Source organism: Gordonia jacobaea, from assembly GCF_001186365.1.
Taxonomy (GTDB): Bacteria; Actinomycetota; Actinomycetes; order Mycobacteriales; family Mycobacteriaceae; genus Gordonia; species Gordonia jacobaea.
The window spans coordinates 288,030-400,580 of sequence record NZ_LDTZ01000017.1; the positions used below are offsets into that span (position 1 = coordinate 288,030).

Consider the following 112,551-nt stretch of genomic DNA (forward strand, 5'->3'; position numbering starts at 1 on the left):
CGATCCACACCGGCTGAGAACTTTCGCAAAGAGAGTGTCGTGCTCGGCGGTCGGTTCTTCGGGAAGTTCATTGGCGCAGACGAAATGGGAGAAATCGCCGGCGAGTTCGACTCGTTCGTCGAGATAGTCCAGCAGCCATGCGGTGAAGCGGAGGTCGTTGGTCACCGTGTTTCGGTGTGTCTCGATCTCGATGTGGATGCCTGCGTCGGAGCCGATCTCGTACCAACGCAAGAGGGTGGCGGCCAATGGTTTCGGATCAAACCCGTAGATCTGGGCGCACAACACCATCCGATCTGCCCCGACTCGTTGTGCATAGGCTACGGCCGAACGTACTGCGTCGTCGTCGGAGACGAAAGCGAATACTGCTGTGCGCAAGCCGCTTCCGGCGAGAAGCGGCACGAGTTGCTCGGCGGAAGGTGCCTGACGTGCACCCAGATCTACGGCAAGGCCCGCAAATCCCGATCCTGCGATGCGTTCGATCTGTTCTGCGAGCGTCCAACTATTTCGGACCGTGGGGAGGTCTTCCATCGCCCAGAGGGACTGGTACACAAACAGGTTGGAGGTATTCAGCATGTCGAGACCGCCGGATCATTGATCGGATTGAGTGGCCGCCCGTCGCGTAGCCACGCCACTGCATTACCTGCCTGCGCGTCGATGTAGCCGGTCGATGTCGTCTGCGAGAGATAGGCGATGTGAGGGGTGGTGAGCACTTCGGGATGGTTGAACAGTGGGTCGTCGGCGGCAGGTGGTTCGGGGTCAATGACGTCAAGCGCCGCGCCGGCGATATGCCCGGACTGCAACGCGGCCAGCAGCGCCGCGTTATCGATGAGGCCGCCGCGCGCGACATTGACCAGATAGGCGCCGTCTCGCATGCGAGCGATCAGGTCTGCACCGACGATTCGCCGGGTTTCGTCGGTGAGTGGGAGGTGCAGTGAAAGCACATCGGAGTTCTCGATGACGGTGTCCAAATCGGTGATCGTCACGCCGGCGGGACCCGAACTCTGGCTGCTACCGGAGTCACATGCGATGACCTGCGCACCCATCGCGGCGGCATACCGGGCGTAGGTCCGACCGGTGCGGCCGAGACCCACCACACCGATGGTCAATTCGGACAGTCTGCGCGGCAGCGTATCTGGTCGATCCAACCACGATGTGCGGAGGCCGGAGCCGCTGAAGTAGACCAGTCGCCGAACCAGTGCGAGGGTCAAAGTCCACGCGTGGGTGGCCACCTCTTCGGTGGCCAGGTCGGCGACAGTGCTGACCCAGATACCGCGCGCGCTCGCGGCGCCGACGTCCACGTTGTCGAATCCGCGTGACAACAAGGCGATGACCCGTAGATTCGGTAGCCGGTCCATCAGTTCGGCATCGATCGGTGCGTATCCCACCAACAGGGCGGTTGCCTCGGCTGCCGCTCCGGCGATGACGTCGGCATCCTCGGTCTCGAGTTGATCAACGCGAAAACCGTTGTGCTCCAGCATCGCGACGCCCGACGCTGCATCGAGATCGCCGACGTCGGTGTACACCGCGAGCGGTGTGGTCTTCATCTTTGGTGCTCCATCTCCGAGTAAATGAGAAACGTTCGGTTCTCAGCGACACGGTGTTCAGTGCAGGTGGGAAAGAAACTGTCGAGTACGGGGATGCTGGGGATCATCGAAAAAGGCGCTGGGTTCGCCGGATTCGATGATGCGTCCGTGGTCGAACAAGGCGACCTCATCGGCGACCCGACGCGCGAAACGCGTCTCGTGGGTCACCACCACCATGGTCATTCCCTCATCGGCGAGCTTCTCCATCACGGCGAGAACCTCCCCGACGAGTTCTGGGTCGAGGGCAGAGGTAGGTTCGTCGAACAGCATGACTGTGGGGTTCAGTACCAGAGCGCGTGCGATTGCCACCCGCTGCTGCTGTCCGCCGGACAACTCGCTCGGATAGTGCTTGAGCCGATGACCCATGCCCACGCGCTCCAGCATCACGGCGGCGGTCTCCGCGGCCTCCTTCTTGGACATGCCTGCGACCTCGGTAAGTGCAAGTGTCACGTTGTGCAGCACATCGAGATGCGCAAATAGGTTGAAGCGCTGGAATACCATTCCGATGTCGCGTCGCTGCTTTGCCAACTGCGCTTCGCGCAGCGGGCGCGTGGTCCCATTGGTGTTGGTCGTGACGCCCACCTGCTTTCCGTTGAGCAGGATCTCTCCTTCGTCGGCAGGCTCGAGCAGGGCGATGAGTCGCAGGATCGTCGACTTGCCCGATCCCGACGGCCCGAGCAGGGCCTTGACCTCACCTCGATCAAGCGACAGGTCAACACCTTTGAGCACTTCGGTATCGCCGTACGTGCGGTGAAGGTTGAGCGCTTCCAGGACCGGTCGATTCATGCTGGGACCTCCTGACCGGCAGCGGGCACCGGGGTGGATTCGGTGTGCTGGCCTTTCGAGATCCAGCGATAGCGTGCCTCGACGAAGTATTGACAGGCCATGGCGACGCTGACGATCACCAGGTAGTAGACCAGCGCGGCCGAGTAGTACTCCGCGTACCGGAACGTGTTTGACACCTCGGATTGCGCGGTGGTCAGAAGCTCGCGCAGTGAGATGACAGACGCGAGCGACGTGTACTTCAGCATTGCGATGAATTCGTTCCCGCTTGGTGGAATGGCCACCTTGATTGCCTGTGGCAGAACCACTTTGAACAGCACCTTGTGGGGTGGCAGGCCGACTGCCCTGGCCGCGATGTGCTGCCCCTCGTCGACGCTGAGCAGTGCTGAGCGCAAGATTTCGGCCATGTACGCGGCCTCGACGACTGTAAAGCCAATAAAGGCAGCCAGGAATGGGGTAAACCAGTTCTCACGCAAGGCGGGAAACAGCTGCGGTCCGGCGTTCCAGATCAGTAGTAGCACCAGCAGCGTCGGAATGGCCCGGAAGAACCACACATAGGTCCAGCCGACCAATCGGGCAGCAGGGTTCCTCGCGATACGCAGCAGAGCCACCACGAATCCGACGATGCTGGCCGCGATCATCGCCGTTACGGCCAGCGCGAGCGAGAGCAGCGCACCACGAAAGAAGGCTTCCGACGTCAGTGCGCTGACGAAGACTCCCCAATCGAAGGTCATGACTACTTCGTCACGATCTGCTTGGGATCGAGTCCGTATTTCGTGGCGATCTTCTCAAGAGTGCCGTTTTCCTGCAACTGTGGAAGTGCCTCGGCCACAGCGCTACTCAACGGGGAGCCCTTGCGGGTGAAGACCCCGAACTTGGTATCAGTGGGAAACACGCCGGGAACACTCTTGAGTTTCCCGTCGGACTTGTTCACCATCTCGACGACTGCGACGTCGGTCTCGATCAGAGCCTGGGCCTTCCCATTCGTGACGGCCGCGACGGTCTCCGCGGTTTTGGGGTATGGCTGGATGGTGATCGGCTCCTTGCCTTCGCTCGTGAACTTCTTTGAGAGTTCCTTGAGAGTCAGCTCGTTGCTTCCGCCTCCCTGCACGGCAACCGTCTTGCCTGCGAGGTCATCGGAGGTTGTGATGTCGGTGGTGCCTGATGGCACGATCAGCCCCGGGCCGGTGTTCATGAATGGTGTACCGTCCGCCACCTGAAGGCGTTCCGGGCTCAAATACAGTGCCGCCCAGAGTATGTCGCACCGCTTCGCCTGAAGCGCTGGCATCAGACCGTCGAATGCGGTGTTCTGCCAACTGATCTCAAGGCCCCACTTGTCGGCTAGGGCACGAGCGGCGTCCGGATCGAAACCCACGGGGTTAGACGTGTCGCCGCCCTGAAAGTACTCCATCGGCGGGTACTCGGGATCGGTGCACACAGAAAGCTTTCCGTTGCTCAGTAGGCCAGCGGGTGCGTCGCCGGACGCCTGGGTGCCTTCGCCGCCCCCGCCACATGCGGCCAGTGCAGCTGTGGCTGCGAATGCGACGACAGTTGCCAGGACTTTTCGTGACATGAGGGTTCCTCAATTGTTCAGTGGGGCTGATGGGTGGACGCGCCAGTGGATCGGGGACCACACTAAGGACGTGGCACTTCGGCCGCAATGCAAGTTGTCAGCCAGATGGTGGTCTCACTGCAATAGTGACTAGAATCGGCGCATATTGTCCGCGCTGAAGCTGCTTCGAGCCGGAGACGCTGAAGATCTGATCGTCGTGACAAGGGGCATTGGCATTGTTAACTTCTCGTGAGGTCGGTCGCGCTGCGACCTCGGTAGGAATGTCGGGCGCGGACCTGCAGATTCTGGAGGCACTGCGTTTCAACGGCCGCATCACCACTCAAGAGCTTGCCGACCGTGTGGGATTATCGCGGTCGGTCGTCGCCCGTCGGCTGTCCCAACTCCTCGACGACGAGGTGATCCGGGTGGTGGGCATTGTGCACCCGCTGACGCTAGGCATCCGTTCCCTTGCCCATGTCTCGCTGAGCGTCGACCGGCCGGTGCGCCGCGTAGCCGACGAGTTGTCCCGATTGCCTGACGTGCCATTTGTCTCGCTTACTTCGGGGTCCTGTCCGCTGATTGCTGAGGTACGCAGCAGAAGTGACGACGACCTCGCACGCGCGCTAGATCGCGTGCGATCGATTGACGGCGTTCGTGCAACCGAAACGCTCTTCTACACGAAGCTCGTGGCGGATGTGCTACGCCCGAGTCATGCCGAAAACGTCGAAATCGATGCGGTCGACGGTCGGCTGTTGACGCTTCTGCAGGAGAACGGGCGCATGGCTTTCACCACACTGGGGGATAAGGTGGGTGTGTCCACCGGGACCGCACGGACACGAGTGTTACGGATGATCGACACCGGCGTCGTCCGGATCGGAGCCATCTCTCGCGCGGGTCGGCGAGACACCAGAGTCGATGTAGGAGTAGGACTTTCGGTACTGGGGCCGGCATCGAGTTGTACTGACCTGTTGTCTGAAATGCCCCAGGTGCGGTTTCTGGCCGAGACGATCGGTCGCTACGACTTGCTAGCCACCGTCGATGCCGATTCGCTGGCTGAGGTCGTTAGTGTTCTGGATCGGCTGCGCGGGCTCAAACCGGTTCTGCATCTGGATAGTTGGGTCCATCTGAGCACAGTGAAAGAGAGCTATACCTATCCGCTGGAGGTTCTATCGTGAGTGCGCAACGATGGCAGGTACCGAGTACGACATCACCTGTGCGTGCACGAGTGACGGTTCCGGCATCGGTAACGCAGTCGCCGAGCACGGACGGTGCCGTCGCGGTAGCCTTCGCTGCTGCAGGTCTGATAACGGGCGGCACTGTGCTGGTGCGTAATTGGCCGACAGACCTCCCTGCCGCGGAGTCGATGCTGATGGCTTTCTCGGATATGGGGGGCTACGTAGTGTCATCAGCCGATGGCCTCACGGTCACCGGGCGCTCCACGAGTGGTGCTCTGGCACCGATCACGGTGGCCTCGGGCGCGACGGAGCCATTCACCCCGCTTCTGCTCGTAACTGCGTGTTTGGCCACCGGACCCAGCGTCTTCTTGGGAACCCCATCGCCCGCCGACCTCGCGGCCATCAACAATCTGCGACGGGCGGGAGCTGACATTGGGGCCCACAGTGACCGCATCGAGGTATCGCCGCAGCCACTGAGGTCGATCGAATGGACCACAACCACACCGATTCTCGGTTTGACAGGACTTCTGACAGGGCTCGTCGTCAATGGCGTCGCCGTGTCGGAGTGGGACCGAGTTGAGAACTTGTGGCCCGGGGTGGCGTCGGAGTGGTCGCGGATGATCAGCGCCGACGAGTATCTCGTGCCCGGAAGCGCCCGTCTGCCGCGTGACTACCTGGGGCGTGCGTCCTATTTGTGAAGGCGGGCACGCGCACTCGTTTCGTGAGCGTCCCGGGTGGCGCGAGATCGTGTGGACGATGTAGTTGGCATATCGCGTGAACTGCGTACTCGTACGCCGCGACGCGCACGCGCAGCCGCGAAAGTGGGGTAGACGGCTACCCGATACCGCGGGGGCTCGCGCTCTTAGCGTCATGTGCAGCGAGTTCCCCGGGTCCAGCTCGGTAATGGTGCCCGACGTGGTGTGCCGGTGTAAGGGATTCGCGTTCACAGCTATGCAGTCCCATCTCGGAAGTCACCGCCATGCACACTCTCTTCGGTCACCAGATCCAGCACAATCCCGTCGCAACAATTCCCTTGCGCAGGTCATCCCAGAACCAGACCCAAACGTCTGTACCGCCCGTCGTCGTCGGAGTGTGCGGAACGGACGAATCATATTGGGCGGTCGAGTATTGCGCGCGTGCGGTCCGCGCCGAGGCGCCGCTCTACCTCGTCAGTGCCGTCGCGCGGCAGCGCGCGAATCCCCACCGCAGTCACGAGGAACGACGCTGGCGGGATGAGCTGGGTGTCGACGCCTATCAACTCGAGGAACTCTCGGTGATCCATGAAGTTCAGCGACGCGCACGAGAAGTCGCTTCTGCCGCAGGAGCTTCCGATGTTCGAGCGCTGGTGCGCAGCGGTAGTCCCCACGTCGTGTTGGCTCGTGAATCCCGCGACCTCGACGCGGCCGCAATGGTTCTCGGGTATGCGTCCGGGCCGGGTCGATTGGCCCGAAGGCTCTGCGCCACAACAGATATTCCGATCCTGATGGTCAACAAGGGTGTCGATGCGGGGTACCTACTCACCGCTACGCCACGTGGCGTGCGCAACCTGCGTGAGCGGCGTCGAGCAGGCACCCCCGCGACTGCGGAGTGACGGTAGGGGGCCTATCAGCTCGGCGGCGCCGGCACGAGCGGTAGCTGACTCGACGCCTGCAGTGACGCCGGCAGGTAGCGCGGAGCGGGATTGCCGTTGTGCGCGGTGTCTCCCGCGGGGTAGTAGAACTTGTGGAATCCGGGCGAGAAGATCAGCGCCCGATTGCCGGTGCGGCAGGCAACCTGCGTGGCTGAGGGCACCGTGCAGGTGACACCCGCGATCGTCACCTGTGTGCCGACACTCAGACGCGGCGGACGGAAGCCCGACGTCGAGCCGAAGCGGTATGAGGTGCCGGTCAGCAGATCGGGTTCAGGTACCCACCACGGCCCCTGGGCGTCGGCGGTGATGGCTGCGCCCTGGATGACGGGAGGTGCGGTCGCGGGGCGGCCCTGGCAGCCCACCGAGCGGAACGTCGGGCCGATCTGGCAGTTCCACCGTCCGGTGGTGAAGAACGACCGTCCGTTGTCGTCGTAGGCCAGTGAGCGGAACGGCGTCGGATCGACTGGTGTGTACCGCGACAGGTCGAACGCGGCGGGCAGCGGTAGGGGTGCCGCGGATGCCGGGGATGCGTTCAGTAGCGGCACGAGAAGTGCTGCGGCCGCCAGAAAACACGACGCCAGACGGGAGCGAGACATCCGGTGGCGTCTGCGGGTCGTCGGCACGGGGCCAGTGCACCACATCGCAGCGTCGGGCGAGGGCAAAACTCAGACAGTGGCGGGTTACGCGGCGCGGCGAAGGCGAATCGCCGCGCATCAATCTTGTTGTTGCGCAGGTCACACCCACTGTTCACTGCGTTGTAGCGCAATGGTGGTTGTCACCCGCCCACAACACGCCCGGCTGTGAGTTTCCCAAGACACGCCGAGCCAAGAAAAGTTCTTCGTTGTGGAAATCGCACACAGCATCTGACCTGCGAAGATTGAGTTACACACACATCTACTCCCCAGCGTTCTCCACAGCGGCTGCACAACTGACACGCGGTTGCGCGCGCGCCGTCCACAGGCCATCCACAAGTTCGTCCACAAGCGCGTTTGAGTGCGACGAGACGAACTCCTACTGTCTTCCATCAGTGCCCGATGGTGTTGCGCGTCGCGATGTGCGGTCCGACCTGTCAGACCCCTCGGGTATGAACAAAGACGACTCAGCCAGTCAGGCTTCCGGGGGACGGCAGAGTCGTCAGCACACCGCCGTGTCGACGAGTTGACGGTTGGGGGGCCGTCCATCGTCAGGGTTCGATTTCGAAAGGTTGGCACACGTGGCAGTTGTCGATGATCGCGGCCACGGTGCGGCTCGGGATTCCGGACGACCAGACGAGCCAGACATGCCGGTCGAGGAATATGGCCGTCAACCGCCGCAAGACATGGCGGCGGAGCAGTCCGTTCTCGGCGGCATGATGCTCTCGAAAGACGCGATCGCCGACGTCATCGAAAAGATCCGCACCAACGACTTCTACCGCCCGGCGCACCAGGCCGTCTACGAGGCGATCCTTGAGCTGTACGGCAAGGGCGAACCCGCCGACGCCGTCACGGTCGCCGCAGAACTCGAGCGCGCGGGCGAGCTGCGCCGCATCGGAGGCGCACCCTACCTGCACACCCTCATCTCCACCGTGCCCACCGCGGCCAACGCCGGCTACTACGCCGAGATCGTCGCCGAGAAGGCCATTCTTCGACGCCTCGTCGAGGCTGGCACGCGCATCGTGCAGTTCGGCTACTCCGGTGCCGACGGTCAGGATGTCGCCGAGGTGGTCGACCGCGCACAGGCCGAGGTCTACGAGGTCACCGAGCGGCGTACCGCCGAAGACTATGTGCCGCTCGAAGAGCTGCTGCAGCCGACGATGGACGAGATCGACTCCATCGCCTCCCGTGGTGGCATTTCGCTCGGTGTGCCAACGGGTTTCGCCGACCTGGACAAGCTCACCAACGGACTGCACCCCGGGCAGATGATCATCGTGGCGGCCCGCCCGGGTGTCGGCAAAGCGCTCTCGCTCGACACTCCGCTACCGACCCCGACCGGCTGGACCACGATGGGCACGGTGAGCGTCGGCGACGAGCTCATCGATCCGCACGGTAGGCCGACGCGCGTTGTTGCCGCGACCGAGGTCATGACCGAGCGGCCGTGCTTCGAGGTGGAGTTCAGCGACGGCAGCGTGCTCGTCGCCGACGAACAGCACCAGTGGGTCGCAGAGATCGACGACGAGCGCCGCACCCTCACCACCGCCGATCTGCGGGTGCACGTCGGGTGCGCCATGGTGCGCAACACCGAGCCACTCGAGTTGCCGCGCAAGAACTTTGCCTACGGTCCGTATACCGTTGCCGCACTTGCCGGAATGGCATTCGACGACCCCGAGATCGGCATCCGCATCGACGCCGAGGGCGACGTCGACGTCATGGCGCTGATGTCAGACCTCGGTGGTCGTATTCCGTATGAGTATCTGCGCGGGTCGATCGCCCAGCGTCGAGCACTGCTCGCCGGACTCCTCGATGCCCGCGCGAGCGTCGACGAGGACGGATGGATCATCGTTCCCGCCGCTACCCGACACATGACCGCCGTCATCGCCGACCTCGTCGCCGGACTCGGCTACACATACAAGAGGTCGGCCACCGGCTGGCTCCGCGTCGACACCGGCGACGACGATGTCTTCACCGTTTACCATAAAGCGTTGCGCCACAAGGAGCTTCGCATGCAGTCGGGAGTTCGACGCGTCGTCGCCGTTCGTCCGGTCCGTAGCGTCCCGGTGCGGTGCGTGCAGGTCGACAACGACGAGCACATGTACCTCGCTGGTGAGGCGATGGTGCCGACGCACAATTCGACGCTCGCCATGGACTTCATCCGGTCGTGCTCGATCGGCCATCAGATGACGGCCGCGATGTTCTCCCTGGAAATGAGCAAGGTCGAGATCGTGATGCGACTCCTCTCGGCAGAAGCCAAGATCAAGCTCGGCGACATGCGTGGCGGTTCGATGTCTGACGACGACTGGACGCGCCTCGCACGCCGAATGGGTGAGATCTCCGAGGCGCCGCTGTTCATCGACGACTCGCCGAACCTCACCATGATGGAGATTCGCGCCAAAGCTCGACGCCTCAAGCAGCGCCACGACCTGAAACTCGTTGTGGTGGACTACATGCAGCTGATGACGTCGGGCAAGAAGGTCGAGTCGCGTCAGCAGGAAGTCTCGGAGTTCAGCCGCCAATTGAAGCTGCTCGCAAAGGAACTCGAGGTTCCCGTGGTCGCGATCAGCCAGCTGAACCGTGGTCCAGAACAGCGCACCGACAAGAAGCCGCAGGTGTCGGACCTTCGTGAATCGGGATCGCTCGAGCAGGACGCCGACATGGTCATCCTGCTCCACCGTCCCGACGCGTTTGAACGCGACGACCCGCGCGCGGGTGAGGCCGACATCATCGTCGGCAAACACCGCAACGGTCCGACGGCGACGATAACCGTTGCGCACCAACTACATTTGAGCCGCTTCGTGGATATGGCGCGGGGGTAGTTGGTGTTTGTAGGTTCTCAAGTTTGACTGCACTTTCTCACGACTGACTGCACCTCGGCGGCATTTGTGCAGACGGACTGAGACACGCCGTCTGGAATCCGCATAGCGGCATTTCGGAGGTGCGATGGTGGCGGCATGCCAGAGGTGGGGGCAATGCCACTCCCGAATATTTCGCTGCGCTCAGAGGACTCCTTGAAGGAATCCTGCATTGAATGGGACCACGCCTCCCTTGAGCTGATCGGCAATGCGGTGCCGTGGCGGATGTTCCGTTGGCGCCACGGCCAGAAGCACTCGGGTACCTACTGGTCGGCGACCGACCAAGCGCACGTAGTCTACGAATCTCGATTAGAACTCACCCGACTTTTGTTCGCGGACTTCGATCCTGCGGTGAGTCGAATCATTGCGCAGCCGTTCCTGATTCGTACCTCCATCGCGAAGCGTCCGCGCAGGCACGTGCCGGACTATCTGTTGTTGACAGACGATGGACCGGTGGTCGTTGATGTGAAGCCGCGCACTCAGCTCGACCCGCTTGGGAGCGCTGTGGGGAGTGGGTCGGGTTTGGACTCCGTCAGGGCGCTGAGTGCAGTCATCGCGGAGGTCTCAATCGTTGCGATGTCATCGAGCAGCTGACTCGCTCTTGCGAGATGGTCCGGGCTACCCATAGCACCGGCCTTCTCGATGAGTTCCGCGACGCTCGTCCAGAGCAGCGCAGACTCGGCGAAGAGGTTCCTTCCTTGCTCTATGACGTCCGCGACCGGCTCACCTTCGAGTAGCCGCTGGCACTCGGTCAAGAAGTCGCGGTACAGGTTGCGGAACAGTGCGCCTCCGGTGCCCGCGCGTTCCATCAGGGTGGCGATGACGGCGAGGTCGCGGCTGGGATCTTCGACTCGATCGAACCACGACTTCACGCGCTTGGCAGCTGTGCGGATTCCTCGGTTGCCGATGTTGGCGATCGGCGGCGCCAGGAAGTCCTCAGCGCATGCAGTAATCGCGGGGATGATCGCGGGGATGAGGTGCCCGGCATCCGTGTTCGCCGCCGCCTTCACGGTGAAGGACCGGTGGCGGGCCGACATCGGCCCGCGTGCAGCTCGCGCCCTGGCCAGACTTTCCAGGCTGGTTGTCACGGCTCCGCCCTGCTGCGCGGTGTCGACCAGATGTGCCCGCTCGGTGTCGTAGCCGTACATGGCGACGACGTGACCGGCGAAGTGCACACGGGATCCGAAGTACTCCAGGTCATGGCTGTCGAGCTGAAGGCCTACGGGGCTCCCCTGGTCGATCGAGGAGCGGACCTGTTCCCAAGCCCTTCGCGCGGAGGTGGTCTCGTGTACGTGCAGTTCGAGCCCCAGTCGTTGCGTCAGGTTCTGGGTGAGCACGAAGGGCTTCACCCTGCCGCCCAGGAAGGGCAGCCCTTGCTGCTTCGAGTCCCAGTAGATGAAAGACAGCCCGCTGCCCAGCCCGAAGAGCATCGGTTCGGAGAGATCGATCCCGGCGCGGCTCAGAAGCACGCCGAGTGCTGTTGTCTCGCAATGCGCGCCGCCGACCGTGGTGACTCCGTCGATGATCGTCGTGTCGGGTGGCTTGGGCGTGGTCTGTTCACTCATCGGGTACCTGGACTCGTTTGGCGAGCCACGACCTTTCCGCCTCCAGGAGGCTGAGGGAGTAGGAGAAGACTTCACGCGCTGGGTGCGGTAGGGGAGCTTGGATCCGCTGGGCTTCCATAACTGATGCGATCCTGGCCTCAAGCTGAGTCAGTCTGCTACGCAGCGCCTCGTCATAGGCACGCTTCGAGACCAGCGGCAAGTTGGCCAGGCCGACGAGGACCGGATGCGCGACCGCTCGAAGATCTGCGATGAACGCAACGGCTTCATCGACTGCCATTTGCCGCCCCTCCGCGGTGGCATGGAACACCCGCCGAGACTTCGCGGCAGGACTGCCCTCAGCGGCCTCGACGAGGCCACGCTTCTCCAGCTTCGCGAGCACGTAATAGATGGATGAGAAGCCGATGTCCGTCCACTGTCGGATACCGCGCTGCTCGATCACCTGCTGCAGGTCGTAGCCGTGCCGGGGCTGCTCAACGATCAGGCCCAGCACCGTTAGTTCGGCAGGAGTCAGCACCCGCATATTCTAGTACTAGAATAGTGTCCGAGAAGGTCACTTCGCCACAAGTGGAGAGGTCCGCCTGGCGCTATGGCGTCAGACCTCGTCGACGGGCGATCCGACGGCGGTGCCAAAGGTGTTCACGGACGTCGACAATCGGTGTCCGACGAGACCGACAGGGTCAGGGCACGCTCGGATCAGCAGCATTGCCGAACCGCTCTACTGGCTCCTCAAAACGGGTTGAGACTGGTCAGACCAGCGGCTGCCGAGTTGCGCGCGACCGAGGCTGACTTCAGCTGGGAAGCGGTCCGCGCCTCGGGTGTCGACGAATCGGGCGGACCAGCTACGCGTTCTCTGTCGGACCTCGGCGTGGGTCACGGGCCACGACGACCCACGGACCGGCGCTCGACCCTGTGCCGAAACGCTATGCTCTACCCGTAGCGGACGCGCGATCCGCATCACTAACCGGATAGGCTAACCACGAATGAACGCAGCGAGGCCCCTGTCGGCCGCGCAGGCCTCTTCTCGCCGCGCCGACGCCGAGCGCAACCGCGACAAGATCCTCGCCGCTGCCCGCTCTGCGTTCGAGGAATCCGGCAGCGACGTGTCCATGGCCGAGATCTCCCGGCGCGCAGGCGTGGGCATGGCGACCGTCTACCGCAACTTCGCCGACCGCCGCGCTCTGCTCGAAGCGCTCTACCAGGGCGAGGTCCAGGTCATCTGCGACGCAGGCGAGGACGCCCAGGGCGACACGCCTGCCGCAAGGCTCGAGTACTGGCTGCGGAGTTTCATGACGTTCGCGCTGAATAAGCGCCCATTCGCCGCGGACCTGCTGGCCCATGTCGACGGCGACGAGACGATGTTCGACACCAGCCGGGCGCGAGTGATCGCGTCCGGCCGACCACTGCTCATCGCGGCGCAGCACGCGCAGGAAGTCCGCGGCGACCTGTCACTGGAACAGATTCTCGACTCCGTCGTCGCCATCGCGGCCATTCCCGGAGACGCGCGCTACCGTCGGCCGATTCTCGCGACCTTCCTGGACGGCCTTCGTATCCCGACGTAGCTCCTGTGCGTCTCCGCCTCTTGCTAACCGGATAGCCTATCCGATACTTTAAGTGGAGTACCGCTCCGGTTAGCAAGTGCCTGGAAGCGGCGCCGTGAACGTCGAACTCAGGGAGAACCGATGAGTGACAAGCAGATCGCAGTAGTAACCGGCGCAAACAAGGGGATCGGCCGGGAGATCGCCAAGCAGCTCGCAGACCTGGGCAACGTGGTGGTGGTCGGCGCGCGCAACAAGGAAGCCGGGGAGCAGGTCGTCGCGGAGATCCGCGCAACTGGCGGCGACGCGGTCGCCGTCGCTCTCGACGTCACCGATCCCGGGTCGGCTGCGGCTGCTGCCGAGACGGTGGAGAGTCTGTTCGGGCGGGTCGACGCACTGGTCAACAATGCCGGGATCAGCCACCGGCCGGGTTCGGACTTCTCCGGTCAGCTACCTCGCTCGGCCAACGTCGACGACATCCGATTCGTGTTCGAGACCAACGTATTCGGCGTCATCAATGTGACGAGTGCCTTCCTGCCACTGCTGCGGAAGTCGAAGGCCGGGCGCATCGTCAATGTGTCCAGCAGCGCGGGGTCGTTCACGATGATGACGGATCCGCAGACCTTTGAGTCGGCCCCGGTCGCGCTGGGTTACGTCCCGTCTAAGACGGCGCTGACCGCGATCACCCTGCAGTACGCGAGGGATCTCGCCGCCGACAACATCCTCGTCAACGCGGTGTGCCCCGGCTTCGTCGCCACCGACCTCAACGGACACCGGGGAGTCCTGACTCCCGCTGAAGGCGCCGTCTCCGCCGTGCGTATGGCGTCGATAACTGCGGACGGACCCACCGGTACGTTCACCGACGTCAACGGTCCGGTGGCATGGTAGGCGCCCGCACCGAGGGAGAAGCGTGATGCCTTCGTTCGGGATTCTCACTGCGCCGCAACAGGTTAACTACTCCGACCTACTCCAAGTGTGGCAAGACGCCGACGGCATACCGGCGATCGAACACATGTGGTTGTTCGACCACCTCCTGCCGATCGGTGGACCGCTGGAGGGACCCATCTTCGAAGGGTGGACGTTGCTCTCTGCGCTGGCCGCGGTCACCGAGAGGGTGCGGGTCGGAATGCTGGTGACGAGCAACCGCTTTCGTCCGCCGGCGATGCTGGCGAAGATCGCGACCACCGTCGACGTCGTGTCCGACGGTCGGCTGGACTTCGGCATCGGCGCGGGCTCCAACCCGCGCATTCCGATAGCTCGCCGTGAGTACGAGGCAAATGGGTTGCCGTACAACAGTTTCGGGCAATCAGTGGAAGCGCTTGCCGAGGCGTGTGAAGTGATCAAACGGCTCTGGACAGAGGACGATCCGTTCGACTTCACCGGCGAGCACGTCGTGTTGACCGGGGCGGTGGGTAATCCCAAGCCGCTGCAGCGTCCGCACCCACCCCTGCTGATCGGTGGCCGATCGCGGGCAACACTGCGGGTGGTCGCACAGCATGCGGACATCTGGAACATGCCGGGCGGCGACATCGCCGAGATGGTCGAGCGCAATGCGCTGCTCGATCGACTGTGCGACGAGATCGGTCGCGACCCGGCGTCGATCGTACGATCGGTCGCGTTGCCGACGTCCTACGAGCATCCCGCTCAGACGCGGGCGGCTATCGCTGAGGTCGTCGACGCGGGCTTCACGCACCTAGTTCTCATCCTGCCCGCCCCCTTTCCGGCGCACGCGGCACTCTGGTTGGCGAACAACATCATTGGCTGAAGGGCAGACGCAAGTGCCAATTCAATGGCGCTCGCGTTCGTTGAGGACGTCTCGGATCTGGTTCCGGCTACTGATCCCGAGTTTGGGAAACACCTTGTAGAGGTGTGCCGCAACGGTTCGGTGCGACACGTAGATCTGATCAGCGATCTGACGGTTGCTGAGCCCCGACGCTGCCAGGCGTGCGATTTGCATTTCCTGTGGGGTCAATTCCGCTTCTACGTCGTTCGTGGGGGTCAAGTCTCCGGGCGATTGCACCCCGGCTGCCCGAAGTTCGGTGCGGGTCCGTTGCACCCACGGCTCGGCGTCGCGCGATTGGAACGCCCTGAGGGCCGCCGAAAGTTGAACCCGTGAATCGACGATCCGACGCTGCCGACGCAGCCACTCTCCGTAGTTCAGTTGGGTTCGCGCGTATTCCAGCGACGCTTCGGCACGGGCACCGTCGTGCAGTGCTATCCGGAAGTGTTCTTCGGCGTCGGTACCGTTGCCGGCCAACAATGCTCGGCTCCGATGCACCAGGGCGAGCAGATATGGGGAGCCCAATGTTGCTGCCTCAGTGTTGATTTCGTCCACCAGCGTGCCAATATTGTCGACGTTGTGGCTCGCCACCGCTGCCTCCGTCAGATCTGCAATGGCCCACCGACGAGAGCTACGGTCCCGCACCATCTTCGACAATTCCGTGAACGCCTCGTCGTAATCGTGCCGGATGAGAGCGAGAAGACCACTGGCCCAAGCCAGGTCGTCGATCCAGAGCAGTGATGTGTCCACAGGGAGGTGCTGACGAGCGATTGCCAGTGCGCTCTGAGCATCGGCGAAGCTCCCGCGCCACGCATGAGCCCGCGCAAGTAGTGCTGCGGCGCTCCCCATGCTGAGGGACATGTCGGAGTCAGTTGCGATACGCAAAGCGGTTTGCGCACTCATTGCCGCCTCGGGGAGCTGGCCTGCGATGATCTGTGCGCGAGCTGATCCGCGCAGTGCCTCGCATTCGATGCTGGGCGCACCGCTGGTACGTGCAACTCGAATAGCTCTGTCCCAACATTGCTGAGCCGTCGACAGATCAGAGACTGATTCGGCGGCCAAGCCCATCGACATCAGCAGCATGGTGTCGTCGTTGGCAGCGGTGTGAAGAGTCGTTGCGTGCGAACGGAACTGGTGCGCGTATTTGGTGTCTTCGACGGTCGCCAACGCGACCTCAATCGCGGGTTCGTCAAGGACTTCCAGACGGTGCAGGCTGTCTGCCACGAGGTGGCGATCGCCCTCGTCGAGGCCGTGCATCCGACACTGTGCCGCGGCAGCGGCCACCAAGTTGACGCGTGCAAGATGGTGCTCCGGTGTGTCGGCGTCGGCGAGTCGATCTGCCAACGACAGCAAGTCGGCGATCGCGGGCACCGCCACACCGGCGGTGACGCCGAGAGTGAAACGGGCGGTGGCGAGTTCGACGAGATCATCCAGGCCGGTGGCCAACGGTTCGGCCTCGTCGACAATGTTGATCGCCTCCGTGGTCAACCCCGCTCGACAAGCCGGTTCGATCGCGCGCACCAGGCGGCGCACGCGCTCACCCGGTGTGGTCGACAGTATCGCCGCGCGCCGCCACGCCGCGGCGGCTTCGGCGTTGGCGCCCCGCTGTCCTGCGGCGCGCGCGACGTACTCGAGTTCTGTAGCGATGACCTCGTCTCGCCCGTAAGAGGCGGCGGCTCGTTGCCAGGTGGCCTGCGCTGGGTCGCTGGTGGCTTCAGCGAGCGCGCGATGAAACGTCGAACGCTGCGATAACGTCGCTGCGCTGTACGCCACCGATCGGATCAGAGGATGTCGCACCTTGATGACGCCGTCATCGACAGTGATCAAGCCCGTGCGTTCCAACGGGTCCAAGCAGGTCTCGGGTAGGTCGACGCGCCGTGCGGCGTCCAACACTTCCGTCAACGACGTCGCGTCGCTCGCCGAGACGAGTGCGAGCATCTGCCTGCTGGGTTCGGGTAGTACGCCGAGTTGTTCGAGGAAGATCCTTTCGATGCGTCGGGTGGTTGGCAGTGGCGGCGTTCCACCCCAGAGATGGTGGTCGTCCGTCGCGGCGACGGCTTTCGCGAGCTCGGCAATGGCCAACGGGTTACCAGCCGCCTCGTAAAGCACCCGGCGCTGGGCCAGTTCACTCAACTCCGGTCCGGCCGCGAGTGCCTCGGCGAGCAGAGTTCGTGAGGCCGATTCGTCGACAGGACCCAACGTCAGACGAGGTAGAGACACGAGCCGGGCCGATTCACCGTCGAGTCCCGGGCGAGCCGCGCACAGCAAGACCGCTGCCGCAGAGGAGATCCGGCGCCCGACGAACGTCAACACATGCAGAGACGAGCCGTCGAGCCAGTGCGCGTCGTCGACGATGAGCATCAGCGGACGCCGCGCCGACGCCTCCTCGATCAGCCCGAGCACCGCGACACCGATCAGAAGTGGGTCTGACTCGAAAGGCTCGCCCAATCCGAGCGCACCGAGGAGGGCGCGCTTCTGGTGTGGCGGAAGGGAATCGGCATTCCCGAGAATCGGGCGTACCAACTCGTGTACTGCGGCGTAGCCCACCTTGGTCTGGCACTGGACTCCGGCGCAGGACAGAACCGTGAACCCGTTGTCCTTGCCCCATTGCGCGGCCGAGGTGAGCAGCGTCGTCTTACCGATTCCGGGATGTCCCTCGACGACGAGCGCACATCCCTGCTCTCGGGCGCAGGAAGCGGCAGTGACAATGGCCTCGAATTCTTCGACGCGACCGATCATTGATCCGGCTCGGTTAACTCCCGCCGGACTGCTCGAGCTATCAGTTCGCCGGCGTGCGTCGGTGCTGTTTCCTGTCCGCATATCCGACTGCAGGAGAGTCACAATTGGACCCTAGCACCCTGAATAGGCTATTCCAACCCAGAGGGATTTGCCCTACACCTAGCGAGGGCGCCGCTGATGGCTGGTGTCGTCACTCGCCGAGGAACTCCACGATGTCGCGCCCCAGCGCCGCCTGATAGGCCCCGTGGATACCGTGCGACGCACCGGGGTAGATGCGAAGAGTGCCGTGTTTGACCAGGTCGATTGCCTTGGCCGCGGAATCGTGGATGGGCACGATCTGATCGTCGTCCCCGTGAGCGATGAGGATTGGTACCTGAAGGTTCTGGAGATCTTCGGTGAAGTCGGTTTCGGAGAACTGGGCAACGCAGTCGTAGACGGCGGAGAGTCCTGCCTGCATGCCCAGACGCCAGAATTCGTCGATGAGGCCCTTGGAGACGGCCGCCCCTTCGCGATTGAAACCATAGAACGGCAGAGCAAGGTCTTGCCAGAAGGCTGAGCGGTCGGCGAGAACGTTGGCGCGGATGTCGTCGAAGGCCTCGATCGGAGTGCCCTCGGGGTTCCGTTCGGAACGCACCATGATCGGCGGTACCGCTCCGACCGTGACAATCTTGCTGACCCGACCTTGACCGTGGCGGGCTGCATAACGCACGACCTCGCCCCCTCCGGTGGAATGCCCAACGAGTGAAATATCGGTCAGGTCAAGGGCATCGACGAGACCGGCGAGGTCTGCGGCGTAGGTATCCATGTCGTTGCCGGTCCACGTCTGCTCGGATCTGCCGTGTCCGCGACGGTCATGAGCGATTGCGCAATAGCCATGGTCGGCAAGGAGTTTCATCTCGACGTCCCACGCGTCAGCGCTCAATGGCCATCCGTGGCTGAAGATCACCGGGCGGCCCGACCCCCATTTCTTGTAGAAGATCTGGGCGCCGTCGGCAGCGGTTATGAATGGCATCTGAGTCTCCCTCACGGATGGCGGCATTGGGAGCGAACACGATTGGTGACGCCCCAAGACCGATTCTGTTCGGGCCTTCCTGCCTGCGGTATACGTGTGTTGACTGCACAGGGTGTAATCGCGCTGATTTACCTAACCGAAAATGTGCTATCGACCGGTGAGCAGACCGAGCGCGCAGTACCAGACGGGTCCTGCGTTGACGCGCTTCGGGTATCGCCGAAGCATCCGCTTGTAATACTCGTCAGGACGGTCGACAGTTGCGAGCAGTTCGCGGGCAAAGACCAGGTAGTCGCGGGTCTCGGCGATGCATCGCGGATCGTCGTCGCTCCCTGGGGCCTTGTGGCCGGCGACGACGAAGGCCGGGTCGAGAGCGGCGATGGTGTCAAGTGCGGCGAGCCAGGAATCGAAGCCGCCGTCAGGTGTCTCCAGGACATACTGGTGGACGCCGTTGTAGACAGAGTCTCCGGCGAGTAACAGTCGCAGATCGGGCACCCAGAGCGCGGTCGTGTCTGCAGTGTCGGTGTGGCCGAGGTCGATCGGAACCAGGTCGTGACCTTCGAGTTGCAGTCCGTCAGGAGGGAACAACTGCGCGATGACGGGAGACGGCGGAATCAGACCACCGAACACGCGGTCCCACAACCGATCTCGCCCCTCTGTCGCTTCGCCGGGCATCCGCGACAAAGGGCCGGCAGTGGTGTACACCGGCACGTCGCCGAACTCCCGGAGAAGTTCGTGAACTCCGAGCCAGTGGTCGCCGTGCGCGTGGGTGATATAGACGGCGATGAGGTTTCGTCCCGAATCACGGATCCAGTTGCGGACTCGCTCAACTTGACCATAGGTGTACGGCGCGTCGACGAGAACTGCATCCGAACTGCCTTGCACGAGTGTGACTGAGAGTGGCGAGGAGACGATGGACTCCCCGCTCGGGAGGCGCATGTCCCCGGAACGCGGCGTGCCGTCGAGAACCAAAACGTCGTATGTCAGCTCTGGCATCGCTAATACTCCTTCTGTACTGCATTCGCCGGTATTAGGAACTGTGCAGTCGGTCAGTCCGACTGCGTGCCAGGCTCTTTCGGAGTATCGCGCGCCGGGATCACGAGATTACCCACTGATACCTGCACCGGCTGATCATTCTGATTCAGCGTGACGGTACGAACCTTGGCGATGCCGATGAGTGGATTCGATCTCGATCGGCGGACCTCGAGGACTTCACTCGTGACTCGCAGTTCGTCGCCCGGGCGCACCGGTAGCGGCCACTGCAGATCATCGAATCCCGCTCCGACGACTCCTCCGGAGGGCCGGAACTCGCTGTCGACCAGCAACCGCATGGTGACTGCGGCAGTGTGCCAGCCGCTGGCGGCCAGCGTCCCGAAGACGGAATCGGCCGCACCCGCGCTACTGAGATGGAACGGTTGAGGATCGAACTCGGCAGCGAACCGCTGGATGTCCTCCGCGGTTATCTGGATCGTCGTTGTGCCGGAAAAGCTCTGCCCAGGTGTGAGGTCTTCAAGAAACAACGTTGGCATTGGGAATCCGTCCGTGTGTCGTTTTACCGGTATGTATTGCACCTCGTCGCGCAGACGTCAGCGAAAGACGGAACTGCGGGCGGCGCGGGTGACGTCGTCGGCAATCACTTCGGGTGCGCCGGATTCGATGGCGTCGACGATCTGACGGGCGACATCTGCAGGATCGTTCTTCGGGACGTCGAGGCCCGACACCATGTCTGTGTCGGTGTAGCCGAGATACACCCCCACGACGTTGATGTTCTGCGGTTCGAGCTCCATACGCAGTGAATTCGTCGCCGACCACAGCGCGGCTTTGGAGCAGCCGTACGCCCCGGAACCGGGTATCCACGCCAGCACCGAAGCGACGTTGACGATGGTGGCGGCATCGGTCGCTACGAATTTCGGCAGAAACCCACGGGTCACACGCAGCGGGCCGAAGAAGTTGGTCTCCATTGCTGCTTCGATGTCGTCGATCGGTGACGTCGACAGCGACTGCCCGGCGAGTAGACCTGCATTGTTGACGATGATCGTGGCATCGGCGGCCGCGTCCGCCAGGGCCAGTACCGACGATTCAACTGTGACGTCGAGTGCGACGTTGGCGATCCGTGCGTCGTTGCTGGCTTCAGGTGTCCGGCTGGTCGCATACACCTTGGTCGCTCCGCGGGCGAGCAGTTCGTCGACGATGGCCTTACCCAAGCCGCGTCGTCCACCGGTCACTACGGCAGTTGCTCCGCTTACCGTTGTTGTTGTCGCCACATCAGTCTCGCTATCGCTCGGGGTCTCCACGGACGAGCTTGATCCAAAGTACGTCTGGACAGGTATCCGTCAGATGACTGTGTATCGATACGCCACAGTCATCTGACGGATACCCGCCGCCGTCAGCCTGAGCAAGGATGGGCACAGAGACACCTCGATGAAAGGACTTCGATTCTCATGCGCGCTATCAGCCAGGACAGGCTCGGCGGACCAGAAGTGCTTACCGAGGTCGATATCGACACCCCTACTCCAGGGCTCGGCCAGATCCTCGTTCGGGTGCACGCTGCGGGCGTGAACCCTGTCGATGCGATGAACCGCGAAACGGGCATGTTCGTCGGAAACCCGCCATTCGTCCTCGGCTGGGATGTGTCGGGGACGGTCGAAAAGGTCGGACTCGGGTCGACGCTGTTTGCGCCGGGAGACGAAGTGGTCGGGCTATTGCCATTTCCGCAGGGGCACGGCGCGTACGCCGAGTACGTCGTCGCGCCCACCCGTGTCTTCGTGCCGAAGCCCGCTGCTCTCGACCACGTGCACGCAGCGGCATTGCCACTGGCGGGACTCACCGCGTGGCAGGCTCTGGTCGAGACGGCACACGTGGGGCAGGGGAGCAGAGTCCTGATCACCGGCGCCGCAGGTGGAGTCGGGCACTTGGCAGTCCAGATCGCCAAGGCCCGCGGCGCCTACGTCTACGCCGTGGCAGGCGCGGCAAGCGCCGACTTTCTTACCGGGTTGGGCGTCGACGAGGTGATCGATTACACGACAACAGATTTCGTTGATGCCGTCACCGATCTGGATGTGGTTTTCGACGTCATCGGACACGACTATCCGAGCAAGGCTGTGCAGGCACTCAAGCCTGGTGGCATCCTCGTATCGACTCTTCCCCAGTCATTGCCCGACGTCGCGGAATCGGCTACCGGCAAGGGAATTCGATTGGCCGGCCTGTTCGTGGAGGCCGACCGGCTCGGTATGACCGAGTTGGCGAAACTGGTATCGGATGGGCGGTTGCAGCCTGTGGTGGCAGCCACTTTCCCGTTGGCGGACGCAGGGCAGGCGCAGAGCAGTAAGGCCGGACCCGGCAAGACAGTCCTCACCGTGGTCGAGGACGATTCCTGATCAACCCCGGGCCGCCATGTGCAGCGGCACAAGAGAACTCCTGGGTTGTATAAGCCAAGTTAGGGTGTGTGACAATCGACGTGTGCCAAGAACAGCGTGGACGGACGATGCGTGCCCGATAGCTCGCGCCATGGGGGTGTTGGGCGAACGGTGGTCGGTGCTCATCATCCGAGAGGCCTTGCGGGGTAGAACGCGGTTCTCGGAGTTCCGATCAGAACTCGGGATCGCGCCCGACGTCCTCAGTGCGCGGTTGGCGTCGTTGGTTGCTGCAGGCGTATTCGAGCAGGTCGAGTATCAGGAAGTCGGTGACCGTCGTCGGCAGGCCTACGAGCTGACCGAGGCCGGCCACGCGCTGAGTACCGTCTTGGCCTCGCTCGCGCAGTGGGGATACAGCTATCTACCTCAGGCCGCAGACAACGGATACCGCTTTGTCGACTCGGCAACGCAGGAACCGGTGCTGGCCAGCTTGCGTCGTCGGGGCGGAGAAATTGCCGACCCCGCAGGTGTGGCTCTGGTGCGCAAGGGGCAGTAAGTCGGACTCCCTGGTTCCGCGTCAACGAGGCGTGCGGCACACCGCTCCGAACAAACGGGAATAGATCGACGCCTACTGGGTTTTACCTGACATGTCAGCTAATCACCTATCGGCCCGCCAGCTCGACGTCTGGCAGCGCTTACAGACCGTGACCGAGACCCTGCGACGCGAGGTTGGTCGGGGACTGAAAGACGCCGGCCTCTCCGAGCAGGAATTCACCGTGTTGGCTCATCTCGTCGAGGCCGGCGGATCTGCGCGGCCGTCGGATTGCGCACGGGAGATGGGTTGGGACTCCAGCCGACTTGCACACCAACTCGGTCGGATGGAGAAACGGGGCCTGCTCGAGCGCGGACCGGAGATCGACGGTGATGGTCGCGCGTCGACGATCTCGCTGACCGATGACGGTCGCCGCGCCCACCGAAGGGCCGTCGGACCACATCTGCGGGCGGCGAAACAGTGGTTCGGTGATGCACTCACCGACGCGCAGTTGACCGCGCTCGGAGACGCCCTGACCGCACTGGAAACCAACGCGGCGCGAGTCGCCGCCAACACGCAAGGAGCGCAAGCATGACCACTGCAGTACACCCGGCCTGGGAATTGACCACACCGGACCTTCAGGGAAAGACAGTCGTTGTCGTCGGCGGCTCCGGGGGCGTGGGCGAAGGCGTCGTTCGGACACTGCTCGACGACGGCGCGACGGTCATCGCGACCGGCCGTGATCGCGCCCGACTCGATGAGCTGCGGGCGAACGTCGTCGACGCGGAGACCGATCAGCGGCTGCACACCGAGGTTCTGGACGCATCGGCGCCCGATCTCGACGCGCAGATCGAGGCACTCGCCACAACCTATGGAACGTTCGACGGAGTCGTCGTCGCGGTCGCGTCGTGGGGGAATCAGGGGCGCAGACCCGCGCTGTCACTCAACGACGACGAGTGGCAACACTTGCTCGATGCCAATCTGACGACCGTCTTCCGGCTCTTTCGCGGCTTCCTGCCGCACACAGCGCGCACCGGAATGATCCTGCAGCTCAACGGAATGAGTGCCGACATCCCGTTCCCGGGCGCAGCCGGTGTCGCATTGAGTGCGGCGGCGTCGAAGTCGCTGACGCGGACGATCGCCGCTGAACAGGATGGTCGTGGCCCGCGGTTCTATCAGGTCATCTTGGGCGTCGTACGGACGCGTGCGCGGCAGCGTGCAGGCGTCGACGATCCGACGTGGCTCGAGGGCGAGGAGGTCGGCGCACATGTCGCGGCGTTGGTCGTCGGGACCAGCCCCCTCTCCGACACCACGGTGCACTACCTCACGGACAAGCGTGTCGGACCGGAGGCGCACTGATGGGCACGACCGATGAGCTTCACATCATTACTCCCGGCGACCCCGGCTACGAAGATGTTCGGCACGTCTACTCGGCCACGGGCAGTCCGGGCCGTGTGCTTCTGCCGGTCGACGCAGACCAAACGGCTCGCGCATTGGAAATCGCTGTAGGGCAGGGTGATCCGTTCGCGATCCGCAGCGGTGGGCACGGGATCAGCAGCATCGCCACCAATGACGGAGGGACCGTCATCGATCTGCGACACCTCAATCACGTGGAGCATGTGGGCGACGCGACGGTGGCCGTCGGAGCCGGCGGGCGGTGGGGCGCGGTCGCTCGCAACCTCTACGGCTGGGGACTGGCCCTGACTTCTGGAGACTCAGGCGATGTCGGTGTTGGTGGCCTGGCGACCACCGGCGGAATCGGACTGCTCGGACGAGCACAAGGGTTGACGATCGACCGCATACGCGCGGCCGAGATCGTCACCGCCGACGGGCGCATCATGCGGGTGTCGCACGATGAGCATCCCGACCTGTTCTGGGCGATCCGCGGCGCGGGCGCCAACGTCGGAATCGTTACCCGATTCGAGTTCGAGGCCGCCACCACGCCCACGGTGGCGCGGGCGGCGCTGGCGTTCGACATCTCCGACGTGGCAACGTTTCTCACCGAATGGGGACCCCGGGTCGAGGCCGCTCCTCGCGAGATCTCGGCGTTCCTGTACATCGGCGCCGGTGCGCGACCATTCGCGCAAGCGACGGTAGTCTACGCCGGCGACGACGCGGCGGCGGCGACCCGCGCGCTCACACCGTTTACGGAGTTGCCCGACATCGTCGGCGCACGAGCCGAATTGGTTCCCTACCCGGCCGTCCCGCTCACGTCCGATGCGCTCCACGTCGGCCAGCAACCCGCTGTCATGCACACGGCACTCGTCGAGCATCTGGACGACGATCTCGCCGCCGACATCGGCGAATTACTCGCATCCTACGGTGCGCAGATGATCCAGATCCGTTCTGCGGGAGGGGCGATCAACGACGTGCCGGCAGATGCCACCGCGTATGCCCACCGCCACCAGAACTTCTCGGTCACCGCTGTCGCCGACCACTCCTCCCAGGCGTTCGACGACGCGTGGGAACCGATCCGCGCTCGCCGAGACGGCATCTACCTCAGTTTCGAGTCAAACCACCGGCCAGAAGACATCGCCGCGGCGTTTCCCGCGCCGACCCTCGCGCGACTGCGCACGATCAAGCACGAGTGGGATCCCGATGGCGTGTTCACCCAGAACTTCGACGCCACCGTTCGCTGAGAATCCTTCTCGCGCAATAGGGACGCGCGGCGGTAACCGATCGGCGAGTCCGTTGTGGGGTTCGCCTGAGCGGGGGTCGAGGTGGACAGCCGTGCAGAAGTTCGGATTCGAGATGCGCAGCCCAACAGTAGGTTTCACCGCGACCGTCGAGTTTTGCGCGCCTTTGCTTTTCCGCGTGTCGGTATCGTTCCGGCCGCTTCGCGAGATGCCCGCTTGGCGGCCGCCTTCTCTTTCGCCGACCGCTTCGGTGGCGGTTCGGACGTGCCACGCGACGATGTGGCCTTGCGTCCACGCACAATCCCGATGAACTCCGCCGCCAGATCCGAAGTGGGTTGCGGCCACAGCAGTCCGACGGTGCTTGTCGGGACGTCGGTGACCGGGCGATAGTCGAGGTCGCGGCGGTGGTGCAAACGCGCCAGCGATTGCGGCACCAGCACCACCCCCATCCCGCTGGCCACGAGTTCGATCGCGTCGGCGGTCGTCTCCGGCCGATGGTCCACGGCGTTACCGGGACGTTCGGTGACGACGAGCGGTTCATCGAGGGGCCAGAGCAGGTTCTCGTCGGCAAGGTCGGCCCGTGACAACTCGTCACCTGCGGTGAGCACACTGTCCTTACCCATCACCGCCACCGTCGTTTCTTCGTACAGGGCGATGATGTGGTGCGGACCCAGATCGGCATGGGAGAGTGCGTCGGGCAGCCTGGTGATCGCAATGTCGACGCTGCGGTTGATAAGCGCTGCGGCGGTGTCGGCGACCGCAGTCGGCACAAGGTCGAGTCGGACGTTCGGGTGACGCTCCCCGAAAATGCGGACCCACTTCCCCGGTGTGGTACCCGGCACAAATGCGAGCCGGAAGACCACAGCGCTGGACTCATCGGGATCGACGGGCGAATTCACGCCCCGAGGCTACCGGGGATACGCTGCGAGTATGAGCTCGCAGTCCATGAAGCCGGCCACCGCCGCCAAGAAGCTCGACATCTACCTTCCCGCGACACCTGACGAGTTTCGCTCCGGAACGATTACCCGGGAACAGGTGGCGGCCTGGCAGGCCGATCCGCCGCAGTGGTTGCGCGATCTGCGTGCCAACGGACCGCACCCGAAGAATCTGGTAGCCGCCAAACTCGGGATCTCCAACTCCGGGCTGGTCCGGGGCGAGGTGACCGAGGCGTTGACGACCGATCAGATCAACGCGTTGCTCGAAGAGATGCCCGACTGGCTTGCCGCCGAGCGCACCAAGCACGTCGAGGCCCTACGCGAGGAGCGTCGGATCAAATCCTTGCAAGCCGACCGTCGGCGCGAGCGTGAGGCGCCCACCAGCGAGGAGTGAGCCTCCGCCGGTCCGGCCGACATATCCACCTGGTGGTTCTCCCGCAGATGCAACCGCGCGCAGGAATAGCCGCCGATACTCATGAGACGAAGCTAGGTACCTCTTGCCTTCAGCGCAGGGCCGACCGCACCGTTTCAGTATTCAGAAGTTCCCCGAATCGTGAGGGGTGGAACCCGCACGCTCACGTTAACTCGATCCGGGCGCCAATTTTTCCATCAGTAACCATCACGTAATAAATCGGGCGTGAACTGTTATCAGTCGGAACGTCAAGTATCCCAAGCCATCCGACCATCAATTCTTCGCCAGTGGGCAGTGTCGCCCGCACACCCCCATCACACGACGGCGGTCTCGCCCGTCTCATCGAGGAGTAACCCCATGGCCATGTTCGACGACACCATCACCGAGAACATTGCGAAGTCTCTTGCCGAGATTCCGCATCCCTCCCTGCCCAAGGGTTCGAATATCTACGGCGGCACCAAGATCTTCCCCGACTACCAGGCGGAGGAGGGCGAAACCTACTTCACGCTCGTCCACGGCATCGCGCACGAGTCCTCGGTATCGTTCGTCGCAGTGCTGCAGGCCACCCGCGCGCTACGCAAGGGCTTCGAGTCGGCTATCTACTTCTACGGTCCCGGAGCAATCAATTGCCTTGCCACACGCGGGTTTCCAAAGACCGGTGACTCCGGTTTCCCCGGCGAGCAGAACATCAACGACGCGTTGGAGACCTTCATCAAGGAGGGTGGAACCGTCTTTGCGTGTCGCTTCGGTCTCGCGCTGCATGGTGGTCGGGAAGAAGATCTGATCGAGGGCGTCATTCCGGCACATCCGCTCGACGTGCAGGACGCGCTGATTCACTACGCCCGCAAGGGTGCGATCATCAACTCCACCTACATGGTCTGATCGTCGAGATCCCCACTCCCCGAGAGACATTCACATGACCACTATTGGTACAGTCGCCGCGAACTTCACGCGCGACCTTGAACAGAACTATCAGACAATCGCCGACTATGTGGCGCAGGCCCGCGCACGAGGTGTCGAGTTCCTGGTGTTTCCCGAGGCTGCGATCGGGGGATACCTCTCATCGCTCGGTAACCACGGCGACACCGTCAAGAACACCAAGCGATCGTTGCCGCCGGCAATCCGCCTCGACGGTCCCGAAATCGCACGCGTGCAGGAGATTGTCGGCGACATGGTGATCGCCATAGGCTTTTGCGAACTCGCTGAGGACGGCGTGACGCGCTACAACGCGGCCGCAGTCCTCGACGGCGACCAGATCTACGGAAACTATCGCAAAGTGCACCAACCGCTTGGCGAAAACATGTCCTACTCGTCGGGTTCGGAGTACGGAGTCTTCGACACTCCTGTGGGGCGCGTCGGACTCCAAATCTGTTATGACAAAGCATTTCCCGAAGCCGCGCGTATCATGGCACTCAACGGTGCCGAGATCATCGCAAGTCTTTCGGCGTGGCCGGCGGCGCGTACCGCGACCGCGGAGAATCTGCAGGACGATCGCTGGACTTACCGGTTCAATCTCTTCGATACAGCCCGTGCCCTCGATAACCAGGTGTTCTGGGTTGCCGCAAACCAATCGGGAACGTTCGGTTCGTTGCGGTACGTCGGCAACGCCAAGATCGTCGATCCCGGCGGCAACATCCTCGACACCACGCTGCTCGAAAGCGGACTCGCCGTAGCCGACGTCGACATCGCCGGGACCTTCAGAGCGATGCGAGGCGGGATGTTCCACCTGCGAGATCGTCGTCCGGACGTCTACGGTGAACTCGTCGAGGTCGACCCCACCGGAACCGCGGGATGGCGGGACCTCGCTCATGCCTGAGATGACGTTCACCGTGAGGTGGCCCGATGGCGCTGTGCAGCAGTGCTATTCGCCGAGTCTCGTCATGCACGACCACCTCAATGTCGGCAGTAGTTACACGGTGGCTGAATTCCGAACCCGTACCGACGCCGCCCTCGGCGAAGCCGCTGAGCGCGTCCGCGCCAAGTATGGATTCGCTTGTACGTCTGCCGCTGCAACCGCTGAGGACATCAACAACACAGCCCGCCGATACGACGACGAGTCGACCGTCGAGGTTCTCGACATGCATCCGGCACTACCCACTTCCTGACCACATTCTGGAGACATCATGAGCGCACGAGCTCATTCCACACCCCACACCACCCACATCCCGGTGGCGATCATCGGCGGCGGACAAGCAGGCCTATCGGTCAGCTGGTATCTCGGCCGCGCGGGTATCGAGCACACCGTGATCGAATCTCGGACCGCCGTCCATGCATGGCAGTCCAAGCGGTGGGACAACTTCACCCTCGTCACTCCGAACTGGCATTGCCGGCTTCCCGGCTACGCCTACGACGGCCCGGACCCCGACGGCTTCATGACCCGCGACGAAGTTGTCGAATGGCTCGCCGGATGGCGTGAAACCTTCACTGCCCCACTGCGAGAACACACCACGGTAACTCGCCTGCGAACCATCGGGGATACAGGCTTCGAGCTCACCCTCACCACCGACGAATCTGTCGAACTGCTGACGTGTGACCAGGTCGTCGTCGCGACTGGCGGCTACCCGCTGCCGGTGGTGCCGTCGTTCGCGCCGTCGTTGGACGCTTCTGTAAAGCAGATCCACTCAGAGCAGTACTTCACACCTGATCAGCTGCCAGCCGGCGCCGTTCTCGTCGTCGGGTCCGGACAATCCGGCGCACAAATCGCCGAGGACCTCCACCTCGCAGGTCGGCAGGTGCATCTAGCCATCGGCAACGCGCCGAGGGTTGCGCGCACTTACCGCGGCCGTGACTGCATGACCTGGTTGGCGGACATGGGCATCTATGACACACCGACCGAACAGTTCCCCGGAGGTAAAGCGGCACAGGAGAAGACAAATCACTACGTCACCGGCCGCGACGGCGGACGAGACGTCGATCTGCGACAGTTCGCCGTCGAAGGGATGAAGCTCTACGGGCATTTGACCGACGGCAAGGACACGGTCCTGCGGTTCGCGCCGACGCTGCGCGAATCACTCGATCAGGCCGACGCGGTGTACAACTCGATCTGCGCCGACATCGACCGCTACATCGAGAAAGCCGGAATCGACGCGCCTCCCGCCTCGCGCTACGAGCCCGTCTGGGAACCCGAAACCGACCCCTCCGCGGTCGACCTGGTTGCCGAGGGCATCACCAGCATCGTGTGGGCGATCGGGTACCGACCGGACTACCGCTGGATCGAGGCAAGCGCATTCGACGGTGCGGGCCGGCCGATGCAGACCCGCGGCATCACCCAGGTACCGGGACTGAGCTTCATCGGCCTCCCGTGGATGCATACCTGGGGCTCGGGACGGTTCCTCGGGATCGACCGCGACGCACGCCACATCGCTGAATCCGTCACCGGCGCACTCGGTCTGCCCGGGCTCAGACTCGCCGTCGGCTAACCGGGACCACAGGTAACCGACATGACTGTGCAGTCGATCTCCTCGGTATTCGCTGATCGCGCCCGTACCTCGCCGGGCGAAGTCATGGTCATCGACGCCCACGGGCCTGTGACCGCCGGTGAGATTGACGTGCGGGCCAACCGGCTGGCTCACCTCTTGCAGCGCCATCACGTCGCCCACGACGATCTCGTTGAAGTGGCCTTACCCAACGGTGCCGCCTTCGTGGTTGCTTGCGTCGCGGTGTGGCGTGCGGGCGCCACGCCGATGCCGCTCGACCCGGCGATGCCCGCAGACGAGCGGGAGATGCTCGAACGGATCGCCCAGCCTCGAGTTACCATCGGCGACAACGTATCTCCGCATACAGTCACGGTCGACGAGAACGATGCCCGTGAGCTGCCTGCAGACGCGCCTCCCGATGTCTGGGCAAGTTCGTGGAAGGCGCCTGCATCCTCCGGGAGCACAGGACTCCCGAAGATCGTTCGTTCCTTGACTCCCGCACTGGTTGACCCCGGTGCTCGAGTGGCGACGTTCTTCCCCTGCGCGGCAACACAGTTGGTCACATCTCCGCTGTGGCATTCGACCGCCTTCACCTACGCGTTCCGGGGCTTGACCGCTGGCCATCGCCTGATCATCGAACCGGACTTCGACGAGCGCCGATTTCTCGAACTGGTCGACAGACATTCGGTGACCTGGACAGTCCTCTCGCCTCCGTCGATCCGGCGGCTGGTCCGCCTACCGGAGGAGATACGTGCCGAACACGACACCAGTTCGTTGGCATCGATTCTGCACATCGGCGGACGGTGTCCTGTGCCCGACAAGCGCGCACTGATCAAGTGGCTGGGCGCGCACCGCGTTGTCGAGGTGTACGCGGGGAGCGAATCCAACGGCGTCACAATGGCGACAGGTCGCGAGTGGCTTGCGCACCCCGGCACTGTCGGTCGGCCGATCGGGGGCACCGAGATCGCTATTCGACGCGACGACGGCACCCGTGCGAACACCAGCGAAACGGGATTGATCTGGATGCGCCGCGGAGACGGACCGTCCTACAGCTACCTGGGGGCGCAGTCGCGCCGCCGCGCAGATGGTTGGGATACCCTCGGCGACATCGGCTTTCTCGACGCCGACGGCTATCTCTACGTGCTGGACCGAGCAGCCGACGTCATTCGTAGTGGAGACGCCGCGGTATACCCGGCAGATATCGAGCAAGTCGTCGAACAACTGCCTTTCGTGCGCGGCGCTGTTGCGTTCGCCGATCTTGATTCGGCTGGAAGGCAACATCTCTCGGTCAGCGTCGACATCGCAGACAACGATGTGTCCGCAGCACTCATCGCAGATCATGTCCAACACCACTTCGGCTCCGACTGGCGTCCTGTGCGCGTCATCCTCACCACATCGCCACTCCGCAACGACGCGGGCAAGATTCGACGACGCGCGCTGGCCGGCTGCGTCCTGTGCGCGTCGGCCTGACCCCCTCGACACGAACGGAACCCACGATGACCGCATCCACCACTACATCCACCCGCGTCGACCTGGCGCTCCTCGGCATCCGGGGCACCCCACCGGTGAACCGCTCAGGCGGAGCCGGACCGACTGACGATGGTCACCTCGTCATCGACGGACTGCATGCGGCAATACCCCGAAATCCCAACAGCCCGTTCGTCTTCGACGGCGATCAGATCCTCTACGACGGAGTCGATTCCGGGCTCGACGTCGCAGTCATCGGCCGACCACGCTTCTACGACCTGCAGACCGAGGACGGCGTCGCCTACGACAAGATCGCCAAACTGCACGGACGTAACGTCTTGGCGACCACCGTGCTGCAGACCTGCATTCGTTACGGCGAAGACCAGCGGTGCCGCTTCTGCTCGATCGAGGAGTCGCTGCGATCCGGCGACACCGTCGCCGTCAAGAAGCCAGAGGACCTCGCCCGGGTGGCGCGAGCAGCAGTCGACCTCGATGGTGTGACGAACATGGTGATGACCACCGGAACATCGGCCGGCCGGGATCGCGGCGCACGCCACCTGGCGCGCTGCGTCCGAGCGGTCAAAGCAGCGGTCCCCGAGCTACCAATTCAAGTGCAATGCGAGCCGCCGGCCGATCTGTCGACCATCGGTGATCTGCGCGCGGCCGGGGCCGACGCCGTCGGCCTCCACGTCGAGTCACTCGACGACGACGTCCGACGGCGCTGGATGCCAGGCAAGTCAACCGTGCCGCTCAGCGAGTACTGGGATGCCTGGCGTGAGGCCGTACGCGTCTTTGGACGCAACCAGGTCTCGACGTACCTGCTCGTCGGGCTCGGCGAAGATGTGGACGAGATGATCTCGGGGGCAAAAGAACTCGCCGACGCCGGAATCTACCCTTTCATCGTCCCGTTCCGCCCCCATCAGGGGACACTTGCCGTCGACATCGACGGGGCAACCGCCCCCGAGCCCCGCATCGTCGAGCAGGTCAGCCGAGAAGTCGCTGCGCACCTGCAACTGATCGGGATGGCAGGGGCTGACCAACGAGCGGGCTGCGCGGCATGCGGTGCCTGCAGCATTCTGCAGAGCGTAGGGGCATGAGATGCTCGACGGCCGCACCACGCCCACCCAGTCCGTACGCCCCGCCGCAACAGAATTGTCGATTCTTGCCGGCTCTCCCCGAGTCTCAGCACCGCCCTTTCTCATCCGGGTCGCCGAGACGAACTCCGAGATCGGTGACTATCGACGATTGCGCCACTGCGAGTTCGTCGAGCGGCAGGGGCTGTTCACACACTCCGATCACGATGACTGCGACGACGATCCGCGCACCACGATCCTGATCGCGGTCGCCGCAGACAACGCTGTCCTGGGCGGTGTCCGGGTGTCGCCGTGTACCTCGATCGACATCGGCTGGTGGTCGGGGAGTCGGCTGGTTGTCGCGGACAGCGCACACGCGGCCGGCATCGGTGCCGCACTGATCACGGCCGCCTGTGCCTTGGTCGAGAGCCGCGACGTTCTGCGTTTCGATGCCACCGTCCAGGACCGCTACAGCCGGCTGTTTGCCTCGCTGGGTTGGGAGGACCACGGTGCCGGTCCCACCATCAACGGCCGGGCACACCGCCACAAGTCGTGGCCGATCGGCCGAATCCAAGGCCAGGTCGATTCCACCAAAGCGGTTCTCGCCCAATCACTTCGTCCCTTCGTTGAGCAAGAAGGCGGTCTCGGCCCCGCAGGATTCCGTGGCGACGACGCCGTCCCCGTACCGGACAGTGACCTACTTGCCGCCTGCGACGCGATCGTCCCGTCGATGGTCGAGCGTGACCCCGAATGGGCGGGGTGGTGCTCGGTCCTGGTCAACATCAACGACCTTTCGGCCATGGGAGCTCATGCTGTCGGCATGCTCGACGCGGTTGGCGCGCCAACCGTTGCGCATCTGAATCGGATCGTGCGAGGCATCTCGGCAGCGGCACACGCCTGGCGAACCCCGATTCTGGGCGGCCACACTCAGGTCGGTGTACCCGCGGCGCTCTCGCTGACTGCGATGGGTCGCACAGAATCCCCGGTCGCCGCTGGCGGTGGACGGGTCGGCGACCACGTGTCGCTGCTCGCCGATCTCGGAGGCTCTTGGCGCCCAGGCTATTTCGGGCAACAGTGGGATTCGACGAGCTCGCGAACAGCACATGAGCTCGGTGAGATGGCATCCGCTGTGGCGCAGCTGCGACCCGCCGCCGCCAAGGACGTCAGCATGGCCGGACTGGTCGGAACGTTGGGAATGCTGGCCGAGGCGTCGGGCACCGGGGCCGAACTCGACGTGGCCGCGATCCCGCGACCGGCCGACGCCGCAATGGGTGCCTGGCTCACCTGCTTCCCGGGTTACGCCATGCTGATGGCCGACCGCAGTCCGATCACTCGGGCGCACGGCCCTGCCGTCGCGGCCGGCTGCGGTCGCCTCACCGAAACGACAGGAATCCGGCTGAAATGGCCCGACGGTCGTCGTACCGAAGCGATCGCCTCTGCTGTGACGGGACTGGGCCGAGCATGAGAAAGCTGTCGAATGTGCACCGGCGCGCCTCGTGTGACGTGAGTAAAGTGCGCTGACATGGGAACCGTCACGATCGGCGCGCTCGCGGGCCACTTCGGCCGCGACGTTGATCGAGGTGTGTCCAAGGCAGTCGGCATCATCGAGGCGGCCGCGCGTGACGGAGTCGATCTGCTCGTCTTTCCCGACGCTGCACTCGGCGGCTATATCGGCGATCTGCGATCCCCGGATCTCGACGACCTACCGCCGGCACTGGACCCAGACGGACCGGAACTGGCTGCCATCGCAGAGGCCGCCCGCGACATGACCGTGTGTATCGGATACACCGAGCGCGATGGCGACGTCCACTACAACGCGGCGGCGTGCTTGACCGGTGACGGCGTGCTGGGCTGGCATCGCAAAGTGCATCAGCCCGCCGGTGAATCGAAGGCGTATGCGGCTGGTGACAGGTTCTCCACTTTCTCCACACCGGTCGGACGCATCGGCATGTTGATCGACTACGACAAGACATTCCCCGAGTCGGCCCGAAAGCTCGCGCTCGACGGCGCCGGGATCATCGCGTCTCTCTCGGCGTGGCCGGCCAGCGTCACCGACCGCGCAGCTCGGCTGCCCGCTGACCGGCAGTCTCGGCTGTTCGATCTCTACGACTGCGCTCGCGCCGCGGAGAACCAGGTATTCATGGTGTCCTCCAACCTCACCGGGGTGACCGGATCGCTGCAATTCCTCGGACAGGCCAAGGTCGTCGGACCCGGTGGCGACATATTGGCGACCACGCGATCCAAGGGTGGACTGGCCAAGGTCGAGGTCGACGTGGAGGCCGACATCGCTCGTGCCCGCAGAGTCCTCAACCATCTGTCCGAACTCCGGCCGGACATCTATTCCGCGTCGAGTGCGGAGTCTCACTGAATGCGCATCGCACTGTTGACCTACTCGACCAAACCGCGCGGGGGAGTCGTGCACACCCTCAACCTCGCGGAATCTCTGGTCAAGCAAGGTGTCGAAGTCGACGTGTGGAGTCTTGCGCGAGGGGGCGACTCGGGGTTCTTCCGCAGCGTCGACGCCGCAGTCACCCAACACCTGGTCCCGTTCGACGACATTCCCGACGAGACGGTCACCGATCGCATTCTGCGATCAATCGATGCGATCCGAAATGCGTTCGACCCCAGCGACTATGACATCGTGCATGCTCAGGACTGCATCAGCGCGAACGCGGTCGGAACATGCATCCGCACGATTCACCACCTCGACCAATTCACCACGCCGGTGCTCGTCGAATGCCACGAGAAGGCTGTGGTCAACCCCTACGCCCGCATCTGCGTGTCGCAGGCCGTCGCCAAGGAGGTCAACGACGGATGGGGTTTCACTCCAACCGTCATTCCCAACGGTGTCGATTACGAACGTTTCGCAGCGGCCGCCGAGCACAGCCGTTCGGCCGTTGTCGCACGAGAGCAGTGGCAAGCGAAATTGGGTCGCTACATCCTGGCGGTCGGGGGCATCGAACCGCGCAAGGGGAGTATCGATCTTCTCGAGGCCTACGCGCTGCTCCGTCACGACCACCCCGACCTATCGCTGGTATTCGCCGGTGGCGAAACGCTTTTCGACTATCGCGGCTATCGTGCCGAGTTCGACCGCCGCCAAGCCGAGATCGGCGTGACACCGATCGTCCTCGGGGCCGTCGACGAGCACGTGCTCCCCTCACTCGTCGCGGCATGTGACGCTTTCGCATTCCCGTCCGTGAAGGAGGGCTTTGGCCTCGCAGCGATGGAGGCCTTGGCGGCTGGCCGACCGGTCACCGTGCGCGAACTACCCATCCTGCGTGAGGTTTTCGGAGATGTCGTCACCTATGCGACCGATCCGACGTCATTGGCCATGCACCTTGGCGCCGCGCTCAACGGACATCACCCCGACGTCGACGCTGGTCGGCGTCTCGCACGCGGATTGACGTGGGACGCCGCGGCGCGCGCCCACCTTCGGTTCTACGAGCGACATCCCTACCCTCGGGCCGCTGCCTGACTGATGCGTGTGGAGGCCGAGCTCACCCCTGATGGCTGGAGCTATTCACTCCCGATCCGACCCCTCGCCCAGCTTCGACGCCGAGTTCGCGTAGCCCACAAGCGCTTCGGTGGTGCGCTCGATATGTGCGACGAGCGCGGCGGCGGCGCCATCCGCGTCGCGGGCGAGGGCCAGATCGGCGATCTGCTGGTGCTCGGCGGCGGCGTCGCGATGATCGTCGTGGGCGAGCGCCCTCGACCAATGGATGTAAAGATCCGAGCAGTCCCGCAATCCGTCGGCGATTGCGGTGAGCCGTGTACTGGTTCCTCCGGCGAGCAACGCGTGATGGAACTGTCGATGGGCAACTGACCACTGTGGGTTGATGATTCCGTCCGCATCGGTCAACGGCGTGCGCTGAAGTCTGTGATGCCCGCCCAGCACGTCGGTTTCCCAGTTCAGGTCGCCGTCGGCGATAGATTCCCGCAACGCCATCGCCTCGATGAGGGTGCGCGCACGAGTCAGATCGAGTAGTGCGTCGACAGAAAGGTCGGCGACGGTGAACCCGCGCTGCGGCATCGCGACGACGAGCCCCCGCTCGGCAAGTCGAGTCAACGCCTCGCGCAGCACGCTCGGACTCACGCCGTAGCGCGTGGCGGTCTCGCTGATGTGCACCTTCGATCCCGGCGGCAGGTCGCCGCGCAGCAACTCGTCGCGAAGTCTGTCGTGGACTGTCGCGGCGAGCGTCGCCTTCTCGGGGCTCAGGGTCATGAACCGAGGGTATCCGACAAACCGGCGCTCAGCCGATGTTCGGCCCGAATATCTTTTTTTATTTGCTTTGCCGACGGAGATGCCTGCATACTGGCATCAAGCTAGTGAGCCATCTCACGTTCGACACCAAGAATGGCGTGGGCTGCAGTACACGAGACCTGACAAGGACGAAGCGAATGAGAATCAGCAATCTCGGCGGGCGGTTGGCGCTGCTCACCGATACGGGTGCGGTCGACGTCGAGAAGGCCAGCGCAGGACAGTTCGGCGCCGACCCGACGGCCGTCTACGCGAAGTGGGACGAGTTCGTCGCGTGGGCACGGAGCGCCGACCTGCCGGCAGGCACGTCATACGACGACGCCGACCTGGGTGCGCCGGTGCCCGAGCCCGCGCAGATCTTCGCGATCGGCCTCAACTATCGAGACCACGCCGTCGAATCCGGACTGGACTTCCCCGCCGAACCGCCCGTCTTCACCAAGTTCCGCACCTCGCTGGCCGGCCCGGTCGGCGACCTGGAGTTGCCCACCGACACCGTCGACTGGGAAGCCGAACTGGTCGTCGTCATCGGTCGCGCCGCACGCGATGTATCGGCAGAGAACGCGTGGGACCACGTCGCCGGACTCACCGTCGGGCAGGACTTCTCCGAGCGGACCCGCCAATTGGTCCCTCCGGCACCCCAGTTCAGCCTCGGCAAGTCGTTCCCCGGTTTCTCGCCGATCGGCCCGGCGGTGGTCACACTCGACGAGTTCGCCGATCCCGCCGACCTCGAGATCAGTTGCACCGTCGACGGAGAGACGATGCAGCACGGACGGACGAGTGAACTGATCTTCTCGATTCCCGTTCTGATCGAACGACTCTCGGCTGTTCTGCCCCTCTTGCCCGGCGACCTGATCTTCACCGGAACGCCCAGCGGCGTCGGTGGTGGACGCAGCCCGAAGCGGTTCCTTCGCGTGGGCGAGGAAATCGTCACGCGCATAGAGGGAATCGGGGAGCTGCGCCAGAAATGCGTCCCCGGCAAGCGCCACACGACGGCGTTCGCGTAGCCGGCGGAGAAAGGAAAGCACATGCCTCTGCACAGACTGACCACCATTACGATCGGCGTCCCCGACGTCGACGCCGCCGCGGCGTACTACACCGAGTTCGGCCTCACCCCGTTGGGCGACAACGCCTTTGCCACCTCGGACGGCGGCGAACAGTTCCGTCTCACACACTCGACGCAGCGTCGACTCGTCGAAATCGGCGTCGGCGTCGACGATCCCGACGACCTCGACCGCGTTCAACGGCAACTCGACGCGCTGAGTCTGGACACCGAGCGGTCCGACGACTCGCTCACCGCGACCGAACCCATCGCAGGCTTCAAGGCCGTCGTGTCCATCGCGCCGCGCATCGAGCAGAAGATCGTCGACCCGACGCCCTACAACGGTCCCGGCCGCGTCGACCGACCCGACAGTCGCGCACCGGGAATCGAGCGTCAGGGTCAGGTGGTCCCGCACAAGCTCGGACACGTCGTGATCGGCTCCACAGATCAGGCCGCCACCCAGAAATTCTTCACCGACGGCCTCGGCTTCAAGATCAGCGACACCGTGCCGTCGATGGCCGCATTCATGCGGTGCTCGACAGACCACCACAACGTTCTCGTACAGCAGGCGCCGCTGAACTTCTTGCACCACACCTCGTGGCAGGTCGACGACATCGACGAAATCGGCCGTGGCGCAATGGCAATGCTCGAAGGCAATCCGGAACGCCACGTCTGGGGACTCGGCCGCCACCACATCGGGTCGAACTTCTTCTGGTATCTGAAAGACCCGGCCGGGAACTTCTCCGAGTACTACTCCGACATCGACTGCATCGTCGACGACGCGCTCTGGAAGCCAGGCGTGTGGGAGGGCGCAAGGAGCCTGTTCAACTGGGGTCCGCCGCCACCGCCGTCGTTCCTCATGCCAGAAGACCTCGCCGCCCTGATGACCGGCTCCCACAGCTCCGAATAGGCGCTCTACCAACGAGTTCACGGCGCCAAGCCGAAAGAAGAAGCGCCGGCCGAGAAGACCGATCCGAGAAGGAAATCCGCACATGTTCACCATCGACCGGTTCGCCAAGACCGTTGGTGTCGCTCCCGGCGACTACGACGCCCTGCACCAATTCTCCGTCGACGAGCCAGACCGTTTCTGGGGTGCGGTGTGGGACTTCTTCGACCTCGGTGAGCGCACCGGCCCCGTGCTGGCGTCACGCACAATGCCTGGTGCGCAATGGTTTCCGGAGGTGCACCTGAACTACGTCGATCGGGTGATGCGGTGGTCGTCGTTGCCCGGAGACGCCATCGTCGGAGTGTCCGACGACGGCAAGCGGGTATCGATCCCCTGGTCGGAGCTTCCGGCGCGGGTCTCCGCGACGGCAGAACTGCTGCGGGAGAGAGGTGTTGGCATCGGCGATACCGTTGCCGCCTACCTTCCCGACGAACCGTTCGCGGTGATCGCGTTTCTGGCAACTGCATCCCTGGGAGCGATCTGGTCGGGCTGCGGTCAGGACTACGCACCCGAGGGCGCCGCGAGTCGTCTGGCGCAGTTGAAACCCAAGGTTCTGTTCGCGAGCGACGGATACCACTTCGGTGACAAGCAGGTGGATAAGCGCGCCGACACTGCCGAACTGGCTGGGCTGCTTGATATTCCGTCTAGCCACGTGATCACGGAGCTACCCGAACCCACCAATGACACTCCCGCGCTGGCACCGGTACAGGTGCCGTTCGGTCACCCACTGTGGGTGCTGTTCAGTTCGGGCACAACGGGAAAGCCCAAGGGGATCGTGCACGGACACGGCGGCATCGTCGTCGAACACGTCAAGGTACTGGGACTGCACAACGAGATAGGTCCGGGCGACGTGTTCTTCTGGCACACCGCGCTCTCGTGGATGATGTGGAACTTCCAGGTCGCAGGCCTTCTGATGGGAGCCACGATCGTCACGTTCTCCGGACACCCGTTGGCGCCCGACGCCGATAGGCTCTGGCAGATCTGCGACGACAACGAGGTCACGTTCTTCGGCACCAGTCCCGGACAGCTTCAGGCGTCACGCAAGGCCGGACTCGAGCCTGGCCGCGATCACGACTTGTCGCTCCGCGCGATCGGCAGCACCGGATCGCCGCTGGCCCCCGACCTGTTCACCTGGGTCGACGAGCACGTGGCCGCTGGGCTCCCGGTGAGCTCGACCTCGGGTGGCACCGACGTGTGTAGCGCGTTCTGTGGTGGCACGCCGTCGGTCCCGTACGTACCCGGCGAGTTGACGGTGCGCTACCTCGGGTGCGCTCTCGAATCGTGGGCGCCCGACCGCACGCCCCTGATCGGCGAGGTCGGCGAGATGGTCATCACCGAGCCCATGCCGTCGATGCCGATCTCCTTCTGGAACGACCCCGACGACGCAAAGTATCGAGCCGCCTACTTCGACCACGAGTGGGCGGATGGCGTCGCCCCAAACGCGTGGCGGCACGGAGACTGGCTCGAGGTCACTGACCGAGGCTCGGTCATCATCCACGGACGCAGCGACGCGACGTTGAACCGCAACGGTATTCGTATGGGGTCGGCCGACATCTACGAGGTGGTCGAAGCCATCCCCGACGTCGCCGAGGCGGTGGTCGTCGGCGTCGACGGCCCGAACGCGACGTACTGGATGCCCATGTTCCTCACACTGATCCCGGGTGTAAGCCTGACCGACGAGTTGGTGAGAACCATCCGCGACTCGGTGCGAGTTCGGTTGTCGCCACGGCATGTTCCCGACGAGGTGATCGAAGCTCCCGGCATCCCACACACCCGCACAGGAAAGAAGCTCGAGGTTCCGGTGACCGCGATGCTCGCCGGACGGCAGGTCAGCATCGACGCCAAGTCCGTCGACAACCCCGACCTTCTGGCCTGGTATCAGCGAGTCGGCGATCAACACGCCTGGTGATCCAAGGCCACCTCAGCAAGCCCACATGACCACGGCAGTTTCAGTAGCAAGGAAATGACATGTCAGACAACAGTTCAGAGCGGAACCAGGTCGGACGAACAAGCGACGTTCTCATCGTCGGAGCAGGTCCGGTGGGACTCACCACGGCGCTATATCTTGCCCAATATGGTTGGCAGGTAACCGTTCTGGAGCGTTGGCCCGCCCCGTACGCACAGCCGCGTGCTGTCCACTACGACGACGAGATCGCGCGCCTGCTTGCACGCGCAGGACTCCGAGACCGCCTCGGGGAGTTCTCCGAGGCGGCCGATACGTACGAGTGGCAGAACGCCGACCGCAACACCCTGCTGTGCTTCGACTGGAGCGGCACGGGTGAGTCGGGATGGCCACGCGCCTCGATGTTCAACCAGCCGTCGCTCGAGGCCGAACTCGTCGCAGCGGCAGAGGCGTCGGAGAACATCACCATTCGACGCGGGCACGAGGCCGTCGAGCTGACGCAATCCGACGACTCGGTCGTCGTCACCGCTCACGGACCGACCCTCAAACTGGCCAAGTTCACTGCCTCGTACGTGATCGGCTGTGATGGCGCGAACAGCTTTGTGCGCGCGCACATGCCGACGCAGATGACCGATCTCGGCTTCTTCTTCGACTGGCTGATCGTCGACGTCCTACCCCACGACGAGCGCGAGTGGAATCCGATCAATCTCCAGATCTGCGATCCAGCGCGACCGACAACCGCGGTATCGGGCGGTCCCGGTCGTCGTCGTTGGGAGTTCATGCGCATGCCGGGTGAGACTATCGACGATCTCAGCACCGAGGAAACGGCGTGGGAGTTGCTCACGCCGTGGGGTCTGAACCCCGGCAACTCCACCCTCGAGCGACACGCCGTCTACACCTTCCAGGCGCGCTGGGCAGACGAATGGCGCTCCGGGCGAATGCTTCTCGCCGGCGATGCGGCCCATCAGATGCCTCCCTTCGCAGGGCAGGGCATGTGCTCTGGCATCCGCGACGCCGCAAACCTCAGCTTCAAACTCGACCTCGTCCTGCGCGGACTCGCCGACGACGCGCTGCTCGACACCTACGGCGCCGAGCGTTCGCGACACGTCCGCCACGCGATCGACCTCTCCATCGAGTTGGGCAAGGTCATCTGCGTCACCGACCCGGCCGCGGTTGCCGAACGCGACACCTTCATGCTGAGCCAGGGCGGCGACCCCGACAAGATCCTGCCGCCGCTACCACCGGCGACGCTGACCGACGGCCTGCTGTACCGCCTTCCGGACGGGACCCCTGGACCTGGAGCAGGCAACCTCTCACCGCAGGGCCGCCTGATCTACCGCGGCACCACCGGACTGCTCGACGACGTCGTCGGAACCGGTTTCGTCCTCGCGTCGACGATCAATGCGCGTGAACTCCTCACCGACGACCAGCGCGCGCTTCTCGACAGGCTCGGCGCGAAGTTCGTGCGGTTCGTCGCGACGGAAGCCGACGTCGAATCCGATGACGACGCAGTCGATCTGGACGGGATCTACCTACCGCACATGACGGAGACCGGTCACGTCGCAGCGCTCGTCCGACCCGACCACTACCTCTTCGGAGTCGCGCGCAGCGGGGACGAGATTGGACTCGTCGTCGACGCTCTTCGTGATCAGTTGGGTTCGACGGTCGGTTCGCTGTCGGAGCTATGACGGTCCGGGTCACCCGCGCGGTGCGGCGGCCCGAGCCTTGAGGGCTAGCCAGAGCTCCATGCGGTCGTCGCCGTTGTCCATGTGACGTCCGGTGAGCGTGGAGATCCGGGCGATGCGATTGCGAACGGTATTGCGGTGCAACGAAAGCCGCGCGGCGGCAGGGTCCCAGGCGCCGTTGACGCGCAGCCATTCTTCGAGCGTGCGCAGCAGGTCGATGCGCTCGTGTCCGTCGAGTTGGTCGAGCGGTGCGAGTACGGAGTCGGCGAAACCGCGCAGAACGCGCGGCGCGGCCAGACCGAGCAGGAGCTGCACCGTGTCGCCCTCCGCGGCGCTGACGACTCGGCCGACCTGTTCGCTGACGAGTACCAGTGAGCGGGCCTGCGTCGCGGATACTGCCAGAGCATCGACCCGCACTGCGGTGCCGACCCCGACTGCGAGCCCCGGTGCGAGCGCACTGATCGTGCCGATCAGCTGATCAGACTCCGGGTGGGCGATCTCGACCATTCCGCCGTGCACACGAACCAGGCCGGGCGACAACGATGTTCGTAGTCGATACACCAACGCGTCGGTGTTGGCCGGGTCGGGTTTGATCACGGCTACCTGTACGAATGTCGACTTCCAACCCACACTCTCGGCGAGTTGCTGCGCATGTGCGGGCTTGATGGCCGAGCGCATGAGTTGTCCGAAAACCGATGCACGACGCTGTCGTTCGGGTTGCGTCGCGACGTGCCGACGTTCCACTTCCAGTGCGAGCAGCGAGACGAGCACCGTCGACGAGTGCCGCGCAACGGGATTCAACTGTGCGCCGAGTATCACGTAGGCCAACGGAACGTGGTCTCCGACAGTGTGTATCTCGAACCGTCCGTGCAGCGACCACCCCGTCAACGAGCCGGACGATTTCTCGATTGCTGTGTGCAGGATGTCTGTCGCCTCGCGCGTGACCTCCTCCGAGGTACCGGGAGTGCGTGCCAGCACGCGACCGACGCCGTCGGTCACCACACAGTCGGCCTCGCTGATATCGGCCCACACGTCGAGCAGTGCAGCCAGTGGAGTCGACGCCGTGGCGACCTGTGTGAGTCGACGATTCGCGCTCATCGCGGCCTCGAGGTCTCGACGTTCCTGTTCGGCCATGGTCGCGAACACCCACTTGGTGACAGCGATGAATGGCACGTTCCCAGGTACCTCCAGGAGGGGAACCCCGACGAGATCCGCGGCGCTGCGTAACGGCGGGGGACAATCCTGGTACGGCAGCTGAGCCCCGAGGCCGAGTGCGACGGCGGCGACGCCTCCCGCCTGGCAGTTCTCCAAATATGCGATACAGCTGGGTTCGTCCATCTCCAGCAGCAGTCCGACGGTCATCAGCAGCTCACCACCACGCAACCACTCGTGCGGCGTCACCAGCTCGGAAACGTGCGCCGAGGTGATCGGTACGTCGAGTCGGTCGTGCCCGCTCACGACGCGTAAGCCCAGCTCAGGGGCTGCCACGGCGTCGGCAACGGTGATCATGGCGCTCCTGTCGGCAGCGGTCGTCCAGACCGCTGTTGTACATATCATCCAATGGTAATAGACGCTTTGGACACTTTGACGATGTTCATGCAGGTCATCGGTGGCGCAGTCTGGACAAACCGCAACGGTGCGTAACCCAGGTCACACCCACAGCAAGGACATCCGAGATGACGGCATCTTCAAACCCGACCGCGGCGAGCGACTCCGCCGGTCGCGCTACCGCCATAGAAACGCGCTCGATCGACTACGTCCCAGACAGCGAGCGCCATGGAAAGGTCTCCCAGCAGGGGCCCTTCTGGTTCGTCGGGAACTTCCAGCCCTTCACACTGGCGCTGGGATTCGTCGGTCCCGCAATGGGTTTGTCACTGTGGTGGACGATCGTCGCGGGACTTTCCGGCATCGCCTTCGGCACACTGTTCATGGCGTTCCACGCGACGCAGGGCCCGGTTCTCGGACTGCCACAGATGATTCAGTCACGCGCGCAGTTCGGGTACCGCGGCGTGCTGCTGCCTCTGATCGGCACGTTGTTCACGTTCGTCGGGTTCAATGTCGTCGACACCGTGATCATCAAGGCTGGACTCGAGTCGATCTTCGGATGGAACTCCGTGCTCGTCGCCGTGGTGATCTCGCTCGTCGCGGCGGCCGTGGCCATCTTCGGACATGACCTGCTGCACAAGTCATTTCGCATTCTGTTCTGGGTATCGCTGCCGCTGTGGACCATCCTGACCATCGGTATCTTCGCAGGCGGTGTGCATGGCTCGATCGGTCCGTCCGGGGCGGGCGGCTTCACCCTCGTGGCTTTCCTCGTGCAGTTCTCGGTCGCGGCGTCGTACAACATCACTTATGCGCCTTACGTTTCCGACTACAGTCGGTACCTCCCGCGCGACACCAAGCCATCGTCGATCATTGCGTCGGTGTTCATCGGTGCCTCGGCATCGCCGGCTTGGTTGATCCCGCTCGGCGCGTATCTTGCAACCTATTTGGGTGCTACCGATGCACTTTCGGGTATCTACGCGGGCGGCAACCAGGTTGTCAATGGACTTGGTGGAGTACTCGCGCTTGTCGCAGCTGCAGTGCTTGTCGCCACGATGGGACTCAACGCCTACAGCGGAATGCTGACCGTTGTCACGGCCATCGACTCCATCCGCCCGATCACCCCGACGCGACGGCTGCGCGTGGTGACGATCGTCGGACTGACGGTGATCTGGCTCGTGCTGGGTCTCGCGCTCACCGACGCCACTGAATCGTTGAACACCGCGCTTCTGATCATGCTGTACCTGCTGGTTCCGTGGACGGCGGTCAACCTCACCGACTACTTCTTCATCCGGCGCGGCCACTACGTGATCGCCGATCTCTTCACACCGCACGGCGTGTACGGGACGTGGCCGTGGCGCGGCATCCTCGCTTTCCTCATCGGCATCGCCGCGGAGATCCCGTTCATGGATCTGCCCTTCTTCGTCGGACCGGTCGCCACGGCTCTGGGCGGGGTCGACATCGCGTTCGTCGTCGGGCTCGCGGTCTCCGGCCTGGCGTACGTGCTGTTCTCTCGTGGCCAGGATCGAAGTAAGGAGCTCAGCCTGATGGCAGCGCACCCGGAGGTCACAGATCCCCGCGACACCGGCGAGATTCGCGCCGAACTCGCCGTCGAAGAGAAAGAACAACACTGATGGATCAGAGTTACTCCGCGACAGCGGGTTTCATCACCACTGACGGCGGAGTCGTCGGACAGGTCGACGCCGCGCGGGTGCCGCGGTACACCGAGCCGGGCACATTCGCCCGCCTTCCGCGGTTCGATCAGGTCGACGCCGCTGACGTCAACATCCTGGGCATCCCCTTCGACACCGGCGTGAGCTATCGGCCGGGGGCACGCTTCGGACCCGCTCACATCCGAGCGTCGTCAAAGTTGTTGCGACCCTACAATCCCGCGATGGACGTATCGCCGTTCGCGACGCAGCAGGTGGTCGACAGGGGAGACCTCGCAGTCAACCCGTTCGACATCGAAGAGGCGATCAGCACGATCGACACCTCCGTCACCGCGCTGGGCGAGGACGGAGCGTCTCCACTCATCCTCGGTGGGGATCACACCATCGCGCTGCCCATGCTCCGCGCAATGCGGAAGTTGCATGGACAGCCGATCGCCGTGCTGCACTTCGACGCCCACCTCGACACCTGGGACACCTACTTCGGTGCGCCCTACACTCACGGCACTCCGTTCCGTCGCGCATCCGAAGAAGGGCTGATCGACCTCGAGCGGTCTCTGCACATCGGAATCCGCGGACCGCTCTACAGTCGTCACGATCTCGAAGATGACTCACGGCTTGGCTTTTCGATCATCCGCACCGACGACTACGAGGTCGACGGAACCCGGAGCATCATCGAACGAATGCGTCGTCGGCTGGCGGGCGGGCCAGTGTATGTCTCCGTCGACATCGATGTCCTCGACCCTGCGCACGCGCCGGGGACGGGAACACCGGAAGCCGGCGGACTGACGTCGCGAGAACTGCTCCACACGTTGCGCGCACTAGCAGGCCTACAGGTGGTCGGTGCCGACATCGTCGAGGTGTCACCCTCGTACGACCACGCCGAGATCACCGGCATCGCTGCCGCACACGTTGCCTACGAACTGCTTTCGGTTCTGGCGGCCAATCGATGACCGCAGAACTGGTGAACAACACGACGATCGAAGGTACGGATATGCACACACATGCCGCAGTGTTGCGCGGAGCCGGTGAGCCGCTCACCGTCGAACCATTGGCGCTGCGTGGCGTTGCCCGAGGCGAGGTCGCGGTTGATATCAAGGCCGTCGGAGTGTGCCATTCCGATCTGCATCTCGTGGCGGGCGACTGGCCCGTGGACGAACCCCTCGTCGGCGGTCATGAGGCATCCGGAATCGTGACGGAAGTGGGAGATGGTGTCGACGACGTGCAGGTCGGCGACCATGTCGTACTTTCCTGGTTCGTGGCATGCCGTCGGTGCCGAAACTGTCTGTCCGGCAAGGCGTGGTTGTGCACAAACACCAATGCGGTGGCAAACCGGCTACCTGACGGGTCAACGGCGACAACGACACTCGACGACGAACCGGTGTGGCCGTTCCTCGGACTCGGCGCGTTCGCCGAGCGCGTCGTCGTCCCGGCTGCCGCGGCGGTGGTCGTTCCCGACGAGCTCCCCTTCGAGATAGGCGCCTTGATCGGCTGTTCTGTCACCACGGGTATCGGAGCGGTGACGTCGACGGCAAAGGTTCCGTACGGAGCGTCCGCGGTGGTGTTCGGCTGTGGTGGTATCGGTCAGTCGATCATCCTCGGACTGCAGCTTGCCGGGGCCGATCCGATCATTGCCATCGACCTCGATCCCCGACGCCGCGCGCAGGCTGAGAATCTGGGAGCCACCGCGACGCTCGACGGATCCGATCCGAATCTCGTTGCGACGGTGCAGGAAATGACCGAAGGTGGTGCCGACTACGTCTTCGAGGCGATCGGCCGGACGTCGACCATCGAGCAGTGTCCGCCCATGCTGCGGGCGGGAGGGGTGGCGGTCTTGGCGGGTATGACAGCAATCGGCGCTCGCGCGTCGATCGATCCCTTCGACCTCGCCGACCAAGGCAAGAGCATCTTGGGCTGCAACTACGGTTCGAGCGTGCCCGCGGTGGACTTCCCCCGAATTGCGCGGCTCTACCTGTCGGGTCGACTCCCGCTCGACGCCCTCATCGGCCGCACGCGACCACTCGGTGAGGTCAACACGGCACTCGAAGATCTGCGTGCCGCCACCGGCCTTCGCACAGTTCTCATTCCGTGAACGTGCGCCAGTTTCATCATCGACCGTTCACCAACAGGAGCTCGAATGTCGCCCACTGACAACACGTCCACCCGCGCCTTGGCGGCGCTCGATCGCCTCGTCGCCGCGTTTGCCTCCAACGAGGAGTCCACCTACTTCGGATGCTGTGCCCCGACAGCACGATTCGTGTTTCCAGACACTCCGGAGGTTGCGCTCGGCGTCGAACAGTACGGAACTCTCTGGCGTGGTTGGCGTTCGGAAGGATGGCGCGTCGACAAGTGTGTCAGCACCGAGCGCGATGTGTTGATCGTGGGTGACACCGCCATCGTGACCCACCGGGTGTCGACGACGCTTGGCGACGGAACCGAGCTGAGCGAGCGCGAGACGGTGGTCTTCGACCTCGCGACCTCACCGCATCCGCTCGTCGTGCATGAGCATCTCTCAGCGTGATGACTCCATCCGGTCCAGCCGGGTGTTTTGCCGGTTTTGCCGTGCGGTGCAAACCGCCTCGGTCGACACGTTAGGATTCCTCGTGGATGCGGGTCGGCTGACTCGCGTATCGACTGAACTACTGACGGGCGGCGATCACCATCCCTACACATACGGGTAAGCAGGCCGTCCAAGAAGCGACGGATTCAGGTTGGTTTGAGGCGCTTGCGCGCGGCGGGCATGTGGTGAGCGGTTTGCTGCACCTGCTGATCGCGTACATCGTGCTGAGGCTGGCGTTCGGCGATGCGGGCAATGCAGACCAATCGGGGGCGCTCGGAATCTTTGCGTCGTCAACCGGCGGTCGAATTGCCTTGTGGCTCGCGGTGATCGCCTTCGTGGCGATGGCTCTGTGGCGTATCGCCGAAGTCATCATCGGTCCGCACCCGGCCAATCCGAAGGCCGACGACGGTGACGGTTGGCTCGATCGGGCCAAGGCGGGTGCGCTCGCTGTCGTCTATTTCGCATTCGCCTGGACGGCAGCACAATTCGCGATGGGGCACGGGCAGTCGAGTGGCCAGCAGAACGCCGGCATGAGCGCGAAATTGATGGGCTCGGGCTTCGGGAAGTTCGTGCTCGTCGTAGCAGGCATCGTCATCATTGCTGTTGGGGCGTACCACATCTACAAGGGCGTCACGAGGTCGTTCTTCGACGATCTGACCATCGACAGCAATCCTGTCGTGAATGCCACTGGCATCGTGGGTTATACGGCGAAAGGCCTTGTCCTTGTCGGAGCGGGAGTTCTGGTGATCGTTGCGGCGATCACGGCCGACCCGTCGAAAGCCACCGGCGTCGATGGTGCGGTGAAAACCGTTGCGGGATGGCCTGCCGGGCAGTTCTTCCTCGTGCTGGCGGCGATAGGCCTTGCGGCGTATGGCATCTACTGCTTCGTCATGGCGCGGTACGCGCGCATGTAATGCCCAAGCCCCGACCTCCTCAGGGGAGGCCGGGGCTGGGCGTCGGCGGTGCTATCGCGGAGTGTTGGCGCGAATGCTGTTGATGATCTTGAGGAGTTCGCCGCGCTTGGACGGCGGACCGTCGAACTGGGCGAAGGCGACGCCGTGCTCGCCGTCTGCGGTGCGGAACACGTGGGCGACTGCGACGCGGACCTTGCGGACGCCATTGAGGGTGCCGGATTGCTCTGCGTACCAGGTGGTTTCGTCGACAGCTCGCCACGCTTCACGATCGACACGTAGCTGCGAGGTGGCGCGCTTGACGTCGGTTGTGGTGCACCGGGACTCCGCACACTTCTGGTAGGCCACCAAGCCTCCGGCCGCGGTCGTCTTCGTGGTGTCCTCCTCGAAACACGTTGCTTCGCCGTTGGCCGAGACAACTGACGATCCTGCGCCGCACGACCAGTCGCCGGGAATGCCGAACGTGTACTCGATGCCTGCGAAGTCGTTGGAGATGACGTACGGACGATCCGACGGGCTGAAGTTGCTGCCCTTGACCGGCCCCGCATCGCCGTCGACGCCGCGCATCGGCGCTGACGGGTAACGCCCACCGGTATCGGCGTGGGCGGTCGCCGCGACCCCGGCGGTGGCGAGGAGTGCCGCGATACCTGCGAGCAGGGCAAGAATGGTGCGTCGGATGGCTGTTGTGTGGAGCGGTGTGGTCTTCACGTCGGGGGTCCTCTCGGGTGGCTTCTCGTAAGCAAGTACCGATTGGATGCGGCCGGACACGGAGAATGTTCCGGCCGGGTTTGCGACACCTGACTGGGACACCGAACTGCCACAATGGACCACGATGTCCACCACGATTCCGCCCGTGCCCGCTGACCTGCGCCTCGTCGTCACCGACCTCGACGGCACTCTGCTCGACGACGCCAAGCACATCCCCGACGACCTCTGGCCGCTGCTCGACGAGCTGACCAGCCGCGACATCGTGTTCAGTCCCGCGAGCGGACGCCAGGCAGCGACCCTGCTGCACCAGTTCGGTGAGGCAGTGCCCGGGCTCGTCGTGATCGCCGAGAACGGTGCGGTGGTGGCGCGGCAGAACGAGATCCTGCGGACACAACCGCTTGCCGCGAGCAGCGCCGCCGCGGTCCTCGCCCGCGCACGGTCGCTGCAGTCCGACGGCGCCGACATCGGTGTCGTGCTGTGCAGCCCGGAGGTCGCCTACGTCGAGCGGTCCGATGAGCGGTTCCTCGAACAGATCCGCCCCTACTACTACGCGAACAGAATCGTCGACGACCTCGCCGCCATCGACGCGGAACTGGTCAAGGTGGCGGTCTACGACTTCGACGGAATCGAGGACACCACCGCCCCGGCGATCTCAGGACTGCCGATCGACGCCGAAGCCGTTGTGTCCGGGCAACATTGGCTCGATGTGATGACGCGCGGCGTCGACAAGTCGCAAGCCGTTCGAGCGGTGCAGCGTCGGCTCGGAATCAGTCCGGCGCAGACGATGGTCTTCGGTGACTACCTCAACGACCTCGGGATGCTCGGCACCGCCGACTGGTCGTACGCGGTCGCCAATGCGCACCGAAGTATCCTCGACGCCGCGCGGTACGTCGCGCCGTCGAACACCGACAACGGGGTGGTGCGGACGATCCGCGCCGCACTCGACGCGGCCGGCTCCTGACCGCCCGGAAAACTCAGTCGCCCAGAACACTCAGGGGAACCGCGTAGTCCTACGCATCCGCCGCGCCTGCCGTCGCTGACACCGTTGACGCATGTCGTCCCCCAACGAAGTTCCCCAGACCGCAACCACCGCAGCCTTCTTTCTCCAAGCAGCCATCGCCTTCGCTGTCAGCCTCGCCACCGCGTGTGTCGGCATCCTCTACCTCCCGATCGACCCCTGGCAGCGCGGATTCCTCGCCATCACGCTGTTGTTCCTCACCTCCAGCACCTTCACGCTCGCCAAGGTCGTCCGTGACCGCCAAGAACTCACAACGGTCCGTGCCCGCATCGACGAAGCCCGCGTCGACAAGCTCATCGCCGAACACGACCCCTTCAACCGGGTCGCCGGATAATCCGCACTCCACCCGTCAACAATCCCCCCGACCGCCCCGGCGTCACTCGACTCCGGGGCGGTCTCATGCGTGCCGCCTGCAATTCGACTGTCAGCAACTCGACTGTCAGCATCCCGTCAAGGCTGTTCGACGCCGCGTCAAAGTCTCGTCAAAGACCAGTCAAGACACTTCCCGACGTCGAGCGCGCGGCGTAGCACTATCGGAATGACGACGATGAGTTCACACGGCTCCGAGGGATTGGGTACGGAGCGATTGGGTTCGGGGCGATTGGGTACGGAAACAACGGGTTCCGCGATCATCGACCGGCTCGCCGAGGGGCCTGCGGTGTGGGGATCGTTCAGTGCAGGCGCGGGCCGTTACGGAGTGTGCCGCTACCGCCTGGTTGTCTTCCCACCCGGTATCAGCTCGATGCAGCGTCGACGTCTGCGACTGTGGCGCGGGTGGCCGGTCTGGGGCCTGGTCGCGTGGTTGGCCGTGGCCGTCGGTCTCAGTTCCATCGGCGCGTCGGGTACGACGGTTCTCGCGACGGCCACCGCCGTGCTCGTCGTTTCGGGTGTGGCCGCGCGGCGGACCGCGGGAACTCTGCCGGGTGCCGTACGCACCGTCGACCTCACCACCATTCCGGGATACGACCTCCCCGCAGGGATGCCGACTCCCAAGTCGATCGCCGACACCCTCGCCGAATTGCGGTCCGCTGACCGTCGATTGGAGCGAGGCGTGATCGATCCTGTTGAGCACGAGCTCATCTGGCAGCACGTCTACGACTCCATTCCGCAGCGGCGCCGTCGACTCCCGCGAATGGCACGCCGATGACCCGGGCGATCCGAAACTCATCCCACATCACGCTGTACCGCAGACCAGGAGGAGATCTCATGACCATCGCGATGGAACGTGCCGCGCGGGTCTCGCGTCACCATGTCGCCGTCCGCACGTTCGGGCCGATCAATCCCGATATCGCCGCGGCGTTGGGCGACATGGGAGTGCGCGTCGACGCCGAGCCGTCGCCCGAAGCACGGATCGGACTGATCCTCGTCGACGGAGGTTCGATCAAGAGATCGACATCGCGCTTCGGACTGGACACGCTGGCACGCCCGACGCGAGCGCTGCGCAACGTCGTTGTCTCCTCGCTGACCGACCTCGTGCTCGACACCGACGTCGACCGCGTCCTGGTCGTCTGCACCCCGGGAATCGAGCCGACGGAACCGGTCATCTTCAAGCACTGGTTCGGCCAGGTGTGTGCCGACAGCTGGTATCACCTGACGATGAACGGCGGACTCCCTGCGCCGTCGATCACGTCGAAGTTGTTCTCGAACAGGGCATCATGCGACTACATCGCCAATGCGGTGACGTCGTGGTGTGGCCACGCCGAGCATCGTGCGGAGCCACGGCCGTGGCAGTGACAACGTGGTTGCGCAGTCGGTGGTCGATGAGCTCGACTGCCCGCGATCGGGCTCGGCTGGCAGCGGGTCTGCTGGGAGTGCTCGCACCCGCCGCGGACCCCACGAGCCGGGTCGGCACCCCTCATAAGCACAGTTCTTGATGGGAGAGTAAACCTGAGATCAGGGAGGGGAGTACGCCGATCCGAAAGGCAGTTCACCGATGAAGGCCGTACAGATGGTCAAAGCCGGAGCCGAACCCGAGCTCCGCGACGTTCCGAAGCCCACGCCGGGTCCGGGGCAGGTGCTCGTCAAGGTCACCGCGGCGGGCGCGTGCCACTCCGACGACTTCGTGTTGAACGCGCCGGAAGGCGCATTCCCGTATCCGCTCCCGATGACGCTCGGCCACGAGGGCGTCGGCGTGATCGCCGAACTGGGACAGGGCGTTTCGACGGTCAGCGAGGGCACGGCGGTCGCCATCTACGGCCCGTGGGGATGCGGAGTCTGCCACTTCTGTTCGCAGGGCCTCGAGAACTACTGCTCGCGGGCCGCCGACCTGCAGATCACGCCGCCCGGACTCGGACACGACGGCGCGATGGCCGAGTACGTCGTCGTCGACGACCCGCGGCACCTCGTCCCCATCGGTGACCTCGATCCCGCCACCACGGTTCCGCTCACCGACGCCGGCCTCACGCCCTATCACGCGATCAAGGCGTCGTTGAGCAAGCTTCTCGGCGGCACAACCGCCGTCGTGATCGGCTCAGGCGGCCTGGGGCACGTCGCCATCCAGATGTTGCGGCATCTCACCCCGGCGCGGGTCATCGCGCTCGACGTCACGCAGGAGAAGCTCGATTTCGCCAAGCAGGTCGGTGCGCACGAGGCAGTACTCAGCGACGCCGACGCCGTCGAGAACGTCCGCAAGATCACCGGGAAGGACGGAGCGACAGCCGTTTTCGACTTCGTCGGATATCAGCCGACGATCAACACGGCGATGGGTGTCGTCGGCACGATGGGTGACGTCACGATCGTGGGACTCGGCGACGGAAAAGCAGCCGCGAGTGTTGGCTTCTGGTCACAGCCCTACGAGGTGTCGGTCCGCACGCCCTACTGGGGCGCCCGTGCGGAGCTGATCGAGGTCCTCGACCTCGCGCGCGACGGCGTCCTCGACGTCGCGGTGGAGCGGTTCAGCCTCGACGACGGCGTGGCGGCGTACCGCAAGCTCGCTGCCAACGACCTGCGCGGACGAGCGGTCGTCGTTCCGTAAAGCCTAAGCCTCACTCCAGAGCGATCGTCTGCCACATCTCGACGGTCGCGCCTGCAGCGACGGTGAGGAGATCCGGACCGGCGTTCGCCGTCTCGACGCACACGAACTCGCGCCAGTGCGGCCCGACGTCGGCCATCCCGGAGGCGACGTCGGGCCCCGGGTTCCACACGACGGCGGTGCGCGCGCTATCGCCGGTCACGCGGATGGTCCGGCCAAGACCCGGGTCGACCAGCCGGTAGGTTCCACCCGCATCGGGGTAGAGCCGGTCGCTGCGCGGCACGTCGTCAGGGAGGCGCCAGTCGCCCTCCTGGGTCTTGACCTTCAGGTCGTCGAACTTGTCCTCGTACGACTTACCCGAGAGTCCCTCCACGTGGACGTCGGTGGCATCCGAGACACGCAGGTAGTTGTGCAGCGCCTCGGTGAGCACCGCGGGCTCGTCGGCGAGGTTCGTGGTGCGCACACCGATCTCCAGCGTCGTGCCCACGCGCACGATCAGCTCCAGGCGCAGCGTGAGCTGCTCGAGTCCCTGCGGTGCCAACCGCACCTGCGTCACGTCGTCAGCAAGAACCTCGGTGTCGACGACCTGCCACGTCGCGGTGCGCGCGTAACCGTGCGAGGGCACGTCACCGGTCTGGTTCTCCTTCCCGAAATACGGCCAGCACACGGGAATGCCACCACGGATGGGAGTCGGCGGCCTCGCGGCCAGCGGCGATACCCACAGCACGTCGTCGGCTCCGGTCGGACGGTAGGAGAGCACCTGCCCACCGAAGATCGAGATCGCCGCGGTGGCGTGCGGCGTCGTCACGAGCCACGCGTCGAATCCGAATGCTGTCCCGAGCACGACTCCCTGACTTTCCGATGCAGTCACATCGACAACCTTGGCACAGCAGAAGCGCCTAGGGTGGTCGTCGACACTCGAGGAGGCGCAATGGCGCAGGAGTCATGGCAATTCGGCCCGGCCAACGGGACGCTGATCCTTCACACCGGTGTGACCGGTCCGGCATCGCGAACAGGTCACCGATTGACCATCGAGATGCAGCAGTGGTCGGCGTCAGTCGGTCTCAGCGACGGCGTGCCGTCCGACGTGTCCGCCTCGATCGACGTCGACTCGCTGACCGTCGTCTCCGGTGAGGGCGGGGTCACGCCGCTGACCGGGCCGGAGAAGTCTCTCGCCAGAAGTAATGCGCTCAAGTCGCTCAACGCGTCGAAGTCGCCGACGATCACCTACGACGCCGCGTCGATCACGACCATCGAGGCGGGCTATCGCATAGACGGGACGCTCTCGATCAACGGCAAGCAACGTCAGCATCCGCTCGACGTCGAGGTTGCCGACGCGGACGGGAAGCGCACCGCCACAATCGAAACCACAGTTTCCCACCGCGACTTCGGGCTGAAGCCGTACTCGATGATGATGGGGGCGCTCAAGGTCGACGACGAGGTGCGCGTGACCATCAACGTCGAGCTACCGGCAGATCACTGAGAGTTATTCAGCGCGACCACAGTTCGGCGACCTGCACGTCGCGCCCGAGAATGTTCGACGCCGCTCTGCGTCCCGACTCGAGCGCAGCGGTGACCGTTGCCGGGTCGTCGGTCCACGTGGCCTCGCCCGCCAGATGCACGACGCCCCCGCCCAGCGGTGTCGCCAGCACGTCGTGGTCGGCTGTCGTCGAGCCGACGGTCATGTATGCGTAGGAACCATGCGCGAAAGGGTCATCCTGCCAACGGGTTACGTCGATGCGAGTCGGCTCGGGGACAGCGTCGCCGTAGATTTCGCGCAGCGATTCGAGGACCGATGCCGCGATGTCCTCGTCGCTCCACTCGCGAACCGCGCGAGCGCAGGGGCCGGCGGCGAAGGTGAGCAGCGTCGGCTCGCCGTGAAGTGCGGAGAGGTCGTACCAGGAGTGCCACCACTTGGCGGCCGGTCCCTGTCGGCGAATCGCATACACCCCGTCATCCCAGAACTTCGATTCGAACCGCAGGAACACCTTCTCGAACGCATTCATCTCCAGCCGATCCAACGCTCCCGCAACAGGTTCCGATAGTGGCGGATCAAAGGTCAGCGTGCCGGACTTGAGAACACCGACGGGTACCGTCACGACGACGCGTGCGGCCGACGTCTCCTTGCACGCGGCATCGATCACGGTGACACCGTTCTCGTCCCAATGGATCTGAGCGACAGAACGATTGAGTGTCACCGAGAGCCCGTCTGCCAGGTGGGTGGCCAGCTGGTCGTAGCCGTCGGGAAACACGACTTCGTCGCCATCCGTCTCGTCGTCGTCGAGTCCGTGGGCATCGAGCTCGTCGATCCACACGCCGTACTGTTCTTCGGTGCGGTGACGCGCGAACTCTCGAACACGTTGTGCTCGTGCGTCATCCCAACCGAGAGCGGTGAGCGTCGTTTCCGTCGCCTCGCCGTACGACACCCCGGCGCCGATCGTTGCGACGAACTTCGACAGTGCGTCGTCGAAGGCATGCACGTCGGCAGCGAAGGCGGCAACGGCGTCGTCGTCGAGTCGTCTGCCGTCAGGGTCGTAGTAGGCGATCGGCCGACTGTCGGGTTGGTAACTGCCAACCGTGAATTCGACGGTGCGCATGCCGAAGGCCTCGGTGACGGCGTGCAGCGGGGCGTCGTTGATTCCGTGAATCCACGAGGCGCCACGATCGGTCACCGTGCCACCCGATCGGTCGCTGTGCACGCGTCCGCCGATCCGGTCACGCGCTTCGAGAACAGTGACCCGCCGACCGGCGCGGGTGAGTAGTCGGGCTGCGGTCAAGCCCGCGATCCCCGCCCCGACGACGACGGTGTCGTAGTCGAGTGGCGATCCGGCCCGTGAGGTCTCCATGAGATCGGTCTACACCGCGACGCGAGGTGGGGCCACCGCAGCGTCGACCGAGTTATTGACATCCCGCCAACGAGCCTCGATGATTGTTGGCGCGACGCCAAATAGAGTGAGGACGACGATGACCGGTACCCCGAAACCAGACACCCTGTGCACGCACTTTCAGCGCCGTGTGGTCGACCATGCGGATCGGGTGGCCATCCGCACCGCTGACGGCACGACGTCGTTGACCTGGGCGCAGTACGGGCGGCGCGTGCGCGAGGTGGCTGCAGGTCTCGCCGCACTCGGGGTCACACGCGGCGACACCGTCGGCATCATGCTCACCAACCGACCCGAGTTCCACATTGTCGACGCCGCGGCGATGCACCTCGGCGCTGTGACCTTCTCGGTCTACAACACCAACGCCGCCCCGCAGATCGCCTACCTCTTCCACAACGCCGAGCCGTCGGTCGTCATCACCGAGACGCAGTTCCTCGAGAGGGTCGTCGAGGCGGGGGACGGCTCCGCCGCCGTCGTGGTCGTCGACGCGCCGAATGGAACCGCGGGCGTCACGACCCTCGCCGAACTGATCGCCGCGCCCGCACCGGCCGACTTCGACTTCGACGCCGCGTACCAGCGGGTCGAACGCTCAGACGTGCTCACGCTGATTTACACGAGCGGCACCACCGGCAACCCCAAGGGCGTCGAACTCACGCACGCCAACCTGCTCTACCAACTCGAGGTGATCACCGATGTGATCGGCGACCTGTCTGACGGCCGCGTCATCTCGTACCTGCCCGACGCTCACCTCATCAACCGGTGGATCTGCCAGTACGCACCCATGTACTTCGGCATCACGGTCACCGACCTCCCCGACACGAAGCAACTCGTCGGGACGCTTGGTCAGGTCCACCCGACGTTCTTCGTCGCCGTTCCCATGCTCTGGTACAAGATCAAGGGCAGCATCGAGACGACGCTCGACGCCGAGCCGGGAATCAAAGGCGCACTGGCCACGTGGGCTCTCGCGGCAGGCAAGAAGAAGGCTGCGGCGACGGTCGGCGGACGGCGACTCGGCCTGCGCGACACCATCGCCGCGGCGATCGCCGACAAGCTGGTGCTGTCGAAGCTACGTGCAAAGCTCGGCATGGATTCGCTCGTCGCCGCCGTCTCCGGCGCCGCACCGGTCGACGTGGCGGCGCTCGAATTCATGCTCGCACTGGGCATCCCGGTGATGGAGGCGTGGGGCATGTCGGAGACGTCCGCGGTCACCACGGTCAACCCGGTCGCCCGACCGCGCTACGGAAGCGTCGGTACGGCAATTCCGGGCACCGAGGTGACACTCGCGTCCGACGGTGAGGTGATGGTGCGCGGCGGAGGCGTGATGCGCGGCTACCGCAACGATCCAGAGCGAACCGGCCAGACACTCGACGCCGACGGCTGGGTGCACACCGGTGACATAGGGACGCTCGACGCCGACGGCTTCCTGACGATCGTTGACCGCAAGAAGGAGTTGATCATCAACTCCGGCGGAAAGAACATGTCACCGTCGAATATCGAGGGCGCGCTCACCGCGGCCAGTCCACTGATCGGCAGCGTCGTCGCCATCGGCGACAATCGCCCGTACGTGTCGGCCTTGATCACCCTCGACCCCGATGCGGTGGCAGCTTTCGGTCAGAAGGCCGGCATCGTCGACGTCCGACCAGAAGTGCTCGCACTGCACCCGACGATCCTGGGCATGATTGAAACTGCAGTGGCGCAGGCCAACTCGCGCCTGAGCCGCGTCGAACACATCCGCGCGTGGCAGGTGTTGCCGACGTACTGGGCCCCGGGTGGCGACGAGCTCACGCCGACGATGAAGCTCAAGCGTTCACCGATCGCCAAAAAGTATGCCGACGAGATCGACGCGCTCTATCAGCGCTGAACGCGCTCCCGACCAGCACCACGAAGGCAGACCACGATGACAAACGATCTGACAACCGAACTCGCCGACCTCACTGCGCTCGCCCGCGAGTTCTTCACCAAAGAGGTTGCGCCACGCCACGAGGAGTTCGCGGCGGCCGGTCAACCCGACCGTGCGCTCTACCGTCGCGCGGGCGAACTCGGTCTGCTCGGCATGTCGATCCCCGAGGAATACGGCGGTGGCGGAGCGACATTCGCGCACGAGGCCGTACTCTTCCGCGAGCAGGCCCGCGGCGCCGACCTTTCCATGCAACTCGGTGTGCACTCCGGGATCGTTCCCCACTACCTGCTCTCGTACGCGAACGAGGAACAGAAGAAGCGGTGGATTCCCAAGCTCGTCTCGGGTGAGTGGATCGGTGCCATCGCCATGACCGAGCCGGGAACCGGGTCGGATCTGCAGGCCATCAGCACACGCGCGGTGCGCGACGGTGACGAGTATGCCATCACGGGCGCAAAGACTTTCATCTCCAACGGCGCAACCTGCGACCTGCTGATCATCGCGGCCAAGACCGACCCGGAGCTCGGCGCCAAGGGCTTGTCACTGCTCGTTGCCGAAGTAGGCGACAACCCAGCGGGTTTCGAGCGTGGACGCAAGCTCAAGAAGATCGGCCAGAAGGGACAGGACACCACGGAGCTCTTCTTCAACGGCCTGCGCGTGCCCGCGACGCATCTGCTCGGCGGCACGGAGGGGACCGGCTTCGTCCAACTGATGCAGCAACTCCCGCAGGAGCGACTGATCGTCGGCGTCGCTGCGCTCGGCGTCGTCGAAGCAGCGTACGAGCTGACGCTCGAGTACGTGCGTGAGCGCCACGCCTTCGGCAAACCGCTGTTCGCACTGCAGAATACGCGGTTCGAGCTCGCCGACATCGCCACCACCGTCGAGGTGATGCGCGCCTTCGTCAACGATGCCATCGACAAGCACGTGCGTGGCGAACTCGACGTCAAGGGCGCCGCCATGATCAAACTGTGGTGCTCGGAGCAGCAGACGCAGGTCGTCGACCGGTGCCTGCAGTTGCACGGCGGCTACGGCTACATGGAGGAGTACCCGATCGCGCGGCTCTTTGTCGACGGTCGCATCGCGAAGATCTACGCGGGAGCCAACGAGGTCATGAAAGACCTCATCGCGCGCAGTCTCTGACTCTGCAGTCTCTAGCTCGGCCGCGATCTGATTCACACACTCACAAAGGCGAAACCCTTGACCGACTTGACCACTCACATGTCCGGCATCATCGGCTGGGACGTCGACGCGGACGGCATCGTCACGGTCACCATCGACGACAAGACCCAGTCGACCAACACGATGACCGACGACATGGCCGCGGCTCTGCGCAGCTCCGTCGAACGCCTTGAGCATGAGAAGGATTCGATCACCGGCGTGATCATCGCGTCGGGCAAGGACACGTTCTTCGCGGGCGGCGACCTCAACCTGCTGATGACCGCGGGCCCCGATGACATCGAAGCCATCTCGGCAGGGCTCGACCATTACAAGGAGACGTTCCGCAGACTCGAAACCCTGGGTAGGCCTGTGGTCGCGGCGATCAACGGCACAGCACTCGGAGGCGGATTCGAGGTCGCGTTGGCGGCGCATCGTCGAATTGCATTGGACGCCAGAGGAAGCCTGCTCGGCCTCCCCGAGGTCACGTTCGGGGTGCTGCCCGGCGCCGGTGGTGTGACACGCGTCGTGCGCATGCTCGGGGTGGTCGACGCGATGCTCAACGTGGTGGGCCAGGGGCAGCGGATGAAGCCGCGCAAGGCATTACAGGTCGGGGTGATTGACGAGGTCGTCTCAACCCGAGAAGAGATGTTCGACGCCGCACGCACCTGGATCAAAGCCAACCCCGACGCCGCGCAACCGTGGGACCGCAAGGGATTTCGCATTCCGGGTGGCACGCCGTCGTCGCCCGCACTTGCGGCCAACCTGCCCGCATTCCCCGCGACACTGCGCAAGCAACTCAAGGGCTCGCCGATGAACGCCCCGATCTCGGTGCTGGCCGCCGCAGTCGAGGGCGCGTCGGTCGACATCGACACCGCCTTCACCACCGAGACGCGCTACTGCGCGCGACTGATCTGTGGTCAGATCTCGGCCAATATGATCAAGGCCCTCTTCTTCGACCTGGGCAAGGTCAACAAGGGAACCGCCCGCCCCGCCGACGTTCCGGTACGCAAGGCCACCAAGGTCGCCGTCCTCGGCGCGGGCATGATGGGCGCGGCTATCGCGTATGTCACCGCGCAGGCAGGAGTCGACGTCGTGCTGCGCGACGTCACGATCGAAGGCGCGAAACGCGGCAAGGACTACTCCCGGCGAATCCTCGACGCCAAGGTCGCCAAGGGCCGCCTCGACGAGGAGAGTCGCGATCGAGTCCTCAACCGAATCCTGGCCACCGACAACATCTCCGACGTCAAGGGTGCCGACCTCGTCGTCGAGGCCGTGTTCGAAGATGTCGAACTCAAGAAGAAGGTTCTCGCCGAGGTCGAAGGCTACGTCGCCGACGATGCCCTGCTCGCGTCGAACACCTCGGCACTGCCCATCGCCGAGATGGCAGGTGCGGTGACCCGACCTTCCGACGTGATCGGCCTGCACTTCTTCTCACCGGTCGACAAGATGCCGCTCGTCGAGATCGTCGTCGGACCGCAGACCTCAGACGAATCACTCGCTCGTGCACTGGATTTCACGAAGCAGATCCGCAAGACGCCCATCGTCGTGCAGGACACGTACGGCTTCTACGCCAATCGGGTCATCGCGAAGTTCGTCGACGAGGCGCTCTCGCTCGTGGCCGAGGGCATGCATCCCGCCAGCGCCGAACAAGCTGCGCTGCAGGCGGGTTTCCCGGCCGGCGCGTTGACTTTGTTCGACGAGATCAACATGAAGACCATCGCGAAGATCCGTGCGGGATTCATCGCCGACGCCGCTGCGCGGGGCGTCGAATTCGTACCCAGTGCGTCGTATCCGTTGGTGGACAGGATGCTCGAGGAGTTCGATCGCCCGGGTCGCCTGGAAGGCCGCGGGTTCTACGACTACGACGGTCCCGGTGGAAAGCGACTGGGACTGTGGCCACACCTCGCGGAGCTCTACACGAGGTCCGACGTCGAGATCCCGTTCGAGGATGCGAAAGAACGGATGCTCGTCGCCGCGGCACTGGAGGCGTTCGCCTGCTACGACGAGGGCACCATCGGGTCGGTGGCCGAGGCCAACGTCGGCTCGATCATGGGTATCGGGTATCCGGCGTGGACCGGCGGTGCGCTGCAGTACATCAATCAGTATCCGGGCGGGATGGGCGGATTCGTTGCGCGCGCAGACGAGCTCCGTGCGCGCTACGGCGACAGATTCGTCGTCAGTGAGGCTCTGCGCGCCCGTGCGGCAGACGGCAGCGAGCTTGTGTGACAACATCACACACTGTGACCACCGCAGATGAACCGCGTTGGCGCAGACTCGGCCCCGACGCCAGGCGCAATGAAATCCTGGCTGTCGCCATCCGGATGTTCGGTGAGCAGCCCTACGCGACGGTGCAGATGGCCGAGCTCGCCCGTGAGGCCGGAGTGGCGCGCGGGCTGCTGAACCACTATTTCGGCACCAAGCGCGACCTCTACGTCGAAGTCGTGCGTGCCATGATGATCGTGCCCGAGATCGACACGGTGAATCTGCCGGGCGGCACCCTGCGCGAGCGGGTCGAGGCCTCGGTCGACTGGCTGATGACCGTCCTCGACACCCACGGAAAGACGTGGCTGGCCGTCGGCGTGGAGGGGATCGGCGACGACCCGCAGATCGCGGCGATCCTCAACGAGGCCGACGATCGCGCGGCCCAACGCGTGCTCGACGCTATCGGTTTCGACGGGTCGGGCAGCGAGCACCAGGTGGCGCTCGCCGTGTTCCGGAGCTGGGGCGGCATGATGAAGGCCACCGCCCGTGAATGGGTCGATCGAAAGACGCTCTCCCGCAAGCAGGCTCGCACGATTCTCGTCGAGACGCTCGTCCCGCTCGCCGAGCGGGTCATGTCGGGTTCTGTCTGAACTCGCAATCGGCGGGGGAGCGGTCGGTTACGTGGCTGTGCCGGGTGATCCTCGTGGATTGTGAACCTAGCTAGACTAGATGCTGAAAAGACATCGACTATCGACGGTTAGGCTCTGGCTGGTGGGCATTGTACGAGGGTGGCGACGGTGAGCTCGTCTGTCGTCGGGAATCCACACTGGCGGAGTGTTGATCCGCCGAAGCTGTCACCGATCCTGGTGCACGCTTTGGATGCGTTCTATGAGAACGGCTTCCATGGAACCTCGGTGCGAGAAATTGCTCAGCGGGTAGGCGTGACGATCCCGGCTCTGTACTACCACCACGGTAGTAAGGAGGGTATTTTGCTCGCCCTCCTGGAGTACTCCACGAGCGATGTTCTGGCTCGCGCTCACTCCGCGAAAGCGGATGGGCGCGATGATCCGGCGCAACAATTATCCAATGTCATCGAGGCAATTGTCCTCCGCATGACCACGCGTTCCCGGCTGGCGGCACTCGAAGGTGAGGTTCGATACCTCAGTCCGGAGAACCTCCTCCGGTATCGAGTCGTCCGCAAAGGAATCGAAGAGCTCGTACTCGGCATTATCGAGGATGGGAACGAGCGAGGAATTTTCTACACGGCAGACCCCGCTGAATCCGCCCGCGCCGTCCTGGCTATGTGCCAGTCGATCCCACGGTGGTACCACGCTGAGGGGAACATGGCGCCGGAGGTCGTTGCCGCCAAGTACTCAGAAATTGCCCTGACAGCTGTTGGCTATGTTTCTGCGGCAGCCAAACCACGTAAGCGAGCACCCTCGACGCCTACGTAGCCGTCACTGAACCCAAGCGCGGCAGTTCGCATTCACCGTCACTCGTCGAAACGTGGAGACTAACTCGTCGAGACTTGTTGGGCGTACTGGTTGCGCAGTTCACGCTTCAGGATCTTGCCCGTTGCTCCCAGCGGAAGGGCATTCGCGATGTCGATCGACTTGGGACATTTGTAGCCGGCGAGACGATCGCGAGCGAACGCCATCAGGTCGAGAGGCTCGATCATCTGTCCGGGTGCGGCGATGACCACGGCTTTGACTGCTTCTCCCCACACCGGATCAGGAACACCGATGACGGCTACTTGGGAGACACCTGGGTAATCGGCGATGACCGACTCGACTTCGATCGGATAGACGTTCTCCCCGCCGGTGATGATCATGTCCTTGATCCGGTCGGTGATGAAGAGATAGCCGTCCTGATCGAATCGTCCTACATCACCGGTGTGAAACCAACCGTCGTTGTCGATCGCCTTCGCGGTTTCCTCGGGTCGGTGAAAGTAGCCGACAGTGTTCTGCGGGGACCGCACACAAATCTCTCCGGATTCGTCGATATCCGCAGGCTCCGTCGAATATGGACGCACTATTCGTAGCTCCACCCACGGGTACGGTTTTCCGACGGAGCGCAGAAGGTGCACTCGGTCACCCGCGGTGGTGTGGTCATCGGCGTCGAGCTGGGTAATGGCGCCGTGGGTCTCGGTGAGTCCGTACACCTGGAACAGTGGCCGTCCGAAAGTGGCCAGCGCGCGCTTGAGTAACGCCGGGGTGATCGGTGAGGAGCCGTAGGCGATCGAGCGCAACGCCGTGAAGTCTCGTGTCGCTGCGCCGGGAACCTCCACCATCATTCCGATTACCGATGGAACCAGGAAGGTGTTGGTAATGCGGTATTGCTCGAAGGTGTCGAGTAGCGACTCCGGGGTGAAATCGCGCACGATGATGTTGTGGGCGCCGTAAGCAATGCCGACGAGCGCAAATCCAAGGCCGCCGATGTGGAACAGTGGCATCGCACACAAACTCACCGAGGAGGAGTCGAATCCCCACGGGCCGCCGGAACGAGTACAGGCACCGAGATTCCTGTTGGAGCTGAGCACACCCTTCGGTTTGGCGGTGGTGCCTGAGGTATAGAGCTGGAGCACGATGTCGTCGTCGTCGCCCACCCACCCGGGATCGGTGTCGTCAGCGGCGGCGATGAGGGCCTCGTAGTCGCTGTCTTCCTCACCGTCGATGACCACGAACTGGGTGAGCGAGGGTACCTGGGTTCGCAGCTGAGCTACCGTATCGCCGAAAGTGCTGTCGTAGAACAAGATTTGAGCTTCGCAGTCGTCGAGGACTTCGGCGAGTTCGCCCGCCGTGAGCCGCAGTTGACGGGAACGGTGACCGCGCCAACCTTGGCGCTCGCGAACAGTACTTCGACCACCTGCACTGAACTGCGGTCCAGGACAGCCACTCGAGATTGAGGGCCGATCCCGCGCTGCGCAAGCACGTTGGCGAGACGGTTGGTGCGCTGATCGAGTTCGCCGTAGGTCAGTGAACTCCCGCGACCGGTCAGGGCAGGAGCGTCGGGGCGTTCGAGTGCATGGCGACGGGGTTCGTCAGCGAGGCGGTAGGTCATCGGATGGTGTGTCCTTGCTTCTCGTCACTCGTGGTCTTGTGTTGCACGGTCTTGTGCTGCACGGGACAGGTTTTGGGGAAGGTTCCGAGTTGGTCGACTTGGTATCCGTCGGGGTAACTGCGGATGTTGGGAAGGTCGCGGGCGAACTTGGGGGTGCTGCGAGGCGGGAAGAAGCGGAGGATGCGGGCGCGAACCTTGAGTGCGCCGATTGACAGGATCCGTTCGATGCGGGCGGGACGGCGGTAATGGAACGCGTCCAGGAGGGGGTCGTCCATCAGAGCCCAGGCGAAGTGCTTGACCGCGACGGCGGGGGCGAAATTGTTTGGGGGGAACGTGCATAGCAGGTTCAGTGTGGAGTCGGCGACAGCTCGAGCGCCGGCGTCGTACCTGAAGTGCGCGCGCTCGTAGGCATCCATGAACAGGGCGAAGTCGTCCCAGGTGACGGGGATCTGCTTGATTCCCATGTACCGGCCGAGTTCGCGGTAGTAGTTGGTCGAACCTGCGATTTCGTTGGCAGTGAGTTTGCGCCAGCCGTACTGGTCTATCCAGCGGACGGGGGTGACTATGAAGGTGGCCAGGACGTAGAGCATGTCGTCGTTGCTGATGTCGTAGGCGCCGTGCTTTTGGTTCATCCGGCGAATGCCGGAGCGTCCCTCGGTGCTTGTGATGCCGTGTTCGAGGACGGCGTCGAGGATCAGGCCGGTGTCGTCGTAGCGTTTTTGCGTTCTGCTGGTGAACTCGTCGGTTCCGAACAACAAGCTGCCGACGGACGGCACGGCGTAGGTGCGAAACAGCGCGAAGCTGAGCGCCTGGTTGATGTCCCAGGGAAATTCCTGTGTCGCGAGAATGCGATAGATCTCCTCGTATTGCGTGTCGGGATCGAGGTGATCGGTGCGGTGACGCAGTTCGTAGCGCTTCATCTGGTGTTCTCCATTGGACGACGGCACGACGCCGGATGTGTGACCGGCAACACACGCTAGCTTAGCGATCGATAACTACGCGTGTCTAGGCCACGGCTGGTCTCCGACATCCCCGATGCGTTGACAGCCGCGCGCCGCATGCCTAAGTTACTTAACGTTCGCTATATGAGCTAGATCACTTGGGGCGCCGCCGAGGCATCGGAGTTCGACGTGGCACCCACAGGCCCGAGGAGGCCCCATGGTTCACAATCACGCTGCTCTGTACATCGACGGAGACTGGCAGGCGCCCACCTCGGCTGATGTCATCGAGGTGCACTCGGCGGCTACGGAGGAACAGATCGGGCAGGTCCCTGCCAGCACCACCGCCGACGTCGACGCCGCCGTGGCTGCCGCTGGTCGTGCGTTCCGGACCTGGTCAGCGCTCACCCCGGCACAACGCGCCGATGTCCTCGACGGGTTCGCTATCGAGTTGGCAAGTCGCGCAGAGCTTTCCGCACGCCTCGTCAGTGAGCAGAACGGAATGCCGATCGCGATCTCCACGGTCGCTGAGGGGCAGGGGCCGGCGGGTCTGCTGCACTATTACGCTGCGCTGATCCGCGGCACTGCGCTGGAAGAGCATCGGCCGGCGTTGGCAGGCAACGGAACCACGGTGGTGCGAAAGGAACCGATCGGTGTCGTCGCCGCGATCGCGCCGTGGAACTTCCCCGCGCTGCTGGCAATGATGAAGATCGCCCCGGCGCTCGCGGCGGGGTGCACCGTCGTCCTCAAGCCCTCTCCGGAGACCGTCCTTGATTCCTTCGTGCTGGCCGAGGCCGCAGCCGCAGCGGGTCTGCCTGCCGGTGTCCTCAATATCGTTACCGGCGGACCGGAGATCGGAAAGCATCTCGTCGCTCACCCCGGAGTGCAGAAGGTCGCCTTCACCGGATCCACACCAGCCGGACGCCAGATTGCCGAGACATGCGGTCGGCTGCTGCGCCCCGTCTCACTCGAACTCGGCGGCAAGTCGGCGGCACTGATCCTCGACGACGCCGACCTGGCGGCTACCGTGCAGGGACTGGCGACCGCGTCACTGATCAACACCGGTCAGACGTGCTATGCGTCGACGAGAGTTCTTGCCCCGCAGAGCCGTTACGCGGAGGTGCTCGATGCGGTGACCGCCATGGTGGCCTCCCTTCCGGTGGGTGATCCACTCGACCCGAGCACGTTCATCGGGCCGCTCGTCAGTGCTGGTCAGCGGGCCAGAGTCGAGTCCTATATCGAAGCCGGTCGCAGCGAAGGTGCGAAGTTGACCACCGGCGGCGGGCGACCGGCCGACCGCGACCGTGGATGGTTCGTCGAACCGACGGTCTTCGGCGAGGTCGGGCTGGACCACACCATCGCCCGTGAGGAAATCTTCGGGCCGGTGCTGTCGGTGATTCCTTACGCTGACGAAGAGCAGGCGATCGCGATTGCCAACGATTCCGAATACGGGCTCGGTGGAACGGTGTGGACCTCCGACGCCGACCACGGGCTCGATGTTGCACGAAGGGTGGAGACAGGGTCGTTCGGCGTCAACGGCTACACCCTGGATTTCGGTGCGCCTTTCGGTGGGATCAAGGCCAGCGGCCTCGGACGAGAACTGGGTCCGGAAGGGCTCTTTGCCTACTTCAACACCAAGTCCATCTTCCTCACCGACTGACAACGCCGCTGCCAAGGTATCCGAAGCTTTTCCGAGAGGTAGACATTCAGCATGTATCCCGGCGCCCATCTCGACACCACGCCGGACAAGCCGGCGGTGATCATGGCCGCTACCGGTAGATCCGTCACGTTCGCCGAACTCGAGTCGAACTCGATCCAACTCGCCCGCCACTTCCGACGTTTAGGTCTCGGGCGGGGCGATCACCTGGCCGTCCTCGCCACCAACACCCCACGAGTCTTCGACTTGTACTGGGCGGCAATGCGATCGGGGCTGTATCTGACGATGGTGAATTGGCACCTCACCGCCGCCGAGGCTGCCTACATCGTCAACGACTGCGGCGCCAGGGCCGTGATCGTCGACGCCGCGCTCGATTCGTTCGCCGACGAATTCCGTTCCTTGGTGCCCGACGTCGAACATCTCCTCTCCTTCGGAGGCGCTCTCCCCGGCTTCGCCGACCTCGACCGAGCAGCGGCGGCGGAATCGACTGAGCCGCTACCGGATCAGCCCCGGGGCGCCGACATGCTCTATTCCTCGGGAACCACCGGTCGGCCCAAGGGAATCAAGCCTGCACTGCCCGACCGCCAGATCGGTGACCCCGGCGACACGATGACAGCGATGAACGCAACGGTGTGGGGCGTTGGACCGGAAACGGTGTATCTGTCGCCCGCGCCGCTGTATCACGCTGCCCCGCTACGCACGTGCGCAGCGGTTCAAGCGCTCGGCGGCACGGTCGTCGTCATGGACCGATTCGATGCGGAAAAGGCGCTCGAGTACATCCAGCGGTATCGGATCACCTACAGCCAGTGGGTTCCCACGATGTTCGTTCGGATGCTGAAACTCTCGCGGACCGTCCGCGACAGCTACGACGTGTCGAGTCTGCGGGTGGCGGTTCACGCAGCTGCCCCCTGCCCGGTCGAGGTCAAACGGCAGATGATCGAGTGGTGGGGACCGATACTGTCGGAGTACTACTCGTCCACCGAGCTCAACGGCCTTACCCTTGTCAACACCGACGAATGGCTCCGCAAGCCCGGCACCGTCGGCAAGGCCGTTCTCGGTGTCGCGCGCATCTGCGCCGAGGACGGCAACGAATTGGGCGCTGGAGATATCGGCACCGTCTATTTCGAACGCGAAAGCTTGCCTTTCGAATACCACAATGCGCCAGATAAGACACGCGAGGCGCAGCATCCCACTCACCCGACCTGGACCACCACCGGTGACGTCGGATATCTCGACGACGATGGCTACCTGTTCCTCACCGATCGTGACTCATTCATGATCATCTCCGGCGGAGTGAACATCTACCCTCAGGAAATCGAAAATCTTCTGGTCGAACACCCGAAGGTCATCGATGCCGGGGTAATCGGGGTTCCTGATCTGGAAATGGGCGAGACGGTGACCGCCGTCGTCGAACCGACCGCGGGCGTCGTCGGGGACGAAGCGCTTGCCGCCGAGCTGAACGCCTATCTGCGGGAGCGGATTGCGAAATACAAGGTGCCGCGTCGCATCGTGTTCAGCGGCGACCTGCCGCGCACGCCCACCGGCAAGCTGATCAAGCGCAAGCTCTCTGCGAGTATCGCCAGCCTTTCCGCTTGACCGCGCACCAGCTGCCCACAGCCTTGACAAAAATCTTGCACGTCCGGGTCCACAACTGAGGAGAAGTAATGCGTCGCACAATTTTCAACCAGGATCACGAGGCATATCGGGAGACTGTCCGTGAATTCCTCGCGCGGGAAGTCATTCCCTATTACGAGGAGTGGGAAGATGCTCGGCTGATCGACCGGGCGGCATGGTTGGCGGCCGGAAAGGTCGGCATCACGGGATTGGCTGTCCCTGAGGAGTTCGGTGGTCCGGGGGAGTCCGATTATCGGTACCGGTATGTGGTGGCGGAGGAGATCGCGCGAACCGGCACCACCTCGTTCGGTGCTGGACTCGGCACCCAGGACGACATCATCATCCCCTACATCTGCGACCTGGGGACGGAAGAGCAGAAGCAACGATGGCTCCCCGGTATGGCCGGTGGTGAACTGATCTGCGCCATCGCAATGACCGAGCCGGGTACGGGCAGCGACCTCCAGGGAATCAAGACCACGGCAGTCCGTGACGGAGACCATTGGGTTCTCAACGGACAAAAGACCTTCATCACCAACGGGATTCACGCGGATCTTGTGATTGTCGCGGCCAGGACCGATCCCGGCGCAGGTTCCCGCGGATACAGTCTCTTCGTCGTCGAACGCGATATGGACGGCTTCACTCGTGGTCGCAAACTGAAGAAGGTCGGGCTCGCTGGTCAGGACACCGCCGAACTGTCATTCGTTGACGTGCGTGTTCCTGCCGCGAACTTGCTCGGCACCGAAGGTCGTGGACTGATGCACCTGATGGAGCGACTGCCTCGGGAGCGGCTTTCCATCGCGGTTGGTGCCATCGCGAGTGCCCGCGCTGCATACGAGTGGACGAAAACGTATGTGTTCGAGCGCAAGGCATTCGGGCAGTCCGTCGGTGATTTCCAGAACACCCGGTTCGTGCTGGCTGAGATACTGACCGAGCTCGACGTCACTCAAACCTATATCGACCAGGCTGTGTTGGCGCTCAACGCCGGCGACCTCACCGCGGTCGAGGCTGCACAGGCAAAGTGGTGGGCGAGCGAGCTGCAGAAGCGGGTCGTCGACCGATGCGTGCAGCTGCACGGTGGCTATGGCTACATGATGGAATACCCCATCGCGAGGGCGTACGTCGACAGTCGCATCCAGACGATCTACGGCGGAACGACTGAGATCATGAAGGAGATCATTGGTCGCGAGATCGCCCGAAACTCGCAATAGCTCCACGGCGCAATGGCATTGCGCCTTTGCTCAGTGAAGCGCTGTTGCCAACGTCTCGGCGTACTTCGACATGACGACCCGATCACCCGCGACACCCGGTTGCCACGGCAGCGACAGGCGGTCGACGCTGCGGTCCGCATAGCGCGGGATCACGTGGAGGTGGAAATGGAACACCGTCTGCCACGCGGGAGCCTTGCAGCAGTTGAGTAGGTTCACGCCGTCGGCGCCTGCGTCGTCGACCATCGCTCGCGCGATCCGCTGAGCCTCGAGCGTGACTGCGCTCAGATCGTCGGCGCCGATGTCGAGCAGATCGGTGCTGTGCTGCTTGGGGATCACCAGCAGATGGCCGTCGTTGGCAGGGTTGATGTCCATGAATGCGTAGGTCGACGCCGTTTCGGCGACCTTCACGCTGGGTACGTCGCCTGAGACGATGCCGCAGAAGACGCAGTCGGTCATGACTTGCTTGCGCCCTTGCCACTCGCACCGACGCCGCCCCCGTAGAGCGCTGCTGCGATCAGTGCCGGCTGGAAGAACAGCCGGATGAGCCGCTTGCGGTCGGTGTCGAGTCCGAACGCGTCTTTGTGCTCGACGTACTGCGCGATGTTGCCGGGGAAGATCGCGACGTAGAACAGCGCGAGCAGGATGCCGATCACACGCTTGTGCTTGGGCAGCGCCAGAAACGACGCTCCGAGGCCGATTTCAGCGACGCCGGACGCGAGGACGGTGACGTCGGTGTTGATGGGAAACCAATCGGGAACCTGGGCCTGGAACTCGTCGCGCGCGAAGGTCAGGTGGGAGATTCCGGCAAAGGTCATAAATGCGCCGAGGACGATTCGGACAAGGGTGCGAGGTGACATGAAATCGAGCCTAACGCCGTTGTCATGCGCGTAGCAATGAGTAGACTCATTCCTGAGTCCACTCATTATTGGAGGTGACATGACACCCGACGCAGCGACCGCCGACGGTAGGCGCGCCCGCAATATGCGCGACAAGCAGGACCGCATCTTCCGCGCGGCAGCCGACCTGTTTGCCGAACGCGGCTTCGAGTCGGTGTCGACGGGCCAGGTCTCCGACCGCGCCGACGTCGCGGCGGGCACGGTCTTTCGCTACGCGTCGACCAAGGGTGAACTGCTCCTGATGGTGCTCAACGAAGAGCTGCGTCGAGCACTCGACGTCGGCGCGGCCTCGGCGGCGTCGACAACGGATACAGCCGAGGCGATCTACGAGATGGTTTGTCCACTGCTCGCATACGCACGCGCCAACCCCGAGAACGGCAACGCCTATCACCGGGAGCTGCTCTTCGGTGGCTCCGGTGATCGTTACCGCGCAGCGGGACTCGCGTTGGTCGCCGAACTGCAGGACCGGATCGCACAGAGACTCGTTGCCGATTCCGGTGACGACGCGGTGTCAGACAGGGCAACGCTCACGGCCAACATGATCTTCGCTGTCGCCGCACTGGCAATCGCCCGTGCGTCGACAGGTGCGCATTCGGATCGCGATCCGTTCGACGACGTGCGCACCCAGGTGAGCATCGCCGTCGACGGCTTCCGCGCGTAATCAGATCTTCCCCAGTACTTCTCGTTCATTTCCCGTTCTTCGCGAGAATCCAGTCCACGAAACCTTGAGGTAGTTGACCATGCTCCAAACTGAAGCCGAGCCGTTGTCATTCGGCGCAAAGTACCGGCGCTTGCTGCTCGCCGTCGTTGTCCTCGGTGCGCTCACCCAGCTCGGGCTGGGTGCCTTCTATCTCGGCGTCGGACATTCTCCGTCGCCGCGAAACGCACCCATCGGGATCGTCGGCCCGGAGCAGCAGGTGCAAAAGCTCACTGCCGCAGTCGAAGCCGACGGCAAGTTCGATGCTCGATCCTATGACTCCATGGACTCGTTGCGGGCGGCGATCGTCGATAGGGAGGTCGATGGCGGCCTAGAGGTGACGCAGCAGGGCATCGTTCCGGTGGTGGCGAGTGCCGGCGGCGCGTTACCCGCAACTGCATTGAAAACCGTTGCCTCAGAAGCCAATGTGAGCAACAATCTCCCGCAAACGCTGGCGGTCGACGTCGTCAAGCTCTCTGAAGACGACATCAACGGTGCGTCGATCGGCTATATCCTGCAGGTGATCTCGCTCGGCGGCAGTATCGCGTCGCTGGGCCTCGGGCGGCTGATGCCGCGAGTGCCGCAGTCGCTACGACGCGGGTTCGGCCACGTGGCGGCGCTGATCGCCTATGCCGCGGTGTCGGCGGGGATCGTGCTCCTGTTCTCCTGGTTCTACGGTGTCGGCAGCTCTGCGGACCAGTGGCGGCTCTTCGGCACGTACACCCTGATCTCGCTGGCCATCGCGGGATCGACCGCCGGCCTGGTGACGCTGTTCGGGCCGATCGGATCGTTGGCAGGTGGCTTCTACTTCCTTATCGGCGCGACGCTTTCGGGTGCGTCGATCCCGTGGAACTTCATGCCGGCCTTCTGGGCGTGGCTCGGCGAGTGGCTTCCCACCGGCGGCGGTGCGCAACTGATTCGCAACTCGCTCTACTTCCCTGAAGCGGGGTCGGGGACTGCGCTGATCTGCCTCGGGCTCTACGCCGGTCTGGGCACGGTGACGGTCCTGGTCTGGAACATCTTGGGTAACAGAAGCTCTCGCACATCCGCCGTCGACGTCGACGTCCTGTACCCGATCACGCACGAGCACCACCATCATGATGGTGATCACGAGCATCGCCGTGAGGCTGGTGAGTCCGCGTCCTCGTGACCCAGGGGCGCAGTTCATGTTCAGCGAGTAGCCCCCAGACAAGGCTGCGGTGAGTAGCCTCGACGGTGGCAGTGGTCGGATCAACCGCCACAACTCGTACGACGGGAGCTGCAGATGCCTCACAGCGCAGAGGTATTCGACCTGATGAGCCTGCGTGTGCCGATCGTCGTCGCACCTATGGCAGGCGGTCCGTCGACGCCTGCGCTGGTGATCGCGGCTGCACAAGCGGAGGCCATCGGTTTTCTGGCTGGTGGTTACAAGTCGGTCAACGCCCTTGCCGGCGAGATCGACGAGGTTGCCGCGTCGGGTGTGGGTTCGTACGGCGTGAACCTCTTCGTCCCGGGCGGACCGGCTCGCGATCTGGGTGCGGTGCTCCGCTACCGAGAGGAGTTGGAGCCCGTCGGGCGAAGGTACAACGTCGACGTCGGGCGGGTCGTCGAATCCGATGACGATGAGTATGCGGACAAGGTCGATCTGGTGATCGATCGACGAGTTCCCATGGTGTCGTTCACGTTTGGGCTGCCGGGCGAGAGCGTCGTCGACCGGCTTCACGGCGCCGGAATCGCTGCCGTTGCCACCGTGGCCGATCCGATCGACGCGAAAGCTGCTGCCGCGCAAGGGGTTGATGCGCTCTGCGTGCAGGGCGTCGAAGCCGGTGGGCACCGTGCGACACTGTCGGCGACGGCGGAACCTTCGCAGACGTCCACGGTCGAGTTGGTGCGTGAGGTCGCCCAACTCGTCGACATCCCGATCATCGCCGCAGGTGGGATCGCAACCGGCGCGCACGTCGACGCCGCGCTGGCCGCCGGCGCCGTCGCAGTGCAGTTGGGTACAGCGTTCCTCGACAGTGCGGAGGCCGGCACCAAGCCGACGCATCGTGCAGCACTGCGCAACTCGCGGTTCACCGAAACCGTGGTGACCCGAGCGTTCTCCGGGCGACCGGCGCGTGCGCTGCGCAACGAGTTCACCGATCGCTACTCGCCACTCGCCCCCGCCGAGTACCCGCAGCTGCACCATCTGACGAGTCCACTCCGCTCTGCCGCGGCTCTCGCCGGCGATCCGGAGTTCCTCAACCTGTGGGCCGGGACATCGTTCCGCGAGAGCGACTTCGGCCCCGCCGCCGAGATCATCGCGCACATCTGGTCGCAAACCGCCGCCGCGCGCGGGTCGGGGAGCTGACCGGCTCGGGTCTCTGCGCGGGTGCGCGGCCTGGCAGAAAGTAGGGAAGGTTCTTTCCGCGGGTTCTGTACGTTTCCTCGAGTTGCTTCGCGGGGAAGGGTGTGAAACCCGAGGAAAGTGTGTTTCCCCTAGTTTCTGCGGTGGCGGGCCACTTCGCCCCGACCCCGGCGGGCGTGGGCCACTACGCTGTAGGCGACATTCCGCTGACGAAAGAGCACACAATGGAGCCAGGCGTCACTGCTGAGGCACAGCAGGTCATCTCCGATATCTCCGCGCGCTACGGTCTCTCGCAGGACGCCGTCGTGGCCATGCTCTACGCGGTCAACTCGGGCGGGGGCACGATGGCCCAGTTCAACATCCCCGAGCTCGGCGGCTCAGGGCAGTGGATGCGCGGCGGCATGACGATGGTCGGCGACATGTTCAACAACGGCCTCAAAGCCCGCGTCGACGGACTCTGCAACGAGCTTTCCCAACTGCTCAACACCACCCAGGTGTTCCCGCCGGCCGCGACGACCAGCACGCCGTTCGGATACGCCGCCCCCAACACCTGGTGGCCCGCTGACCTGGGAGTACCCAGCTCGTCAGGAGGTCAGAACGACTCGCGGTATGCGGTGTTCCCTGCGACTCGACGCCTCGCGACGCAGGTGAACGGTGTGGTCCGCGTCTTCGACACCGGCGAGCACCAGATCGGCGGCGTGCAACAGCAGCAGAGTGGACCGCCCGGGACGGTCAGCTTCACAAGCCAGTTCGGCACCTTCGACACCACGAGCCTGCGAGAACTCGGCGTCAACGACGTCGCCGCGACACCAACTGCCGCCCCGGAACCACGCCACGCGGCACCCGAACAGTTCGACGCCGCACCGCAGCAGTTCGACGCACCGCAGCAGTTCGCCCCGGTGCCAGACAACGCCCCGCCAGCGCCCGCAGGATCGGACGCGATCATCGCGGCGATCGAGCAGCTCGCAGGTCTGCACCAGCGCGGAATCCTCTCCGACGACGAGTTCTCCGTGAAGAAGGCGGAACTGCTCGGCAGGCTCTGAGTCCGAACCGCTTTTAAGACGACGCTCCGTCAGCGCGCAGCGCGCCGGCGAGAAGATGGAACGCGATCGTCGTCGAGCGTTCGCGCACGGCTGCCCGGTTGCCCGGGAGGTGCAGTGTCCGGGTGAGTGTGGGCCTGCCCGCGATGCCGATGCCGAAACAGACTGTGCCGACGGGCTTTCCGGGAGTCTCGCCGCCGGGGCCAGCGATGCCGGTGGTGGAGATCGCGGTGTCGACGCCCAGGCGAGCCATGACGCCCTCGGCCATCGCTGCCGCAACCGGTTCGCTCACAGCACCGAACTCGTCGAGCATCGACGCCGGTACGCCGAGGCTGTTGATCTTCACGTCGTTCGAGTACGAGACGACGCCGCCCTGCACGTAGGCCGACGATCCCGCTCGATCGGTGAGTCGTGCGGCAACCATCCCGCCCGTACACGATTCCGCCGTGGCGATCAGTCGCCCGGCCAGCAGTGCGGCGACCTGGTCGTCGATGGTCGAGCCGTCGGTGGAGAAGGTCTGGGTTGGGTAGACCTCGGTCAGAAAGTCGGCCAGTTCGGTGTAATCCTCGGCGGCGGAAGTCGGGTAGCGCGTGACGATTTCGAGTTCGCCGCGTCGTAGGCATGTGGTGATCTCGAGCTGATCGAAACCCGGTACGCGGTCGGGTGCTGCGCGCAGCCCCTCGGCCAGGTCGGCCTCGGGCAGCCCGAACATGCGGATCGTGTCCTGACGCATGTCGGGGTGACCGGCGACGGCGTCGACGATCGGCGGTGCCGTGATGGCGTCGGGCCACATGGCCTGCAACTCGGGTGGCGGCCCTGGGAGCACCAGGACAGCGGGTAGCCGACCGCGGGCGCGCGGGTCCTCACCGGCGGGCACGGCAACTCCAGGTGCGGTACCTGTCGGTGGAATAGGTTGTGCGCCTTGCGGAATCATGGCCTGTTTGTCGATGCCGGCCAGGGTTGCCGCGCTGGCGGACTCGCTGCCGCCACGGCCCTGCCAGCGTCGGATGATGTCGGCAATATGGTCGCGGAGCGGTTCGTCGAGTTGCAGTGGTCGGCCGGTGAACTCGGCGACGGTGGCCACGGTGAGGTCGTCGGCGGTGGGTCCGAGTCCGCCCGTTGTCACGATCAAGGACACGCCTTCGTCGGCAAGGAACCGTAGCTGGGCGGTGAGGTCTTCCGGTCGATCGCCGCAGATGGTGATGTGAGCGACGTCGACGCCCATCGCGAACAGCCGCTCGGCGACCCACGGGCCGTTCTTGTCGGTGATTCGTCCGGTCAGGACTTCGGTCCCAGTCACCACGATGCCCGCGCGTACCGTCACGGGAAAAAGCCTATCGCTGACGCGACGGCCGAAGCATCCATGCAGGTCAGGAGAGTCTCGATGCGGCGACCTCGTCGAGCACCGCCTCGCTGGCGACGTGCGGTGGGGTGCTTCGTGGCCAATGCATGATGACGTCGGTGAAACCCAGCTCGGCCGCGCGGCCGGTCAGCTCGTCGAACATCCCGATACTCTCCATCGACTGCGCGGGTCCGGAATCGATGCTGAGGTACCGGGCGAAGTCGGAGCCATTCGGTCGATTCGCGAGCTCGGCGTCGACGATCTCGCAGTTGCGAGCGATGCCCGCGAACCACTCGTCGGTTGTGGCGGCTGTGGTGTTGCCGGTGGTGATCCAACCGTCGCCGAAGCTCGCGGCGAACCGAACTGACCGCGGTCCGTTGCCCGACATCAGCAGCGGGACCCGGTCTCGCACCGATCCGCCGACGAGCCGCATGTCGCGCGCGGTGTAGTACTCGCCGTCGGCGTCGACGTGATCGTCTCGCAGTGTGCGGTCGAGCAATCGGGAGAATTCCTGCAGGCGATCCACCTTCTGACGTGCGGTGAGCTCCGGCTGACCGAGTAGTCGGTCGTCGGGGGTTCCGCCGGCGCCGAGTCCGAGTAGGAATCGGCCGTCGGAGATGTCGACGAGGGTCTGTACCTCGCGGGAGAAGGCGACCGGATGTCGGAAGTTGGGGGAGACGACGAATGCCCCGAGGCCGATGGTGCTGGTGACGGTCGACGCCGCGGTCAGTATCGGCATGCAGGAGAACCAGCGGGAATCGCGCAGACCACCCCAGACGAGGTGGTCGTAGGTCCAGGCGTGGTCGAAGCCCATCTGCTCGGCCCGTTGCCACAGCGGGCGGGAGTGCCGCCAGTCCAGATCAGGGAGAATGCAGATTCCAAAGCGCACGCAGTCAGCCTAGTGCTCGACCCCGACAGCAATTCCCGTCCGGACGCGAGCTCCCATCCAGAAATGGCGCGGCGTCGAAACACTTCCGAGCTCGCCCGACGTGAGTTCAGACGCTGTTGAGCACGCCCGTAAGCCCCCGCGAAGCGCGAATCGCTTCCGCAACGGACAATTGAGAGGTGTGGGGATCGATGAACTGCGAGGATCGATGAACTGCGAGCATCGATGAACGACGACTTGGTGGTGCTCGTCGACGACAACGGCCACCCGCGTGGCACCGCGAATCGACTCACCGTGCACGGCACCGACACCCCGTTGCACTTCGCATTCTCGTGTCACCTCGTCGACGCGGACGGGCGCATTCTCATGACACGGCGTGCTCTGGAGAAGAAGACCTGGCCAGGCGTGTGGACCAACTCATTCTGTGGACATCCCCGCCCGGGTGAGAGCGTCGAGGACGCGATAGCGCGCTATTCGCAGCGCGAACTCGGAATGGACGTCGCTGATCTGCGGCCGGTCATCCCCGACTTCCGATATCGGGCGGTCGACGCCAGCGGCGTCGTCGAAAACGAGGTCTGCCCGGTCTACGCGGCGCGACCGGTCGGCGACGTGGCGCCCAACCCCGACGAGGTCATGCAGTACACCTGGGCGTCGATCGACGACATCTGGGAGATCGCGCGACGCACGCCGTGGATGCTCAGCCCGTGGTTCGTCGACCAGATCGCCGAACTGGGTCCAGCGGTCGGTGCCTACGGACGCACAGCGTCAGACCTTCGGGATGCCCGATGAGCAGACGCACGCGTGTCGATCTGGTGCGACCGCACGCCAGATACGACGAGGTCGCCGACGCCAGCGCGGCGTTGGTCATCAGCTCGTACTCATCGTCGTTCGGCCTCGCGTCGAGACTGCTCGCCGAACCGGCGCGATCGCACGTCCGCAACATCTACGCGCTGGTCCGCGTGGCAGACGAGATCGTCGACGCTCCGCGACCGGGACAGGGCGTCGACGAACGGCAGGTGGCGCTCGACGAGCTGGAAGCCGAGACGAACGCGGCGATGGAGCGGGGATCGAGCACGAATCTCGTCGTCCATGCGTTTGCGCGTTCGGCGCGACACGTCGGCATCGACACCTCTCTCACCGCACCGTTCTTCGCATCCATGCGGACCGACCTGACCCGCACCGTCCACGACGAAGCCAGCCTCACCGAGTACATCTACGGTTCGGCGGAGGTCGTCGGGTTGATGTGCCTGCGCGCATTCGTCGCCGACGAAGCCGCGCCGGACCAGCGTTATGACGAGTTGTACACCGGTGCAAAGCATCTGGGTGCAGCCTTCCAGAAGGTGAACTTCTTGCGCGACTTCGGCACTGACAGTGGCGACCTGGGGCGTCGATACCTGATCGGTCTCGACCCTGCCGACCCCACCGACGCCGCGTGGACGCGCTGGCTCGACGAGATCGACGCCGACCTCACCATCGCCGCGGACACCATTCCCCGACTCCCCCGCGGAAGTCGGGTAGCGGTGTGTGTCGCCCATGATCTCTTCGCGGAACTCAACGCCAGGCTGCGTGCAACACCGGCGAGTATGGCTGCGCGCCAGCGTGTTCGGGTTCCCACCGCCACGAAGACGCGTATCGCGGCGACCGCTTTGCTGCGGCGGGGCCACCCCCGCACGACGACGACCGTGGTGGTGGGCGCGTGAAAGCAGTGCGTGTTAAACCCCAGGGGAAGCGGGTGGCGATCATCGGCGGCGGCGTCGCGGGACTCGCGACGGCAGCGCTGCTCGCCGACGACGGATACGAGGTCGATCTCTACGAACAGCGCGCCGATCTCGGTGGGCGCGCGGGGTCGTGGGAATCCGACGGCTTCCGGTTCGACACCGGACCGTCGTGGTGGCTGATGCCGGAGGTTTTCGACCACTTCTACGAGTTGCTCGGCACGTCGACCGCAGAGCAACTCGATCTGATCAGACTCGACCCCGGCTACCGGGTGTTCTTCGAGGGCCACACCGATCCGGTGGACGTCCACAGCGATGAACGACGCTCCGTCGAACTGTTCGAGAAGCTCGAAGATGGTGCAGGACAACAGCTGTCGGAGTACCTTGCATCGGCGCGGCACGCCTACGACATCGCGGTCCGTCGCTTCCTCTACACCAACTTCGACACACCCCGGGCGTTCGTCGACCCGGAGGTGTTGCGCCACGCGAAGACGCTCGTGCAGCTGCTGGGCACGAGCCTGGACACGCTCATCGCGAAACGCTTCACCGACCGCAGACTGCGACAGATCCTCGGCTATCCCGCGGTCTTCCTCGCGTCGTCTCCCGAGCGCGCGCCCGCCATGTACCACCTGATGAGCTGGCTCGACCTCGACGAGGGGGTGCGTTACCCCGACGGTGGTTTCACCCGACTCGTCGAGTCGCTCGCCGCGCTGGCAAAACAGAAGGGCGTGCGGCTGCACACGGGCACCACGGTGTCGGAGATACTCACGCGCCCAACCGAACACGCGGGAAAGCTACGCTCAGTATCCCGACGCCGGGCCGACGTGTCGGGTCTGCGCATAAGCGACGCCGACGGCGACGAGCGGATCGTCGACGCCGACGTGGTCATCGGTGCCGCCGACCTCCACCACATCGAGACTCGGCTGCTGCCTCACGCGCTGCAGACCTTTCCGCAACGGTGGTGGAACCGCCGCACCTCCGGTCCCGGTGCGGTGCTCGTCTTCCTCGGTGTGCGTGGCGAACTGCCACAGCTACAACATCATTCGCTGTTCTTCACCGCCGACTGGACGGCCAACTTCGACGACATCTTCGAAACACCAACGGCTGTACCCGATCCCGCATCGCTGTACGTGTGCCGACCGTCGGCGACCGATGACTCCGTTGCTCCCGATGGTTACGAGAATCTGTTCATACTGATCCCGGTACCTGCCGACCCCGGCCTGGGACGTGGCGGTGTGGACGGCGCGGGCGACCCGGTCATCGAGCAGATCGCCGATCGTGCCATCGATCTCGTCGCCTCGTGGACCGGGGTGGACGATCTCGCCGAGCGAATCGTCGTCCGACGTACGACTGGGCCAGGCGACTTCGAGGCTGATCTCAACTCGTGGTCGGGCGGCGCGCTCGGACCGGCACACACGTTGTGGCAGAGCGCATTTCTGCGCGCCAACAACCGATCGGCGAAGGTGGGCGGGCTGTACTACGCGGGCGGCACGACGCGCCCAGGTATCGGGCTGCCGATGTGTCTGATCAGCGCAGAACTGATCCGCAAGCGCCTGCGTGGCGATCATTCACCCGGGCCGTCGCAGGGCTGACGCAGCCGTCCTCGCCCTGGGATTCACGCCGGTCCGATCAGTCCCGCGACGATGTTCGCCGAGAGCATCACCAGCGGAAGGCCCCCGCCCGGGTGGGCCGACCCTCCGACCAGGTAGAGGCCCGGTACACCAGATGCGTTGGCGGGCCGCAGGAATGCCGCGCGCGCACCGTTGGACGACGATCCGTAGATCGATCCGCCGGGCGTGAGCGTCCGACGTTCGAGGTCGGCGGGACTGACGACGATGCGGTGGCGCACTCGGTCTCGAACATCGACCCCGCGGTGCGCCATCAGATCGAGGATGTGGTCGGCGTGTGAGTCGGCCAATCCGCTGCTGTCCCAGTCGGTTCCGCGAGCGGGATCGTGGCGCGGAGCGTTGACCAGCACGAACCAGGAGGCCGTGCCGGGTCCGGGACTGACCGTCGGATCGTCGGCCGCAGCGATGTAGATCGTCGGATTCGCGACCGGACGAGCGCGACCGCCGCGTCCGAAGACCGAGTCGAACTCGTCGTCGTAATCGTCGGTGAACAGGACGTGATGATGGGGCTGATCGGTCGGCGGATCGTCGAGCGCGAGCAAGAGTACGAAACCGGAGAACGACGCCGTGGTCTTGCTCAGTCGTCGTGCGGCGCGCCGTGCCTGACGAGTTGCGACGAGTGTCGGATACACCTGTGCGGCATCGGCATTGGCGACGACGAGATCGGCACCACGCACACTGCCATCGGCGGTGCGCACACCGTCGACGCGTCCACGGGCATCGGTGGTCAGTGCCGACACCTCGACGCCGAGCTCGATGCTCCCGCCAAGCGCGGTCAACCTATCGGCCAGCGCCGTCGCGATCGAGCCGAGCCCACCACGCACGTACCACGATCCCCAACGCTGTTCGGCGTAGGGGACACTCGCGAGCGCCGCGGGTGCGCGCCGAGGATCGGACCCGGTGTAGGTGGCGTAGCGGTCGAGGAGCATCCGCAGTCGGGGATCGCGCAGATACTGATTGCCCAACCCGCGCAACGTACGCCACGGTGCCACGGTGGCGAGATCGCGCATGTCGAGAGCGCCGGAGGCCATGTCGCGCAGGGTGATCGGTGATTCCAGGAACGGGCGGTGCGTCGCGTCCCAGATGCGTTCTGCCCGCGCAAGGAACGATGCCCACTGGTGGCCGGTACCTGCGCCGAGGGCGGCGTCGAGTGCGGCCGGAATCTCCGACATCTCGCCCGGCATGTCGAAGGTTGTCCCGTCGGGAAAGCGGTAGCGTGCGGCTGTCTCGAGTCGTTGCAGGGTCAGCGAATCCGACAGTGGTGCACCGGTATCTGCGAACAGCTCTTCCAGAATGTGCGGCAACGTCACCAACGACGGACCGGTGTCGAAGACGAACCCGTCGTGCGAGATCACGCCGAGCTTGCCGCCGATCTCGCGCGCCTGTTCGAGAACGGTAACCTCATGTCCGAGCGTGGAAAGTCGGACGGCAGCGGCGAGTCCTCCGACACCTGCTCCGACGACGATGATCGCGCTCATGCGTGCACCGGACGGCCCTTCCACCGCAGCGCGCCCCGTCGATGTCCGACGATCGAATCTGCGGTGAGAGTCGCCAGCGCCAGAACCGACACCGGATGGAGCAGGGCGTCGGGCCACGAGTGGCCGCCGGTGCGTCGAGCCGTCACGACTCTCGATGCGACGCCCGCGAGGTAGCCGACGAGGCCTATTCGCGAGCCTCCGAGGGCCGCTGCAGCCGGCGCGACGTAGGAGACGATCAAGAACGTCATCACCGCGACGGCGCCCGAGGGTGAACCGAAGGCCGCCCACAACGACTTTCGATAGCCGGCACGTACCTGCTCCCAGCCGTCGTACATCCGGCAACTCGCCACAGCACTGCCCTCGCCGACCACGCCGCACCGGCCCGAGTTCTTGACGGCACGGAGGAGTCCGATGTCTTCGAGAACGTCGGCACGGACGGCCCGATGACCGCCCGCACGTTCATATACGTTCTTGTCGACGGCAAGGAACTGTCCGTTCGCCGCCGACAGGCTCGGTCGCGGCGACCGTTCCGCGAGCCCGAGCGGCAGGGTGCTCATCCACGACCACTGCAGCAGCGGCTGCACCAATCGCTCTGCGGCACCGCTTGTTTCCTGCAGGGGATAGGGGCAGAAGAGATCGAGATGGGCGGCGCGCATCGTGGCAGCTGTCGCGACGAGCGCGTCGGCGGCCAGGCGGACGTCTGCGTCGACGAAGACGAGGACTCCACCGGGAGCTCGGTCCGGATCCGTATCGGCGGCGGCGAACGCGGCCAATTGGGCACAGGCCCAAGGTTTTCCGAGCCATCCGTCGGGGCGCGGTTCGCCTCGCAGCACGACCAGGCCGTCGTCGTCTGCGCTCAATTGGGCGAGCAGTTCCGGTGTCGCATCGGTCGATTCGTCGTCGAGTACGACGATCCGCGACGGGCCGGGCCAGCGCGCGGTGGCACCCTGCAGGGAACGAACGCAGTCCGTCACGTCAGTGGCCTCGTCGCGGACAGGAAGTAACACCCACAGCGGCTCGGGCTCGCACGGCAGAGTGGCGTCGGGAACGCGAATGCGGCGCGCGTTGTCGACGGTCAGGGCCAGGCCGCCAAGTGCACCGACCGCACCGACGCGGATCAGATTGCGCCACAGCCGATGCGCGAACCGATCGTCAGGCCGTCGGGACACGGTGACCTCCCGACCGTCGGGCTGTGCGGATCTCCCGGACCACCGAGACCGCAAGCGGTATCGCGATCGCCCCCATCACCAGCGCCCCGGTCAACGCCACCGGCGCACGACCGAAGAACACCGCGTGGGCGAGCACCGACGAGAAATAGGTCCACAGGTATGCGGCGACGGGCACGGCGTCGGTGTGCAGCGTGGGCACGCTATCGGAGCGCCCGACGGTGGCTTCGAGCACGGTCATCATCAACACCGACACGAGGAGCCATCCACCGAAGTTGGTCAGCGGAATGCCCTCGACACCAGGCAGATTCGGAGTCGTGTGCAGCCAGTACCAGTGCCCGGCGTCGACCATCTGTGGGTCGAGGAAGACGTCCCATGCGGTCAGTGCCCACGCGCCCACGGCAACCGTCGCGACGTGTCCGTGTCTGCCGACGAGTCGTCGGGCGACGTTCCACGCGGGCCACGCCATCATGATCCAGGCCAGCGGAACCAGGATCGGTACGCCCGCGATCTCCAGCCCGAGTGTTCCGGTGTAGTCGTACTCGCCGAACGGAAATCCTGTGTGCACACCGATCGCTTCCGCGAGCAGTCCGCCACCGCCCGCGACGACGAGCAATACCGCCGCGGCACCCAGGCCCCGAGTCGTCGCGGCGTCGACAAGCATTGCCGAGGCGAACAGGAGCACCGCCGCAGTGGTCAGGGCAGGGGTACCGCCGGACGTCAGCGGAAAGCAGATCTGCACAAGGATCGTCGCCCCCAGGAGCAGCCACGCCAGTCGCGATGTCACGGGCGGACTCCTGTGTAAGTGCCCTCGACATCGAGCACGGCCAAGCGTGCGAACAGATCTTCCGCGTACCAGCGTTGCGGCCGGGTCTCGCGGATCGCATTCGCGTGGGCGGGGGACCGATAGGCGAAGTGGGTGAGGGCGGCGGCGTTCTCCCACAGCGAGAACGTGCCCTGCAATCCAATGGGCGACTCTCCGATTCCGACGGCGAGGCGCAGTCCATCGCTACCGGTGAGGTCGGCGACGACGGGCGGAACCGCGCGCCAGAACGAGAGTGCACGGGTTGGTCGAAGTCGTGCGCGGGTGATCGCGGCGACCGGACCGTCCCACTCGCGTTTGCGCGACGGATCGTCGATGAGGAACGGTTCTCGACGCGACCAGCGTCCCTTGGTCGCGAGCGGTGTCATGCGGACCCTCAACTCAGTCGTGCTCACCTCCGACCAGCCACCGATCGCCGTCGACGCCGCCCCCGCATCTGCCGCATGACCGTCATCCCAGACCGTGAGCAGTGCCCAGTGATGTGGGTCGGCGTCGCGCATGGTGAAAGTCTCTCCCGAACCGGTCCCGAGAAGCTTGGCGAACCGTAGACCGGATATGCGCCGCAGTTGCAGCCGGCTGATCGCCACGCGGCTCACTGCTCGGCTCACCCGCGGGGTCTCCCAAATTCGCAGCTCAACGACCTGTCCGCTCATCGCGCACCCTCGCCTGGCCGGAAACTCACACACGTTCTTCGGAGTGGCCATCGGTCGGGATGGGTGAGACGGAGAGCGGTCACGACACCGAGAAAAGGTAGGCTACCCTCACAAACAGGCGGCGATGCGCGGACGGAAGGTCGAGAAATGGTCGAATCACCCACGAAGAATAAGTCGCGTGGCTGGCAGGGCGCGGTCCTCAAGCTCATGGGGGCCGACGACTACGAACTCACCGTGACCGGTATGCGGCAAATCACCGATCACTATGTCCGCGTCGATTTCGTCGGCGGGGGACTGCTCAAGGATCGCCCGGTGCATCCGACCATGTGGATTCGTATGTGGTTCGTGAACAAGCACGGCAAGATCCACCAGCGCGGATACACCCTCGTCGATCCCGACCCCGCCTCCGACACCTTCTCGATCGAGTTCGCGATCCACGACGGCGCTGCGCCACGCTGGGCGCTCTCGGCACAGCCGGGAGACGTGATCAGCGCGACGTTCATGGGATCGAAGTTCGCGCTTCCCGAACCCGCGCCGAAGGGGTGGCTCATCGCGGGTGATCCCGCAGCGCTACCGGCGATCAACTCGCTCCTGGAAGCCCTGACTGCGTCGACGCCGACCGTTCCCGCGACGATCTGGTTCGAGGTCTCCCACGGCGACGACAAGGAACTGCCGATCGCGGTGCGTGAGCACGACACGCTGAGCTACGTCGACCGCGGGTCAGACGGCAGCGCGATCGTCGAGCAGGTGCGGGCAGCGGCGTTCGACGCGTCGGACCACTTCGCGTGGGTGGCGCTGGACATGACCGCGACCCGCGCGATCGCGGGCGTGTTCAAGACCGACTACAAGCTCGACAAGAAAGCGGTCAAAGCCCAGGCGTACTGGCGCACCGGTATCGATCCGTCCTGACCGATCCGGGCGCCGGTAGCGCACCGCTTATCCGTTGCGGAACCAACCGTTGTTGTAGATGTTCCAGATCGCCTGCTGCCAGTAACCCCACGCGTGGGTTCCGGTGATCGGGAAGTCGGTGCGCAGGTTCACGCCGAATAGCGGTGCTGCGAGCGCGAAGGTGCGGCTCTGCTCACCGGAGACCGCCTCGATCGCCGTCGAGTTGAATCCGGTGATGTAGAAGTCGGTGTTGTTGGCGCCGGGAGGCTGGTGATCGCCCCACACGCCGGTGCCCGCGTACATCCACAGGTGCAGGCCGTTCATCGCCGGAAGGTTTTCCGTCGGCGAATGCTGGAAGGCTTGCCCGTTGGGGAACCAGCCCCACATGTCGTTGAGGTTGTAGTGGCCGGCATCCCAGGCCGCTGCGCGCAGCATGGTCTGCATGCCGGTCGCGACGAGGTTCATGAAGCCCGACATCGAGACCACGCGCTGGTAGAGATCGCGCCGTTCGTTGCCGATGATCACGGCCTGGCTCGCCGACATCGAGAGGCCGACGAGTGTGCGGTTACGGAAGCCGTGGTTGTCGAGGAACCGCGGAAGGCTGCCCTTGAGCACGCTCTCCCAGCGGTACGGATTGCGCTGGCCCGCGCTGGCCGATGCTCGCTGCCAATCGGCATAGAACGACGACTGGCCACCGATCGGCATGACGACGTTGTAACCACGCAGTGCCAGGTAGGCGACGTTGGTCTCCCGCTCCCAGCCGTTGAAATCATTGGTGGCGCGCAGGCCGTCGAGGAAGATCACCGTCGGCGCATTGCGCGGGTTGGTGGTTTGCGACGGCCATGCGCGGACAGAGACCGGGTGGTCCATGCCGTAGTTGTAGATCTGCTCGTTGATGAAGCCCTTGATCTGCTTGGCGGGCGGACCCCACGCATGCGCGCCACCGGCACCGGAGATCAAGCCGACCACGAGGGCCAGCGCCACAATCAGGACTGAGACGGGCAGGACCCGACGACGCGTGTGGGACACGAGCGACCACTTCCATTAGGAGAACATGAATTCGAGAGTTGTCCGATCGTCCGATCGGTGACAGTCGATTCAGGAATCGCGATTGAGCCTACAGCGCGTCGTTATCATTTGGTAATACGAAGTCGGCAAATATTGACGCACCAACGCCTGTGTACTTCGCCAATCCGACAAATCCGCCGTGATTGTTTCGTGATCATCATGCGCCGTTTGCCCAGCGTGTGCTGGGTCGACGCGTAGCGTTGGAGTCGAGTCCGAGTAACTGCACCACGAAGGAATTCTTTTACCGAGGCGGAAGGTCTGCGCTGTGACAACGATTGCGATAGTCGGAGGAGGGCTGGCGGGGGCAAAGGCCGCCGAGGCGCTACGTGAACAAGATTTCGACGGCGACGTCGTGATCTTCGGCGTCGAGAACGAGCTTCCGTACGAACGTCCGCCGTTGTCGAAGGAATTCATGCAGGGCAAGCAGGACCTGTCGGAGTTCACGGTCCACGACACCGATTGGTACCTCGACCAGCGCGTCGAGTTCCGTCCGGGAACCCGTATCGAGAAGGTCGACGCCGCTGGCAAGACAGTGTCGCTCCCCGACGGTTCGACGGTGTCCTACGACAAGTTGCTGCTGGCCACGGGCTCGTCGTCGCGGGTTATCGACCTGCCGGGTGCCGACGCCTCGGGCGTCCACTACCTGCGGACCGTCGACGATGCCCGCGCGATCCGCGAGACGCTCACCGAGGGGTCGCGCCTGGCGATCGTCGGAGCGGGCTGGATCGGCATGGAGGTCGCGGCGTCCGCGCGTGAGCGCGGGGTCGAGGTGGCGATCGCAGAGGCATCGAAGCTCCCGCTGCTGCGTGCGCTGGGGCCGGAGGTGGCCCAGGTCTTCGCCGACCTGCACCGCGAGCACGGCGTCGACCTTCGGACCGAGGTCAAGGTCGCCGAGATCACCACCGAGAACGGCGCGGCGACGGGATTGCGTCTCGCCGACGGCGACACCATTGCTGCCGACACGGTACTGATCGCCGCGGGCGCTGTTCCCAACCTCGACGTCGCGGAGTCTGCGGGACTCGACATCGACGGTGGTGGCGTGCTGGTCAACGCGGGCTTGCGTAGCAGCGACCCCGACATCTACGTCGTCGGCGATATCGCGAATGCCGAGCATCCGATCCTCGAACGTCGGGTGCGCGTCGAACACTGGGCGAATGCCCTGAACCAACCGGCCGTCGCCGTCACCAACATGCTCGGTGGCAGCGCCGAGTACGAGAACCTGCCGTATTTTTTCACCGACCAGTACGACCTCGGCATGGAGTACAGCGGACTGGCCGACGGCTACGAGAAGGTCGTCTTCCGCGGTGACGTGCCGGGTCGTGAGTTCGTCGTCTTCTGGCTCGACGGCGACAACACCGTCCTTGCGGGCATGCAGGTCAACATCTGGGATCAGCTCGACGGCATCAAGCAACTGATCCTCGGCGGAGACCCCGTCGACCCGGACGCTCTTGCCGATTCGTCTGTGGCACTTGCAGACTTGTAAGTCGTGCACGCGTCGACAACTCCGCTGACCTTCGACGTCGCGCTCATCTCCTGGCGCCTCGACACGGTCACCACGGTGATCGTGGCAGCGGTCCTGGCCGTCTACTGGGCGGGTTGGCGGCGAAGCTCGACGGTCTCGCGCGGGTCCGCGTGTGTGTTCACCGTCCTCGGCGTCGGAGTCTGGCTGCTCGCGGGGGTCAGCGTGGTCGGCGTCTACGCCGACACCCTGTTCTGGGTCCGTGCGCTGCAGTTCGTGCTGCTACTGCTGGTTGCGCCATTCGGCCTGGCCCTGGGCCGACCCGTGACGGTGCTGCGCGAAGCACTCGGCTCGCGCGGCCGTGCACGACTCGACGCCGCGATGAACAGCCGGGCTGCACGCGTGCTGCTCGGGCCGATCCCGACGTCGGCGCTGATGCTCAGCGTGCCCTGGCTGATCTACTTCACCGGGTGGTACGAGCTGGTGCTGCGCGACGAGTCGGTCGACGTCGCGACGCGTCTACTACTGGTGGCGATCGGCGTCGGGTACTTCTATGCACGCCTGCAGGTCGATCCGGTTCCGCGCAGATACCCGCAGGCGTTGTCGCTCGGCATCACCACGGTCGAGAGCATCGCAGACGGACTGCTCGGGATCGTGCTGTGGCAGGGGTCGCTGGTGGCGGTCGACTACTACACGGCACTGCACAGAACCTGGGGTCCGAGTCTGCGCATGGATCAGACGATCGGTGCGGGCATTCTCTGGATTCTCGGCGACGTCGTCGGACTGCCTTTTCTCATGGTGCTGTTCCGACGCTTCCGTACCGACGAACGCGAGGCCGAAAAGCAGGTCGACGCCGCGCTGGAGTCGAGTGACGAGGCGGCCGTCCCCGACGCCGATGACGCCACGAGCGGATTGTGGTGGGAGTCGGATCCCAATTTGCGGGACAGATATCGTTAGGCGATGCGCACAACCGTCGACCTCGATTACGCGACCGCGATCACTCTCGGGGCATCGGGCCTGGTGTTCCTTCTTGCCCTGATTCTCGGGGTCTGGAAGTACGAGCAGATGCGCAACTCGCCCGACCACCTGGCGCATCCGTACGTCGACATCGCTCACCGGTCGGCGCTGCTCTACGCGTTCGCGACCGCTCTCGTCGCTGTCTTCGTCTACCTCAGCGCATGGCCGACGTGGTTGAACCTCGCCGCCGCGATGGTGATGGTGGTGTTCTTCGTCGGAGCTATCGGCAGCTACATCATGCACGGCATGCTGCGCGACACCACCAACCAGTTCGCCCGCGAAGACCCGGTGCTGCGGGTGTCGATGATCGCGCTGATGGTCGGCGAGATCGGCGGCTTTCTCGTGCTGTTCGCCGGTTTCGTCGCCGGGCGGTTCTAGGAGTTCAGGACTCCTGCTGGTTGCCGCCCTGTGCGGCGTCGGCGGCGGCGATCTCGGCGCGCACCTGATCCATGTCGAGATCGTTCACCGCGGTGATGAGCTGCTCGAGCTGAGCCGGCGGGAGTGCACCCGGCTGATTGAAGACCAGCACACCGTCGCGGAAAGCCATCAGCGTCGGGATCGACTGGATGCCGAAGCCCGCTGCGAGCTGCTGTTCGGCCTCGGTGTCGACCTTGCCGAACACGATGTCGGGGTGAGTCTCCGACGCCTTCTCGAAGGTCGGGGCGAACTGTCGGCACGGGCCGCACCATTCCGCCCAGAAATCGACCAGCACGGTACCGCCGGCCGAAATGGTGTCCTCGAAATTGCCAAGCGTGATCTCTTGTGTGCTCATGAGTCCACGGTACGCACGCTGAACACGCCCGTCATGTGCTCGCGCACCATCGACGCGGCGGGATCGCTACGGGGCGACGTCGAGCCAATCGGTGAACCCGGTCGGGTCGTGTCTGCCGAGGCAGAAGTGCTCGAACATGCCCCAGCCCTCGCGCGTTGTGCCGTCGGCTTCGCGGCACCGCACACGTGCCACGTGGTCGGTGGCACCGAATGCGATTCGTCCGACGACTGCGGGATCGGTCATGTCGTAGGTGACGCGTTCGGTGAAACCCTCGCCGCGCCACATGCCGTGTTGCCAGTCGGAATCGCCGCCGTATCCGCCGCCGACGTGCAGCGGTGCCGCGAGCAGCGAGTCGACCTCGAAGGTGATCGGTGCACCGTCTGCGGCGGTTGCCGCGATGGTCGCGCCCGTGACCTCGCGGGTTCCGGAACGGTAATGGATGTCGAATCGCGGCCAGCCGAGCTGTTCGACGCGGCCGTCCTTCCAGACCCGGGAGCAGTCGTTGAGCGTGCGGATGCCGTCGGGCGACTCCTGGACGATCAGCACGAGCTCGAAGTCGTCGAATGCGATGGGGACGTAGGTCCACCACATACCGTCGAACGGCGGGTCGGCGGGACGTCCGGTGGGTTCGGCTTCTCCGACGGGCCGGATGCCCCAGGAGCGATCCCGGCTCCCGATCCACGTCGACGGTTCGACGGCGATCTCGGTCTCGTCGACGCGGATCCACCCCGACCACGACCCGAGTTGGGCAAAACGCTGCGCGTCCAACGTGATCCGGTTGCCGCTGCGCATCACATGCGGCAACTCCTGCACGACGTCGAATAGTCCGTTCCACGTCAGGTCGAAGGAGATCCCGTCGGTGGTTTCGAGGGTGAGGCGGATCGTGTGGAGTGGGTCGATCACCTCGATGCGGTAGCCGCCGACGTGCTGGTCGAGCCGATTCTGATCGATCGCGTCGGACAGGTGCACCGCGGTCTGTTCGTCGCCGCGGCGGATCACGACGAACGCATCCTTGACCCCGAGGTTGGGGTAGTAACCGAGGCCGGTCACGAGGAAGATGTCGCCGGTGCGGTCGTGGGCGTTGAAGTAGCAGCGGTCGTAGAAGTTGCGGTCGGAGCTGCCCGGCCACGCAATCGGTTGGGGCAGTTGGTGAACCGGATACTCGTCGAGTGGTCCCAGCATCAGATCTCCTCGTCGAGTAGTCGCTGCAATAGTGGGCGGTGGTAGAACAGCTCGGCGTCGATGTCGGTTGGGGGCGCCATCTCGCCGAAGTGGATGCGTCGTGACGCGGTGCGCATGAAGATCACTCCCCAGATCACCGCCGAGTACAGGTAGAACCAGTGCAGGTCGCCGAGTTCGACGCCGGTGAGCTTGCGGTAGGTGGCACGGACGTCGTCCTCGCGGAGCACGTCGGGTAGACCTGGCATGCTCGCGAGGCCGACCAGTTCTTGAAAGACGTTGTGGGCGAATATCAACCACGCGATGTCGAGTTCGCGTGGACCCAGAGTTGCCATCTCCCAATCGAGGACGGCGGCGGGTGAGAAGTCCTGATAGATCACGTTGCCGATGCGCGCGTCGCCCCAGTTGAAGACCGTCTCGCCGGCCGCGATCTCGGTGGGGAAGTGGGTGTCGAGCCAGACCATTGCGCGGTCGAGGAGCGGTGAGCGGCCGAGATCGTCTGCGGCGAAGTCGTAGAAGCGCTGTAGCTCGTCGAGGCGTCGACCTAAGGGAGTCGACGACGCGTCGTCGCGCTGGTCGAGGAACCCAAAGGTGTTCTGCGCGTCGGGAATTGAATGCAGTGTCGCGACGACGCCGATTGTCGCGTCCTGAAGGGATCTGCGCTTGTCGGCGGGGGCGTCGAAGAACCAGTTGTCGCCGAAGGTGTAGGGCATCACGTCGGGAGGGACGAGGCCGTCGACGCGGTCCATCAGGAAGAAGGGTGAGCCGAGTACGTCGCCGGTCGGTTCGAGCCAACGCGTGGTGGGGATGGGCAGGTCGGTCAGTTGTGCGGCGAGGCGCATCGCCTCGAATTGGTAGTCGAGGTGGTATTCCGCGAACACCGGAATATCGGCGGGGCGTGGCTGCATCCGCATCACCCACTGTTGTTCTTGCGCAACGCCATTCTCGGTCCAGTGGCCGGTGAGCATGACGGTTTCCGACGACATGCCGTTGGCTTCGATGCCCGCGTCGACGGTCACGCTCGGGTTGGCACCCGGCGGTAGCAGTTCGCTGAGCCATTCCGCCAGCAACGTCGGGATCGTCGCGGTGTCGCGTTCCGATCGCTGCAGGTGGTCGAGTTCCTCGAGAGTGGGTCGGGTGCTCATGGCGAGTCCTTTCGCCGGATTACGCTACGCTGAGTAGCGTTATGACACCAGATACGACGACGGATGGCAAGGTTTTCGGAAAAGGTCGTCCCCGCGACGGCGCGATCGACGTGGCGGTGCTCGCAGCGGCGCGAGAACTGTTGGTGGAACTGGGATATGCGCGGCTGACCGTATCGGCCGTCGCCGAGCGGGCGGGCACCACCAAGACGGCGATCTACCGACGGTGGTCGGGCAAGCAGGATCTGGTGCACGACGCGACCTTCTCCGGCATGACGGTCTTGTCGGCGTCGACGGGCCACGTCGCCGATGATCTCGAGGTGATGGTCAACCGTGCGCGCGAGGTGTTCAACTCGCCGGTGACCCGTGCCGCGTTGCCGGGGTTGGTCACCGATATGGCGGCCGATCCCGAACTCCATCGTCGTGTGCTCGAGGGGTTCGCGAGTGTGTTCGCCGCGTTTCGGGAGCGGCTCGTGGCCGCGGTCGACAAGGGTGAGGTGCGTGCGGGCACAGATCCTGACCGCGTCGTCGAGATGATGGGCGGTGCGGCGATGTTGCGGGCGTTGCTGTTACCGGACGTCGAGCTGGATAACGATTGGGGCGCAGGAATTCTCGCCATCCTCGAACACGGTGTTCTCGTGGACTGAGCGGCTGGCGGGTCGTCGAAGCATGCTCACTTCTTTGTGAGATCCGGTGCGGGGTCGTCGTCTTCGCTGCGCTTGGCGAGGATCTCGGTCACCTTGTACATGCCGAGGACGACGACGACGAAGGCGATCACGCCGACGATCTGCGAGCCGTTGGCCCAGCCGTCGCCGACGATCGAAAGCACGCCATCGTCGCCTGTCGCCGCGACGATGCCCGCATAGACCACGCTCCACAACGCCTCGCCGACGATGAGTCCCGTCGCGACGAGCACGCCGATCCGCTTCTTCTGTGCGACGTCGCCGCCGACGCGCTCGCACCACTTGTTGTAGAAGTGACCGAGAATCGCGCCGACCGTGATCATCAGCGTCACGGACATCGGCAGGTACATCCCCATGCCGACAGCGAGCGGCGGGAGGGCGACCTTCTTGTTCACGCGATGGCCGACCTCGTCGATGACGATCACGACCGCTCCGATGGCGACTCCCAGGCCGAGCATGGACCAGTTCAGATCGTTGCCGAAGACACCCTTGGCGAGCTCGGAGATCAGACTCGCCTGGGGGGCGGGCAGGGCGTCGGCTCCGGCGCCCGGTGCGCCGTCGAATCCGAAGGCGGTGTTCATCACCCCGAGGATCGGTGGGATGACCAGCGAACCGAAGCACACGCCGATGATCAACGCCACCTGCTGTTTCCACGGTGTCGCGCCCACCAGCTGGCCGGTCTTGAGGTCTTGCAGGTTGTCGTTGGAGATGGTCGCGACGCCGAACACGATCGCCGTTGCGAAGAGTGTGAACGCGACGAGCGTCGACGACTGCGCGGGATCGGCGGCGCCGTAGACGAACTTGATGAGCAGTGCGGCGATGATCACGGCGAGGATGCCGACGCCTGAGATCGGGGAGTTCGACGATCCGATGAGGCCTGCCATGTAGCCGCATACCGCAGCGATCACCATGCCGATGATGAAGATGAAAAGAACTGTGGCGGCGATGATTCCGCCCGCAGTTCCGGAGAGTGCTGTGCCGTGTACGAAGTCCCAGAGGAGGAGTCCGATCGGGAGCAGCATGAAGACGATGGTTCCGCCGACGATGGGGAAGGGGATGTCGCGCTCGGTGATGTCGACGGTGACACCCTCGCGGCGTGCGCGAGCTGATGCCAGAGCGTCGACGATGCCCTTGACGATGGGGGCGATGAGCTTGAGCAGGGTCCAGATCGCGGCGATCGCGATGGCACCCGCACCGACGAATCGGACGTCGTTCTTGAACACTGTGCTGACGACGTCTGCGACGTCGGAGTTGGCGGCGAACTCTCCGGCGGATTTGATCGGGAGGATGACGCCGTACGAGATGATGACACCGAGGAACATGGCGAGGCCGACGGTGAGTCCGACGAGATGTCCGATGCCGATGAGTGAGAGTTGAAGTCCCGCACCGACCATCGTGCCGCCCGAACCCACCCGGAACGCTGTCGAGACGTCGGTGCTGATCAGTTTGAGGTTGCCGAGTAGTGCGAAGACCGCAGACGTGATGCCACTGATCGTGATGGCGCGCAGTCCGATTCGGTTGCGTCGACCTCCCTCTGCGGTGTCACCGACCTTGAGGACCTCTGCGGCTGCAACCCCTTCGGGGTAGGGGAGGTCCGATCCGGTGACGAGTGCGCGGCGTAGCGGGATGGAGTACATGACGCCGAGAATGCCGCCGACGAGGCAGACCGCGACGGTGATCCAGTAGGGAAAGCCCGTCCAGTAGCCGACCATGACGAGGCCGGGGATCACGAAGATGATCGCCGAGAGCGTTCCCGCGGCCGACGCGATGGTCTGGACGATGTTGTTCTCGACGATGGAGTGATGTGCGAAGTTGCGCAGCACAGCCATCGAGATGACTGCTGCGGGGATCGCCGTGGCGAACGTGAGTCCGACCTTGAGGCCGAGGTAGACGTTGGCCGCCGTGAAGACCAGGGTGATGACGCCGCCGAGGATCACCCCGCGCAGCGTGAGTTCGCGAAGACCTGTCGGACGTTCTGGAGCCGTGACGGACATCTGAGTTCCTCTCGCATCCCGGACACTCGGTGTCCGTCGCCTGCCGAGACTGGTTCGTCAACTCTAAGGCCGAGGGCACAGCGATGTGTGTTGTTGCACGCGCGCGGCCTTCTGTGTCGGGGCAGAGGTTGGGTCGGGGCACAGAACGTATGGTCGAGGCATGGCCAGAACAATTGCGACCGCCGACGCCGTCGACCGTGATGCTCTTCTCGATTTCGTTCGCCCGCGTCATCATCTACTGCTGCTCACCCGCAGGCGCGACGGCTCGCCGCAGCTCTCGCCGGTGACGGGCGGAGTCGACGAAGACGGCCGCATCGTCATCGCGACCTACCCGGGCCGAGCGAAAACTTCTAATGCCAAACGTGATTCGAATGTCAGCGTGTGCGTCGTGTCCGACGAATGGAACGGACCCTGGGTCCAGGTGAACGGCACCGCGGAGGTGTTGGACATGCCCGACGCCGAGGACGGGCTCGTCGACTACTTCAGATCGATCTCCGGTGAGCATCCCGACTGGGACGAATACCGCGCGGCGATGCGGGTGCAGAACAAGTCGCTGATCCGCATCACCCCGACGTCCTGGGGTCCGGTCGCCACGGGCGGCTTTCCCGCCGACATCGCCGCCGAGCTCGACGCGCGGGACGGGTAGGTCGGGTCAGTGAGCGACCTTGCTCCGTCCGAACTCGGCGACCAGTGCAGCGTCGAACACTGGTAGGTCGTCGGGCTTGCGGCTGGTGATCAGGGTGTTCGGGCCGTCGCGGTCGACAACCAACTCCTCGTCGACCCAGGTGGCGCCCGCATTGCGAAGGTCGGTCTGCAGGCTCGGCCACGAGGTGAGTGTGCGTCCGCGCACGACGTCGGCTTCGACGAGCGTCCATGGTGCATGGCAGATCGCCGCGACGGGTTTGCCGGCATCGAAGAAGCCCTTGGCGAATGCGACCGCAGATGCGTCTGTCCGCAGGAAATCCGGATTCGAGACGCCGCCCGGTAGGACCAGCGCGTCGAAGTCGGCCGCTGTGACCGAATCGGTTGTCGCGTCGACGGTGAACTTGTCGGCGGCGTCGAGGTGGTTGAACGCTTGCACCTCGCCGTCGCTGGTGGATATGAGTTTCGGTGTACCGCCGGTTTCTTCGACGGCGCGCCACGGTTCGGTCAACTCGACCTGCTCGATGCCCTCCGGTGCGACCAGAAAGGCGACGGTGATCCCATTGAGTTCGTCTGCCATGTGACACGATTCCTCTCGTTTGTTCTCCCCTACTTCGACCGTACGCGTCGAGATGGGCGCGCCGGTCCGCACGCGGATGCGCAGGGCGGACGTACGGTGAGGGCATGGCACTGACGTCAGACGTGGCAGTGATCGGCGCTGGGATCATCGGACTCTCGACCGCATATCAACTGGCCCAACAGGGATCGACCGTCACGGTGTACGAGACCGGAACGCCGGGATTCGGCCAGTCGGCCGGGCAGTCACGGATCTTCCGGCACGCGCACGACGACCCGCGCCTCGTCGAACTCGCGGTGCGCGCCCGTGCGCACTGGCGCCGATGGGAAGACGAACTCGGCGCGCCGTTGGTGTCCGGCGACGGTGGTCTCGCTCTCGGCGACACCGTGCTACGGAGATTGCCTGCGATGCAACAGTATTCGGAGATCGGTGCGCGTGAGATCGGGTCGGACGAGTTGCATTCGCTACTGCCGCAGTTGGCCGACTACGACGGCCCGGCGGTGTTCGATCCCTCTGCGGGCTCCATCCACACACGATCGGCCATCGAACTGCTCACCCAGAGTCTGGGCGATCACGTTGTGCGCGAACAGGTTATCTCGCTGAGGAGTGTCGACGACGGCGTGCAGGTTCGTTGCCCCACGGTGGTGGGTGAGCACGCCGCGGCCGTCGTGTGTGCCGGGCGTGGAACTGCGGCGCTGGCGCGCGGCGTCGGGATCGAGATCCCGGTGAAACTCGGTGCGCACGTGCGGGTGTCGTTCGCAGTGCGCGATGGCGCCGGTCGGCTTCCGACGTTGCAGGACGGTAGTGACGCCTTCGGTTTCAGTGGCATTTACGCGGCCGCCTATCCGGACAGGTCGGCGTACGGCCTCGGTCTCGCCGATTCGGTCGATGCCGACGTCGACGGCGCGATCGTCGACGGCGACGCCCTCGCGCGCCATGCCCACGACGCCCGCGCCTATATGTCGCGCGCACTCCCAGGATTCGATCCGACGCCGATCGGCATCGTGCACTGTTGGGTCACCGCCCTGCCGTGGGGCGACGACGGCGTCGGGATCTGGCAGAACGGACCGGTTTTCGCCCTAGCTGGGCACAACCTGTTCAAGCACGCACCGACGATCGGCGAGACCCTCGCGCTTGCCGTCGACGTGGGCTCGGTTCCCACCCCGTTCACCCCTGCCGACGAGCTGGGTGCCGACCAGGGCTGAACCGCGAAAGGCCATGGTCGACGTCGCGATATTCGCGCGGCTCACGCCCGCGGGTGGATGTCCGTGTCGGTGAGGACAAGTTGTGATGCCGCAATGGCGCCGGGCACGTAGCTGTATCCCTCGGGTGAGGTCACGAACTCTTCGGGATCGATGTTCGAGACTCGCCACACGTCGACTGGCCCGCCGGTGTTGTTCATGTCGACGAAGTAGTCGCGCTGCCACGGTCCGCGCGCAATGAAGCAGCCGTCTTGCTCGGGTTGGCGACTGCTCACATGCACTGCATTGTGATCAGTAGGGAGGCGGGTTATCTTCATTCCACTTCTCTTCGGCGCGTGTGACTTTGGCACGTCGTTGGGTGTGGATGGTGTCGATGGTTCGGCGCGCGGGATGATCTGGTGGTTTGGTGGGGATGAGTTTGGGGAACAGGTCGAGTCCGCCGAAGGCGTTGCCGACAAAGCAGTGCCCGGTGGGGGACACGAAAATCGCTGTCTGCAGGTCGAGTTGATAGTCACGCCAGCGGCCGAATGTTTTGGTGCGGTGATGAAACCGGCACAGCGGTTTGAGATTCGCGCGCACGGTCAACCCACCGCTGGACGGGTTGTGGTGGGCGTATGGGGTGCTGTGATCGACGTCGGCGTGCCACACCGGGTTGGTGCACCCGGGGAAGGTGCAGCACAGTTCCCCCGAGCGGACCAGCGAGAGGAGCTTCTTGCTGGGCACGTAGCGCAAGGCGGCGCGGGCGGCCGCAGCGTGGTCGGGGTGGCGCGGATCCAGAGCGCCGACGCCGACGCCCGTGTCGAGGTAGTCGAATGCTGCGTTAGCGGCGAGTTCGCGGACGGTGTCGGCGTCGATGACCCCGACACCGTCGAGGTAGCCAGGCTGATCGTCCTCACCATCAAGGGTGGACTGATTCGCCACCACGTGGATCATTGCGCGCGGACCTACCGGCATTGGTGCTGGCGTCGGGTCGGAGTCTGAGTCAGCAGGTTCGGTGTTGGGGGTGGTGCAGGTGTCGCATCGGCAGGCGAGGGTGGTGTCGCCGTTGGCGAAGGCGGTCAGGGCGTCGGCGCGACGTTGCGCGTGGGTGCGGGGGTCGGCGTCGTGGACGCTGGTGGCGAGTTGGGTGAGGCGTTGGTCGATCAATGCGCCGGAGGCGGCGGGCACGGTGCCGGTCAGTCGGGATTGGCCGGGAGTCCACCGATCGGGCCGGACCTGGATGTTGCGGTCGGCGTCGATGCGGGCACGACGTCGTGTGACGGCGTCGGCATCGACGTGGGCGACAACCGAATCGACGAGCGCAGCAAAGCGTGTTGTCGACAAATGGTCACGTGCTGAGAGTGCTGCGGTGAGGCGGGCGTCGACCTCGTCGATGGTGTCGGGGCCGCACAGGCTGGTGCGGGCGACAGCGATGTGGAACCGCTGCAGATCGATGCGCCCGCAGGCCAGGAGTGAGGAGGTGTAGGGGAGTCGGTAGCGCAGGGCGTGGGCGTCGATGATCAGTTCGCGTGCCCGACCCGGCGGTAGCGACAAGACTGCGCCGACGTCGGAGATGGTGCGTTCCAAACCATTTGGGCCGTATTGTGCGCGGGGGTCGTCGCCGGTCTGTCCGCGAGCAGCGAACTCGCGCACAGCTTCTGGTGAGTCGGCTCGGCCGTCGGTGAGTTCGCCGATTTCGGCGCCGTAGTCTTCTTCGTGTTCCTCGTGGATGAGACTGATCGCCGTCAACAGACGGAACTGTGCCGACGCGATGGTCGACGCGCAGTGCGCGATCACCTCCACCAGATCGGTTTTCGACAGGGATTTGTCCTCCGCGACACGCGCGAGCACCGGCGGCTGCGACGCGGGCACGCCTGTGGCGCCGGCCGCGTCGGCCGGGTCGGGGAAGGTTTCCAAGGACATACATCGAACATACAGACGGGGTCTGACAATTCTCGTTCCCTGCGCGGCGGCCTGTGGAATCCGTCTTGCGGCGAAGTCGCGCAACGGATTCCGAAGTCGGCCAGGCTCTATGGATCAGAGCGAGTCACAGGAGGTCCAGCTCGGCGAGTATCAGGTCTGAGCGCTCGGTGACGCCTACTTTCGGCAGAACGGTGATGCTGTAGCCGAGCCGTTCATAGGCGTCGAGCAAACGTGAGTACTCGTCGACAGCGTCAGTGAAATTCAGTTGGCGTTCTTCGTCATTGGCGTACAGCTCCGGCCACGGCGGCGTGAAGAAGACCCGCTTGTGGTAGCTCTGCAGTTCCTCGATCGAGCATGCCGATGAACCCGTGCAATGACCGCCCTCGTAGTGACGCAGAGCGGTGTCGGCGTCGACGAGGCCGCGGTCGAAGAACACCCACTGATCGCGCTCGTGGTGGGCAAGGTCGGCTCGTGCAGTATCTATGCAGCGGTGAGCGAAGCCAGTGGCGTCCACCCATGGCAACGCTAGACCACCAGTTGCGAGCTCGTCGCGAACGATCCGTCTGCCCGGTTCGTCAACCGTGGCGAATCCGCGAGAAGCCAAGTCCTCCAGCACAGTTGACTTGCCGCCGCCCGAGCATCCCGACAACACGACTGCACGCGACGGTCGCTGCACGCGCTTCTCCTTCTGTATCAGTGGCCGGGCAAGCCGAGCCCCGCGCTAATCATGTTGGGGGCGGGAGTCGTCTGCGGCCCACAGCCAACACGCCTCATCTCGACGCGGAAACGTGATCGGCCGACGCCCTGTTCGCGGCGCGTGCGGCGTCGAGAAGTGTTGCGCCGTCGGCCAGATGCGCAACAAGCGTGCCCGCGAAGACGTCGCCCGCGCCCGTGGTGTCCACGACGTCGACCTGCGGAACGTCGAGAATGTCCAGAGATTCGCTTCCGGCGACCACCACGTCGTCGCCACCTCGCGTGATGATCACGGATCTGCTGATCGTCAACAACTTTCGCGCGAGATCAGCCGGCTCGGCATCGTCCGACAAATCGGCGTAGTACGCCGCCTCGATCTGATTGACGATCAGCGGGTCGGCCTCGCTGAGTATCGACGAGTCAACGGGTGCCGTCGGGCTGGGATTGAGGACGAAACGAATCCCGTTGTCGTGGCACCACTTCGCGGTTGCAGCGGTGACCTCGGTGGGTGATTCCAATTGTGTGATCACGACGGCCGGGTGCAGTGCGTCGAGTGCCGCGCCGACATCGTCGGGGGTCAGTTCGCTGTTGGCGCCGGAGATCACGATGATGCTGTTGTCGCCATCGTCGTCGACCTCGATGACCGCATGGCCGCTGGTGCCCGATACCCGACGCACGTACGTGACGTCGACGCCCACGTCGACGAGATCGGAAACCATCCGGTCTCCGGCGGCGTCGGTACCCGTCGCCCCCACCAGCGCGGTTGACGCGACCGCGGCGGCGGCCCGTGCCTGATTGGCTCCCTTGCCGCCGGGACGCTCGGTCAACGACCGACCGAGGACGGTCTCGCCGACGGCGGGTCTGCGAGCGAGTGTGACCACCAGGTCGAGATTCAACGTTCCGACGACAGCCACCAATCCTGAACCTGTTGCCTCCATACCCCGAGTATGCCGGTCGGCCCGTCGCGTAGATTGCTGTTCGATCACCGCGATAGAGGAGTGCAGATGGCCGCGTCACGCTGGAAACGAGTGCAGACACTGGCACGCATCCTCGGCGGACATCAGGTAGCGCCAGACACCGAGACACCTCACGTCACGCTCTTCGACGATCCGCAGCGCACGCTGCGTCGCTACGGCACCGCCGAACAAGTTGCGGCTGCCCGCGCGTCCGGAAAGCCGCCGATCCTGCTGGTCCCGCCACTCGCGGTGCCCGCTCGCTGCTACGACCTCGGGCCGGGACAGTCGGCCGTCGAACATCTCCTCGCCGCGGGACGCATCCCGTACGTCGTCGACTTCGGTGACGTCGGGCAGGCGCACCGTCAGGTCGGCTTCGAGACCTACTTCGACGACATCGTGCCGCAGGCGATCGACCGAGTGCTCACCGATTACACGGCCGACGAGCTCGACGCCGCCGCCTGGAGCCTGGGCGGGACCGTGTCGCTCCTGATGCTCGCAGCGCACCCCGACCTGCCGGTGCGTTCCCTCACCGCTATCGGTACGCCGCTCGACTACGACGCAGTGACCCCGTACCCGCTCGTCAAGCGGGTCATGCGACCGGTCGGAGGCGCGCCGATCACGGGCGCGCTCAAGGTGATGGGTGGCATTCCCGCGCCACTGGTGCGTATCGCCTACCGCGCCCTGGCCGCCGACCGTGAACTCAAGAAGCCGCTCTACATCATGCGCAACGCCGACGACCATGAGGCACTCGCCCGTATGCAGGTCATCGACCGATTCCAGAACGCCATGCCCGGCTACGCGGGCAAGGTATCGCTCCAGATGTGGGAGAACTTCGTCTTCCGGGACGAATTGGCGTCGGGTGTAGTCGATTTCGACGGACGCGTCGTCGATCTCACGACGATCCGCAAGCCCATCCAACTCTTCGGCAGCCACCGCGACGCCATCGCGAGCTGGGAAGCGGCCCACCACGGCGTCGAACTTCTCGGCAGCTCAACCGAAGTGCACTTCCAGACGGTCGAGACCAGTCATCTCGGTTTGATCGCGGGCGACGCCGCCGCGGAACAGACGTGGCCGCGCGTCGAAGAGTTCCTCGACGACCTCGACACGCGAGAAGTGCTGCAACGCAAGTGACGTCAGCTCTCGGCTGATGCCGTCCTTCTTGCCGCCAACCACGCGTGCACCATCGGGACGGCGCTTGCACCCTCGCCGCTCGCTGCAGCGACACGCTTCATCGACTGAGCCCTGATGTCGCCGGCGGCGAAAACCCCTGCGGCACTTGTGGCAAGATTCGGCGGCGGCAGTTCGCCGGGCCACTGATCCTTCGGAACGTCGCGTCCGGTCAGCACGAATCCGCGGTCGTCGAGCGCAATACTGTCGGGCAGCCAGTCGCAGTGCGGTTCGGCGCCGATCAGCAAGAACAGTCCGCCTGCGTTCACCCGTTCGCTGGCGCGAGTGACGGTGTCGCACAACTCGAGCCATTCCAGTTGACCATCACCACCGCCGTCGATGACCTCGGTGGTACCACGCACGCTGATCCGCGGGTGATAGGCGATCTCGCCGATCAAATACTGCGACATCGTCTCGGTGAGGTCTGCTCGTCGAACCAGAATCGTCACCGAGCGCGCGAAGCGGGCGAGATGAATCGCGGCCTGTCCGGCAGAGTTGCCACCGCCGACGACGAACACGTCACGGCCGTCCATCTCGCGAGCCGCGGACATCCCTGCGCCGTAGTTCACACCAGACCCGACAAGCGATTCCAGCGATTCGACACCGAGTCGTCGATACGCGACACCGCTCGCGATGAGCACACTTCTCGCCAACACGTCGCCACCCTCGGTGCAGAGGCGATGCGGAGCGTCGTCGACGCCGAGTCGCAGTTCGTCGACCGGCCAGCCGGAGTAGAAGCGCGCACCGAAACGTGTTGCCTGTGTGCGGGCGCGTTGCGCGAGACGCATGCCGGAGATGCCGCGCGGGAAGCCGAGGTAGTTACGGATCATCGAACTCGTACCCGCTTGTCCCCCAACGACATCGGATTCCAGAACCACCGTCGACAAGCCTTCCGAAGCGCCGTACACGGCGGCAGCAAGTCCCGCAGGTCCCGCGCCGACGACCGCCAGGTCGACGATCTCGTCCTCATCCACATCCGACGGCCGTCCGTAGATGAGCGCCGACACGTCGCGGGCTGTGCCCGGAGCGATCACGCGGTTACGCAACTTCGGGGCCATGGAGTGGACGAGCGGAAACGGAACGGGCGCGCCACCCGAGTCGTACAGCGCGATGGCTGCCTGCCCCTCGACGCTGTCGCTGGGGTACACCCGATTGGGCATCCCCATGCGGTCGAGGATGTCCCTGATGCCGAGCGTGAGCGCCGACGACGAGTCGCTGATGACACGAACGGAATCGACGACCGGGGTCGCGACAGTCGCTCCCCAATCCGAGAGCATCTCGGTGATCGCGTAGTGGAATTCTTCGTCGCGAGCGCCGCGCGGCATGAGTAAAAATGTGTCGAATTTGCCCTTCGCAAGGGCGGGTCGCAGCAACTCGATGTGGGCGCCGAAGTTCTCCCACGAGATGACGACGACACGCTTGGCCGTCGGCACGATGCTTCGGAAAGTGCTCAGCGCCTCGAACACCGACATGTCGGGCAACTCGGACTCGACGACGATCTGCGCCACCGGAACCCCCTCGCCCACAAGGCTGCCGAGGAGCACGACCGCTCCGACGGCCGACTCCGCACACTCGATGCGATAGTCACGGAGGTACCGGCCGAACTCGCCGCGAAGTTGCTCTGCGTGGCCGGACGACACGAGCACGATTGCGGGTTGGTCACCCATGGCTCCAGTGTGGCAGGAATCGGCGTCGGTCGAGTGGGCGCTCAGCTCAACGCGCAACCACGCGGCGCAGCCTCAACCATTGCTAGGCTGACCGGCATGCATGTGGATCCCACTGTCGGTGTTGCCAGTGCTGGCTTGATCGGCGGATATGCGACCGCACGGTACACCGGCAAACGTCCACTCGGGGGCGTGGTCCTCGGAATTGCGGGCGCCTGGTGCACGCGCCAGTGGCTGAGCAGGGGGCCGGGACCGGCGGCCGGACTTCTCACGGGCTACCTCGCAGCGTTCGGGCTGTCGCACCCACTCGCGAAGAAGATCGGCGCATGGCCAGCGGTCTTCGCGGTGACCGGTGCTTTCGGCGCCGCGACGTACGCGGTCACCTCCCGCACCGCCACCACCTCTCACACGGGAGCCTGAAGCATGGCCTCCAAGCCACACGTAGTGATCATCGGAGCCGGGTTCGCCGGAGTACACGCAGCTCGGCGACTCAAGAAGGTGCCGGTCTCGATCACCGTCGTCGATCGCGGCACCAGCCACCTCTTCCAGCCGCTTCTCTACCAGTGCGCAACCGGCGTGCTCTCGGAAGGTGCCATCACCAGCCCGATCAGGCATCTGCTTCGACGTCAGCGCAACGTCAACGTGGTGCTCGGCGAGGCCGACGACATCGACGTCGCGGCAAAGGTTCTCACCGTTCTCGGTGCCGACGGCAGTCCCGCACAGATCAGCTACGACTACCTCGTCGTCGGGACCGGCATGCGGACCGCGTATCACGGCTGCGACGACGCGATCGAGAACTCGATCGGCATGAAGACGCTCGACGACGCGCTTGCGATTCGACGACAAGTGTTGGGCGCCTTCGAGATTGCCGAGACACTCACCGATCCCGAGGAGCGTAGGAAGTGGCTCACCTTCGCTGTCGCAGGCGCGGGCCCTACCGGCGTCGAAATCGCCGGACAGATACGCGAATTGGCGACGCTCGCACTCGGTCGAGAGTTCGATTCGATAGACCCGACCGAAGCCCGGGTTCTCCTCTTCCACGGAGCCGATCGCATCCTGCCGTCGTTCACCGAGTCGCTGTCCAAGAAGGCGCAGCGCACCCTCGACAGGATCGGCGTGGAAACCCATCTCGGGGTCCATGTCGTCGACGTCGGCGAGGACACGGTCACGACCAAGGACAAGAAGACCGACGAGACCACGACATACAAAGCCAGGACGACGTTGTGGACAGCGGGCGTCGAGGCTGTCCCGTTCGCGCGGACTCTCGCCAAGGCGCTCGGCGTCGAGGCCGACCGCTCCGGTCGGATTCCGGTGCGCGACGACCTCTCCGTCGAAGGACACCCCGAGGTATTCGTCGCGGGCGACACGTCGTCGTTGAACAAACTGCCGGGCGTGGCAGAGGTGGCCATGCAGGGTGGACGTCACGTGGGTGGCGTGATCGCGGATCTCGTTGCGGGACAATCAGAACGTAAGCCTTTCAAGTATCACGACCTCGGAAATGCCGCCTACATCGCGCGACGAAATGCCATCGTGCAGAGTGGTCCTCTGGAAATGTCGGGAACCTTGGGCTGGCTCGCGTGGGGAGTGATCCACGTGGCCTTCCTCGCGGGCGTTCGGAACCGCATGGGCGCGCTGGTGACCTGGTCGGCAACGCTGATCACCGGAACTCGAAGCGAACGAGCGATCACCTACGGCGACCCTCGCAGAGCGCATCAGCCCTACCCCGACGAGTGACATGTACGTCATCGGTATCGTCGCGGCGTGTCTGGCTGCACTGGCATACGGACTCTCGACGGTCCTGCGTGCCAAAGGGGCACAAGAGGCGGCACAGGGTTCCGGCAACAGCGGATCGGCGAGCGGTGCGCTAGCCGCGTTCACCAATCCGACGTTTCTCCTCGGCACGCTGACCGTGATGCTCGGTTTCATCGGAGGCGCGATCGCGGCGCGATTCCTGCCGCTGTTCCTCGCGCAGTCGATCGTGGCGGGCAATCTCATCGTGACCGCACTGTTGGGCACGGTGATGCTCCATACCGCGCTGCGCGCAAAAGACTGGGCGGCGATCCTGCTCGTCGTGTTCGCGCTGTGTGTACTCGGCGCATCGGCGTCCAAAGAGGCGTCGACACACGCTGACATGAAATTCCACTGTGCGCTGTTCGTGATCACCACGGCGGTTGCGGTACTCGGCGTCGCGGTCATGCGGGCACTCGGAAGTCGCGGAGCCATCTTCGGAGGCGCGATCGCGGGTCTCATGTACGGCGCGCTGGCAGTCGCGGTGCGTGTGCTCGACGGCGTCTCCCCGTTCGACCCCCTCACGGTGCTGAAAGATCCGGCAGCATGGACCATCGCGATCGCGGGTGCCATGGCGTTCTACATCCAGACCCTTGCGCTGCAGATCGGACCGGTCAACGCCGTCACCGCGGTCCTCGTCGTCGGAGAGACCGGTCTTCCCGCCATCGTCGGTGTGGTGTTCCTCGGAGACAAGGCCGTCGACGGACTGGAGTGGCTCGCGGTCGTCGGCTTCGTGTGCGCGATCATCGGTGCGTCGTTGGTTGCGTGGTTGACGAGTGAGGAAGGCGAGCAGCCCGCCACGCAGGGAGTGCACACCTAGACTTGGGCACCATGAGCACCGATGATGTCGCCGAACAGATCCTGCGCACCTTCGACACGATCACGGTCGTCGGGGCCAGCGCCAACCCCGCCAAGCCGTCGAACGGGGTTCCCGCGCTGATGAAGTCGCTGGGCTGGCGCATCATTCCGGTCAATCCCACTGCCGAGACGATTGTCGGGGAGGCCGTCTACCCGGCCCTCGCCGACGTTCCGGAGCAGGTCGATTTCGTCGACGTCTTCCGCCCGTCGGCCGACTGCCCGCAGATCGCTCGTGAAGCCGTCGCCGCGGGCGCCAAGGCGCTCTGGTTGCAGTTGGGGATCACGTCGCCGGAGGCGCGCGCGATCGCCGAGGAGGCAGGCCTGCTGTACGTCGAGGATCGCTGCCTCAAGATCGAGCAGCAGCGCACCGGGATCACGCCGAAGCGATGAACCACGGTCCGGCGGGACTACCACTGGCGCTGCTGTTCGTGGCGTTCCTGCTGACGTTCGTCATCACCCGCGTCATCACCCGCCTGATCCGCGCAGGCAAGGGGCCGTTCCGCAACAACGTCTCCGGTGGCGTGCACATCCATCACGCGGTACCCGGGATCATCCTGTTGATCATCGGCGCCATCACGTCCGTGGCGGCTGACGGCACTGCGCCCGCCGGCGAGATCGCGGCAGTGCTGATCGGCATCGGGGCGTCGCTGGTGCTCGACGAGTTCGCGATGATCCTCCACATGCAGGACGTGTACTGGTCGCGGGAGGGCCAGCTCTCGGTGCAGGTCGTTGCCCTCACCGTGGCGGCACTCGGGCTACTGCTGCTCGGTCTCAATCCCGTCACCACCGACGACGACGAGTCGGCACGGTTCGGCGCAGGCCACGTGGTGATTCTCGTGGTCCTCGTCGTGCACATCGGTGTGCTGCTCGTCTGCGTGGCCAAGGGCAAGTATTCGACGGCCGTCATCGGGGCGTACCTCCCGCCGGTCGCGTGGATCGGCGCAGTTCGGTTGGCGCGCCCGGGTTCTCGTTGGGCACGCAAGCACTATTCGAAGGCCAAACAGGACCGTGCCACGTATCGCGCGGAGCATTTCGACGCGCAATTCGGTTCCTATGGACTGAAGCTTGCCGACCTCGTCGCGGGTAGGCCTTCGCAGCCCGACCCCGAAGCACCGAGCACTGCCGCCTGAGCAGCTCGCCAATCGATAGCGAACGATTGAATATGACACACTGAATAGGTGAGTTCGCAGGACACGGCCGATCCGCACGACATGGACACCAACCCGCTACTCCTGGAGCGGCAGGTCTGTTTCGCGTTGGCCGTGGCGAATCGTTCGGTACTGCGCATCTATCGCCGATTGCTCGATCCGCTCGGCCTGACGCATCCGCAGTATCTGGTCATGCTCGCGCTCTGGGAGTCGGAACCGAGGGCGGTCAAAGACATCGGTGCGGTGCTGCAACTCGACTCCGCGACCCTTTCTCCGCTGCTCAAGCGACTCGAACAACAGCAACTCATCGTGCGCAGGCGTCGCGGCGACGACGAACGCAACGTCGACGTCGAGCTCACGTCGTCGGGTCGTGCACTGCGTGAGCAGGCGTTGTCGATTCCGGGGGCCGTCGTCGATGCACTGGGCGTCGAGCTGTCTGATCTCGAAGAGTTGCACCGAGCCCTGACGCGCGTCAACACTGCCGCGGTTGCGGCGGCGAAGGCGCCGAGCGCGTAGGGACCCGTTTTAGCTCGGGTAGATAATGGACTGATGGGTCTACCGATCATCGACCTCTCGACGGCCGCCTCCGATCCCGCGGGGTTCGAATCCGCGCTCCTCGACGCGACGCACCGAGTCGGCTTCTTCTACCTCGTCGGACACGGCGTCCCGCAACAGCAGATCGACGAGATCCTGGCGCTGGCCAGGCGTTTCTTCGCGCTTCCCGCTGATGCCAAGGACGAGATCAGCCAGCTCGAGAGTCCGCATTTCCGTGGTTACTCGCGCCTCGGTGGCGAACTGACCAACTCGGAGGTCGACTGGCGCGAGCAGATCGATATCGGACCCGAGCGCGACGTGATCGAGGACGCCCAGGGGTATTGGAATCTGCAGGGGCCGAACCTGTGGCCGTCCGCCCTTCCGGAGCTGCGTCCGGCGTTCGAGAAGTGGGACGCCGCGCTGTCGGGGGTCGGGTTGGAGCTGTTGCGTCACTGGGCGCACGCACTCACCGGCGATGCGACCGTCTTCGACGACGCCTTCGCGACGGCACCGGCCACTCTGATCAAGGTGGTGCGCTATCCGGGCACCACGCAGACATCGCAAGGCGTTGGCGCACACAAGGATTCGGGTGTGCTCACGCTGCTGCTCGTCGAACCGGATTCAACCGGCCTACAGGTGGAGGCGGGTGCCGACGAGTGGATCGACGCACCGCCGCTCAAGGGTGCGTTCATCGTGAACATCGGAGAACTGCTCGAGGTCGCGACGGGCGGCTTCCTGCGGGCGACGCGGCACCGGGTACTCGCTCCGGCGCCGGGAACCGACCGAATCTCGATTCCCTACTTCCTCAACCCGGCGCTCGACGCCCGGGTCCCGACGCTCGCCCTACCGCCCGACCTCGCACAACTCTCGCGCGGCGTCGAAGAGGATCCGGCCAACCCGCTCTACTCGACGTACGGGGAGAACGCGTGGAAGTCGAGGACACGCGCGCATCCCGACGTCGCGGCGCGGCACCACGGCTAAGGTCGGACTATGTCCGTGTCGGGTGAGATGTCGGTGCAGGGAGTCCAGTCATGAGCGCGGTCGCGTGGATAGTCATCATCGTGACCATTGCGGTCGCGTTGATCATTCTGGCAGGAGCGGCGTGGTTCGCCGTCGATTCCGACAAGCGGGTTCGACGCTTCGCGCGCTCCAACGACCTCATCCCCGGCCAGCCGAGCCGCGCCCCCGACGACTGGACGACGTCGACGTCACGGGAGGCGCGGATGCACCGTCGAATCCGCTATGCCATCGCCGACGTCCACCAGAACCCGTGGATCGCCAACGACGCCGGCCTGGTGGCCGAGCGCGATCGTCTGGACGCGGCAGTGTTCGACTTGGACGACAAGCTCATTCACGTCTCGACCCTCCCCGAGGAGGAGCGGGACTCGGAACTCGAAGCGATCGACGCCGCCATCGTCGAACTCGAGGAACTACCGAAGAAGCTGTGGGAGACGCCCGCGGAGCAGCAGCGCAGCGATATCGACGCCGCGATCAGCACGATCGGGCGGGCCTGCCACTAGGCGGTCAGCTCGATCAGCTTGCGGACGGTCCGTAGGTTGCGCCCTGTGCCCTGCACGCCGAGTCCCCGTGCGATCACGGGTGCCGTCAGCTTCGAGGTGCCTGCGCCCTCCGCGTAGCGGATGTGGAGGTCGGAGCCGATGACCTGGGAGAGATCGTTGCCGAAGACCTTGTCCGAAAACGCTTTCAGTCGATCCTCCGGTGGCGTATCCACCAAAAAGTAGACGTACGAGAACTTCTCGTCGACGACATCGAACGGGTGGGTGTCGAGAGCGGTCACGAGTTCGTCGCGCGAACGGCTGATCACTTCGCGGAAGAATCCGTAGCGCTGCTCGATTGCCGCCTCGAGTGCTCTGTCGAAATGGTTCGGCGCCGCCGGTGGCGTGCAGATCAGGTTGCCGGAAGCGATGTACGTCGAGATGTCGGTTGCTCCGAGATCGCCTGCGATGCTGCGCAATTCCTTCATCGGAACCTTCGCACCACCGACGTTGATCGCTCTGATCAGTACTGCTCGACGTGGCATGTTTACAGTGTCTCACCGACTTTGGCGCTCTGTAAGCGTCGTTGGTCCCCAGAACGTCAACTCACCGTCAGGCTCGTGGGTCAGCCCACCGTCGAGCGGGCCCCACGTACCGTGCAGCGGGCAGCAGGTCTGGTGGCCCCGATCACAACGCCGGCGCCGGTGACCCGGTGAACATTGACCTCGACGCCCCCTCAGCGGGAGCGGTCGTCAGAGAGGCGCGGAATCTCGTTGGAGTCGGTATTGAGGCGCTGCAGTAAGTACCGGACAAAGCTACGAAGGTCGCATCGGCGTTGCATGCGTTGCGTACTTCCTTGGCATCGTCAACAAGAGTTTGATGTTTCGGGATGACCGGCATCGGTCACTCTTCTGAGATATCGACGTATCGTCCTAGTGATGCATTTCCGCGGTCTCTTAGCGGTACCGAGAGTCGTTGGTCTGAACGGGGGAATCTGCGGCCCGGAGCTGGTTATGGCCAGACGTTGGAAGTAGCGTTTGTTGCGGCAAAGGCTATGAACTTGAAAGGCATCTCATGAACCGCTCGGCTCGACTAACCGCGATCGCAGTGGTAGCCGCGAGCATTGCGTCTGCGTATGTAGTTTCCACCCCAGTCGCCTCGGCTGACAAGGTCACCACCCCGAACTATCGAGCGGTTGAGGGCGTTGTCGGATTCGGTTCGCAGAGTGGCGGTCTGTTGACTGCTTCTGCTTCGGGCCTGCGGACAAGGTTCGAGCTCACTCCTGGGCGGGTCGTGATCCGCGAGTGCTACTTCACAGGCCAGTCCGCGAACGCGGACGGCGGTAAAGGCTACTCTTTCCTCAGCGGTTGGGTACCCGTGAAGGAGGACGGTACCTGGTCGACAAGGGCGTGGGGGCCGAATCAAACGACACCGATCGCGAATGGCGACTACCAAGTTTCAGTCATCTGTAACGGCTTGCCGGGCGAAAACGGATGGGGTGCTCTAACCGATCCGCCTAAGATTGGGATTAGCATCGATGGCTCCGGCCCTGTGCGTAGTCAGCCCAATAATCCCAAGAGAGACTGGATTGCCGACTCGGTCAACTTCGCGATTTGTCTGGGTGGATTCGGCGCGCTACTCGCGGTTCCAATAATCATTGCTCTTCGACTAGGTGGTGTCGCGGCAGTAAAGGGCTTGATTAAACCACTCGTTACATTCTCGCCTGGCATTCTTCTTCCCGCAGGGTCGTACGTATGGGCGCTAACGGAGACACTTAAGAAGTGTTCGTCGTCTGTGTTGCATATTGACGATATTGGAATATGACGTATGGTCAATTGATATTTCCGTTGCTGCCGGTGGTGTTGCTTCGCGCGCCGAGCTGGACGTTGTTGCGTCCAGGATTGCCGGAGAGTGGACGTGGGACACTGCAAGCAAAATGGGAGCGCACCGCCTAGCTGGGTCGTGGGGATGTGGTGTTGCTCGTCGAGGGTGCGGTCGGCGAGGAGGCGTATCGGTGAACGTCCTTGAATAGGGGTCGTCTCGCAACCGTGGTGGTGGTGGTGTGACTGGCAGGCACCAGGCGCTTCGACGCGCCGTCGGGCTCGTAGGTCACCCCACCATCGGAGCGGGCCCCACGTACCGCGCGGCGGGTCGAATGATCTTGCGGCTGTTGGCTTGTTCGAGGATGTTGGCCGACCAGCCGACCGTGCGGCTCACCGCAAAGGTCGGCGTGAACATCGATCGCGGAATGCCGCAGGCGTCCATCACCACCCCGGCGTAGAACTCGACGTTGGCGTAGCGCGGGTGGTCGGGGTGGGCTTGCGCGAGTGCCTGGACGATGGCCTGCTCGGCGGCGATCGCGGCGTCGACCGTCGGTCCGCCTAGACCTTGCGCGACCTCGCGCAACAGCACCGATCGGGGGTCCTCGGTGCGGTAGACGGCGTGCCCGAAACCCATGATTCGACGACGCTGCGCCACCTGCTCGCGCGCCCACGTCAGGGCGTCGCCGTGTGCGACGATCTCGTCGAGGGAGTCGAGCGCGCGATCCGGGGCGCCTCCGTGCAGCGGACCCGAGAATGCGCCGAGCGC

At 64.5% G+C, this 112,551-nt stretch carries 111 protein-coding genes and 1 pseudogene (2 of these 112 running past the window's edge); 69 read left to right on the plus strand and 43 right to left on the minus strand.

What is annotated here, in order from left to right:
- The 5 genes in view from ABW18_RS12500 to ABW18_RS12520 are tightly spaced (at most 57 nt apart) and all read right to left on the minus strand, a layout consistent with a single transcriptional unit that may run on beyond the window.
- Positions 1 to 573, minus strand: partial view of a sugar phosphate isomerase/epimerase family protein gene (locus ABW18_RS12500; RefSeq protein WP_152930082.1) — the 5' portion only. Its footprint begins 318 nt before the window's first position; the window shows 573 of its 891 coding nt (coding positions 1–573); it begins with the start codon at positions 571 to 573; its stop codon lies beyond the left edge, outside the window.
- On the minus strand, positions 567 to 1,544 hold the full coding sequence (locus ABW18_RS12505; RefSeq protein ID WP_049699275.1) for a C-terminal binding protein: 978 nt from the start codon (positions 1,542 to 1,544) through the stop codon (positions 567 to 569). The genes ABW18_RS12500 and ABW18_RS12505 overlap by 7 nt, the downstream gene beginning before the upstream one ends.
- Positions 1,545 to 1,601: 57 nt before the next feature.
- The gene (locus ABW18_RS12510) at positions 1,602 to 2,369 is read right to left on the minus strand and encodes an amino acid ABC transporter ATP-binding protein (protein WP_049699276.1); all 768 of its coding nucleotides are present in this window, start codon (positions 2,367 to 2,369) and stop codon (positions 1,602 to 1,604) included.
- Positions 2,366 to 3,100 carry an amino acid ABC transporter permease gene (locus ABW18_RS12515; RefSeq protein WP_049699277.1) on the minus strand — a complete coding sequence of 245 codons (735 nt, stop codon included), beginning with the start codon at positions 3,098 to 3,100 and terminating at the stop codon, positions 2,366 to 2,368. The genes ABW18_RS12510 and ABW18_RS12515 overlap by 4 nt, the downstream gene beginning before the upstream one ends.
- Before the next feature lie 2 nt (positions 3,101 to 3,102).
- Positions 3,103 to 3,939, minus strand: coding sequence for an ABC transporter substrate-binding protein (locus tag ABW18_RS12520; RefSeq protein ID WP_049699278.1), 837 nt, complete (start codon positions 3,937 to 3,939; stop codon positions 3,103 to 3,105).
- A gap of 260 nt (positions 3,940 to 4,199) precedes the next feature.
- Between ABW18_RS12520 and ABW18_RS12525 the strand changes: the two genes are divergently transcribed.
- From ABW18_RS12525 to ABW18_RS22450, 3 genes are all read left to right on the plus strand, one after another.
- Complete coding sequence (locus ABW18_RS12525) at positions 4,200 to 5,093, plus strand: Lrp/AsnC family transcriptional regulator (protein ID WP_049699279.1); 894 nt, start codon at positions 4,200 to 4,202, stop codon at positions 5,091 to 5,093.
- Entirely contained in the window at positions 5,090 to 5,791 is a 702-nt protein-coding gene (locus ABW18_RS22750; RefSeq protein WP_160318052.1) for a 3-phosphoshikimate 1-carboxyvinyltransferase, read from the plus strand. The genes ABW18_RS12525 and ABW18_RS22750 overlap by 4 nt, the downstream gene beginning before the upstream one ends.
- Positions 5,792 to 6,072: 281 nt before the next feature.
- The gene (locus tag ABW18_RS22450; protein ID WP_083444388.1) at positions 6,073 to 6,684 is read left to right on the plus strand and encodes a universal stress protein; all 612 of its coding nucleotides are present in this window, start codon (positions 6,073 to 6,075) and stop codon (positions 6,682 to 6,684) included.
- 14 nt (positions 6,685 to 6,698) lie between these two features.
- Here the strand turns inward: ABW18_RS22450 and ABW18_RS12540 are convergent, their stop codons facing one another.
- On the minus strand, positions 6,699 to 7,319 hold the full coding sequence (locus tag ABW18_RS12540; RefSeq protein WP_049699282.1) for a hypothetical protein: 621 nt from the start codon (positions 7,317 to 7,319) through the stop codon (positions 6,699 to 6,701).
- A 617-nt stretch (positions 7,320 to 7,936) separates the two neighbouring features.
- Between ABW18_RS12540 and dnaB the strand changes: the two genes are divergently transcribed.
- Together dnaB and ABW18_RS22455 are read left to right on the plus strand one after the other, a co-directional pair.
- On the plus strand, positions 7,937 to 10,171 hold the full coding sequence (dnaB, locus tag ABW18_RS12545) for a replicative DNA helicase (RefSeq protein WP_049699283.1): 2,235 nt from the start codon (positions 7,937 to 7,939) through the stop codon (positions 10,169 to 10,171).
- A gap of 261 nt (positions 10,172 to 10,432) precedes the next feature.
- A complete protein-coding gene (locus ABW18_RS22455; RefSeq protein WP_338043844.1) occupies positions 10,433 to 10,801 on the plus strand; it encodes a TnsA-like heteromeric transposase endonuclease subunit in 369 nt (122 codons plus the stop codon).
- Here the strand turns inward: ABW18_RS22455 and ABW18_RS12550 are convergent.
- The gene (locus ABW18_RS12550; protein ID WP_049699284.1) at positions 10,687 to 11,772 is read right to left on the minus strand and encodes a BtrH N-terminal domain-containing protein; all 1,086 of its coding nucleotides are present in this window, start codon (positions 11,770 to 11,772) and stop codon (positions 10,687 to 10,689) included. The genes ABW18_RS22455 and ABW18_RS12550 overlap by 115 nt on opposite strands.
- Positions 11,765 to 12,286 (minus strand): PadR family transcriptional regulator, encoded by a 522-nt coding sequence (locus tag ABW18_RS12555; protein WP_200903257.1) that lies wholly within the window; start codon positions 12,284 to 12,286, stop codon positions 11,765 to 11,767. Before ABW18_RS12555 ends, ABW18_RS12550 begins: the two co-directional genes overlap by 8 nt.
- Positions 12,287 to 12,752: 466 nt before the next feature.
- Between ABW18_RS12555 and ABW18_RS12560 the strand changes: the two genes are divergently transcribed.
- From ABW18_RS12560 to ABW18_RS12570, 3 genes are all read left to right on the plus strand, one after another.
- Entirely contained in the window at positions 12,753 to 13,331 is a 579-nt protein-coding gene (locus tag ABW18_RS12560; protein WP_049699286.1) for a TetR/AcrR family transcriptional regulator, read from the plus strand.
- A gap of 120 nt (positions 13,332 to 13,451) precedes the next feature.
- Entirely contained in the window at positions 13,452 to 14,195 is a 744-nt protein-coding gene (locus ABW18_RS12565; RefSeq protein WP_049699287.1) for an SDR family oxidoreductase, read from the plus strand.
- Positions 14,196 to 14,220: 25 nt separating this feature from the next.
- Positions 14,221 to 15,072: an LLM class flavin-dependent oxidoreductase gene (locus ABW18_RS12570; RefSeq protein ID WP_049699288.1), complete on the plus strand. Its 852-nt coding sequence runs from the start codon at positions 14,221 to 14,223 to the stop codon at positions 15,070 to 15,072.
- A gap of 21 nt (positions 15,073 to 15,093) precedes the next feature.
- On the opposite strand, the gene ABW18_RS12575 is transcribed toward ABW18_RS12570, so the two are convergent.
- The 5 genes from ABW18_RS12575 to ABW18_RS12595 form a co-directional block, all read right to left on the minus strand.
- Positions 15,094 to 17,826, minus strand: coding sequence for an ATP-binding protein (locus tag ABW18_RS12575; protein WP_049699289.1), 2,733 nt, complete (start codon positions 17,824 to 17,826; stop codon positions 15,094 to 15,096).
- A 190-nt stretch (positions 17,827 to 18,016) separates the two neighbouring features.
- A complete protein-coding gene (locus ABW18_RS12580; protein ID WP_049699290.1) occupies positions 18,017 to 18,838 on the minus strand; it encodes an alpha/beta fold hydrolase in 822 nt (273 codons plus the stop codon).
- 147 nt (positions 18,839 to 18,985) lie between these two features.
- A complete protein-coding gene (locus tag ABW18_RS12585) occupies positions 18,986 to 19,831 on the minus strand; it encodes an MBL fold metallo-hydrolase (RefSeq protein ID WP_049699291.1) in 846 nt (281 codons plus the stop codon).
- Between the two features lie 53 nt (positions 19,832 to 19,884).
- Positions 19,885 to 20,364, minus strand: coding sequence for a MaoC family dehydratase (locus ABW18_RS12590; protein WP_049699292.1), 480 nt, complete (start codon positions 20,362 to 20,364; stop codon positions 19,885 to 19,887).
- Positions 20,365 to 20,421: 57 nt separating this feature from the next.
- Positions 20,422 to 21,099, minus strand: a complete 678-nt coding sequence (locus ABW18_RS12595; RefSeq protein ID WP_049699293.1) for an SDR family oxidoreductase — start codon at positions 21,097 to 21,099, stop codon at positions 20,422 to 20,424.
- Between the two features lie 177 nt (positions 21,100 to 21,276).
- Here ABW18_RS12595 and ABW18_RS12600 point away from each other — a divergent pair, with 177 nt between their 5' ends.
- The 5 genes from ABW18_RS12600 to ABW18_RS12620 all read left to right on the plus strand — a co-directional run bounded on the left by ABW18_RS12600 (position 21,277) and on the right by ABW18_RS12620 (position 25,359).
- Positions 21,277 to 22,212, plus strand: a complete 936-nt coding sequence (locus ABW18_RS12600) for an NADP-dependent oxidoreductase (RefSeq protein WP_049699294.1) — start codon at positions 21,277 to 21,279, stop codon at positions 22,210 to 22,212.
- An 82-nt stretch (positions 22,213 to 22,294) separates the two neighbouring features.
- Positions 22,295 to 22,744, plus strand: coding sequence for a winged helix-turn-helix transcriptional regulator (locus tag ABW18_RS12605; protein ID WP_049699295.1), 450 nt, complete (start codon positions 22,295 to 22,297; stop codon positions 22,742 to 22,744).
- Positions 22,745 to 22,835: 91 nt separating this feature from the next.
- Complete coding sequence (locus ABW18_RS12610) at positions 22,836 to 23,315, plus strand: MarR family winged helix-turn-helix transcriptional regulator (protein ID WP_049699296.1); 480 nt, start codon at positions 22,836 to 22,838, stop codon at positions 23,313 to 23,315.
- Positions 23,312 to 24,079: an SDR family NAD(P)-dependent oxidoreductase gene (locus ABW18_RS12615; RefSeq protein WP_083444391.1), complete on the plus strand. Its 768-nt coding sequence runs from the start codon at positions 23,312 to 23,314 to the stop codon at positions 24,077 to 24,079. Before ABW18_RS12610 ends, ABW18_RS12615 begins: the two co-directional genes overlap by 4 nt.
- A complete protein-coding gene (locus tag ABW18_RS12620) occupies positions 24,079 to 25,359 on the plus strand; it encodes an FAD-binding oxidoreductase (protein WP_049699298.1) in 1,281 nt (426 codons plus the stop codon). The genes ABW18_RS12615 and ABW18_RS12620 overlap by 1 nt, the downstream gene beginning before the upstream one ends.
- A 134-nt stretch (positions 25,360 to 25,493) precedes the next feature.
- Here ABW18_RS12620 and ABW18_RS12625 read toward each other — a convergent pair whose 3' ends face one another.
- The gene (locus ABW18_RS12625) at positions 25,494 to 26,255 is read right to left on the minus strand and encodes a LysR family transcriptional regulator substrate-binding protein (protein WP_049699299.1); all 762 of its coding nucleotides are present in this window, start codon (positions 26,253 to 26,255) and stop codon (positions 25,494 to 25,496) included.
- A 46-nt stretch (positions 26,256 to 26,301) separates the two neighbouring features.
- Between ABW18_RS12625 and ABW18_RS12630 the strand changes: the two genes are divergently transcribed.
- The 10 genes from ABW18_RS12630 to ABW18_RS12675 all read left to right on the plus strand — a co-directional run bounded on the left by ABW18_RS12630 (position 26,302) and on the right by ABW18_RS12675 (position 36,134).
- Positions 26,302 to 26,685: a DUF5997 family protein gene (locus tag ABW18_RS12630; RefSeq protein WP_049699472.1), complete on the plus strand. Its 384-nt coding sequence runs from the start codon at positions 26,302 to 26,304 to the stop codon at positions 26,683 to 26,685.
- A gap of 375 nt (positions 26,686 to 27,060) precedes the next feature.
- Positions 27,061 to 27,585, plus strand: coding sequence for an MSMEG_0572/Sll0783 family nitrogen starvation response protein (locus tag ABW18_RS12635; RefSeq protein WP_005203430.1), 525 nt, complete (start codon positions 27,061 to 27,063; stop codon positions 27,583 to 27,585).
- A 34-nt stretch (positions 27,586 to 27,619) separates the two neighbouring features.
- Positions 27,620 to 28,519 (plus strand): carbon-nitrogen hydrolase family protein, encoded by a 900-nt coding sequence (locus tag ABW18_RS12640; RefSeq protein ID WP_049699300.1) that lies wholly within the window; start codon positions 27,620 to 27,622, stop codon positions 28,517 to 28,519.
- Positions 28,512 to 28,808 carry an MSMEG_0570 family nitrogen starvation response protein gene (locus tag ABW18_RS12645; RefSeq protein WP_049699301.1) on the plus strand — a complete coding sequence of 99 codons (297 nt, stop codon included), beginning with the start codon at positions 28,512 to 28,514 and terminating at the stop codon, positions 28,806 to 28,808. Before ABW18_RS12640 ends, ABW18_RS12645 begins: the two co-directional genes overlap by 8 nt.
- Before the next feature lie 18 nt (positions 28,809 to 28,826).
- On the plus strand, positions 28,827 to 30,122 hold the full coding sequence (locus ABW18_RS12650) for an MSMEG_0569 family flavin-dependent oxidoreductase (RefSeq protein ID WP_049699302.1): 1,296 nt from the start codon (positions 28,827 to 28,829) through the stop codon (positions 30,120 to 30,122).
- A gap of 21 nt (positions 30,123 to 30,143) precedes the next feature.
- Positions 30,144 to 31,589 carry an AMP-binding protein gene (locus ABW18_RS12655; protein WP_049699303.1) on the plus strand — a complete coding sequence of 482 codons (1,446 nt, stop codon included), beginning with the start codon at positions 30,144 to 30,146 and terminating at the stop codon, positions 31,587 to 31,589.
- Positions 31,590 to 31,615: 26 nt separating this feature from the next.
- Positions 31,616 to 32,683: an MSMEG_0568 family radical SAM protein gene (locus ABW18_RS12660; protein WP_049699473.1), complete on the plus strand. Its 1,068-nt coding sequence runs from the start codon at positions 31,616 to 31,618 to the stop codon at positions 32,681 to 32,683.
- A gap of 1 nt (position 32,684) precedes the next feature.
- Positions 32,685 to 34,124: an MSMEG_0567/sll0787 family protein gene (locus ABW18_RS12665; protein ID WP_049699304.1), complete on the plus strand. Its 1,440-nt coding sequence runs from the start codon at positions 32,685 to 32,687 to the stop codon at positions 34,122 to 34,124.
- Positions 34,125 to 34,181: 57 nt separating this feature from the next.
- Positions 34,182 to 35,027 (plus strand): carbon-nitrogen hydrolase family protein, encoded by an 846-nt coding sequence (locus ABW18_RS12670; RefSeq protein ID WP_049699305.1) that lies wholly within the window; start codon positions 34,182 to 34,184, stop codon positions 35,025 to 35,027.
- A complete protein-coding gene (locus ABW18_RS12675; RefSeq protein ID WP_049699306.1) occupies positions 35,028 to 36,134 on the plus strand; it encodes an MSMEG_0565 family glycosyltransferase in 1,107 nt (368 codons plus the stop codon).
- A 45-nt stretch (positions 36,135 to 36,179) separates the two neighbouring features.
- On the opposite strand, the gene ABW18_RS12680 is transcribed toward ABW18_RS12675, so the two are convergent.
- The gene (locus ABW18_RS12680; protein ID WP_049699307.1) at positions 36,180 to 36,881 is read right to left on the minus strand and encodes a GntR family transcriptional regulator; all 702 of its coding nucleotides are present in this window, start codon (positions 36,879 to 36,881) and stop codon (positions 36,180 to 36,182) included.
- Between the two features lie 176 nt (positions 36,882 to 37,057).
- Here ABW18_RS12680 and ABW18_RS12685 point away from each other — a divergent pair, with 176 nt between their 5' ends.
- The 4 genes from ABW18_RS12685 to mhpA all read left to right on the plus strand — a co-directional run bounded on the left by ABW18_RS12685 (position 37,058) and on the right by mhpA (position 42,493).
- Positions 37,058 to 37,921, plus strand: coding sequence for a fumarylacetoacetate hydrolase family protein (locus ABW18_RS12685; protein ID WP_049699474.1), 864 nt, complete (start codon positions 37,058 to 37,060; stop codon positions 37,919 to 37,921).
- A gap of 21 nt (positions 37,922 to 37,942) precedes the next feature.
- Positions 37,943 to 38,866 (plus strand): VOC family protein, encoded by a 924-nt coding sequence (locus ABW18_RS12690; protein ID WP_049699308.1) that lies wholly within the window; start codon positions 37,943 to 37,945, stop codon positions 38,864 to 38,866.
- An 82-nt stretch (positions 38,867 to 38,948) separates the two neighbouring features.
- Positions 38,949 to 40,811: an acetoacetate--CoA ligase gene (locus ABW18_RS12695; RefSeq protein ID WP_049699309.1), complete on the plus strand. Its 1,863-nt coding sequence runs from the start codon at positions 38,949 to 38,951 to the stop codon at positions 40,809 to 40,811.
- Between the two features lie 59 nt (positions 40,812 to 40,870).
- A complete protein-coding gene (mhpA, locus tag ABW18_RS12700; RefSeq protein WP_049699310.1) occupies positions 40,871 to 42,493 on the plus strand; it encodes a bifunctional 3-(3-hydroxy-phenyl)propionate/3-hydroxycinnamic acid hydroxylase MhpA in 1,623 nt (540 codons plus the stop codon).
- Positions 42,494 to 42,502: 9 nt separating this feature from the next.
- Here the strand turns inward: mhpA and ABW18_RS12705 are convergent, their stop codons facing one another.
- Entirely contained in the window at positions 42,503 to 43,999 is a 1,497-nt protein-coding gene (locus ABW18_RS12705) for a PucR family transcriptional regulator (protein WP_049699311.1), read from the minus strand.
- Positions 44,000 to 44,166: 167 nt separating this feature from the next.
- On the opposite strand from ABW18_RS12705, the gene ABW18_RS12710 reads away from it, so the two are divergent.
- From ABW18_RS12710 to ABW18_RS12730, 5 genes are all read left to right on the plus strand, one after another.
- Positions 44,167 to 45,666, plus strand: coding sequence for a purine-cytosine permease family protein (locus ABW18_RS12710; protein ID WP_049699312.1), 1,500 nt, complete (start codon positions 44,167 to 44,169; stop codon positions 45,664 to 45,666).
- Positions 45,666 to 46,652: an agmatinase gene (speB, locus tag ABW18_RS12715; RefSeq protein WP_049699313.1), complete on the plus strand. Its 987-nt coding sequence runs from the start codon at positions 45,666 to 45,668 to the stop codon at positions 46,650 to 46,652. Before ABW18_RS12710 ends, speB begins: the two co-directional genes overlap by 1 nt.
- The gene (locus ABW18_RS12720) at positions 46,649 to 47,791 is read left to right on the plus strand and encodes an alcohol dehydrogenase catalytic domain-containing protein (protein WP_200903258.1); all 1,143 of its coding nucleotides are present in this window, start codon (positions 46,649 to 46,651) and stop codon (positions 47,789 to 47,791) included. Before speB ends, ABW18_RS12720 begins: the two co-directional genes overlap by 4 nt.
- A gap of 45 nt (positions 47,792 to 47,836) precedes the next feature.
- On the plus strand, positions 47,837 to 48,220 hold the full coding sequence (locus ABW18_RS12725) for a YybH family protein (RefSeq protein ID WP_049699314.1): 384 nt from the start codon (positions 47,837 to 47,839) through the stop codon (positions 48,218 to 48,220).
- 221 nt (positions 48,221 to 48,441) lie between these two features.
- Complete coding sequence (locus ABW18_RS12730) at positions 48,442 to 49,173, plus strand: DUF1206 domain-containing protein (RefSeq protein WP_049699315.1); 732 nt, start codon at positions 48,442 to 48,444, stop codon at positions 49,171 to 49,173.
- Positions 49,174 to 49,224: 51 nt separating this feature from the next.
- On the opposite strand, the gene ABW18_RS12735 is transcribed toward ABW18_RS12730, so the two are convergent.
- Positions 49,225 to 49,878 (minus strand): hypothetical protein, encoded by a 654-nt coding sequence (locus ABW18_RS12735; RefSeq protein ID WP_049699316.1) that lies wholly within the window; start codon positions 49,876 to 49,878, stop codon positions 49,225 to 49,227.
- Between the two features lie 124 nt (positions 49,879 to 50,002).
- On the opposite strand from ABW18_RS12735, the gene ABW18_RS12740 reads away from it, so the two are divergent.
- The 5 genes from ABW18_RS12740 (at position 50,003) to ABW18_RS12760 (ending at position 53,870) form a co-directional block, all read left to right on the plus strand.
- Positions 50,003 to 50,839, plus strand: a complete 837-nt coding sequence (locus ABW18_RS12740) for a Cof-type HAD-IIB family hydrolase (protein ID WP_049699476.1) — start codon at positions 50,003 to 50,005, stop codon at positions 50,837 to 50,839.
- Positions 50,840 to 50,930: 91 nt separating this feature from the next.
- Entirely contained in the window at positions 50,931 to 51,230 is a 300-nt protein-coding gene (locus ABW18_RS12745) for a YiaA/YiaB family inner membrane protein (RefSeq protein WP_049699317.1), read from the plus strand.
- Between the two features lie 213 nt (positions 51,231 to 51,443).
- Entirely contained in the window at positions 51,444 to 52,043 is a 600-nt protein-coding gene (locus ABW18_RS12750; RefSeq protein ID WP_049699477.1) for a DUF6611 family protein, read from the plus strand.
- A 59-nt stretch (positions 52,044 to 52,102) separates the two neighbouring features.
- Positions 52,103 to 52,630, plus strand: a complete 528-nt coding sequence (locus tag ABW18_RS12755; protein ID WP_152930085.1) for a hypothetical protein — start codon at positions 52,103 to 52,105, stop codon at positions 52,628 to 52,630.
- 199 nt (positions 52,631 to 52,829) lie between these two features.
- On the plus strand, positions 52,830 to 53,870 hold the full coding sequence (locus ABW18_RS12760; protein WP_049699319.1) for an NAD(P)-dependent alcohol dehydrogenase: 1,041 nt from the start codon (positions 52,830 to 52,832) through the stop codon (positions 53,868 to 53,870).
- A gap of 10 nt (positions 53,871 to 53,880) precedes the next feature.
- Here ABW18_RS12760 and ABW18_RS12765 read toward each other — a convergent pair whose 3' ends face one another.
- The gene (locus ABW18_RS12765) at positions 53,881 to 54,738 is read right to left on the minus strand and encodes a D-hexose-6-phosphate mutarotase (RefSeq protein WP_049699320.1); all 858 of its coding nucleotides are present in this window, start codon (positions 54,736 to 54,738) and stop codon (positions 53,881 to 53,883) included.
- A 60-nt stretch (positions 54,739 to 54,798) separates the two neighbouring features.
- Between ABW18_RS12765 and ABW18_RS12770 the strand changes: the two genes are divergently transcribed.
- On the plus strand, positions 54,799 to 55,350 hold the full coding sequence (locus ABW18_RS12770) for a YceI family protein (protein WP_049699321.1): 552 nt from the start codon (positions 54,799 to 54,801) through the stop codon (positions 55,348 to 55,350).
- Between the two features lie 7 nt (positions 55,351 to 55,357).
- On the opposite strand, the gene ABW18_RS12775 is transcribed toward ABW18_RS12770, so the two are convergent.
- Complete coding sequence (locus ABW18_RS12775; RefSeq protein WP_049699322.1) at positions 55,358 to 56,713, minus strand: flavin monoamine oxidase family protein; 1,356 nt, start codon at positions 56,711 to 56,713, stop codon at positions 55,358 to 55,360.
- Between the two features lie 118 nt (positions 56,714 to 56,831).
- Here ABW18_RS12775 and ABW18_RS12780 point away from each other — a divergent pair, with 118 nt between their 5' ends.
- The 5 genes from ABW18_RS12780 (at position 56,832) to ABW18_RS12800 (ending at position 63,460) form a co-directional block, all read left to right on the plus strand.
- Complete coding sequence (locus ABW18_RS12780) at positions 56,832 to 58,610, plus strand: AMP-dependent synthetase/ligase (protein WP_049699323.1); 1,779 nt, start codon at positions 56,832 to 56,834, stop codon at positions 58,608 to 58,610.
- Positions 58,611 to 58,646: 36 nt separating this feature from the next.
- The gene (locus tag ABW18_RS12785) at positions 58,647 to 59,786 is read left to right on the plus strand and encodes an acyl-CoA dehydrogenase family protein (RefSeq protein WP_049699324.1); all 1,140 of its coding nucleotides are present in this window, start codon (positions 58,647 to 58,649) and stop codon (positions 59,784 to 59,786) included.
- 78 nt (positions 59,787 to 59,864) lie between these two features.
- Complete coding sequence (locus tag ABW18_RS12790) at positions 59,865 to 62,030, plus strand: 3-hydroxyacyl-CoA dehydrogenase NAD-binding domain-containing protein (RefSeq protein ID WP_049699325.1); 2,166 nt, start codon at positions 59,865 to 59,867, stop codon at positions 62,028 to 62,030.
- Positions 62,031 to 62,044: 14 nt separating this feature from the next.
- Positions 62,045 to 62,656: a TetR/AcrR family transcriptional regulator gene (locus ABW18_RS12795; RefSeq protein WP_331436313.1), complete on the plus strand. Its 612-nt coding sequence runs from the start codon at positions 62,045 to 62,047 to the stop codon at positions 62,654 to 62,656.
- A gap of 138 nt (positions 62,657 to 62,794) precedes the next feature.
- Positions 62,795 to 63,460 (plus strand): TetR/AcrR family transcriptional regulator, encoded by a 666-nt coding sequence (locus ABW18_RS12800; RefSeq protein ID WP_049699327.1) that lies wholly within the window; start codon positions 62,795 to 62,797, stop codon positions 63,458 to 63,460.
- Between the two features lie 59 nt (positions 63,461 to 63,519).
- Here the strand turns inward: ABW18_RS12800 and ABW18_RS23490 are convergent, their stop codons facing one another.
- From ABW18_RS23490 to ABW18_RS12810, 3 genes and pseudogenes are all read right to left on the minus strand, one after another.
- Complete coding sequence (locus ABW18_RS23490) at positions 63,520 to 63,837, minus strand: AMP-binding enzyme (protein WP_270486645.1); 318 nt, start codon at positions 63,835 to 63,837, stop codon at positions 63,520 to 63,522.
- Positions 63,838 to 64,011: 174 nt separating this feature from the next.
- Positions 64,012 to 65,066: pseudogene (locus ABW18_RS23495) on the minus strand (AMP-binding protein); the annotation flags it as partial.
- Positions 65,063 to 65,986, minus strand: a complete 924-nt coding sequence (locus ABW18_RS12810) for an oxygenase MpaB family protein (RefSeq protein WP_049699328.1) — start codon at positions 65,984 to 65,986, stop codon at positions 65,063 to 65,065. The gene ABW18_RS12810 and the pseudogene ABW18_RS23495, both read right to left, overlap by 4 nt.
- Before the next feature lie 238 nt (positions 65,987 to 66,224).
- Here ABW18_RS12810 and ABW18_RS12815 point away from each other — a divergent pair, with 238 nt between their 5' ends.
- The 3 genes from ABW18_RS12815 to ABW18_RS12825 all read left to right on the plus strand — a co-directional run bounded on the left by ABW18_RS12815 (position 66,225) and on the right by ABW18_RS12825 (position 70,483).
- Positions 66,225 to 67,664 carry an aldehyde dehydrogenase gene (locus ABW18_RS12815; RefSeq protein ID WP_049699329.1) on the plus strand — a complete coding sequence of 480 codons (1,440 nt, stop codon included), beginning with the start codon at positions 66,225 to 66,227 and terminating at the stop codon, positions 67,662 to 67,664.
- 51 nt (positions 67,665 to 67,715) lie between these two features.
- A complete protein-coding gene (locus ABW18_RS12820) occupies positions 67,716 to 69,257 on the plus strand; it encodes an acyl-CoA synthetase (protein ID WP_049699330.1) in 1,542 nt (513 codons plus the stop codon).
- A 68-nt stretch (positions 69,258 to 69,325) separates the two neighbouring features.
- Positions 69,326 to 70,483, plus strand: coding sequence for an acyl-CoA dehydrogenase family protein (locus ABW18_RS12825; protein ID WP_049699331.1), 1,158 nt, complete (start codon positions 69,326 to 69,328; stop codon positions 70,481 to 70,483).
- Positions 70,484 to 70,513: 30 nt separating this feature from the next.
- Here ABW18_RS12825 and ABW18_RS12830 read toward each other — a convergent pair whose 3' ends face one another.
- Complete coding sequence (locus tag ABW18_RS12830; protein WP_049699332.1) at positions 70,514 to 70,939, minus strand: HIT family protein; 426 nt, start codon at positions 70,937 to 70,939, stop codon at positions 70,514 to 70,516.
- A complete protein-coding gene (locus ABW18_RS12835; RefSeq protein WP_049699333.1) occupies positions 70,936 to 71,340 on the minus strand; it encodes a DoxX family protein in 405 nt (134 codons plus the stop codon). Before ABW18_RS12835 ends, ABW18_RS12830 begins: the two co-directional genes overlap by 4 nt.
- Before the next feature lie 79 nt (positions 71,341 to 71,419).
- Here ABW18_RS12835 and ABW18_RS12840 point away from each other — a divergent pair, with 79 nt between their 5' ends.
- From ABW18_RS12840 to ABW18_RS12855, 4 genes are all read left to right on the plus strand, one after another.
- Positions 71,420 to 72,040, plus strand: coding sequence for a TetR/AcrR family transcriptional regulator (locus ABW18_RS12840; RefSeq protein ID WP_049699334.1), 621 nt, complete (start codon positions 71,420 to 71,422; stop codon positions 72,038 to 72,040).
- A 79-nt stretch (positions 72,041 to 72,119) separates the two neighbouring features.
- Entirely contained in the window at positions 72,120 to 73,226 is a 1,107-nt protein-coding gene (locus ABW18_RS12845; RefSeq protein ID WP_049699335.1) for an ABC transporter permease, read from the plus strand.
- A gap of 114 nt (positions 73,227 to 73,340) precedes the next feature.
- Complete coding sequence (locus ABW18_RS12850) at positions 73,341 to 74,405, plus strand: NAD(P)H-dependent flavin oxidoreductase (protein ID WP_049699336.1); 1,065 nt, start codon at positions 73,341 to 73,343, stop codon at positions 74,403 to 74,405.
- Between the two features lie 221 nt (positions 74,406 to 74,626).
- Complete coding sequence (locus ABW18_RS12855) at positions 74,627 to 75,445, plus strand: SHOCT domain-containing protein (RefSeq protein WP_049699337.1); 819 nt, start codon at positions 74,627 to 74,629, stop codon at positions 75,443 to 75,445.
- Between the two features lie 13 nt (positions 75,446 to 75,458).
- Here ABW18_RS12855 and ABW18_RS12860 read toward each other — a convergent pair whose 3' ends face one another.
- Together ABW18_RS12860 and ABW18_RS12865 are read right to left on the minus strand one after the other, a co-directional pair.
- Positions 75,459 to 76,766 carry a competence/damage-inducible protein A gene (locus ABW18_RS12860; RefSeq protein ID WP_049699338.1) on the minus strand — a complete coding sequence of 436 codons (1,308 nt, stop codon included), beginning with the start codon at positions 76,764 to 76,766 and terminating at the stop codon, positions 75,459 to 75,461.
- 46 nt (positions 76,767 to 76,812) lie between these two features.
- Positions 76,813 to 77,673, minus strand: coding sequence for an LLM class flavin-dependent oxidoreductase (locus tag ABW18_RS12865; RefSeq protein WP_049699339.1), 861 nt, complete (start codon positions 77,671 to 77,673; stop codon positions 76,813 to 76,815).
- A gap of 222 nt (positions 77,674 to 77,895) precedes the next feature.
- Here ABW18_RS12865 and idi point away from each other — a divergent pair, with 222 nt between their 5' ends.
- From idi to crtI, 3 genes are read left to right on the plus strand one after another with little or no spacing between them, the layout of a single operon-like run.
- Positions 77,896 to 78,459 (plus strand): isopentenyl-diphosphate Delta-isomerase, encoded by a 564-nt coding sequence (gene idi / locus ABW18_RS12870; protein ID WP_049699340.1) that lies wholly within the window; start codon positions 77,896 to 77,898, stop codon positions 78,457 to 78,459.
- Positions 78,456 to 79,370 (plus strand): phytoene/squalene synthase family protein, encoded by a 915-nt coding sequence (locus tag ABW18_RS12875; protein ID WP_049699341.1) that lies wholly within the window; start codon positions 78,456 to 78,458, stop codon positions 79,368 to 79,370. The genes idi and ABW18_RS12875 overlap by 4 nt, the downstream gene beginning before the upstream one ends.
- A complete protein-coding gene (gene crtI / locus ABW18_RS12880; protein WP_083444392.1) occupies positions 79,367 to 80,977 on the plus strand; it encodes a phytoene desaturase family protein in 1,611 nt (536 codons plus the stop codon). The genes ABW18_RS12875 and crtI overlap by 4 nt, the downstream gene beginning before the upstream one ends.
- 23 nt (positions 80,978 to 81,000) lie before the next feature.
- Here the strand turns inward: crtI and ABW18_RS12885 are convergent, their stop codons facing one another.
- From ABW18_RS12885 to ABW18_RS12900, 4 genes are read right to left on the minus strand one after another with little or no spacing between them, the layout of a single operon-like run.
- The gene (locus ABW18_RS12885; RefSeq protein WP_049699479.1) at positions 81,001 to 82,491 is read right to left on the minus strand and encodes a phytoene desaturase family protein; all 1,491 of its coding nucleotides are present in this window, start codon (positions 82,489 to 82,491) and stop codon (positions 81,001 to 81,003) included.
- Positions 82,488 to 83,660, minus strand: coding sequence for a glycosyltransferase family 2 protein (locus tag ABW18_RS12890; protein ID WP_083444393.1), 1,173 nt, complete (start codon positions 83,658 to 83,660; stop codon positions 82,488 to 82,490). Before ABW18_RS12890 ends, ABW18_RS12885 begins: the two co-directional genes overlap by 4 nt.
- Positions 83,644 to 84,444, minus strand: a complete 801-nt coding sequence (locus ABW18_RS12895) for a carotenoid biosynthesis protein (protein WP_049699342.1) — start codon at positions 84,442 to 84,444, stop codon at positions 83,644 to 83,646. The genes ABW18_RS12890 and ABW18_RS12895 overlap by 17 nt, the downstream gene beginning before the upstream one ends.
- The gene (locus ABW18_RS12900) at positions 84,441 to 85,133 is read right to left on the minus strand and encodes a hypothetical protein (RefSeq protein ID WP_049699343.1); all 693 of its coding nucleotides are present in this window, start codon (positions 85,131 to 85,133) and stop codon (positions 84,441 to 84,443) included. The genes ABW18_RS12895 and ABW18_RS12900 overlap by 4 nt, the downstream gene beginning before the upstream one ends.
- A 147-nt stretch (positions 85,134 to 85,280) precedes the next feature.
- On the opposite strand from ABW18_RS12900, the gene ABW18_RS12905 reads away from it, so the two are divergent.
- On the plus strand, positions 85,281 to 86,042 hold the full coding sequence (locus ABW18_RS12905; RefSeq protein WP_049699344.1) for a siderophore-interacting protein: 762 nt from the start codon (positions 85,281 to 85,283) through the stop codon (positions 86,040 to 86,042).
- A 27-nt stretch (positions 86,043 to 86,069) separates the two neighbouring features.
- On the opposite strand, the gene ABW18_RS12910 is transcribed toward ABW18_RS12905, so the two are convergent.
- Positions 86,070 to 87,050: an alpha/beta hydrolase-fold protein gene (locus tag ABW18_RS12910; protein ID WP_235434370.1), complete on the minus strand. Its 981-nt coding sequence runs from the start codon at positions 87,048 to 87,050 to the stop codon at positions 86,070 to 86,072.
- 304 nt (positions 87,051 to 87,354) lie between these two features.
- On the opposite strand from ABW18_RS12910, the gene ABW18_RS12915 reads away from it, so the two are divergent.
- The 3 genes from ABW18_RS12915 to ABW18_RS12925 are packed head-to-tail and all read left to right on the plus strand — an operon-like array spanning position 87,355 to position 89,943.
- Positions 87,355 to 88,572 carry an NAD(P)/FAD-dependent oxidoreductase gene (locus ABW18_RS12915; protein ID WP_049699345.1) on the plus strand — a complete coding sequence of 406 codons (1,218 nt, stop codon included), beginning with the start codon at positions 87,355 to 87,357 and terminating at the stop codon, positions 88,570 to 88,572.
- A 3-nt stretch (positions 88,573 to 88,575) separates the two neighbouring features.
- Positions 88,576 to 89,505 (plus strand): cytochrome c oxidase assembly protein, encoded by a 930-nt coding sequence (locus ABW18_RS12920; RefSeq protein ID WP_049699346.1) that lies wholly within the window; start codon positions 88,576 to 88,578, stop codon positions 89,503 to 89,505.
- A 3-nt stretch (positions 89,506 to 89,508) separates the two neighbouring features.
- A complete protein-coding gene (locus ABW18_RS12925; RefSeq protein ID WP_049699347.1) occupies positions 89,509 to 89,943 on the plus strand; it encodes a hypothetical protein in 435 nt (144 codons plus the stop codon).
- A gap of 4 nt (positions 89,944 to 89,947) precedes the next feature.
- On the opposite strand, the gene trxA is transcribed toward ABW18_RS12925, so the two are convergent.
- The 3 genes from trxA to ABW18_RS12940 form a co-directional block, all read right to left on the minus strand.
- Positions 89,948 to 90,337, minus strand: coding sequence for a thioredoxin (trxA, locus tag ABW18_RS12930; RefSeq protein WP_049699348.1), 390 nt, complete (start codon positions 90,335 to 90,337; stop codon positions 89,948 to 89,950).
- 66 nt (positions 90,338 to 90,403) lie between these two features.
- Complete coding sequence (locus tag ABW18_RS12935; RefSeq protein WP_049699349.1) at positions 90,404 to 91,519, minus strand: Rv3169 family protein; 1,116 nt, start codon at positions 91,517 to 91,519, stop codon at positions 90,404 to 90,406.
- Positions 91,519 to 92,661, minus strand: coding sequence for a phosphotransferase family protein (locus tag ABW18_RS12940; RefSeq protein ID WP_049699350.1), 1,143 nt, complete (start codon positions 92,659 to 92,661; stop codon positions 91,519 to 91,521). The genes ABW18_RS12935 and ABW18_RS12940 overlap by 1 nt, the downstream gene beginning before the upstream one ends.
- Positions 92,662 to 92,702: 41 nt before the next feature.
- On the opposite strand from ABW18_RS12940, the gene ABW18_RS12945 reads away from it, so the two are divergent.
- Positions 92,703 to 93,305 (plus strand): TetR/AcrR family transcriptional regulator, encoded by a 603-nt coding sequence (locus ABW18_RS12945; RefSeq protein WP_049699351.1) that lies wholly within the window; start codon positions 92,703 to 92,705, stop codon positions 93,303 to 93,305.
- A gap of 26 nt (positions 93,306 to 93,331) precedes the next feature.
- Here the strand turns inward: ABW18_RS12945 and ABW18_RS12950 are convergent, their stop codons facing one another.
- Positions 93,332 to 95,335: an OPT family oligopeptide transporter gene (locus ABW18_RS12950; protein ID WP_049699352.1), complete on the minus strand. Its 2,004-nt coding sequence runs from the start codon at positions 95,333 to 95,335 to the stop codon at positions 93,332 to 93,334.
- A gap of 160 nt (positions 95,336 to 95,495) precedes the next feature.
- On the opposite strand from ABW18_RS12950, the gene ABW18_RS12955 reads away from it, so the two are divergent.
- Positions 95,496 to 95,981, plus strand: a complete 486-nt coding sequence (locus tag ABW18_RS12955; RefSeq protein WP_049699353.1) for a PPOX class F420-dependent oxidoreductase — start codon at positions 95,496 to 95,498, stop codon at positions 95,979 to 95,981.
- 6 nt (positions 95,982 to 95,987) lie between these two features.
- Here ABW18_RS12955 and ABW18_RS12960 read toward each other — a convergent pair whose 3' ends face one another.
- Complete coding sequence (locus ABW18_RS12960; protein WP_049699354.1) at positions 95,988 to 96,557, minus strand: type 1 glutamine amidotransferase domain-containing protein; 570 nt, start codon at positions 96,555 to 96,557, stop codon at positions 95,988 to 95,990.
- Between the two features lie 104 nt (positions 96,558 to 96,661).
- Here ABW18_RS12960 and ABW18_RS12965 point away from each other — a divergent pair, with 104 nt between their 5' ends.
- Positions 96,662 to 97,759 carry an NAD(P)/FAD-dependent oxidoreductase gene (locus ABW18_RS12965; RefSeq protein ID WP_049699355.1) on the plus strand — a complete coding sequence of 366 codons (1,098 nt, stop codon included), beginning with the start codon at positions 96,662 to 96,664 and terminating at the stop codon, positions 97,757 to 97,759.
- A gap of 41 nt (positions 97,760 to 97,800) precedes the next feature.
- Here the strand turns inward: ABW18_RS12965 and ABW18_RS12970 are convergent, their stop codons facing one another.
- From ABW18_RS12970 to ABW18_RS12985, 4 genes are all read right to left on the minus strand, one after another.
- Positions 97,801 to 98,031, minus strand: coding sequence for a hypothetical protein (locus ABW18_RS12970; RefSeq protein ID WP_235434371.1), 231 nt, complete (start codon positions 98,029 to 98,031; stop codon positions 97,801 to 97,803).
- A 16-nt stretch (positions 98,032 to 98,047) separates the two neighbouring features.
- On the minus strand, positions 98,048 to 99,658 hold the full coding sequence (locus tag ABW18_RS12975; RefSeq protein WP_049699357.1) for an HNH endonuclease signature motif containing protein: 1,611 nt from the start codon (positions 99,656 to 99,658) through the stop codon (positions 98,048 to 98,050).
- Positions 99,659 to 99,782: 124 nt separating this feature from the next.
- The gene (locus ABW18_RS12980; protein ID WP_049699358.1) at positions 99,783 to 100,334 is read right to left on the minus strand and encodes an AAA family ATPase; all 552 of its coding nucleotides are present in this window, start codon (positions 100,332 to 100,334) and stop codon (positions 99,783 to 99,785) included.
- A 94-nt stretch (positions 100,335 to 100,428) separates the two neighbouring features.
- The gene (locus ABW18_RS12985) at positions 100,429 to 101,289 is read right to left on the minus strand and encodes a ribokinase (RefSeq protein ID WP_049699359.1); all 861 of its coding nucleotides are present in this window, start codon (positions 101,287 to 101,289) and stop codon (positions 100,429 to 100,431) included.
- A 66-nt stretch (positions 101,290 to 101,355) separates the two neighbouring features.
- Here ABW18_RS12985 and ABW18_RS12990 point away from each other — a divergent pair, with 66 nt between their 5' ends.
- Complete coding sequence (locus ABW18_RS12990) at positions 101,356 to 102,438, plus strand: alpha/beta hydrolase (protein ID WP_049699360.1); 1,083 nt, start codon at positions 101,356 to 101,358, stop codon at positions 102,436 to 102,438.
- Positions 102,439 to 102,440: 2 nt separating this feature from the next.
- On the opposite strand, the gene ABW18_RS12995 is transcribed toward ABW18_RS12990, so the two are convergent.
- A complete protein-coding gene (locus tag ABW18_RS12995) occupies positions 102,441 to 104,141 on the minus strand; it encodes an NAD(P)/FAD-dependent oxidoreductase (RefSeq protein ID WP_049699361.1) in 1,701 nt (566 codons plus the stop codon).
- Between the two features lie 96 nt (positions 104,142 to 104,237).
- On the opposite strand from ABW18_RS12995, the gene ABW18_RS13000 reads away from it, so the two are divergent.
- The 8 genes from ABW18_RS13000 (at position 104,238) to ABW18_RS13035 (ending at position 109,986) form a co-directional block, all read left to right on the plus strand.
- On the plus strand, positions 104,238 to 104,558 hold the full coding sequence (locus ABW18_RS13000; protein WP_049699362.1) for a hypothetical protein: 321 nt from the start codon (positions 104,238 to 104,240) through the stop codon (positions 104,556 to 104,558).
- 3 nt (positions 104,559 to 104,561) lie between these two features.
- Positions 104,562 to 105,872, plus strand: coding sequence for an NAD(P)/FAD-dependent oxidoreductase (locus ABW18_RS13005; protein WP_049699363.1), 1,311 nt, complete (start codon positions 104,562 to 104,564; stop codon positions 105,870 to 105,872).
- A gap of 1 nt (position 105,873) precedes the next feature.
- The gene (locus ABW18_RS13010) at positions 105,874 to 106,746 is read left to right on the plus strand and encodes a hypothetical protein (protein WP_049699364.1); all 873 of its coding nucleotides are present in this window, start codon (positions 105,874 to 105,876) and stop codon (positions 106,744 to 106,746) included.
- An 11-nt stretch (positions 106,747 to 106,757) separates the two neighbouring features.
- Positions 106,758 to 107,174 (plus strand): CoA-binding protein, encoded by a 417-nt coding sequence (locus tag ABW18_RS13015; RefSeq protein ID WP_049699482.1) that lies wholly within the window; start codon positions 106,758 to 106,760, stop codon positions 107,172 to 107,174.
- Positions 107,171 to 107,914, plus strand: a complete 744-nt coding sequence (locus ABW18_RS13020) for a hypothetical protein (RefSeq protein ID WP_049699365.1) — start codon at positions 107,171 to 107,173, stop codon at positions 107,912 to 107,914. The genes ABW18_RS13015 and ABW18_RS13020 overlap by 4 nt, the downstream gene beginning before the upstream one ends.
- Positions 107,915 to 107,995: 81 nt before the next feature.
- Positions 107,996 to 108,448 carry a MarR family winged helix-turn-helix transcriptional regulator gene (locus ABW18_RS13025; protein ID WP_049699483.1) on the plus strand — a complete coding sequence of 151 codons (453 nt, stop codon included), beginning with the start codon at positions 107,996 to 107,998 and terminating at the stop codon, positions 108,446 to 108,448.
- 33 nt (positions 108,449 to 108,481) lie between these two features.
- A complete protein-coding gene (locus tag ABW18_RS13030) occupies positions 108,482 to 109,447 on the plus strand; it encodes an isopenicillin N synthase family dioxygenase (RefSeq protein ID WP_049699366.1) in 966 nt (321 codons plus the stop codon).
- Between the two features lie 50 nt (positions 109,448 to 109,497).
- The gene (locus tag ABW18_RS13035) at positions 109,498 to 109,986 is read left to right on the plus strand and encodes a hypothetical protein (protein WP_049699367.1); all 489 of its coding nucleotides are present in this window, start codon (positions 109,498 to 109,500) and stop codon (positions 109,984 to 109,986) included.
- Here ABW18_RS13035 and ABW18_RS13040 read toward each other — a convergent pair.
- Positions 109,983 to 110,507, minus strand: a complete 525-nt coding sequence (locus ABW18_RS13040; RefSeq protein ID WP_049699368.1) for a DUF1697 domain-containing protein — start codon at positions 110,505 to 110,507, stop codon at positions 109,983 to 109,985. The genes ABW18_RS13035 and ABW18_RS13040 overlap by 4 nt on opposite strands.
- 1,564 nt (positions 110,508 to 112,071) lie before the next feature.
- Positions 112,072 to 112,551, minus strand: partial view of a citrate/2-methylcitrate synthase gene (locus tag ABW18_RS13045; RefSeq protein WP_049699484.1) — the end only. Its footprint extends 654 nt past the window's final position; the window shows 480 of its 1,134 coding nt (coding positions 655–1,134); its start codon lies beyond the right edge, outside the window — the gene reads right to left on this strand; its stop codon occupies positions 112,072 to 112,074.

Excerpts from the sequence above, each read along its gene's own strand:
- ABW18_RS12505 (WP_049699275.1), bottom strand. The coding sequence starts at position 1,544 with ATGAAGACCACACCGCTCGCGGTGTACACCGACGTCGGCGATCTCGAT.
- ABW18_RS12510 (WP_049699276.1), bottom strand. The coding sequence starts at position 2,369 with ATGAATCGACCGGTCCTGGAAGCGCTCAACCTTCACCGCACGTACGGC.
- ABW18_RS12515 (WP_049699277.1), bottom strand. The coding sequence starts at position 3,100 with ATGACCTTCGATTGGGGAGTCTTCGTCAGCGCACTGACGTCGGAAGCC.
- ABW18_RS12520 (WP_049699278.1), bottom strand. The coding sequence starts at position 3,939 with ATGTCACGAAAAGTCCTGGCAACTGTCGTCGCATTCGCAGCCACAGCT.
- ABW18_RS12525 (WP_049699279.1), top strand. The coding sequence starts at position 4,200 with ATGTCGGGCGCGGACCTGCAGATTCTGGAGGCACTGCGTTTCAACGGC.
- ABW18_RS22450 (WP_083444388.1), top strand. The coding sequence starts at position 6,073 with ATGCACACTCTCTTCGGTCACCAGATCCAGCACAATCCCGTCGCAACA.
- ABW18_RS12540 (WP_049699282.1), bottom strand. The coding sequence starts at position 7,319 with ATGTCTCGCTCCCGTCTGGCGTCGTGTTTTCTGGCGGCCGCAGCACTT.
- ABW18_RS22455 (WP_338043844.1), top strand. The coding sequence starts at position 10,433 with ATGTTCCGTTGGCGCCACGGCCAGAAGCACTCGGGTACCTACTGGTCG.
- ABW18_RS12550 (WP_049699284.1), bottom strand. The coding sequence starts at position 11,772 with ATGAGTGAACAGACCACGCCCAAGCCACCCGACACGACGATCATCGAC.
- ABW18_RS12560 (WP_049699286.1), top strand. The coding sequence starts at position 12,753 with ATGAACGCAGCGAGGCCCCTGTCGGCCGCGCAGGCCTCTTCTCGCCGC.
- ABW18_RS12565 (WP_049699287.1), top strand. The coding sequence starts at position 13,452 with ATGAGTGACAAGCAGATCGCAGTAGTAACCGGCGCAAACAAGGGGATC.
- ABW18_RS12570 (WP_049699288.1), top strand. The coding sequence starts at position 14,221 with ATGCCTTCGTTCGGGATTCTCACTGCGCCGCAACAGGTTAACTACTCC.
- ABW18_RS12575 (WP_049699289.1), bottom strand. The coding sequence starts at position 17,826 with ATGATCGGTCGCGTCGAAGAATTCGAGGCCATTGTCACTGCCGCTTCC.
- ABW18_RS12580 (WP_049699290.1), bottom strand. The coding sequence starts at position 18,838 with ATGCCATTCATAACCGCTGCCGACGGCGCCCAGATCTTCTACAAGAAA.
- ABW18_RS12585 (WP_049699291.1), bottom strand. The coding sequence starts at position 19,831 with ATGCCAGAGCTGACATACGACGTTTTGGTTCTCGACGGCACGCCGCGT.
- ABW18_RS12590 (WP_049699292.1), bottom strand. The coding sequence starts at position 20,364 with ATGCCAACGTTGTTTCTTGAAGACCTCACACCTGGGCAGAGCTTTTCC.
- ABW18_RS12600 (WP_049699294.1), top strand. The coding sequence starts at position 21,277 with ATGCGCGCTATCAGCCAGGACAGGCTCGGCGGACCAGAAGTGCTTACC.
- ABW18_RS12610 (WP_049699296.1), top strand. The coding sequence starts at position 22,836 with ATGTCAGCTAATCACCTATCGGCCCGCCAGCTCGACGTCTGGCAGCGC.
- ABW18_RS12615 (WP_083444391.1), top strand. The coding sequence starts at position 23,312 with ATGACCACTGCAGTACACCCGGCCTGGGAATTGACCACACCGGACCTT.
- ABW18_RS12620 (WP_049699298.1), top strand. The coding sequence starts at position 24,079 with ATGGGCACGACCGATGAGCTTCACATCATTACTCCCGGCGACCCCGGC.
- ABW18_RS12630 (WP_049699472.1), top strand. The coding sequence starts at position 26,302 with ATGAAGCCGGCCACCGCCGCCAAGAAGCTCGACATCTACCTTCCCGCG.
- ABW18_RS12635 (WP_005203430.1), top strand. The coding sequence starts at position 27,061 with ATGGCCATGTTCGACGACACCATCACCGAGAACATTGCGAAGTCTCTT.
- ABW18_RS12640 (WP_049699300.1), top strand. The coding sequence starts at position 27,620 with ATGACCACTATTGGTACAGTCGCCGCGAACTTCACGCGCGACCTTGAA.
- ABW18_RS12645 (WP_049699301.1), top strand. The coding sequence starts at position 28,512 with ATGCCTGAGATGACGTTCACCGTGAGGTGGCCCGATGGCGCTGTGCAG.
- ABW18_RS12650 (WP_049699302.1), top strand. The coding sequence starts at position 28,827 with ATGAGCGCACGAGCTCATTCCACACCCCACACCACCCACATCCCGGTG.
- ABW18_RS12655 (WP_049699303.1), top strand. The coding sequence starts at position 30,144 with ATGACTGTGCAGTCGATCTCCTCGGTATTCGCTGATCGCGCCCGTACC.
- ABW18_RS12660 (WP_049699473.1), top strand. The coding sequence starts at position 31,616 with ATGACCGCATCCACCACTACATCCACCCGCGTCGACCTGGCGCTCCTC.
- ABW18_RS12665 (WP_049699304.1), top strand. The coding sequence starts at position 32,685 with ATGCTCGACGGCCGCACCACGCCCACCCAGTCCGTACGCCCCGCCGCA.
- ABW18_RS12670 (WP_049699305.1), top strand. The coding sequence starts at position 34,182 with ATGGGAACCGTCACGATCGGCGCGCTCGCGGGCCACTTCGGCCGCGAC.
- ABW18_RS12675 (WP_049699306.1), top strand. The coding sequence starts at position 35,028 with ATGCGCATCGCACTGTTGACCTACTCGACCAAACCGCGCGGGGGAGTC.
- ABW18_RS12680 (WP_049699307.1), bottom strand. The coding sequence starts at position 36,881 with ATGACCCTGAGCCCCGAGAAGGCGACGCTCGCCGCGACAGTCCACGAC.
- ABW18_RS12685 (WP_049699474.1), top strand. The coding sequence starts at position 37,058 with ATGAGAATCAGCAATCTCGGCGGGCGGTTGGCGCTGCTCACCGATACG.
- ABW18_RS12690 (WP_049699308.1), top strand. The coding sequence starts at position 37,943 with ATGCCTCTGCACAGACTGACCACCATTACGATCGGCGTCCCCGACGTC.
- ABW18_RS12695 (WP_049699309.1), top strand. The coding sequence starts at position 38,949 with ATGTTCACCATCGACCGGTTCGCCAAGACCGTTGGTGTCGCTCCCGGC.
- mhpA (WP_049699310.1), top strand. The coding sequence starts at position 40,871 with ATGTCAGACAACAGTTCAGAGCGGAACCAGGTCGGACGAACAAGCGAC.
- ABW18_RS12705 (WP_049699311.1), bottom strand. The coding sequence starts at position 43,999 with ATGATCACCGTTGCCGACGCCGTGGCAGCCCCTGAGCTGGGCTTACGC.
- ABW18_RS12710 (WP_049699312.1), top strand. The coding sequence starts at position 44,167 with ATGACGGCATCTTCAAACCCGACCGCGGCGAGCGACTCCGCCGGTCGC.
- speB (WP_049699313.1), top strand. The coding sequence starts at position 45,666 with ATGGATCAGAGTTACTCCGCGACAGCGGGTTTCATCACCACTGACGGC.
- ABW18_RS12720 (WP_200903258.1), top strand. The coding sequence starts at position 46,649 with ATGACCGCAGAACTGGTGAACAACACGACGATCGAAGGTACGGATATG.
- ABW18_RS12725 (WP_049699314.1), top strand. The coding sequence starts at position 47,837 with ATGTCGCCCACTGACAACACGTCCACCCGCGCCTTGGCGGCGCTCGAT.
- ABW18_RS12740 (WP_049699476.1), top strand. The coding sequence starts at position 50,003 with ATGTCCACCACGATTCCGCCCGTGCCCGCTGACCTGCGCCTCGTCGTC.
- ABW18_RS12745 (WP_049699317.1), top strand. The coding sequence starts at position 50,931 with ATGTCGTCCCCCAACGAAGTTCCCCAGACCGCAACCACCGCAGCCTTC.
- ABW18_RS12750 (WP_049699477.1), top strand. The coding sequence starts at position 51,444 with ATGAGTTCACACGGCTCCGAGGGATTGGGTACGGAGCGATTGGGTTCG.
- ABW18_RS12755 (WP_152930085.1), top strand. The coding sequence starts at position 52,103 with ATGACCATCGCGATGGAACGTGCCGCGCGGGTCTCGCGTCACCATGTC.
- ABW18_RS12760 (WP_049699319.1), top strand. The coding sequence starts at position 52,830 with ATGAAGGCCGTACAGATGGTCAAAGCCGGAGCCGAACCCGAGCTCCGC.
- ABW18_RS12770 (WP_049699321.1), top strand. The coding sequence starts at position 54,799 with ATGGCGCAGGAGTCATGGCAATTCGGCCCGGCCAACGGGACGCTGATC.
- ABW18_RS12775 (WP_049699322.1), bottom strand. The coding sequence starts at position 56,713 with ATGGAGACCTCACGGGCCGGATCGCCACTCGACTACGACACCGTCGTC.
- ABW18_RS12780 (WP_049699323.1), top strand. The coding sequence starts at position 56,832 with ATGACCGGTACCCCGAAACCAGACACCCTGTGCACGCACTTTCAGCGC.
- ABW18_RS12785 (WP_049699324.1), top strand. The coding sequence starts at position 58,647 with ATGACAAACGATCTGACAACCGAACTCGCCGACCTCACTGCGCTCGCC.
- ABW18_RS12790 (WP_049699325.1), top strand. The coding sequence starts at position 59,865 with ATGTCCGGCATCATCGGCTGGGACGTCGACGCGGACGGCATCGTCACG.
- ABW18_RS23490 (WP_270486645.1), bottom strand. The coding sequence starts at position 63,837 with ATGATCATCACCGGCGGGGAGAACGTCTATCCGATCGAAGTCGAGTCG.
- ABW18_RS12810 (WP_049699328.1), bottom strand. The coding sequence starts at position 65,986 with ATGAAGCGCTACGAACTGCGTCACCGCACCGATCACCTCGATCCCGAC.
- ABW18_RS12815 (WP_049699329.1), top strand. The coding sequence starts at position 66,225 with ATGGTTCACAATCACGCTGCTCTGTACATCGACGGAGACTGGCAGGCG.
- ABW18_RS12820 (WP_049699330.1), top strand. The coding sequence starts at position 67,716 with ATGTATCCCGGCGCCCATCTCGACACCACGCCGGACAAGCCGGCGGTG.
- ABW18_RS12825 (WP_049699331.1), top strand. The coding sequence starts at position 69,326 with ATGCGTCGCACAATTTTCAACCAGGATCACGAGGCATATCGGGAGACT.
- ABW18_RS12830 (WP_049699332.1), bottom strand. The coding sequence starts at position 70,939 with ATGACCGACTGCGTCTTCTGCGGCATCGTCTCAGGCGACGTACCCAGC.
- ABW18_RS12835 (WP_049699333.1), bottom strand. The coding sequence starts at position 71,340 with ATGTCACCTCGCACCCTTGTCCGAATCGTCCTCGGCGCATTTATGACC.
- ABW18_RS12840 (WP_049699334.1), top strand. The coding sequence starts at position 71,420 with ATGACACCCGACGCAGCGACCGCCGACGGTAGGCGCGCCCGCAATATG.
- ABW18_RS12845 (WP_049699335.1), top strand. The coding sequence starts at position 72,120 with ATGCTCCAAACTGAAGCCGAGCCGTTGTCATTCGGCGCAAAGTACCGG.
- ABW18_RS12850 (WP_049699336.1), top strand. The coding sequence starts at position 73,341 with ATGCCTCACAGCGCAGAGGTATTCGACCTGATGAGCCTGCGTGTGCCG.
- ABW18_RS12855 (WP_049699337.1), top strand. The coding sequence starts at position 74,627 with ATGGAGCCAGGCGTCACTGCTGAGGCACAGCAGGTCATCTCCGATATC.
- idi (WP_049699340.1), top strand. The coding sequence starts at position 77,896 with ATGAACGACGACTTGGTGGTGCTCGTCGACGACAACGGCCACCCGCGT.
- ABW18_RS12875 (WP_049699341.1), top strand. The coding sequence starts at position 78,456 with ATGAGCAGACGCACGCGTGTCGATCTGGTGCGACCGCACGCCAGATAC.
- ABW18_RS12885 (WP_049699479.1), bottom strand. The coding sequence starts at position 82,491 with ATGAGCGCGATCATCGTCGTCGGAGCAGGTGTCGGAGGACTCGCCGCT.
- ABW18_RS12900 (WP_049699343.1), bottom strand. The coding sequence starts at position 85,133 with ATGAGCGGACAGGTCGTTGAGCTGCGAATTTGGGAGACCCCGCGGGTG.
- ABW18_RS12905 (WP_049699344.1), top strand. The coding sequence starts at position 85,281 with ATGGTCGAATCACCCACGAAGAATAAGTCGCGTGGCTGGCAGGGCGCG.
- ABW18_RS12925 (WP_049699347.1), top strand. The coding sequence starts at position 89,509 with ATGCGCACAACCGTCGACCTCGATTACGCGACCGCGATCACTCTCGGG.
- trxA (WP_049699348.1), bottom strand. The coding sequence starts at position 90,337 with ATGAGCACACAAGAGATCACGCTTGGCAATTTCGAGGACACCATTTCG.
- ABW18_RS12935 (WP_049699349.1), bottom strand. The coding sequence starts at position 91,519 with ATGCTGGGACCACTCGACGAGTATCCGGTTCACCAACTGCCCCAACCG.
- ABW18_RS12940 (WP_049699350.1), bottom strand. The coding sequence starts at position 92,661 with ATGAGCACCCGACCCACTCTCGAGGAACTCGACCACCTGCAGCGATCG.
- ABW18_RS12945 (WP_049699351.1), top strand. The coding sequence starts at position 92,703 with ATGACACCAGATACGACGACGGATGGCAAGGTTTTCGGAAAAGGTCGT.
- ABW18_RS12950 (WP_049699352.1), bottom strand. The coding sequence starts at position 95,335 with ATGTCCGTCACGGCTCCAGAACGTCCGACAGGTCTTCGCGAACTCACG.
- ABW18_RS12955 (WP_049699353.1), top strand. The coding sequence starts at position 95,496 with ATGGCCAGAACAATTGCGACCGCCGACGCCGTCGACCGTGATGCTCTT.
- ABW18_RS12960 (WP_049699354.1), bottom strand. The coding sequence starts at position 96,557 with ATGGCAGACGAACTCAATGGGATCACCGTCGCCTTTCTGGTCGCACCG.
- ABW18_RS12965 (WP_049699355.1), top strand. The coding sequence starts at position 96,662 with ATGGCACTGACGTCAGACGTGGCAGTGATCGGCGCTGGGATCATCGGA.
- ABW18_RS12975 (WP_049699357.1), bottom strand. The coding sequence starts at position 99,658 with ATGTCCTTGGAAACCTTCCCCGACCCGGCCGACGCGGCCGGCGCCACA.
- ABW18_RS12985 (WP_049699359.1), bottom strand. The coding sequence starts at position 101,289 with ATGGAGGCAACAGGTTCAGGATTGGTGGCTGTCGTCGGAACGTTGAAT.
- ABW18_RS12990 (WP_049699360.1), top strand. The coding sequence starts at position 101,356 with ATGGCCGCGTCACGCTGGAAACGAGTGCAGACACTGGCACGCATCCTC.
- ABW18_RS12995 (WP_049699361.1), bottom strand. The coding sequence starts at position 104,141 with ATGGGTGACCAACCCGCAATCGTGCTCGTGTCGTCCGGCCACGCAGAG.
- ABW18_RS13000 (WP_049699362.1), top strand. The coding sequence starts at position 104,238 with ATGCATGTGGATCCCACTGTCGGTGTTGCCAGTGCTGGCTTGATCGGC.
- ABW18_RS13005 (WP_049699363.1), top strand. The coding sequence starts at position 104,562 with ATGGCCTCCAAGCCACACGTAGTGATCATCGGAGCCGGGTTCGCCGGA.
- ABW18_RS13010 (WP_049699364.1), top strand. The coding sequence starts at position 105,874 with ATGTACGTCATCGGTATCGTCGCGGCGTGTCTGGCTGCACTGGCATAC.
- ABW18_RS13015 (WP_049699482.1), top strand. The coding sequence starts at position 106,758 with ATGAGCACCGATGATGTCGCCGAACAGATCCTGCGCACCTTCGACACG.
- ABW18_RS13020 (WP_049699365.1), top strand. The coding sequence starts at position 107,171 with ATGAACCACGGTCCGGCGGGACTACCACTGGCGCTGCTGTTCGTGGCG.
- ABW18_RS13025 (WP_049699483.1), top strand. The coding sequence starts at position 107,996 with ATGGACACCAACCCGCTACTCCTGGAGCGGCAGGTCTGTTTCGCGTTG.
- ABW18_RS13030 (WP_049699366.1), top strand. The coding sequence starts at position 108,482 with ATGGGTCTACCGATCATCGACCTCTCGACGGCCGCCTCCGATCCCGCG.
- ABW18_RS13035 (WP_049699367.1), top strand. The coding sequence starts at position 109,498 with ATGAGCGCGGTCGCGTGGATAGTCATCATCGTGACCATTGCGGTCGCG.
- ABW18_RS13040 (WP_049699368.1), bottom strand. The coding sequence starts at position 110,507 with ATGCCACGTCGAGCAGTACTGATCAGAGCGATCAACGTCGGTGGTGCG.